At 62.5% G+C, this 105,343-nt stretch carries 92 protein-coding genes and 2 pseudogenes (1 of these 94 running past the window's edge); 47 read left to right on the top strand and 47 right to left on the bottom strand.

Annotated features, from left to right (window positions below; genetic code table 11):
* The 3 genes and pseudogenes from BGRAMDRAFT_RS22200 to BGRAMDRAFT_RS22190 form a co-directional block, all read left to right on the top strand.
* Positions 1-213, top strand: a pseudogene (locus tag BGRAMDRAFT_RS22200) (TetR/AcrR family transcriptional regulator C-terminal domain-containing protein); the annotation flags it as partial.
* Between the two features lie 181 nt (positions 214-394).
* On the top strand, positions 395-820 hold the full coding sequence (locus BGRAMDRAFT_RS22195; protein WP_006051078.1) for an organic hydroperoxide resistance protein: 426 nt from the start codon (positions 395-397) through the stop codon (positions 818-820).
* 284 nt (positions 821-1,104) lie between these two features.
* Positions 1,105-1,578 (top strand): VOC family protein, encoded by a 474-nt coding sequence (locus tag BGRAMDRAFT_RS22190; RefSeq protein WP_006051077.1) that lies wholly within the window; start codon positions 1,105-1,107, stop codon positions 1,576-1,578.
* A gap of 62 nt (positions 1,579-1,640) precedes the next feature.
* Here BGRAMDRAFT_RS22190 and BGRAMDRAFT_RS22185 read toward each other — a convergent pair whose 3' ends face one another.
* Entirely contained in the window at positions 1,641-2,648 is a 1,008-nt protein-coding gene (locus BGRAMDRAFT_RS22185; protein ID WP_006051076.1) for a sulfonate ABC transporter substrate-binding protein, read from the bottom strand.
* Between the two features lie 597 nt (positions 2,649-3,245).
* On the opposite strand from BGRAMDRAFT_RS22185, the gene BGRAMDRAFT_RS22180 reads away from it, so the two are divergent.
* The 11 genes from BGRAMDRAFT_RS22180 to BGRAMDRAFT_RS22135 all read left to right on the top strand — a co-directional run bounded on the left by BGRAMDRAFT_RS22180 (position 3,246) and on the right by BGRAMDRAFT_RS22135 (position 15,364).
* Complete coding sequence (locus BGRAMDRAFT_RS22180; RefSeq protein ID WP_006051075.1) at positions 3,246-4,622, top strand: 2-hydroxycarboxylate transporter family protein; 1,377 nt, start codon at positions 3,246-3,248, stop codon at positions 4,620-4,622.
* Positions 4,612-6,552, top strand: coding sequence for a sensor histidine kinase (locus BGRAMDRAFT_RS22175; RefSeq protein ID WP_006051074.1), 1,941 nt, complete (start codon positions 4,612-4,614; stop codon positions 6,550-6,552). The genes BGRAMDRAFT_RS22180 and BGRAMDRAFT_RS22175 overlap by 11 nt, the downstream gene beginning before the upstream one ends.
* On the top strand, positions 6,542-7,927 hold the full coding sequence (locus BGRAMDRAFT_RS22170; protein WP_006051073.1) for a sigma-54-dependent transcriptional regulator: 1,386 nt from the start codon (positions 6,542-6,544) through the stop codon (positions 7,925-7,927). Before BGRAMDRAFT_RS22175 ends, BGRAMDRAFT_RS22170 begins: the two co-directional genes overlap by 11 nt.
* 6 nt (positions 7,928-7,933) lie before the next feature.
* Entirely contained in the window at positions 7,934-8,314 is a 381-nt protein-coding gene (locus tag BGRAMDRAFT_RS22165; RefSeq protein WP_006051072.1) for a DUF3579 domain-containing protein, read from the top strand.
* A 396-nt stretch (positions 8,315-8,710) separates the two neighbouring features.
* Positions 8,711-9,058 (top strand): nitrite reductase small subunit NirD, encoded by a 348-nt coding sequence (nirD, locus tag BGRAMDRAFT_RS22160; RefSeq protein ID WP_006051071.1) that lies wholly within the window; start codon positions 8,711-8,713, stop codon positions 9,056-9,058.
* Positions 9,055-10,344: an NAD(P)/FAD-dependent oxidoreductase gene (locus BGRAMDRAFT_RS22155; RefSeq protein WP_006051070.1), complete on the top strand. Its 1,290-nt coding sequence runs from the start codon at positions 9,055-9,057 to the stop codon at positions 10,342-10,344. Before nirD ends, BGRAMDRAFT_RS22155 begins: the two co-directional genes overlap by 4 nt.
* Positions 10,345-10,357: 13 nt before the next feature.
* Positions 10,358-13,189, top strand: a complete 2,832-nt coding sequence (locus tag BGRAMDRAFT_RS22150) for a nitrate reductase (protein ID WP_006051069.1) — start codon at positions 10,358-10,360, stop codon at positions 13,187-13,189.
* A gap of 44 nt (positions 13,190-13,233) precedes the next feature.
* Positions 13,234-13,437 (top strand): hypothetical protein, encoded by a 204-nt coding sequence (locus BGRAMDRAFT_RS22145; RefSeq protein WP_006051068.1) that lies wholly within the window; start codon positions 13,234-13,236, stop codon positions 13,435-13,437.
* A gap of 466 nt (positions 13,438-13,903) precedes the next feature.
* Positions 13,904-14,101: a hypothetical protein gene (locus BGRAMDRAFT_RS22140; RefSeq protein ID WP_006051067.1), complete on the top strand. Its 198-nt coding sequence runs from the start codon at positions 13,904-13,906 to the stop codon at positions 14,099-14,101.
* Positions 14,102-14,149: 48 nt separating this feature from the next.
* On the top strand, positions 14,150-14,317 hold the full coding sequence (locus tag BGRAMDRAFT_RS35050) for a hypothetical protein (protein ID WP_006051066.1): 168 nt from the start codon (positions 14,150-14,152) through the stop codon (positions 14,315-14,317).
* Between the two features lie 132 nt (positions 14,318-14,449).
* Positions 14,450-15,364 carry a LysR family transcriptional regulator gene (locus tag BGRAMDRAFT_RS22135; protein ID WP_006051065.1) on the top strand — a complete coding sequence of 305 codons (915 nt, stop codon included), beginning with the start codon at positions 14,450-14,452 and terminating at the stop codon, positions 15,362-15,364.
* Between the two features lie 45 nt (positions 15,365-15,409).
* Here the strand turns inward: BGRAMDRAFT_RS22135 and madM are convergent, their stop codons facing one another.
* The 3 genes from madM to BGRAMDRAFT_RS22120 form a co-directional block, all read right to left on the bottom strand.
* A complete protein-coding gene (gene madM / locus BGRAMDRAFT_RS22130; protein ID WP_006051064.1) occupies positions 15,410-16,177 on the bottom strand; it encodes a malonate transporter subunit MadM in 768 nt (255 codons plus the stop codon).
* Positions 16,178-16,191: 14 nt separating this feature from the next.
* Positions 16,192-16,587 carry a malonate transporter subunit MadL gene (madL, locus tag BGRAMDRAFT_RS22125; RefSeq protein ID WP_006051063.1) on the bottom strand — a complete coding sequence of 132 codons (396 nt, stop codon included), beginning with the start codon at positions 16,585-16,587 and terminating at the stop codon, positions 16,192-16,194.
* Between the two features lie 257 nt (positions 16,588-16,844).
* Positions 16,845-17,672, bottom strand: a complete 828-nt coding sequence (locus tag BGRAMDRAFT_RS22120; protein WP_006051062.1) for an AraC family transcriptional regulator — start codon at positions 17,670-17,672, stop codon at positions 16,845-16,847.
* A 95-nt stretch (positions 17,673-17,767) separates the two neighbouring features.
* On the opposite strand from BGRAMDRAFT_RS22120, the gene BGRAMDRAFT_RS22115 reads away from it, so the two are divergent.
* Positions 17,768-18,052 carry a hypothetical protein gene (locus tag BGRAMDRAFT_RS22115; protein ID WP_006051061.1) on the top strand — a complete coding sequence of 95 codons (285 nt, stop codon included), beginning with the start codon at positions 17,768-17,770 and terminating at the stop codon, positions 18,050-18,052.
* On the top strand, positions 18,049-19,011 hold the full coding sequence (locus tag BGRAMDRAFT_RS22110) for a quinone oxidoreductase family protein (RefSeq protein WP_006051060.1): 963 nt from the start codon (positions 18,049-18,051) through the stop codon (positions 19,009-19,011). Before BGRAMDRAFT_RS22115 ends, BGRAMDRAFT_RS22110 begins: the two co-directional genes overlap by 4 nt.
* A gap of 30 nt (positions 19,012-19,041) precedes the next feature.
* Here the strand turns inward: BGRAMDRAFT_RS22110 and BGRAMDRAFT_RS22105 are convergent, their stop codons facing one another.
* The 5 genes and pseudogenes from BGRAMDRAFT_RS22105 to BGRAMDRAFT_RS22085 form a co-directional block, all read right to left on the bottom strand.
* Entirely contained in the window at positions 19,042-19,998 is a 957-nt protein-coding gene (locus BGRAMDRAFT_RS22105) for an ABC transporter permease (protein ID WP_006051059.1), read from the bottom strand.
* A gap of 5 nt (positions 19,999-20,003) precedes the next feature.
* Positions 20,004-20,984 (bottom strand): ABC transporter permease, encoded by a 981-nt coding sequence (locus BGRAMDRAFT_RS22100; protein WP_006051058.1) that lies wholly within the window; start codon positions 20,982-20,984, stop codon positions 20,004-20,006.
* Positions 20,974-22,537, bottom strand: a pseudogene (locus BGRAMDRAFT_RS22095) (sugar ABC transporter ATP-binding protein). Before BGRAMDRAFT_RS22095 ends, BGRAMDRAFT_RS22100 begins: the two are co-directional and overlap by 11 nt.
* Before the next feature lie 83 nt (positions 22,538-22,620).
* Positions 22,621-23,631 carry an ABC transporter substrate-binding protein gene (locus tag BGRAMDRAFT_RS22090; RefSeq protein ID WP_006051055.1) on the bottom strand — a complete coding sequence of 337 codons (1,011 nt, stop codon included), beginning with the start codon at positions 23,629-23,631 and terminating at the stop codon, positions 22,621-22,623.
* A 108-nt stretch (positions 23,632-23,739) separates the two neighbouring features.
* Positions 23,740-24,837, bottom strand: a complete 1,098-nt coding sequence (locus BGRAMDRAFT_RS22085) for a LacI family DNA-binding transcriptional regulator (RefSeq protein WP_006051054.1) — start codon at positions 24,835-24,837, stop codon at positions 23,740-23,742.
* Between the two features lie 165 nt (positions 24,838-25,002).
* Between BGRAMDRAFT_RS22085 and BGRAMDRAFT_RS22080 the strand changes: the two genes are divergently transcribed.
* The 7 genes from BGRAMDRAFT_RS22080 to BGRAMDRAFT_RS22050 all read left to right on the top strand — a co-directional run bounded on the left by BGRAMDRAFT_RS22080 (position 25,003) and on the right by BGRAMDRAFT_RS22050 (position 33,630).
* Positions 25,003-25,791: a phytanoyl-CoA dioxygenase family protein gene (locus BGRAMDRAFT_RS22080; protein WP_006051053.1), complete on the top strand. Its 789-nt coding sequence runs from the start codon at positions 25,003-25,005 to the stop codon at positions 25,789-25,791.
* Positions 25,792-26,062: 271 nt separating this feature from the next.
* Positions 26,063-27,931, top strand: coding sequence for a serine hydrolase domain-containing protein (locus BGRAMDRAFT_RS22075; RefSeq protein WP_044021624.1), 1,869 nt, complete (start codon positions 26,063-26,065; stop codon positions 27,929-27,931).
* 102 nt (positions 27,932-28,033) lie between these two features.
* Positions 28,034-28,471: a MarR family winged helix-turn-helix transcriptional regulator gene (locus BGRAMDRAFT_RS22070; protein ID WP_006051051.1), complete on the top strand. Its 438-nt coding sequence runs from the start codon at positions 28,034-28,036 to the stop codon at positions 28,469-28,471.
* A gap of 151 nt (positions 28,472-28,622) precedes the next feature.
* Entirely contained in the window at positions 28,623-29,060 is a 438-nt protein-coding gene (locus tag BGRAMDRAFT_RS22065; RefSeq protein ID WP_006051050.1) for a MarR family winged helix-turn-helix transcriptional regulator, read from the top strand.
* Between the two features lie 37 nt (positions 29,061-29,097).
* Complete coding sequence (locus BGRAMDRAFT_RS22060; RefSeq protein WP_006051049.1) at positions 29,098-30,600, top strand: efflux transporter outer membrane subunit; 1,503 nt, start codon at positions 29,098-29,100, stop codon at positions 30,598-30,600.
* A gap of 45 nt (positions 30,601-30,645) precedes the next feature.
* On the top strand, positions 30,646-31,968 hold the full coding sequence (locus BGRAMDRAFT_RS22055; protein ID WP_006051048.1) for an HlyD family secretion protein: 1,323 nt from the start codon (positions 30,646-30,648) through the stop codon (positions 31,966-31,968).
* Positions 31,969-32,073: 105 nt separating this feature from the next.
* Positions 32,074-33,630: a DHA2 family efflux MFS transporter permease subunit gene (locus BGRAMDRAFT_RS22050; RefSeq protein WP_006051047.1), complete on the top strand. Its 1,557-nt coding sequence runs from the start codon at positions 32,074-32,076 to the stop codon at positions 33,628-33,630.
* Positions 33,631-33,699: 69 nt separating this feature from the next.
* Here the strand turns inward: BGRAMDRAFT_RS22050 and BGRAMDRAFT_RS22045 are convergent, their stop codons facing one another.
* The 5 genes from BGRAMDRAFT_RS22045 to BGRAMDRAFT_RS22025 all read right to left on the bottom strand — a co-directional run bounded on the left by BGRAMDRAFT_RS22045 (position 33,700) and on the right by BGRAMDRAFT_RS22025 (position 39,624).
* On the bottom strand, positions 33,700-35,658 hold the full coding sequence (locus tag BGRAMDRAFT_RS22045) for an autotransporter-associated beta strand repeat-containing protein (RefSeq protein WP_006051046.1): 1,959 nt from the start codon (positions 35,656-35,658) through the stop codon (positions 33,700-33,702).
* 205 nt (positions 35,659-35,863) lie between these two features.
* Positions 35,864-36,658, bottom strand: a complete 795-nt coding sequence (locus tag BGRAMDRAFT_RS22040) for an ABC transporter substrate-binding protein (protein ID WP_006051045.1) — start codon at positions 36,656-36,658, stop codon at positions 35,864-35,866.
* 68 nt (positions 36,659-36,726) lie between these two features.
* On the bottom strand, positions 36,727-38,196 hold the full coding sequence (locus tag BGRAMDRAFT_RS22035) for an NAD(P)/FAD-dependent oxidoreductase (protein WP_006051044.1): 1,470 nt from the start codon (positions 38,194-38,196) through the stop codon (positions 36,727-36,729).
* Entirely contained in the window at positions 38,193-38,495 is a 303-nt protein-coding gene (locus BGRAMDRAFT_RS22030) for a (2Fe-2S)-binding protein (RefSeq protein ID WP_006051043.1), read from the bottom strand. The genes BGRAMDRAFT_RS22035 and BGRAMDRAFT_RS22030 overlap by 4 nt, the downstream gene beginning before the upstream one ends.
* A complete protein-coding gene (locus BGRAMDRAFT_RS22025; protein WP_006051042.1) occupies positions 38,479-39,624 on the bottom strand; it encodes an NAD(P)/FAD-dependent oxidoreductase in 1,146 nt (381 codons plus the stop codon). Before BGRAMDRAFT_RS22025 ends, BGRAMDRAFT_RS22030 begins: the two co-directional genes overlap by 17 nt.
* 102 nt (positions 39,625-39,726) lie before the next feature.
* Between BGRAMDRAFT_RS22025 and BGRAMDRAFT_RS22020 the strand changes: the two genes are divergently transcribed.
* A complete protein-coding gene (locus BGRAMDRAFT_RS22020; RefSeq protein WP_006051041.1) occupies positions 39,727-40,650 on the top strand; it encodes a LysR substrate-binding domain-containing protein in 924 nt (307 codons plus the stop codon).
* A 28-nt stretch (positions 40,651-40,678) separates the two neighbouring features.
* Here the strand turns inward: BGRAMDRAFT_RS22020 and BGRAMDRAFT_RS22015 are convergent, their stop codons facing one another.
* Positions 40,679-41,410, bottom strand: coding sequence for an IclR family transcriptional regulator (locus tag BGRAMDRAFT_RS22015; protein ID WP_006051040.1), 732 nt, complete (start codon positions 41,408-41,410; stop codon positions 40,679-40,681).
* 158 nt (positions 41,411-41,568) lie between these two features.
* On the opposite strand from BGRAMDRAFT_RS22015, the gene BGRAMDRAFT_RS22010 reads away from it, so the two are divergent.
* From BGRAMDRAFT_RS22010 to BGRAMDRAFT_RS21980, 7 genes are all read left to right on the top strand, one after another.
* A complete protein-coding gene (locus BGRAMDRAFT_RS22010) occupies positions 41,569-42,453 on the top strand; it encodes an aldo/keto reductase (protein WP_044021617.1) in 885 nt (294 codons plus the stop codon).
* Entirely contained in the window at positions 42,450-43,886 is a 1,437-nt protein-coding gene (locus BGRAMDRAFT_RS22005) for an aminotransferase (RefSeq protein WP_006051037.1), read from the top strand. Before BGRAMDRAFT_RS22010 ends, BGRAMDRAFT_RS22005 begins: the two co-directional genes overlap by 4 nt.
* A gap of 66 nt (positions 43,887-43,952) precedes the next feature.
* Complete coding sequence (locus tag BGRAMDRAFT_RS22000; RefSeq protein WP_006051036.1) at positions 43,953-45,287, top strand: NAD(P)/FAD-dependent oxidoreductase; 1,335 nt, start codon at positions 43,953-43,955, stop codon at positions 45,285-45,287.
* A gap of 52 nt (positions 45,288-45,339) precedes the next feature.
* Positions 45,340-47,379 carry a hydantoinase/oxoprolinase family protein gene (locus tag BGRAMDRAFT_RS21995; RefSeq protein ID WP_006051035.1) on the top strand — a complete coding sequence of 680 codons (2,040 nt, stop codon included), beginning with the start codon at positions 45,340-45,342 and terminating at the stop codon, positions 47,377-47,379.
* 31 nt (positions 47,380-47,410) lie between these two features.
* Positions 47,411-49,438 carry a hydantoinase B/oxoprolinase family protein gene (locus BGRAMDRAFT_RS21990; protein WP_006051034.1) on the top strand — a complete coding sequence of 676 codons (2,028 nt, stop codon included), beginning with the start codon at positions 47,411-47,413 and terminating at the stop codon, positions 49,436-49,438.
* 240 nt (positions 49,439-49,678) lie between these two features.
* On the top strand, positions 49,679-51,250 hold the full coding sequence (locus BGRAMDRAFT_RS21985) for an ABC transporter substrate-binding protein (protein ID WP_006051033.1): 1,572 nt from the start codon (positions 49,679-49,681) through the stop codon (positions 51,248-51,250).
* 103 nt (positions 51,251-51,353) lie between these two features.
* Positions 51,354-52,631: an NAD(P)/FAD-dependent oxidoreductase gene (locus tag BGRAMDRAFT_RS21980; RefSeq protein ID WP_044021664.1), complete on the top strand. Its 1,278-nt coding sequence runs from the start codon at positions 51,354-51,356 to the stop codon at positions 52,629-52,631.
* Between the two features lie 47 nt (positions 52,632-52,678).
* Here BGRAMDRAFT_RS21980 and BGRAMDRAFT_RS21975 read toward each other — a convergent pair whose 3' ends face one another.
* Entirely contained in the window at positions 52,679-53,542 is an 864-nt protein-coding gene (locus BGRAMDRAFT_RS21975) for an SDR family oxidoreductase (RefSeq protein ID WP_006051031.1), read from the bottom strand.
* A gap of 101 nt (positions 53,543-53,643) precedes the next feature.
* Here BGRAMDRAFT_RS21975 and BGRAMDRAFT_RS21970 point away from each other — a divergent pair, with 101 nt between their 5' ends.
* Complete coding sequence (locus BGRAMDRAFT_RS21970) at positions 53,644-54,543, top strand: LysR family transcriptional regulator (protein WP_044021615.1); 900 nt, start codon at positions 53,644-53,646, stop codon at positions 54,541-54,543.
* Between the two features lie 10 nt (positions 54,544-54,553).
* Here the strand turns inward: BGRAMDRAFT_RS21970 and BGRAMDRAFT_RS21965 are convergent, their stop codons facing one another.
* From BGRAMDRAFT_RS21965 to BGRAMDRAFT_RS21920, 10 genes are all read right to left on the bottom strand, one after another.
* Complete coding sequence (locus tag BGRAMDRAFT_RS21965; protein ID WP_006051029.1) at positions 54,554-55,624, bottom strand: SDR family oxidoreductase; 1,071 nt, start codon at positions 55,622-55,624, stop codon at positions 54,554-54,556.
* A gap of 70 nt (positions 55,625-55,694) precedes the next feature.
* Positions 55,695-56,774: a maleylacetate reductase gene (locus BGRAMDRAFT_RS21960; RefSeq protein ID WP_006051028.1), complete on the bottom strand. Its 1,080-nt coding sequence runs from the start codon at positions 56,772-56,774 to the stop codon at positions 55,695-55,697.
* Positions 56,771-57,634, bottom strand: coding sequence for an intradiol ring-cleavage dioxygenase (locus BGRAMDRAFT_RS21955; protein WP_006051027.1), 864 nt, complete (start codon positions 57,632-57,634; stop codon positions 56,771-56,773). The genes BGRAMDRAFT_RS21960 and BGRAMDRAFT_RS21955 overlap by 4 nt, the downstream gene beginning before the upstream one ends.
* Before the next feature lie 20 nt (positions 57,635-57,654).
* The gene (locus BGRAMDRAFT_RS21950) at positions 57,655-57,939 is read right to left on the bottom strand and encodes a YciI family protein (protein WP_006051026.1); all 285 of its coding nucleotides are present in this window, start codon (positions 57,937-57,939) and stop codon (positions 57,655-57,657) included.
* 29 nt (positions 57,940-57,968) lie between these two features.
* Positions 57,969-58,877: an NAD(P)-dependent oxidoreductase gene (locus tag BGRAMDRAFT_RS21945; protein ID WP_006051025.1), complete on the bottom strand. Its 909-nt coding sequence runs from the start codon at positions 58,875-58,877 to the stop codon at positions 57,969-57,971.
* 4 nt (positions 58,878-58,881) lie between these two features.
* The gene (locus BGRAMDRAFT_RS21940; protein ID WP_044021613.1) at positions 58,882-59,952 is read right to left on the bottom strand and encodes a 2,3-butanediol dehydrogenase; all 1,071 of its coding nucleotides are present in this window, start codon (positions 59,950-59,952) and stop codon (positions 58,882-58,884) included.
* A 56-nt stretch (positions 59,953-60,008) separates the two neighbouring features.
* On the bottom strand, positions 60,009-60,980 hold the full coding sequence (locus BGRAMDRAFT_RS21935) for an ABC transporter permease (RefSeq protein ID WP_006051023.1): 972 nt from the start codon (positions 60,978-60,980) through the stop codon (positions 60,009-60,011).
* On the bottom strand, positions 60,977-61,930 hold the full coding sequence (locus tag BGRAMDRAFT_RS21930) for an ABC transporter permease (protein WP_006051022.1): 954 nt from the start codon (positions 61,928-61,930) through the stop codon (positions 60,977-60,979). The genes BGRAMDRAFT_RS21935 and BGRAMDRAFT_RS21930 overlap by 4 nt, the downstream gene beginning before the upstream one ends.
* On the bottom strand, positions 61,914-63,488 hold the full coding sequence (locus BGRAMDRAFT_RS21925; protein ID WP_006051021.1) for a sugar ABC transporter ATP-binding protein: 1,575 nt from the start codon (positions 63,486-63,488) through the stop codon (positions 61,914-61,916). Before BGRAMDRAFT_RS21925 ends, BGRAMDRAFT_RS21930 begins: the two co-directional genes overlap by 17 nt.
* Positions 63,485-64,639, bottom strand: coding sequence for an ABC transporter substrate-binding protein (locus BGRAMDRAFT_RS21920; protein WP_006051020.1), 1,155 nt, complete (start codon positions 64,637-64,639; stop codon positions 63,485-63,487). Before BGRAMDRAFT_RS21920 ends, BGRAMDRAFT_RS21925 begins: the two co-directional genes overlap by 4 nt.
* Before the next feature lie 158 nt (positions 64,640-64,797).
* On the opposite strand from BGRAMDRAFT_RS21920, the gene BGRAMDRAFT_RS21915 reads away from it, so the two are divergent.
* Complete coding sequence (locus tag BGRAMDRAFT_RS21915) at positions 64,798-65,793, top strand: helix-turn-helix transcriptional regulator (RefSeq protein WP_232292328.1); 996 nt, start codon at positions 64,798-64,800, stop codon at positions 65,791-65,793.
* A gap of 12 nt (positions 65,794-65,805) precedes the next feature.
* Here BGRAMDRAFT_RS21915 and BGRAMDRAFT_RS21910 read toward each other — a convergent pair whose 3' ends face one another.
* The gene (locus tag BGRAMDRAFT_RS21910; RefSeq protein ID WP_006051018.1) at positions 65,806-66,252 is read right to left on the bottom strand and encodes a type II 3-dehydroquinate dehydratase; all 447 of its coding nucleotides are present in this window, start codon (positions 66,250-66,252) and stop codon (positions 65,806-65,808) included.
* A gap of 4 nt (positions 66,253-66,256) precedes the next feature.
* Positions 66,257-67,540: an MFS transporter gene (locus BGRAMDRAFT_RS21905; RefSeq protein WP_029969330.1), complete on the bottom strand. Its 1,284-nt coding sequence runs from the start codon at positions 67,538-67,540 to the stop codon at positions 66,257-66,259.
* A 192-nt stretch (positions 67,541-67,732) separates the two neighbouring features.
* Here BGRAMDRAFT_RS21905 and BGRAMDRAFT_RS21900 point away from each other — a divergent pair, with 192 nt between their 5' ends.
* Positions 67,733-68,518, top strand: a complete 786-nt coding sequence (locus BGRAMDRAFT_RS21900; protein WP_006051016.1) for an IclR family transcriptional regulator — start codon at positions 67,733-67,735, stop codon at positions 68,516-68,518.
* Positions 68,519-68,542: 24 nt separating this feature from the next.
* Here the strand turns inward: BGRAMDRAFT_RS21900 and BGRAMDRAFT_RS21895 are convergent, their stop codons facing one another.
* Positions 68,543-69,412: a LysR family transcriptional regulator gene (locus BGRAMDRAFT_RS21895; RefSeq protein WP_006051015.1), complete on the bottom strand. Its 870-nt coding sequence runs from the start codon at positions 69,410-69,412 to the stop codon at positions 68,543-68,545.
* A gap of 120 nt (positions 69,413-69,532) precedes the next feature.
* Between BGRAMDRAFT_RS21895 and BGRAMDRAFT_RS21890 the strand changes: the two genes are divergently transcribed.
* The 6 genes from BGRAMDRAFT_RS21890 to BGRAMDRAFT_RS21865 all read left to right on the top strand — a co-directional run bounded on the left by BGRAMDRAFT_RS21890 (position 69,533) and on the right by BGRAMDRAFT_RS21865 (position 77,248).
* Positions 69,533-70,924, top strand: a complete 1,392-nt coding sequence (locus tag BGRAMDRAFT_RS21890; protein WP_006051014.1) for an MFS transporter — start codon at positions 69,533-69,535, stop codon at positions 70,922-70,924.
* A 107-nt stretch (positions 70,925-71,031) separates the two neighbouring features.
* Complete coding sequence (locus BGRAMDRAFT_RS21885; protein WP_006051013.1) at positions 71,032-72,150, top strand: NAD(P)/FAD-dependent oxidoreductase; 1,119 nt, start codon at positions 71,032-71,034, stop codon at positions 72,148-72,150.
* Between the two features lie 862 nt (positions 72,151-73,012).
* Positions 73,013-73,828: an enoyl-CoA hydratase-related protein gene (locus tag BGRAMDRAFT_RS21880; protein WP_006051012.1), complete on the top strand. Its 816-nt coding sequence runs from the start codon at positions 73,013-73,015 to the stop codon at positions 73,826-73,828.
* A gap of 72 nt (positions 73,829-73,900) precedes the next feature.
* Positions 73,901-75,268: an MFS transporter gene (locus tag BGRAMDRAFT_RS21875; RefSeq protein WP_006051011.1), complete on the top strand. Its 1,368-nt coding sequence runs from the start codon at positions 73,901-73,903 to the stop codon at positions 75,266-75,268.
* A gap of 42 nt (positions 75,269-75,310) precedes the next feature.
* A complete protein-coding gene (locus BGRAMDRAFT_RS21870; protein ID WP_006051010.1) occupies positions 75,311-76,270 on the top strand; it encodes a hydroxymethylglutaryl-CoA lyase in 960 nt (319 codons plus the stop codon).
* Positions 76,271-76,348: 78 nt separating this feature from the next.
* Entirely contained in the window at positions 76,349-77,248 is a 900-nt protein-coding gene (locus BGRAMDRAFT_RS21865) for an MBL fold metallo-hydrolase (protein WP_006051009.1), read from the top strand.
* Positions 77,249-77,327: 79 nt separating this feature from the next.
* On the opposite strand, the gene BGRAMDRAFT_RS21860 is transcribed toward BGRAMDRAFT_RS21865, so the two are convergent.
* The gene (locus tag BGRAMDRAFT_RS21860; protein WP_044021608.1) at positions 77,328-78,263 is read right to left on the bottom strand and encodes a LysR family transcriptional regulator; all 936 of its coding nucleotides are present in this window, start codon (positions 78,261-78,263) and stop codon (positions 77,328-77,330) included.
* Between the two features lie 48 nt (positions 78,264-78,311).
* On the opposite strand from BGRAMDRAFT_RS21860, the gene BGRAMDRAFT_RS21855 reads away from it, so the two are divergent.
* From BGRAMDRAFT_RS21855 to BGRAMDRAFT_RS33855, 3 genes are read left to right on the top strand one after another with little or no spacing between them, the layout of a single operon-like run.
* Positions 78,312-80,615 carry a hydantoinase/oxoprolinase family protein gene (locus BGRAMDRAFT_RS21855; RefSeq protein ID WP_232292325.1) on the top strand — a complete coding sequence of 768 codons (2,304 nt, stop codon included), beginning with the start codon at positions 78,312-78,314 and terminating at the stop codon, positions 80,613-80,615.
* A gap of 2 nt (positions 80,616-80,617) precedes the next feature.
* Entirely contained in the window at positions 80,618-82,360 is a 1,743-nt protein-coding gene (locus BGRAMDRAFT_RS21850) for a hydantoinase B/oxoprolinase family protein (RefSeq protein WP_006051006.1), read from the top strand.
* Positions 82,361-82,417: 57 nt separating this feature from the next.
* The gene (locus BGRAMDRAFT_RS33855; RefSeq protein ID WP_232292324.1) at positions 82,418-82,699 is read left to right on the top strand and encodes a CoA transferase; all 282 of its coding nucleotides are present in this window, start codon (positions 82,418-82,420) and stop codon (positions 82,697-82,699) included.
* On the opposite strand, the gene BGRAMDRAFT_RS21845 is transcribed toward BGRAMDRAFT_RS33855, so the two are convergent.
* The 3 genes from BGRAMDRAFT_RS21845 to BGRAMDRAFT_RS21835 all read right to left on the bottom strand — a co-directional run bounded on the left by BGRAMDRAFT_RS21845 (position 82,674) and on the right by BGRAMDRAFT_RS21835 (position 86,500).
* Positions 82,674-83,663, bottom strand: a complete 990-nt coding sequence (locus tag BGRAMDRAFT_RS21845; RefSeq protein ID WP_006051005.1) for a D-2-hydroxyacid dehydrogenase family protein — start codon at positions 83,661-83,663, stop codon at positions 82,674-82,676. The two genes, BGRAMDRAFT_RS33855 and BGRAMDRAFT_RS21845, sit on opposite strands and share 26 nt — an antisense overlap.
* Positions 83,664-83,776: 113 nt before the next feature.
* On the bottom strand, positions 83,777-85,138 hold the full coding sequence (locus BGRAMDRAFT_RS21840) for an MFS transporter (protein ID WP_006051004.1): 1,362 nt from the start codon (positions 85,136-85,138) through the stop codon (positions 83,777-83,779).
* Positions 85,139-85,297: 159 nt separating this feature from the next.
* Positions 85,298-86,500 carry a CaiB/BaiF CoA transferase family protein gene (locus tag BGRAMDRAFT_RS21835; RefSeq protein ID WP_006051003.1) on the bottom strand — a complete coding sequence of 401 codons (1,203 nt, stop codon included), beginning with the start codon at positions 86,498-86,500 and terminating at the stop codon, positions 85,298-85,300.
* A gap of 342 nt (positions 86,501-86,842) precedes the next feature.
* On the opposite strand from BGRAMDRAFT_RS21835, the gene BGRAMDRAFT_RS21830 reads away from it, so the two are divergent.
* Entirely contained in the window at positions 86,843-87,922 is a 1,080-nt protein-coding gene (locus BGRAMDRAFT_RS21830) for a LacI family DNA-binding transcriptional regulator (RefSeq protein ID WP_232292323.1), read from the top strand.
* A gap of 122 nt (positions 87,923-88,044) precedes the next feature.
* Here BGRAMDRAFT_RS21830 and BGRAMDRAFT_RS21825 read toward each other — a convergent pair whose 3' ends face one another.
* The 9 genes from BGRAMDRAFT_RS21825 to BGRAMDRAFT_RS21790 all read right to left on the bottom strand — a co-directional run bounded on the left by BGRAMDRAFT_RS21825 (position 88,045) and on the right by BGRAMDRAFT_RS21790 (position 98,338).
* Positions 88,045-89,061: an alpha/beta fold hydrolase gene (locus BGRAMDRAFT_RS21825; RefSeq protein ID WP_006051000.1), complete on the bottom strand. Its 1,017-nt coding sequence runs from the start codon at positions 89,059-89,061 to the stop codon at positions 88,045-88,047.
* Positions 89,062-89,074: 13 nt separating this feature from the next.
* Positions 89,075-90,778: an amino acid ABC transporter permease/ATP-binding protein gene (locus BGRAMDRAFT_RS35875; protein WP_006050999.1), complete on the bottom strand. Its 1,704-nt coding sequence runs from the start codon at positions 90,776-90,778 to the stop codon at positions 89,075-89,077.
* A 59-nt stretch (positions 90,779-90,837) separates the two neighbouring features.
* Positions 90,838-91,689 (bottom strand): ABC transporter substrate-binding protein, encoded by an 852-nt coding sequence (locus BGRAMDRAFT_RS21815; RefSeq protein ID WP_232292322.1) that lies wholly within the window; start codon positions 91,687-91,689, stop codon positions 90,838-90,840.
* Positions 91,690-91,765: 76 nt separating this feature from the next.
* Entirely contained in the window at positions 91,766-92,668 is a 903-nt protein-coding gene (locus tag BGRAMDRAFT_RS21810) for a polysaccharide deacetylase family protein (protein ID WP_006050997.1), read from the bottom strand.
* 136 nt (positions 92,669-92,804) lie between these two features.
* Positions 92,805-95,180: an acetamidase/formamidase family protein gene (locus tag BGRAMDRAFT_RS21805; RefSeq protein ID WP_006050996.1), complete on the bottom strand. Its 2,376-nt coding sequence runs from the start codon at positions 95,178-95,180 to the stop codon at positions 92,805-92,807.
* A 139-nt stretch (positions 95,181-95,319) separates the two neighbouring features.
* Positions 95,320-96,351, bottom strand: coding sequence for an acetamidase/formamidase family protein (locus BGRAMDRAFT_RS21800; protein ID WP_006050995.1), 1,032 nt, complete (start codon positions 96,349-96,351; stop codon positions 95,320-95,322).
* Positions 96,352-96,488: 137 nt separating this feature from the next.
* A complete protein-coding gene (locus tag BGRAMDRAFT_RS34625) occupies positions 96,489-96,647 on the bottom strand; it encodes a hypothetical protein (protein ID WP_175130831.1) in 159 nt (52 codons plus the stop codon).
* A gap of 112 nt (positions 96,648-96,759) precedes the next feature.
* A complete protein-coding gene (locus BGRAMDRAFT_RS21795; RefSeq protein ID WP_006050994.1) occupies positions 96,760-97,080 on the bottom strand; it encodes a hypothetical protein in 321 nt (106 codons plus the stop codon).
* Positions 97,081-97,405: 325 nt separating this feature from the next.
* Positions 97,406-98,338 carry a LysR family transcriptional regulator gene (locus BGRAMDRAFT_RS21790; protein WP_044021605.1) on the bottom strand — a complete coding sequence of 311 codons (933 nt, stop codon included), beginning with the start codon at positions 98,336-98,338 and terminating at the stop codon, positions 97,406-97,408.
* A gap of 289 nt (positions 98,339-98,627) precedes the next feature.
* Here BGRAMDRAFT_RS21790 and BGRAMDRAFT_RS21785 point away from each other — a divergent pair, with 289 nt between their 5' ends.
* The 3 genes from BGRAMDRAFT_RS21785 (at position 98,628) to BGRAMDRAFT_RS21775 (ending at position 101,971) form a co-directional block, all read left to right on the top strand.
* The gene (locus tag BGRAMDRAFT_RS21785; RefSeq protein WP_006050992.1) at positions 98,628-99,941 is read left to right on the top strand and encodes a serine hydrolase domain-containing protein; all 1,314 of its coding nucleotides are present in this window, start codon (positions 98,628-98,630) and stop codon (positions 99,939-99,941) included.
* Positions 99,942-100,003: 62 nt separating this feature from the next.
* Positions 100,004-100,870: an NmrA family NAD(P)-binding protein gene (locus BGRAMDRAFT_RS21780; protein WP_006050991.1), complete on the top strand. Its 867-nt coding sequence runs from the start codon at positions 100,004-100,006 to the stop codon at positions 100,868-100,870.
* 81 nt (positions 100,871-100,951) lie between these two features.
* On the top strand, positions 100,952-101,971 hold the full coding sequence (locus BGRAMDRAFT_RS21775; RefSeq protein WP_006050990.1) for an aldo/keto reductase: 1,020 nt from the start codon (positions 100,952-100,954) through the stop codon (positions 101,969-101,971).
* 288 nt (positions 101,972-102,259) lie between these two features.
* Here BGRAMDRAFT_RS21775 and BGRAMDRAFT_RS21770 read toward each other — a convergent pair whose 3' ends face one another.
* From BGRAMDRAFT_RS21770 to BGRAMDRAFT_RS21750, 5 genes are all read right to left on the bottom strand, one after another.
* A complete protein-coding gene (locus BGRAMDRAFT_RS21770; RefSeq protein ID WP_029969354.1) occupies positions 102,260-102,640 on the bottom strand; it encodes a hypothetical protein in 381 nt (126 codons plus the stop codon).
* A gap of 413 nt (positions 102,641-103,053) precedes the next feature.
* The gene (locus BGRAMDRAFT_RS33850; protein WP_269745258.1) at positions 103,054-103,269 is read right to left on the bottom strand and encodes a cupin domain-containing protein; all 216 of its coding nucleotides are present in this window, start codon (positions 103,267-103,269) and stop codon (positions 103,054-103,056) included.
* Positions 103,270-103,438: 169 nt separating this feature from the next.
* The gene (locus BGRAMDRAFT_RS21760) at positions 103,439-104,059 is read right to left on the bottom strand and encodes a transporter substrate-binding domain-containing protein (protein ID WP_006050987.1); all 621 of its coding nucleotides are present in this window, start codon (positions 104,057-104,059) and stop codon (positions 103,439-103,441) included.
* A 79-nt stretch (positions 104,060-104,138) separates the two neighbouring features.
* A complete protein-coding gene (locus BGRAMDRAFT_RS21755; protein WP_044021598.1) occupies positions 104,139-104,657 on the bottom strand; it encodes a RidA family protein in 519 nt (172 codons plus the stop codon).
* Positions 104,654-105,343: the 3' portion of a PhzF family phenazine biosynthesis protein gene (locus BGRAMDRAFT_RS21750; RefSeq protein ID WP_006050985.1), read on the bottom strand. It continues 222 nt past the right edge of the window; the window shows 690 of its 912 coding nt (coding positions 223-912); its start codon lies off the right edge, out of view — the gene reads right to left on this strand; it ends in the stop codon at positions 104,654-104,656. Before BGRAMDRAFT_RS21750 ends, BGRAMDRAFT_RS21755 begins: the two co-directional genes overlap by 4 nt.

Here is a 105,343-nt window from a genome sequence, read left to right as displayed (position 1 = left end):
CGATTGCAGGCATTCTTCAAGGCGAACGAGAAGTGGCTCGCGAAGGTGCTCGCGGAAGGCTCGAAAGCGGGTACGCTCGCAGTGAACGGCAAGCCTGAAAACGCGGCGCGCGCGCTCTTTGCGGCGTTTCAAGGTAGCGTGTTGGCGAGCCGGTTATTCAATACCAAGGCCCGGTTGGATGATGTCGAGGCGTCGGTAAGGATAGCTCGGTAAGACGTGAGGCGGGCATATCCGAAAGCGGCACGTCTGTTTTTTTTCGGTGTGTTGTCTATCTTGTGATAGATAGACTTTGAATGATGTAAGTGGTAGTTTTATAAAGCCCGTTTGACTGTGCAATCGCATCTATCTGTACATAGATAGGCGACTTTAAACCTGTTCATTAAGGAGCTTCACCATGTCGGTCGAAAAAGTTCTGTATCGCGCTCATGCTCACGCTACCGGAGGCCGCGATGGCCGCGCCATCGTCCCCGAAGGCAAGCTCGACTTCAAGCTGACCACGCCGCGCGAACTCGGCGGCGCAGGCGGCGACGGCGCGAATCCCGAGCAACTGTTCGCGGCCGGCTACAGCGCGTGCTTCCTCGGCGCGATGAAATTCGTCGCCGCGCGCGACAAGATCGCGATTCCTGCCGATGTTTCGATCGACGGGAGCGTGGGTATCGGCGCGATTCCGAACGGTTTCGGCATCGAAGTCGAACTGAAGATCGCATTGCCCGGCATGCCGCGCGACGCCGCTCAGGCGCTCGTCGACAAGGCGCATATCGTTTGCCCGTATTCGAACGCAACGCGCGGCAACATCGACGTGACGCTGACCATCGTTTGATGCGTCGCTTCACGGCATGATCGCAAGCGGCGGCCAGGGCGAACCCCTTGCCGCCGCACAAAGATTGGTGCATGGCGATCATGCCGGATCGCTATCAACATCGCGCAGTGCTCCGCTGTCTATAATCGGCCGGATGCAACGGCGAAGGTGGCACGTCAAATCGAGGCCACGGCAGGCGAAAATTTTTTATTGCCGTCGTGTCGATTCGGATGATCCTCCTTCGTCGTTCTAATAGCGGCATGCGGCTCGGCCGCCATTTGACCGATCCTGACAGGAGACTCGCCATGACGATTCAGAAGATCACCCCGTTTCTCTGGTATTTGAACGAGGCCGAAGAGGCTGCGGCTTTCTACACGAGCATCTTTCCGGACTCGCGCGTGGTTCGCGTCACGGAGGTGCCGAGCGCCGGCTCCACGAAAGTCGTCGACTTCGTGCTATTCGGACAGCCGTTTCTCGCAATGAGTTCGAGCGGCAAAGACCCGTTCAATCACGCGGTATCGTTCCTGGTCAATTGCGCCGATCAGGCCGAAATCGACCGTTACTGGGACGCGTTTCTGGAAGGCGGCGGTGTGCCCGAGGCATGCGGCTGGCTGAAAGACCGCTTCGGCGTCTCATGGCAGATCGCGCCGAACGATGTGATCGGCATGATGGGCGACCCCGACGCGGAGAAGGCGCGGCGCGCCGCCGAGGCGATGATGAAAATGGTGAAGTTCGACGTCGCGGCGCTGCGCGCAGCGTACAACGGAACGGCCGGGTAGTCTCACACGTGCAGCGCGTCGCGCGCCACACGATGCGGCGCGCGCGGACGCACATCCTCAAATCAGCTCGTCTTCCAACGCGCGTCCACCACGCTTAGCTTGCCGGGAATCAGCTTCAGCGCGCTGAACGTGTCGGCGATCTGCTGCTGATAGGCGAGGGTTGCATCGGTGATCGGCTGTACGCCGTAGCCGGTGCGCTTGAGCGCGACTTCGAGCGTGGCCGCGTCGAGGCCCACGAGCGGGGACAGCAGGCTCGCCACTTCGGCCACGTTGTCGCGTCCCCAACTGTCGACGGCGTTCACTTCCTCGAGCAGCGCATTCAGCAGGCGCGGTTGCGCCGTCGCGAACTTGCGCGCCGAGACGTAGTACTGCGTATTGCGCACGAGCCCGTCGCCATTCGCGATGGTGCGCGCATTCGCCTGCCGCTCGATCGCGGCGAGGTACGGGTCCCAGATCACCCACGCGTGCACGCTGCCTTGCACGAACGCGGCGCGCGCGTCGGCGGGCGTCAGGTAGACCGGCTCGATGTCCGCGTACGTCAGTCCCGCCTGCTGCAGCGCCTTCACGAGCAGGAAGTGCACATTCGAGCCTTTGTTGAAGGCGACCTTCTTGCCGCGCAATTGCGCCACCGTGCGAATCGGCGAATCCTGCGGGACGACGATCGCTTCGCCACGCGGCGCGGGCGGCTCGTTGCCGATATAAACGAAGTCCACGCGGCCAGCCTGCGCAAAAATGGGTGGCGTTTCGCCGACCGTGCCGACATCGACGGCACCGGCATTCAATCCTTCGAGCAACTGCGGGCCGGCCGGAAATTCGAGCCACTGCACCGCGACGCCTTCGCTTGCCAGCCGCTTTTCCAGCGTGCCGCGCGCCTTCAGCACGACGAAGTTGCCGTACTTCTGATAGCCGATGCGGATGCGCTTGCTGTCGCCTTGCGCGTGAGCGGAGCCGCCCGTGAACGGCGCGATCGGCGAAAGTACGCCGCCGAGCGCGGCGCCCGTCAAACCGGCTGCCGCGCCGTGCAGAAGGCGGCGCCTGCGTGTATCGATCGAATCTTTGCGTGTGGTCATCGGTCTTTGCTCTCTGCGTGAAAGATGCGGCGCACGGTGCGCGTTGAACTCGCGACGTTAAATCGACGCCCGCGCAAATCCAACCAATGTTTGCGCATATCGAAAGCACGCAATCGAAGATGGCCTTCGCGCCGCTCGCTCCTTTCGTCAGAGGATCGCGCTCATCCACACGCTCACGGCTGAACTCTCAGCCTGCCCACCGCGGCGAATTCTGAAGTCTCGGAACACGGGGCTTGCGGTGTCCGCTCACGTCACAAAAAAGCCCGCTAGATCAATGGCTTAAAACATATCCGCAATCAGGCCGCCATTGGCATAGGCCTTGCCTTATACCCCTACAAGAGCGCCCAGAGCGCAATCCACAAGATTCGAGATCCTCACGGAGACACTCATGACCCAGCCCAACTCTCATCGACCCGCGCGGCGCTAACCCGCGCGCATCGCTTCCCGCTTTCCACAATATTTTCCACGGATCGGCCCGGGTTTTCCCCGAGCTTATCCAGCACCTGGCTCGAAGAGCCGCAGCCGGATGCGCCGACATCCGCATCGAAACGCGACGCCGCCATGCCACCGCGGCGCGCCAAAGCAAGGAGACATGTTTTGTCCACACCCGCCCATACCCAGGACGCTTCGCGTTCCACGCCCGCGCTCGAAGCCGCGCCGTTGTCCAACGAAAAGACCCGCTTCTGGCCAGAAGGCTGGTGGAAGCTGATGGAATACCGCATCGGCATCATCCCGCTGCCGGTCTATTTCATTCTTCTCGCGCTGATCGTCGGCTTTGCGGTGACGGGCAAGATGCCAGGCGAGATTTCGATGGCAATCGCCGTGCTCGCATTCTTCGGCTTCACCTGCGCGGAGCTTGGCAAGCGTCTGCCGCTTCTGCGCAACATCGGCGCGGCCGCAATCTGCGCGACGTTCGTGCCGTCGGCGCTCACGTACTACCACGTGCTGCCGAAGCCGATTCTTCATCTCACGACCGAGTTCACGAAGTCGACGAACTTCCTGTATCTCTTCATTGCGTCGATTATCGTCGGCAGCATTCTGAGCATGGACCGGCGCGTGCTGATCCGCGGCTTCGTGAAGATTTTCGTGCCGCTTGCGCTGGGTTCGCTGGCCGCGGCCATTGTCGGCATTGCGGTCGGCGCGGCATTCGGGCTCGGCGCGCGCCATACGCTTTTGTATATCGTCGTGCCGATCATGGCCGGCGGTGTCGGTGAAGGCGCTATTCCGCTGTCGATCGGCTATTCGGAAATCATGCATCTGCCGCAAGGCGAGTTGTTCGCGCAAGTGCTGCCGCCCGTCATGCTCGGCAGCCTCACTGCGATCGTTCTGTCGGGTGCGCTCGACATGCTCGGCAAGCGCTTTCCGCATCTCACCGGCGACGGACGTCTGCAAGTCGGCGAGACCGACGAAATGGCGCCCGCCGAAGAAGAAATCCGCGGCCATATCGACGTCACGCATATCGCGGCGGCCGGCATCACCGCGATCACGCTGTATCTGCTCGGCCTGATGTGCCGCAATCTGTTCGGCTTGCCCGCGCCGGTCGCGATGCTGTTTCTCGCCGTGTTGGTCAAGCTCGCGCGCGCCGTGTCGCCGCAATTGCAGGAAGGCGCGTTCGTCGTCTACAAGTTCTTCTCGACCGCGGTCACGTATCCGCTGCTGTTCGCCATCGGCGTCGCGATGACGCCGTGGGACAAGCTGATGGCCGCCTTCACCATCGCCAATATCGTGACGATCGTCGCGACCGTGGCGACGCTGATGGGCACCGGTTTTCTGGTTGCCCGCAAGCTTAAGATGTACCCTATCGACACCGCGATCGTGAACGCATGTCACAGCGGGCAGGGCGGCACCGGCGACGTCGCGATCCTGACCGCGGCCAACCGCATGCAACTCATGCCGTTCGCGCAGATCGCCACGCGCATCGGCGGTGCGATCGTCGTCACGGTTACGCTGATTGCGGTCGCGCATGGTGTCTGACGCGTCGCGTTCCGGTGCGGCGCGCGGCTGGCGTCGTCGGGCATCGGGTATTCGCGAGGTCGAACATCAAGTGAGAATAAGAGGGATACCGCTGTGGGTGTGGGCGGTCGCGGCACTGCTGTATGCCGGCATGGCCGCGGCGGCAATCGAACTCGCGTGGAATCGCGCCATCGACGCGCTCGCCGAGGCCGGCGCGCATCAGCTCGACCTGTACGGCGCGAGCCTGAAAAGCGAACTAGGGCGCTTCGAGATGATGCCCGCGATCGTCGCGCGACAGGACAGCGTGCGTGCGTTGCTCAACGCCGGGCCGCACGCGTCCCCAGCGCTGGTGCAGGGCGTCAATACGTATCTCGAAGCGGTCAACCAGGAGGCGGGCAGCGTCGCGGTCGACGTGATCGATCTGCAAGGCTCGGTGATCGCCGCGAGCAACTGGAACCAGCCGCTGAGCTTCGTCGGGACTAACGTGTCGTACCGGCCTTACTTCAAGGATGCACTCGCGCGCGGCAACGGGCGCTTCTTCGGCATCGGCACCAATACCGGCATTCCGGGGCTTTACTTCGCGAGCGCCGTGCGGGACCGCGGCAAGGCGATCGGCGCGGCCGCGGTGAAGATCAGCGTCGACGAACTCGAGTCGGCGTGGCGCCGGCCGAATGAGGCGGCGATGGTCATCGACCACAACGGCGTGATCGTCATCTCGACGGTGGCGGCGTGGAAATTCACTGCGCTGCGGCCCATCACTTCGGAACAGCAGCGCGAGATTCAGGCGTCGCGGCAATACGCGGGCCGCCTCGTGGAGCCGCTTCAATATCGACGCATCGGCGAGTGGGGCGCAAGTGCGTGGCTCGGCCGCTTTCCTGACCCGCGCCGCCCTGGTCACACCACGCGTTATCTCGCGATGTCGCGGCCCGCGCCACAAGCGGGCGACTCGATCATGGTGCTGCTCGACGTCGCGGGCGCGCGGCGTCAGCAGGAGCTTGCGCTCGGCTTCGTGACGGGCGGCTTTCTGATCGCCGGCCTCTATGCGCTTTACGCGGTGCAGCGTCGTCGCACGATTGCCGAGAAGCTGAAAGCGCAAGATGCATTGCGCCGCGCCAACGACGAACTCGAGGCGACCGTCGCGCAACGTACCGCGGCGCTCACGCAAACGAACGAACGGATGCAGCAGGAGATCGTCGAGCGCAAACGGACTGAAGAGCGCTTGCGCGAGTCGCAGCAGGAAGTCGTGCATGCGGGCAAGCTCGCGGTGCTCGGCCAGATGGCCGCGGGTCTCACGCACGAGCTGAGTCAGCCGCTCGTCGCGATCCGCACGCTGTGCGATAACGCGCGCACGTTTTTCGAACGCGATCAGCCGGCGCACGCGATCACGAATCTCGAGCGCGTGTCGCGTCTCGTCGACAACATGGCCACGCTCACCGGCGAATTGAAAGCGTTTGCGCGCAAGCCGGTTGTCGAGCGCGTGGCCGTGTCGCTCAACGAAGCGGTGGCGCATGCGCGGCTCATTTACGACGCGCGAATCCGCGACGAGGCCGTGCAAGTCGACGTGCGAATCGCGCCGGGCACGCTCGTGTGTGCGGAGGCGAGCCAGTTGCAGCAGGTGATCGTCAATCTGCTCGGCAATGCGCTCGATGCGGTCCGCGAACAGGAGCAGCGCGTGATTACGCTCGAAGCAACCGAGTCCGTCGACAATAGCCGCGTGCTGTTCTCGATTTCGGACAGCGGCACCGGCATCGCGCCCGAAGTGCTCGAGCATCTGTTCGAGCCGTTCGTCACGACGAAGCCGCGAGGCCACGGCCTCGGGCTTGGGCTTGCGATTACCTCGCGTATCGTCGAAGCGTTCGGCGCGAAAATTTCCGCTGCCAATCGCGATGAAGGCGGCGCGCGCTTCAATATCGAGTTTGCGTCAGCGAAGGGAGTTGTCGATGGGAGATGAAATTCGCGTTCTCGTGGTAGAGGACGACGAGAACGTGCGCTTCGGTGTCCAGCAGGCCGTCGAGCTCGCGGGCCTGCCCGTGTCCGCTTACGCGGGCGCGGCCGATGCGCTCGCCGAAGTCGCGCCGGGCGCGCCGCTCGTGATCGTATCCGACGTGAGAATGCCGGGCATCGACGGCTTGCAGTTGCTCGACAAGGTCATGGCGATCGACCCGCAAATCCCGGTCGTTCTGATTAGCGGACACGCGGATATTTCCACCGCCGTCGGCGCGATGCAGGTGGGCGCGTACGACTTCATCGAAAAGCCGTTCTCGTCGGACCATATTGCGCGGCGCGTGGCGCGTGCCGTCGAAAAGCGCCGCCTCACGCTCGAAGTGCAGGGCTTGCGCGCCGCGCTCGATAACTGGCAGGGTATCGAAGCGCTCGTGCTCGGCAAGTCGCCCGCCATCGCCGAGGTGCGCAAGAAGATACTGCGTCTCGCGGATACGTCGGTGTCGGTGCTCATCACCGGCGAGACCGGCACGGGCAAGGAGTTGATCGCCCGCAGCCTGCACGAGTTCGGCGCGCGACGCGACAAGCATTTCGTCGCGCTGAACTGCGGCGGCTTGCCGGAACAGATTTTCGAAAGCGAGCTGTTCGGGCATGAAGCGGGCGCCTTCACCGGTGCGATCAAAAAGCGCATCGGCAAAATCGAATGGGCGCATGGCGGCACGCTTTTTCTCGACGAAATCGAAACCATGCCGGTGTCGTTGCAGATCAAGATGCTGCGCGTGCTGCAGGAACGCACCGTGGAGCGTCTCGGCGCGAACGAACCTATAGCGGTGGATTGCCGGATCGTTGCCGCGTCGAAGGCCGACCTCATGCAGCTTTCCACCGAGGGCCAGTTTCGCGCGGACCTGCTGTATCGCCTGAACGTCGCGCAGATCGAATTGCCGCCGTTGCGCGAACGGCGCGAGGACGTGCCCTTGCTGTTCGAGCATTTCGTGCTCGCGGCCGCGCGCCGTTTCGGGCAGCCCGCGCCCATCGTATCGGCGTCGCAGCTTTCCGAACTGATGACGCATCCGTGGCGCGGCAACGTGCGCGAGTTGCAGAACGTCGCCGACCGCTTCGTGCTGGGACTAACCGGCGACAGCCTGCTGACCCCTGGCGGCAACGCAAGCAAGGGCGGCACGCTCGGCGAACAGCTTGCGTACTTCGAGCGCATGCTGATCGAAGACATGCTGCGGCGTCACAACGGCAACGTCGCGGAAGCCAGCGTCGAACTCGGCATGCCGAAAAAGACGCTGTATCACAAGCTCCGGCAACTCAAGATCGCCTCTCGCGATGTGCCGGGCGACGAGAGCGACGCCGACCGGTCGTCATCGGGAGGCGAGTAGACCCGCATGGACCGTCTACCTCTGACTACACAAGAGCCGATTGAAGGCGCTATTCAGGGCTATCTGATCAAGGGCATCACGCATTCGCAGAAGACCTTTCGGCCAGGCGACTGGCCCGAGCGTCTTGGCGGCGTCATCACGCTTTTCGTCGGCGAAAAGCGGCCGGGCATTCATATCGCGTGTACGCGTCTCGCGATGCCTGTGATCGACGCCGGGATCAAATGCTTTTTCGTTTCCGACGAACTGCGCGCTGTCTGTGCCGACGCATTCGACTTCGTGATGCGTTTCGCGAAAGACAATGATCTGCCGGTCGATGTGCGTCGCGCACAGAGGCTCGCTTCGCCGGACGCCCTTGCGTCCGAGGCTTCGACAACGCCGCGTTGCTGACGCGGAGCGTGGCCCCATCGGCCGGGCAGCGTTGCACGCCCAAGGTGCTGCGCCGCACCATCATCGCGCGTTCATGCATCGGAATGCGCCAGCCCACGGCGCACGGCGCGCGCTCCAATACTCGCCAGAAGCCCACCGCGCGGGGCCTTCGCGGCGTTCTCGCCTAATGGCATGAGCCTTGCATTTAACGTGGCTGCGGATCAAAGGCGATCCGGCTCATCTGCAGCACGCACTCTGTTTTAGATCACTGGTTTTGGACAACGGCGTCCCCCGAATACAGTCGCACTGGCGATTGCATCCGCGGGACGCTTTTTTATTGCCGGACACATCATGCCGCGTACCGCATCGCAAATGAAGGAAGCCTTTGTCATGAACGTTGCCGAGAGGAACTCCGCCATGAGTCACGACCGCTTGCCGCAAACCTGGACGCCTGTTTGCACGCTCGACGACATCGTTCCGAATACGGGCGTCTGCGCGCTCGTCAACGGCGGACAGGTCGCCGTATTTCACGTCGCGGACGGTGAGGGCGGCGTGTACGCCATCGACAACTTCGATCCGGGCTCGCGCGCGGCCGTGCTGTCGCGCGGGCTGATCGGCAGCCTCGGCGAGCGCATCGTCGTGGCCTCGCCGATCTACAAGCATCACTTCGATCTGCGCACCGGCGAGTGCCTCGAAGCGCCCGAGAATTCGGTCAGCGCGTATCCGGTGCGGGTGGAAAGCGGCAAGGTGTGGGTCGCGGCATGAGACACGAGATCGACGCACAGTTGTCGGGAGGCGCCTCACACGCCGCGCACGCCTCCCACGCCGCGCCCGCCCGCCCGCGGCTCGTGGTGATCGGCAACGGCATGGCCGGCATGCGCACCGTCGAAGAGTTGCTGAAGCTCGCGCCGGATCTGTACGACATCACCGTGTTCGGCGCCGAGCCGTACGGCAACTACAACCGCATTCTGCTGTCGCCGGTGCTCGCGGGCGAAAAGACGGTCGACGACATCATCCTCAATACGCGCGACTGGTATGACGAGAACGGCATTCGCCTCTATGCGGGCGATCCGGTGATCGCGATCGACCGCAGGCGCCGCGTCGTGCGTTCGCAAGGCGGCGTGGAAGTCGGCTATGACCGTCTGCTGATCGCGACGGGATCGAAGCCTTTCCTGATTCCGGTGCCGGGCCACGATCTGCCTGGCGTGATCGCGTTTCGTGACATTCAGGATGTCGAAACAATGCTCGAGGCGGCGCGCAATCATCGGCATGCCGTGGTGATCGGCGGCGGATTGCTCGGGCTCGAGGCCGCCAACGGACTCATGCGCCAGGGCATGTCGGTAACCGTCGTGCATGTGATGGACAGCCTGATGGAGCGCCAACTCGACCGCAGCGCGTCGGTCCTGCTGCAACAGGCGCTCGAGCGCAAGGGCCTGCGTTTCCTGCTGAAGGCGAACACCGCGGAGATCGTCGGACCGGATCGTGTGAGCGCCGTGCGTTTCGCCGACGGCACGCAGATTCCCGCAGACCTCGTCGTGATGACGGCCGGCGTGCGCCCGAACATCGACCTCGCGAAACAGGCGGGGCTGCATTGCGAGCGCGCGATTGTCGTCGACGATACGTTGCAGACCTACGATCCGCGCGTCTACGCAGTCGGCGAATGCGTGCAGCACCGCACGGCGACCTTCGGCCTCGTTGCGCCGATCTGGGATCAGGCGCGCGTGTGCGGCGCGCATCTCGCGGGCGCGGGCCATCGCCGCTACGTGCAGCGCGCGACTGCCACCAAGCTCAAGGTCACCGGCGTCGAACTGTATTCGGCCGGCGACTTCATCGGCGGCCCGGACAGCGAAGACCTCGTGCTGCGCGATCCGCGGCGCGGCGTCTACAAGCGCCTCGTGATCGAAGAGAACCGCGTGATCGGCGCCGTGCTGTATGGCGACGTCAACGAAGGCGCGTGGTACTTCGAGCTGATCCAGAACCGGACCGACATTTCCTCGCTGCGCAGCCAGTTGCTGTTCGGCAAAGCCCTCTGCGAGACGCAGGCAGCCTGACCTGGAACACACCGTGAGTTTTCCCATCGCTATTTCGAGCACGTCCGGCAGCGGCGATGCTGTCAGAACCACCTGTCCGTATTGCGGCGTCGGTTGCGGCGTGCGCGCGAGCGCGCGCCCCGACGGCGGCCATGACATTGCCGGCGACGAACAGCATCCCGCGAACTTTGGACGCCTGTGCGTGAAAGGCTCGGCGCTCGGCGAAACGATCGGGCTCGAAGGACGGCTGCTTCATCCGAAGATGCGCGAGCGCGCGAGCGGCGCGTTGCGCGATGTTTCGTGGGACGAAGCAATCGATGCGGTCGCGGGAGGCTTTCGCCGGATCGTCGACGAACACGGGCCGGATGCGGTCGCGCTCTACGTATCGGGCCAGTTGCTGACCGAGGACTACTACGTCGCGAACAAGCTGATGAAAGGCTACGTCGGCAGCGCGAACATCGATACGAATTCGCGGCTCTGCATGTCGTCTTCCGTTGCGGGACACAAGCGGGCGTTCGGCGAAGACGTGGTGCCGGTGTGCTACGAAGATCTCGAACTCGCCGATCTCGTGGTGCTGGTCGGTTCGAACACGGCGTGGTGTCATCCGATCCTGTTCCAGCGCATCGTCAAGATCAAGGAAGCGCGGCCGGACATGAAAGTCGTCGTGATCGACCCGCGTTATACCGCGACGTGCGAGATGGCCGATCTGCATCTGCCGTTGAGCGCCGGCAGCGACGTGCGGCTTTTCAACGGGCTGCTCAGTTTTCTCGCGGAGCATGGTGCGATCGACGCGCAGTTTGTCGATGCGCATACCAACGGTTTTGCGCAGGCACTGGCCGCTGCTTCTGAGGGTGAAGTATCGGGCACGACAGCGGCCTTCGATCTCGCCCAATGCGCGAAGGCGTGCAAGGTCGATCCGCACGATCTGCTCGAGTTTTACCGCCTGTTCGCGCGCACTGAGCGCGTCGTGACGGTCTATTCGCAAGGCGTCAATCAATCGAGCGCGGGCACCGACAAGGTCAACAGCATCATCAATTGCCATTTGCTGACGGGGCGCATCGGCAAGCCGGGAATGGGGCCGTTCTCGTTCACCGGACAGCCGAATGCGATGGGCGGGCGCGAGGTCGGCGGTCTCGCGAACACGCTCGCCGCGCATCTCGAACTCGACGACGCGATGCATCGCGAACTCGTTCAGCAATTCTGGGGCGCGCCGGTTATTGCATCGCGCGCGGGGCTCAAAGCAGTCGAGCTGTTCGAGGCGATCGAGGAAGGACGCGTCAAGGCCGTGTGGATCATGGGCACGAATCCGGTCGTGAGCCTGCCCGACGGCGATCAGGCGAAGCGCGCGCTCGCGCGTTGCGAACTGGTGGTCAGCTCCGACATTGTCGAGCGCACGGACACCAATGCGTTCGCTCATGTGCTGTTGCCGGCGCTCGGCTGGGGCGAGAAGGACGGCACCGTCACGAATTCGGAGCGCAGGATTTCGCGTCAGCGCGCATTTTTGCCAGCGCCGGGCGAGGCGCGCGCGGACTGGCAAATCATCTGCGATGTGGCAAAGCGCATGGGATATGCGGGCTTCGAATTCGCGAGCCAGCAGGAGATCTTCGACGAGCATGCGCGGTTGAGTGCATGGCGCAACGGCGAGAGCGAAAGCCAATCGCATAGCCAACACGGCGACAGCGTGCGTCGCGCGTTCAATCTGGCGGGGCTGGTGGGCCTCGGCAGCGACGGCTACTCATCGTTGCAGCCTGTTCAATGGCCCGTACGCGCCAATAACAACATGGCCAGCGACACGGCCGGCGACACGACCGCACCCGGCACCGCGCGTCTTTTCGACGATCGCCGTTTTAGCCATGCGGACGGCCGCGCGCGTTTCATCGCCACGCCGCCACGCGCGCCCGCGAATGCGCCCGATGACGACTATCCGCTGACGCTCAACACGGGCCGCGTGCGCGACCAGTGGCACACGATGACCCGCACCGGCAGGTCCGAAAAACTCGCGGGCCATGTGACGGAGGCGTTCGTCGACATGCATCCGCAGGATGCGTTGTTGTGCGGCGTGCGCGAAGGCGACCTCGCGCGAGTGTCGAGCCGTTGGGGCGCGATGGTCGCACGCGTGCAATACGGCGGCGGCATGCCGCGCGGCAGCGTGTTCGTGCCGATTCACTGGAACGATCAGGTGGCGTCCGACGCGCGCGTCGGGGCCGTGGTGAATCCGTCGGTCGATCCGGTTTCCGGCGAGCCCGAGTTCAAGCACACGCCCGTGCGCGTCGACAAGTTTCATGTCGCGTGGCATGGCTTTTCGCTGAGCCGCCGCGCGCCGGTTCTCGACGGCGTCACGTACTGGACGCGCGTGCAAGGCACGCAGTTCGTGCGCTATGAACTGGCCGGCCGCAATCCGCCTGGAGAAGAGGGCGATCGCGGCGCGTGGGCGCGGGCGCTCTTCGGTGTCGACGATGCGCACGCCGATTGGCTCGAATACGAGGATCGCGCGGCAGGCGTTTATCGCGCGGTGCATGTCGTCGACGATCGCATCGAGAACTGCGTGTTTCTTTCGGCGCGCCCGGATCTGCCGGCGCGCGAATGGCTCGCGAGCCTCTTTGCAAAGGGCAAGCTCGACGACGCGGACCGCATCGGCGTGCTCTCCGGCCAGTCGATCGGCAAGGGCGCCGATACGGGGCCGACCATCTGTTCGTGCTTCGGCGTCGGGCGCAATACGATATGCACGGCGATACGCGAGCACGGCCTGAAAAGCGCCGCCGACATCACCGCGTGTCTGAAGGCGGGCGGCAACTGCGGCTCGTGCGTGCCGGAGTTGAAGAAGCTCCTGGTCGATACGGAGCTGGCGCGGCTTAATGCGGCTTGAGTGCTTGAGTGCTTGAGTGGGCCTAACGAGGAACCTCTTCTGCGATGCTGAAAAAACTGCAAACGATGCTGCGCGCGATCGACTCGGCCCGCGGATTCAACGACGAGCATGACGCCGGCATCGGGATGTCTTCGGTGCAAAACGAGGGCGGCCTGCAACAACGGCACGCGGCCAATCCTCGTCCGGCGCGCTTGCGCGGCCCGTGGCGTGCCGCACGTTCGCGTCGGCCGAGGATCGCGCCGCGATAACGGATAGTGGTCGCGCGCGCGTCATGCGCGGCTATTAACTCGCCATAGCGGCGTAAAAAAATTCGCGTTATTCGAATGCGGCGATGTAATTCGCGATTCGCGAAATGCACGATAGCTAAATAACGCGTTTTAAGAAGTTTTAATGAAAGCGGGCGAATTAAAAATAAATAGCCGTTTTCAGCTTCAAACGTTCAATTACCCGGTCGCCCTATCCCGATCCACCGCGTGCCCGCCTGGTCGCCGATTGCATATCATATGTTTAAACCATCGCTATCGGCCCCCACACGCCGATCCATTTATTCATGCGGCGGAATTGCATCATTTCAGTTTACAATTATTTCCCCGGCGCATCGCTGCCGCAAACAATATAAAGCGGAAAGACTTCCCGCCATTTTATCTTTTCAGATAGACCGGCCGGTAATTGATTCTTCCGTCTGCATTAATAGAACATTGGAGAGAGACAACTATGCTAAGCCCCAAGGAGTTTGCCACCCTCATGTTGGTCAAGGCTGCTCCGGATCAGATCGATATGTGTCGCGAAGAACTCGACACGCTGCTTGAACGGCAACTCGTCGCACTCGAAGACCTCGCTTCCGGACACCAGCGCCTGCATGTCACTTGTGCAGGTCATTCCATGCTCAACGCGGTGGCGCGCAAACGCTAGGCGGCGAACCTCTCATCGTTGCATCGAAATATTGACGAGAAAGTAGTCATGGACGAACAACTGGTAAGCATCGTAATGGGCTGCGCGGTGCTCGCGATAGGCATCATCTTCGCGGTCGGCCACTATCGGCGGGAGCATCGCCGCGCACAATTGCTGCGCCAACTCGACCACGCGCCCGTGTGGAACTGGTTGCGGCATCATCAGCATCGCCACTGACAGCGCGGCCGGCTCCGACATGACGTATGCACGCACGCGCCGCAAGCTCGCCGGCGCGTGAGGGATTAACGCTATTTGCAGCAGGCGCGCACGAGCCGATAATGGACGGTTCCGACCGTTCCATAGCTCGACATGCGCGACCGAATCGACGACGAAATCACCTTTCGTAAACTGGAAGTGCTGCTCGCCTTCATGCAGACCGGCAGTCTCGCGAAGGCCGCCGAAGCGCTGAACGTGAGCACGGTCAGCGTGCATCGCGCGTTGCATTCGCTCGAACAGGGCGTGCGCTGCGCGCTGTTTCGCCACGAAGGCCGCAATCTCAGATCGACCGACGCGGCGCAAATGCTCGCCGATGTCGCGCAGGAAGTCATCACGCTGATGTCCGACGGCATTCGTGCGACGCGCGAAGCGGCGGGCTATTCATCGGACCGGTTGAAGATCGGCTCGCTCTATTCGCTGACCATCAGGACGGTGCCGGGCATCGTCGTCGACATCAAGGTGCGGCGGCCCGCGCTTCAAGTCGAACTCGTGCTCGGCCCGAATGCCGAACTGATCGAGAAGCTCAAGCAGGGCGCCATCGACGCCGCGCTGATGGCCTTGCCCGACGCCGAGCCCGAGATCGAATCCATTCCGCTTTTCGAAGACGACATTTTCTTTGCCGCGCCCGCCAACTCGCCGTATGCCAATCTCGAAGCGGTCGATCTGCGCGACTGCCGTGACGAAACTTTCGTCTCGCTCGGCGAGGGCTTCGCGACCTATCACGGCTTTCAGGAAGCGTTTCGCGTCGCGGAGTTCACGCCCAACGTGACCATGCGAGTCGGCGACATTTTCTCGCTGATGAACCTCGTGAGCGGCGGCGTCGGCTATACGCTGTTGCCGGGCCGCGTGCGCGACGTGTTCGGCGACAAGGTGCAGCTCATCGCGCTCAAACCGCCATACCGGATGCGTCAGACCATCGGCGTGAGTTTTTTGCGGGCGCGCGAGCGCGACCCGAATCTGCTCGCGCTGATGGCCGTGTGCCGTCTTCGTACGCGAAACGAAGGCTAAACGAAGGCTGACACATAAACCAGGGCTGCGCATTTGCGTCGCCGCTCAGCCGCCGACCAGCGCGCGCGTCGCGAAGAACAGCAGCGACGGTCCAAGCAGGCAGCCCACGCCTGTATGAAACGTGGCGATCAGCGCACCGTAAGGCACGAGCCGCCGGTCGGTCGCCGCGAGTCCCGCGCTCACGCCGCTGACCGTGCCCGCGAGGCCGCCGAAAATCATCGCCGAGCGCGGCGTCTTGAGACCCATGAAGTTGGCCGCGAGCGGTGTGCCGATCATCACGATGATCGCCTTGATGAGACCCGTTGCAATGCTGAGCGCGATCACGTCGGAGCTCGCGCCGATCGCCGCGCCCGTCACCGGTCCGACGATGTATGTGACCGCGCCGGCGCCGATGGTCGTCATGCTGACCGCATCGGTATAGCCGAACGCATGCGCGACGCTTGCGCCCACGATAAACGGCAGCACCGTGCCGAGCAGCAGCGACAGCACGCCGATGAGCCCGGCCTTGCGCGCTTCGGTGGCCTGCACTTCGAAGGCGGTCGCGACGATCGCGAAGTCACGCAGCATCGCGCCGCCCATCAAGCCGACGCCCGCGAACAGCGGCAAATCGGCGAGACCTTTCTGACCCGCGGTGAACGCGCCGCCGAAATACGCGAGCACGAGCCCGATCACGATGGCGATCGCCGAGCCGTGCACGCGCCCGAACGTGAGCTTGCGCGAAATCATCGACGACACCCACATGATGAGTCCCACGAGCGCGAACGCAGTGACGAGGCCGTTTTGTATCAGTACTTTGTCGATCATATGGATCATGGCTGGCTCCTGCGTCAGATCTCTTCGGGTTGCGGGCTGCTGATGAACGAGGTGCTGTCGCGTCCGGTGCGCGAGAGCACCGCGATGCACACGGCGCACACAGCCACCGCGCCCAACGCGGAAAGCAGCGCGACCGGTCCGCCCTTGAGCGCGGCAACCACGTTCTGATTCGCCGCCATCGCGACGACGACGGGGATGTACATCGCGCCCCAGAAGCCGACGCCGGCCTCGGTTTCTTTCGGCAGCAGTCCTTTGCCGTGCAGATAGAGCCGCAGGAAAATCAGCAGCAGCATCGCGATGCCGACACCGCCGACGTTGGTCTTGACGCCGATCGCGACCCCGAGCAGATCGCCGAGAAAGAGTCCCGCAAGGTGGCAGAAAGCGAGTAGCGCCGTTCCGTAGATGATCATCTGTTGTCTCCTGTCGACCGCGGTCGACTCTCTTGCTTTAGTGTCTTACCCGCGTTTTGTGCAAGGGCTGCTAACGGGTGGGGTTGACCGCTTACGAGCCAGCATTGCGTGCACAACGCGGCTCTTTAGGGCATGGCCGAGTCTATGGGACACAGAGACCCGGTTTCAATCACCTTCGGCAAGCATTTGTTATCGCGAGGCTAACGATTCGCGGCAAGAAGCGGTGAAAGCAGCGTGGGGCGGGGACGTGGCGCGGTTTAGGGGTTTTCCCTCGCGCGAGACGCGGCGCAGCCCGGTTCTTGATTTGACGTCGCCGCCGCCGCATAACGCCCCGGCGTGGTCCCGGTCGCGCGCCTGAACATGTCGATAAACGCGCTCACGTTTTCATAGCCGAGTTCGAGCGCGATCGTCGTCACGCTGACGCCCTCGGCGACGAGTTCCAGCGCGCGAAGCAGGCGCGCCTGCGCGCGCCACTGCGCAAAGCTGAGTCCCGTCTCGGCGACGAAGCGCCGGCTCAGCGTGCGCGGCGACAGTCCCGCCCACTCGGCCCATTCCTCGAGACGTCGCGAGTCGGACAGATCGGCGGCCAGCGCGTCGGTGATGCGCATGAGCCGCGGGTCTTCCGGGCTCGGCAAATTCAGCGACTCGGCCTTCGACGCCGCCAGTTCATCCATGATGACTTCGGCAATCCGCGCCTGCCGCGCATCGAGCAATGCGCCGGTCCAGCTCGCCGCGCGGCGCACGGCCGCGCGCAGCAAAGGCGTCGTGCGGATCGCCCGCGGTTGCGCGGGCAACCCGGCACACCGCTCCTCTGCAATGAACACGCTCCAGCCGGAAAACGGACCATGCGAGCGCATCGAATGCTCGCAATACGGCGGCACCCATATGGCGTAAATGGCGGGCGCGACCCATTGCTGCCGGCCCACGCCGACCGACGCCAGGCCGCTCAACGCGCCCATCAACTGCCCGCGTGCATGCGCGTGCGAGGCCACTTCGCGGGACGCCCGTTGCGTGAGTTCTCCCGCCATCAGAAAGGGCACGTCAGGCGCTGTGAGCAGTTCTGGACGAATCAGCGGAATAGTCATGGCTCGAAATCCGTATCGAATGGCATTTATACCTGAGACGACCCGGCACTGCATCTCTAGACTGAACTCACTACCACTTCGAGGAGTTCATCACGATGCGAGCCGAACAGATTCTTCCCGACCATGCCGATTCCGTCGATGTCGGCGGCGTGACGATTCGCAAGGGCACGATCGCGGCTTTTTTTGCGAACGCGCGTGTGTGGACCGATCCCAGCGCAAGCGAGACCGCACGCGGCCAGGCCGCCGCCGATATTCGCGAGGCGCTGCCGGCGTTGCGCGCGTCCGGCCTGTTCGACTTCGTGATGATTCGCGATCCACAGTTGCGCGAGTGGATCGATAGCGGGGCACCGACTCATTCGGCTACCGAGGCGCGGTCATGAAAGCAGCGGTCGTCATGCAAGCCGGGCAGATGCCGGTGTATTCCGACGTCGACGAACCCGCGCCCGCGGACGGTCACGCGATAATCGACGTGGAGGCTTCGGCGCTCAGTCACATCACGCGCGGCAGGGCGTCCGGCACGCACTATTCGTCATCGGCGCGTCTGCCGTTCGTCGCGGGCATCGACGGCGTGGGCCGCCGCCGCGAGGACGGCAAGCGCGTGTATTTCTTCGCGCCGAAGGAGCCGTCGGGCGGCCTCGCCGAGCGAACCGTCGTCGCGCAAAGCCAGTGCATCGAGATCCCCGAGACGCTCGATCCCGTCATCGCCGCGGCGATGGCGATTCCCGGCATGTCGTCGTGGGCAGCGCTCACCGAACGCGCGCACTTCGCTCGCGGCGAGACCGTGTTGATCAACGGCGCGACGGGCGCGTCGGGACGGCTGGCTGTGCAGATCGCCAAACATCTCGGGGCCGCGAAGGTGATCGCAACAGGGCGGCATCCGCGGACGCTCAGCACGCTTGCATCCGTAGGCGCGGATTACGTGCTTTCGCTCGATCAGGAAGAGTCGGCATTGCAGCGCGCGCTCGAGCCTCACTTTCATGAAGGTGTGGACGTGGTGCTCGATTACCTCTGGGGCGCCAGCGCGCTCACGCTGCTGACCGGCGCGGCGCGGTCGCTTCCGGGTGGTTATCCGATGCGCTTCGTGCAGATCGGCTCGGTTGGCGGCGCAACCATCTCGCTGCCGGGCGCGGCGCTGCGTGCATCGGCGATTATGTTGATGGGCAGCGGAATTGGCAGCATTCCTCTCGAGCGGCTGTTCAACGCGACGCGCGAGGTGTTGCATGCCGCGATTCCATCCCGCTTCGAGATCGCCACGCAGGCCGTTCCTCTGGCCGAACTTGCAACGCACTGGAACGAAAGCGGCAGCCGCTTGCGCACTGTCTTCACGATGCAAGGTTAACGGGCGGCTGCGGTTGCGCGGCGCTGCGACTCAATGCGCGAGTTTCACCGCGCCGCGATTGCGGTTCAGCACGCGCGCCTGCAACACGATGACAAGCAGCAGGAACATGCCGCGAATCACCGACTGCCAGTAAGCCGACAAGCTGATATAGCCGAGCCCGTTCTCGAAGTTGAGCAGATTGAAGACGAGCGCGAGCAGTGCGACGCCCGCAATCGTCATCGCAATCGAGCCTTCGCCGCCCGTCAGCCGTGTGCCGCCGAGCACGACCGCCGAGATCGCGAACAGCTCCCAGCCGACGCCCTCGTTGGGCTGCCCCGCGCCGAACTGCGCGGCGAGAATGCTGCCGGCAATGCCCGCGAGCAAACCGCTCACCGCATACACGGCGACCAGCGTGCGATCCACGTTGAGCCCCATGAGCCGCGACGCTTCCTCGCTGCCGCCGATAGCCAGCGCATGCCGCCCGAAGCGCGACGAGCGCAGCGCGGTCCAGCCGAGAATCGCGGCGACTGCGGACACGATGCCCGGAATCGGCAAGCCGAACAGATCGCCCTGGCCGAAGCCCGCAAAGCTCGAATCGGACGCGATGCCGACCGCGTCGTTGTGACCGAGCAGCAGCGCGAGACCATGCGCGCCGAGACTCGTCGCGAGCGTGACGATGAACGGCAGAATACGCATGCGCGTGATGACGAGTCCGTTGAGCACGCCGACAGCAAGCCCTGCTAACGATCCCGCCAGCACCGCGGCCACGCCGCCATGCGGACTCGCCAGCGCCGACACGACACTCGCGAGCGCCGCCACCGCGCCTACCGAAAGATCGATGCCGCCCGTGATGATGACGAACGCCATGCCGATCGAGATCAGCAGGAACATCGAGTTGTAGCGCCAAAAGGAAAGCACGTTGTACGCGTCGGCGAAATGCTCGTAGCGCGTCACGCCTAGCACGAGCAGCGCAACGAGCGCGCTGATAATGGGCAGATTCTTCTTCATGAGCGTCAGCCTCGCTTGCGTTGCACGTACACCGCGACGATGATGATCGCCGCCTTGAGCACCAGCGCCGCCGCATCCGGAATGCCGTGCGCGAGCAGCGTGTAACGCAGCAACTGGATGATGAGCGCGCCGATCAGCGTGCCGGTGATATACGCCTTGCCGCCTGTCAACGCCGTGCCGCCGACGGCCACCGCCGCGATCGCATCCAACTCGACGCCCAGACCGATGACGTTCGCATCCGACGACGAATTCACCGAAATCGAAATCAGACCGGCGAGTCCGGCGAGCGCCGCGCAGACGGTATAGGCGATCATCTTCACGCGCACGGTCGGAATGCCCGACAGATACGCCGCGTCTTCATTGCCGCCCGTCACCAGCAGATACTTGCCGAACAGCGTCTTGCGCACGATCCACGTAAATACGGCGACGAGCGCGAGCATCAACAGAATCTGGAAGGGCACGCCCGCGACCTTGCCGAGCGCGATCCATTGAAACGCCGGATTGGAGAAGGCTTGCAGGCTGCCGTCGGTGACGACCTGCGCGATGCCGCGTCCCGCGATGAACAGCACCAACGTCGCGACGATCGGCTGCACGCGAAGCCGCGTGACGAGCAGGCCGTTGAACACGCCGCATAGCGCGGCCGCGACGATCGGCAGCGTGAAGGCGAGGGCAATGCCGGGCGGCCCCGCGATGTTCATAAAGAGCATCGGCGCGACCGCGCCGGCAATCGCCATCGACGCGCCCACCGACAGATCGATGCCGCCTGTGGCCACCACCAGCGTCATGCCGATGCCGACGATCACGATCGTCACCACTTGCGTCAAGTTGACGTTGAAGGTTTGCAGCGACACGAAGTGCGGCGTGAAAAGCAGATTGAAGACGATCATCGCGACGAGCACGACGATCTCGCGCTGAATCGCGACGCCGCGTTTTTTCCTCGCGGGCGCGTGGACGATTTGCGCCGCGCGTTGCGTATCATCGATCATGTTTGGCTTCCTCCACCGCTTCGGCCAGCGTCGACCGCTCGCCCGCGCCGTGTGCGATTGCGTCCATGATCGAGGCCTCGTTCATCTGCGCGCCGTCGAGCTGCGCGACGGTCTGTCCATCGCGGATAACGACTGCGCGATCCGCGACCGCCGTGAGCTCTTCGAGTTCCGACGCCGACAGCAGCACCGCCAGGCCCGAATCGCGCAATTCGCGCACGATCTTCGCGACGTCGGCCTTCGCGCCGACGTCGATGCCGCGCGTCGGTTCATCCAGCAGCAGCAGACGCGGATGCGTCGCGAGCCAGCGCGCGAGCAGCACCTTCTGCTGATTGCCGCCCGAGAGTTCGCGGATCGGCTGATCGGCGGAACGCAGCTTGATGCCGAGCGACTCGATAAAGCCATCGACAATTTCTTTCTGCCGCGCGACATCCACGATGCCGCGTTTCGTGAGCGCGGGCAGACACACGAGCGTGAGGTTGTCGCGCACCGACAACTCCGGCACGATGCCTTCGGCCTTGCGGTCCTCGGTCAGATACGCGACGCCATGCGCGATCGCATCTTTCGGCGACTTCCACGCGACGGTCTCGCCATTCATCGACAGCGTGCCTTTTCTCCGGACGATCCGCGCCGAACAGCAAACGCATCGTTTCCGTGCGGCCCGAGCCGAGCAGTCCGGCGAGGCCGACGGCTTCGCCCGCGTGCACATCGAGCGACACGTCCGCGACTTTTGCGCCGGCCGACAGTCCTTGCGCACTCAGCGCGAGGCCGCCGCGCTTCGCGAGGTTCGCTTCCTTGACCGCGCTGTCTTCATGCACGACGGCGGCGAGCGTGCGGCCGAGCATCGTCGTGACGAGCCTGAGCTTGTCCATGTCCTGCATCGCGCTTTCGGCGACGGTTTGCCCGTCGCGCATCACGGTGACGCGATCGCACAGCGCATATAGTTCGTCCAGCCGATGCGAGACGAAAATCACCGCACGTCCGTCATCGCGAAGACGGCGCACGACGCTGAACAGCAACTCGACTTCGCGTTCATCGAGCGACGAGGTCGACTCGTCCATGATGACCATCTTCGCATCCGACGACACCGCGCGTGCGAGCGCAACCATCTGCTGAATCGCTGTGGAATATTCGCGTACGGGCTTCTTCACATCGATCTTCAGTCCGAACGATTCGAGCAGTTCGTCCGCGCGGCGCTGCACGGTTTTCCAGTCGATCAGCCCGAAGCGGCGCGGCTCGCGTCCGAGAAAGATGTTCTCCGCGACCGAGCGGAACGGCACCAGATTGATTTCCTGGTAGATCGTGCTGATGCCCGCCTCGCGCGCTTCCTTCGGCGTGCGGAAATCGGCTTCGCGTCCGTCGAAGCGAATCGTGCCCGCGCTTTTCCGATACGCGCCGGTGAGGATCTTGATGAGCGTCGATTTGCCCGCGCCGTTCTGACCGATCAGCGCATGCACTTCGCCCGCCGTCACGGTCAGCCGCGCGCGTTTCAACGCGGCGACACCGCCGAAAGAGATGTCGATGTCCTGCATGTCGAGCAACGGAGCTTGAGCCATCGTGCGTCATCCATCATCGAAAGAACTGAAACGACAAAGCGGGCGCTTTGGAAAAAGCGCCCGCGCAGGCACAGAGCTGTCGTTCAATAGCCGTACTGCATGCTCGCGTCGACGTTGCTCTTGTCATAGAAGCGATCGGAGACCTTGACCCACGGCGGGATCGTTTCGCCTTTCGCGTACTTCTGCGCGACGTCGCAGGCGAGCGGTCCGAAGAACGGGCTCGATTGCACGCTCGCGCCGAGTTCGCCGGCCTTGATCGCTTCGAGTCCGCCCTTGGTGCCGTCGATTGTGACGATCTGGATGTCCTTGCCCGGCTGCTTGCCCGCGGCCTTGATCGCGGCGATCGCGCCGAGCGCCATTTCGTCGTTGTGCGCATAGACGGCGGTCACGTCGGGATGCGCCTGCAACAGCGTCTCCATCACCTGGCGGCCCTTGTCGCGCGCAAAGTCGCCGCTTTGCGATGCAACGATCTTCATGCCCGGATTCTTGGCGATGACTTCATCGAAGCCTTTCTTGCGATCGTTCGCGGCGGACGCGCCCGTCGAGCCTTCGAGTTCGATGATGGTCGCCTTGCCATTGGTCGCCTTGATGAGCCAGTCGGCGGCGCGCTGTCCCTGGTCGATGAAGTCCGAACCGATGAAGGTGATGTAGTCCTTGCCGGCTTTCGCCATCGACTGATCGACGTTGCGGTCGACGAGAATCACCGGAATGCCGGCCTTTTTCGCCTGCATGATGACGGGCACGAGCGGCTTCTCTTCACGCGGCGGGAACACGAGCAGATCGACGTGCTGCGCGATCATGCTTTGAATGTCCGCGACCTGCTTGGCGGCGGAACTGTTCGCGTCGGTCATGACCATCTGCCAGCCGCACTTCGAGGCGATCTCCTTGAAGCTTCTCGTCTCCGCGAGGCGCCAGGGGTTATTGCTTTCCGTCTGCGCGAAGCCGACTCTCAGCGGCTTCTTGTTCGGGATCTTCGGCAGCGCGTCGTCCGCGGCATGCGCGATGCCGAAGCCGGCGGAAAAGGTGAGCGCAGCGAGTGCGATAAACGATGCAGCGATCGGGCGCAGGCCCGTTTTCTTTGTGAGCGACAGCATGTCTTCCTCCGATAAGGATGGTTTGCCTCTTCTTGTCAATGCCGATGCTTGTGATGCCCGGTCTACTGCGTGCTGCGAGAGCGCCAGCTAGAGAGCTAGATGCACTGGCTAGTCGTTAATATTATTAATAGCGAGTTGCTTCGTTTCGGCGATGACCTTGACCGAGCCGCGCTCGATCAACGGTCCGTCGAGCTTGACCGTGCGACGCCGCACGGGCGCGCCCGCCGCGCGGTTGTGTTCTTCCTGCAAGAGCGTGTCGACCGCCCATTTGCCAAGCTCGTAGTTCGGCAACACGACGGTCGATAGCGGCGGATGCGTGTGCCGCGCGATTTCCTGATCGTCGTAGCCGAGCACGGACACATCGTCGGGCACGCGCAGGCCGAGCTGCTTGAGCGCTTCGATTGCGCCGAGCGCCATCAGATCGTTGGCGCAGAAAATGGCCGTCGGCGGATTCGGCTCGCGCATCAGCGAGAGCGTTTCCTCGAAGCCGGTCGCCGGTCCCCAGTCGCCTTCGCGCACGAGTTCCGGCGCGAACGGCAAATCGGCCGTCGCCAAAGCGGTGCGATAACCCTTCAGACGATCGCGCGCCGCATCCTGCCACGGCTCGCCGTTGATATAACCGATCCGCCTGTGTCCCGCCGCGAGCAGATAGTCCGTCGCCGTGTGGCCGCCCGCGACTTCGGCGGGCACCACCGACGACACATCGGCATCGCTCGAATAGCAGTTGAGCAGCACGGTCGGCACGCGCGCGAGCGCCGCGGGTACGGTCACGCGGCGGGTGTACACGGTCGCGTAGATCACGCCGAGCACGTTCGCATTGCCGAGCGTCGCTTCGAGCACGCGGGCTTCGATCTCCGCGTTGCCGTGCGTCGAATACACGGCGAGCATGCGGCCGTGAGCGAACGCGGCATCGCGCGCGCCGTCGATGCTGACGACCGGATGCGGGCTCGTGGAGATCTCATCGGCGAGATAGACGATCAGGTTGCGTTCGCCCTGTGCCGTGTCGAACGAGGGCAGCGCGCTCGTTTCGCGCTGCGTCATCCGGTAGCCGAGTTCCTGGGCCGCGCGCAGTACCTTGTCGCGCGTGGCGTCGGAGAACTTCGCGCCGCTCGCGTTGTTGAGCACGAGTGAAACCGTCGATTGCGAGACTCCGGTGAGCTTCGCAATGTCGGTCATGGTAGGGCGGCGTTGGGTCGTCTTCTTCATGGGCTTGCCGGCTGGAGTGCAGCAAACTTACCACTAATATTAGCGATGAACAACGCGCATCGGCGCCCATTCGATCGGGGTTTTCACCGAGTATTACTAATAATATTGACGACCCAAAGCGACGCATGCGATTCTTTTTTGCAAACCGACATGGAGGAGACGCGCATGGCCCGTTACGACGAAAGCACGAGAGACGCACTCGCGGATGCGTTCAACCGCGACGGCTTCGTGCTGTTGCGCAATCACTTTCCGCGCGCGACGATCGAAGCGTGGCGCGACGCATTTGCGCCGCTGCTCGCGCCTCATGTCGAATCTGACGCGAACGGCAATCGCGGCCCCGGCCGCTATTACGTGACGCTGCCGTTCGAAGGCCTCTTTGCCGATCCGGCCATTGTCTGCGATGAAGACATCGTCGGTATCGTGGAGCGTGTGGCGGGCCGCGATCCGGTGATGTGCCAGCTTGCCACCGATACGCCGGTGCTCGGCTCGCAGTTCCAGGAATGGCATCGCGATACGCCGCCGCTCTTTGACGACGCGCCGGAAACGCCGTCGTTTCAGCTTGCAGTGAACTTCCCGCTCGTGGATGTCGACGATAGCAATGGGCCGCTCGAGACGACGCGCGGCACGCATCGCATCTCGCGGGAAGAAGCATTGGAAGGTCTGGAAGCGGGGCGCTTCCCAGCCGAGCGCGTGCCGATGCAAGTCGGCGACGTGATGATCCGCGACGTGCGCGGGCTGCATCGCGGCACGCCGAATCTGACCGGCGTGCCGCGTCCGATGGTGGTGATCGGCTATAGCCGCGGGTGGTATTTCCGGCCCGAAGTGCATATCGACGTGCCGCGCAAGGTGCTCGCCGAACTGCCGCCGCGCTCGCGGCGTTTGTTGCGCTTTAATCCGGTCGTCGAAGAAACCGCGCGCACCTTCGATGAAAACTACCGGCAATTTGCGTATTGAGCGCGTATTGAGCGGCGAGGCGCAAGGACGCTCTATTGAGCCATAGCTTCGCAGCATCTCGACACGCCGCTATTCGCGCACGCGCCGCGCAGCTATGATTGGAGCAGGGCGGCGCCTGGCCTATTCAAAAGCGCCGTCCCGCTGCGTCGAAACTGGTGAAGCCTGTGTTTGCCGCGTCGGCGGCCCGTGGTTGAAGAAAGCGGTTGAACAAGCGGTTGAACAAAGCGCCTTTTGCAGGTCCTGGAAACAAACCAGAACGAAGGGGAATGCCGTGGCCAGCTACGATCGCAATCACGAGGTTCCGTTCAACACAGGCCGGCGGCAGTTTCTCGGCTACACCGGCGCCGGCGTGCTCGCCGCGATGCTGCCCGGTTGCGGCAGCGACGAGGTGCAGTCGACGCCTTATCAGCAGACCATTGCACTCGGTCAGCAGATGATCCAGCAGGCCGTCAGCGATCCGTCGACTCCTGTCGCGGCAATCTCCGTCGCGATGGTCAAGGGCAACGCGGTGGTCTGGCAGCAGGCGTTCGGTGTGGCGTCGGTGCCGGGGCAGATCAAGGCGACGCCGCAAACGCGCTTTAACATCGGCTCCGTCAGCAAGTTGTTTCCGGCGCTGGCGGCGGCGATCCTCGTCGACCGCGGGCTCATCACGCTGGACACGCCGATCGTCAAATATCTGCCGGCCTTCACGATGCTGTCTCCGGAATACGCGCGGATCACCACGCGTCATTTGCTCTCGCACGCATCCGGTTTGCCCGGCACGAACGGGCGCAATCTCTTCACGTTTGAGCCGGTCGCGGGTTACGCCGCCGACACGCAAGCCGAACTCGCCAACTCGCATCTGAAGCATTTGCCCGGCGAGCTGGCCGTCTATTGCAACGACGGCTTCACGATGGTCGAGCAGATCGTGCTCGCCGTGACGGGCCGGAGTTTCGCGGACTTCGTGCAGTCGGAGATTCTCGCGCCGCTGAAGATGACGAACTCCAGCTATCTGACGAGTGTGCCGTCCGATGGATCGTTCTCGCTGCCGTACGTGAAGGGCGCGCAGCATCAGGAATTCGTCAATGCGTACGCGACCGGCGGACTGAGTTCGACGCCCGCCGACATGATGAATCTCGCGCAGATGATCTACGGCGGTGGCGTATTCCAGGGACAGCGCATCGTGTCCGCGGCGGGCATCGCGGAGATGGGCGCCGACCAGACGAAAAGCCTGACGATCAACCCGTCGCCCGAATGGCGCTGGGGTCTCGGCTGGGACAGCGTGGTCCAGCCCGCGCTCAACGCCGCAGGCGTGCTCGGCTGGGAAAAGGACGGCGGCACGGCGTTCTACTCGACCGAATTTTTCGTCGTGCCTAATGCGAAGTTCGCGCTGATGGTGACCGGCAATGCCGGATACAACGCGCGTGCGATTGCCGAAACGCTGGTGCTGTCGGCGCTGAAGGAAGACGGCACGATTGCGTCGCTGCCGGCGAAGCTCGCCAACACGGCGCCGCCGGCCGCATCGGGGCCGGGCATCGCGGGCGGCGCCGGCATTTACGGCAATTCCGATTCGCCGTATCAGGTGCTCGCCAATGCGGACGGCAGTCTGCAGATCAACCAGTGGGACGCCGATACGCGAGGCTGGGCCGAGATCGGCGCATACCAGTACCGCAGCGACGGCTGGTGGTGGAGCGCTGCCGATACGGCGTCGTACCGCTTCACCGTCGTGTCGGGCAACGACAGCGAGGGCAATGCATTCAACTATCGCTATCTGATGAAGCGGGTCGTGCCGGGCGCGGGCTACGCGTATCTGACGCTGCCGGTCGGTCAGCAACTGGCACCGCTGGCGCCGCTCGACAGCGCGTGGCAGCAACGCGTCGGCACGCAATGGACCTTGACCAACGATTCGCCGAGCGCCGTGCCGATTGTCGTTCTTGGCAATCCGCCGGCGTTTTTCGCGACCCTGGCTGAACTTCCCGGCTACGTGCTGTTCGGCAACGAAGATCTTCGCTACGAGCTGTTCGTGCTGGTGAGCGATACGCTCGGCGGCATGTCCGTCAAAGTGCCGGGCAACTTTGGACGCGACCTGTACGAGATCCGCTTTGCGTCGCCTGGCGCGACGACGCTGACGATCGGCAGTTCGATTTACGCTCGTATCTGACGCTGAGTGCGCGCACCGCGGTAAACCGAACGCCGATGTCCCGAGGCCTGATTTGATAATATCTGATTGGTCAGTTATATCGGATCATTCAGGAGGCCTCGCGTGCGTCACTACACCAAAGACAATTTCAGGCTGACGGAGAGCGTGGGCTTCCAGTTGGTGAAGGCGCGCAACCTGATCGTCGCCGAAATGGACGCGGCGCTCAAGGAACTCGACATCTCCAGCCAGCAAATGGGCATCATGCTGACGCTTCGTCAGCGCCTCGCGTCGACGCCGTTCGAACTGTCGAAAATGCTTGCCATCGATACGGGCCTGATGACGCGCATGCTCGACAAGCTCGAAACCAAGGGCCTTTTGGTGCGCTCGCGCGACGAGACGGACCGCCGCGTGGTCAATCTTTCACTCACGAAAGAGGGCGTCGCCGTCGCCGATCAGATTCCTCACGTCGCGCCCGCGGTGCTGAACGCACGTCTGAACGACTTCACAAAATCCGAACTCGTTGAATTGCGCCGTTTGCTGCGCAAATTCCTGAGCGACTGAACGCGGCGCTCGCCCTCTGCTCCGTCTGCTTCGCCCGTGCCTCCGCAAAACTAAAGACTGTCGCCGCCAATGAAACAATGAGTTCCATGTGGCGCCGTTGATAGTATCTGACATGTCAACTATTGTGTCGGCAGGCAACGAGGAGCAACGCATGTCGCACTATTCAAAGGCTGACTTTCATTTGACGGATAGCGTCGGCTTTGCGATCAGCAAGGCGCGCAATCTGATGGCGATGCACATGGACGCGGCGGTGAAGGGCTTGAATGTGCGCGCGCATCACGTCGGCATTTTGCTGTCGCTACTGCAGGGCATCGACACGACACCGGCGGCGCTGTCGCGTCATCTCGGCGTCGATACCGGCCTGATGTCGCGCACACTCGACAAACTCGAGACGCGGGGCCTGTTGACGCGCTCGCGCAGCACGGGCGACCGCCGCGTCGTCAACGTCGAACTCACGAAAGCGGGCCGCGACGTTGCGCTGCGTATCGCCGAGATTGTGCCGGATGTGCTGAATGCCCGGCTCGAGTGCTTCACTCACGACGAATTCAATGAACTGCGCCGTCTGCTTGGCAAGTTTCTGAGCGACTGAGCGCTTTTTTTTAACCATATATCTGACAGGTCAGCAAATGAGAAACGAGTTAAAGAAAGAACGGCGCGCTTCACGGCTGCTGAAAGCGGGTGTGTCGATCATGTTTGCCGCGGTGCTGTCGGCGTGCGCGAATTATGCGGGCATCCACAGCGACGCAAAGACTGCCGGCCCGCAGCAGTACGCCACGCAACAAAGCATTCCCGCCGAACAAGGTCACTGGCCCGCAGCGGACTGGGCCGACCAGTTCGGCGACGCGCAACTGAAAGCGCTGATCGACGAAGCGCTGAAGAGCAGCCCGACGCTCGATCAGGCGCGCTCCCGCGTCTCGGCGGCCGCTGCTTATAGCGAAACCGCGAAGGCCGGCACGATGCCGCGCGTCGACGCGAGTTATTCGCTGACGCGTCAGCAATTCTCGGGCACGGCGCTCGTTCCGCCTCCGTACGGCGGCTCGTGGCAAACGGAAAACAAGGGCTTGTTGAATGCTTCATACGATCTCGATCTGTGGGGCAAGAATCGCGAAGCGCTGAAGGCCGCGATTTCGCAACTTCAAGCGAGTCAGGCCGATGCCGAGGTCGTGAAGCTGACGCTGACGACGTCGATTGCACGCACGTACAACCAGCTTGCGCGCCTCTATCTGTTGCGCGACATTGCGCAGCAGGAAGTCACGCAGCGCGAGCAGATCGAGCGCATTACCGCGGGGCGCATTGCGACCGGGCTCGATACCGAAGTCGAACGCAAGACGGCGCAGGCCAATCTCGCGACGAGCCGTGCCGCGCTGAAGTCGCTCGACGGACAGATTCTCGCGACGCGCTACCAGATCGCCGCGCTGCTCGGTGCGGGCCCGGACCGCGGGTTGCAGATTGCGCGGCCGTCGCTCGGTCTCGGCGACGAAGTCCGTCTGCCCGACAACCTGCCCGCCGATCTTGTGAGCCGCCGCCCCGACATCGTGGCCGCGCGCTGGCGCGTCGACGCGATGACGCACGACGTGAAGGAAGCGAAGGCCGAGTTCTATCCCGACATCAACCTGAGCGCGGCAATCGGGCTCGACGCGTTCGGCTTTGGCCGCTTTCTGACGGCGGCTAGCCGAACGGCATCGGCCGGTCCCGCAATCCACTTGCCGATCTTCGACGCAGGCGCACTGCGGGCGCAGTTGAAGGGCCGCTACGCCGACTTCGACTATGCGGTCGCGACCTACAACCAGACGCTCGTGACGGCGCTGAGCGAGGTCGCATCTCAACTGGCCAATGTGCGCTCGACCGATGCACAGCTTGTCGATGCACAGGCGGCGCAGGACGCCGCGCGCGAGGCCGACAGACTTGCGCTCGTGCAATACAAGGCGGGCCTGACGAATCAACTGACCGTATTGAACGCCGACGTCAACGCGCTTTCCGCCGATCAGGCCGTGGCAAATCTGCGCATGAGCCGCCGCGATCAGCAGATTGCGCTGGCTTCCGCGCTTGGCGGCGGCTTCGTCGATACATCGAACACCGATGCGGGGCGCACGCAAGCATCGAATCCATCCGTTGACGCCGCGCGTTGAGCGGCCTTCCGAATAACCACGACCGAATCTGCCTGGAGAATCGACATGAGTGAAATCAACACGCCGGAGCGCGACGCGACGCATGCGGCGCCCGCCAACGTAGACACAGCGACGGCGCCCAATGCCACCGCGCCCACCGCCGCGAGCGAACCGAATTCGCGCAAGCGCCAACTGCTGCTCACGCTGCTTGGTGCGGCCGTCGTCGTATCGGTTGCGGCATACGGTGCCTATTACATGACCTATGCGCGTTATCACGAGACGACCGACGACGCCTACGTAAGCGGCAATCTCGTGCAACTCACGCCGCAAGTAACCGGTACGGTCGTCGCGGTGAACGCCGACGACACGCAGATCGTGAAGGCGGGCGACCCTGTCGTCACGCTCGATAACGCGGACGCCACAGTCGCGCTCGGCAACGCCGAAGCGATGCTGGGGCAGACCGTTCGCCAGGTGAGCAGCCTGTACGTGAACAACGATTTCTACGCCGCCAACATCGCGCAGAAACAGTCCGATCTGGCTCGGGCGCAAGACGATCTGCGCCGCCGCCAGGCCGTCGCCGACACGGGCGCGGTGTCCGCGGAAGACATCGCGCATGCACGCGACACGGTGACCGCCGCACAGGCCGCGCTCGACGCCGCGCGTCAGCAGGCGGAAGCCAATCGCGCGCTGACCGACCACACGACAATCGAACAGCACCCGAGCGTGCAGGCGGCGGCGTCGAAAGTGCGCGACGCGTACCTCGCCTATGCACGCAACACGTTGCCCGCGCCCGTCACCGGCTATGTGGCGAAGCGCTCGGTGCAGGTGGGCCAGCGGGTATCGCCGGGCACGCCGTTGATGGCGGTAGTGCCGCTCAACGGCGTCTGGGTCGATGCCAACTACAAGGAAAGCCAGTTGCGCAACATGCGTATTGGCCAGCCCGTCACACTGACGGCCGACGTGTACGGCAGCAAGGTCGAATATCACGGCCGCGTGGTCGGCTTTTCGGCGGGCACGGGTAGCGCCTTTGCGACGTTGCCCGCGCAGAACGCGACCGGCAACTGGATCAAGGTGGTTCAGCGTTTGCCCGCGCGCATCGAACTCGATCAGAAGGAACTGCAAGCGCATCCGCTGCGAATCGGCTTGTCGATGCAGGTCGATGTGGATACGCGCGATAGCACCGGCGCGCAACTCGGCGCGGCCGTGAATACGACGTACCGCACGGACGTTTTCGCGCAATACGGGGCTCAGGCTGATGCGGAGATTCAGAAGATCATCGAACGGAATAGTGTTGTCGCGCATCCGGGACCGACGGAGCGTGTCGTATCGTCGGCACAGGGCACGCGTGACAAGCGCAACAGCGCCGCCATGCCAAAACGCGCGGGCTGAAGTGCAGAACGTGACGCCGTTCGTTATCGCGTCTTCATTTATCCATTTAGCTGACGGGTCAGATACGCATTGCCGGCCTGTTCGCGACTTCGTACTGGAAGTAAGATGAATTCCTCGACGCAACTCGCACCGCCGCCGCTGAGCGGCGCAAAGCTGGTTCTCGCGACCTTCGCCGTCGCCCTCGCGACGTTCATGAACGTGCTTGACTCGTCCATCGCCAACGTTGCGATTCCGACTATCTCGGGCAACCTCGGCGTATCCGTCGATGAAGGCACGTGGGTCATCACGTTGTTTTCCGCGGCGAATGCAGTCGCCATTCCGCTGACGGGCTGGCTCACGCAGCGCGTCGGTCAAATCAAGCTGTTCGTCGCCGCGATCGTGCTGTTCGTATTTTCTTCGTGGCTGTGCGGGGTCGCGCCGAACCTGGTGATCCTGCTCGCCGCGCGCGTGTTGCAGGGTGCCGTGGCCGGTCCGCTGATTCCGTTGTCGCAAGCGATTCTGCTCGGCTCGTATCCAAAGGAAAAGAGCTCGACCGCGCTGGCGTTGTGGGCGATGACGGCCACGGTCGGCCCGATTGCCGGTCCGGCGTTGGGCGGCTGGATCACCGACAGCTACAGCTGGTCGTGGATCTTTTACATCAACATTCCGGTGGGTCTCTTTGCTGCGGCCGTGACGTGGTTTATCTATCGCGACCGCGAGACGCCGGCGCGCAAACTGCCCATCGACAAAGTGGGCTTGATGTCGCTCGTCGCATGGGTTGCGTCGCTGCAAATCATGCTCGACAAGGGCAAGGACCTCGACTGGTTCAGCTCGCCGGTGATCTGCATTCTCGCGGCCGTGGCGGCGGTCAGCTTCGTGTTTTTCCTGATCTGGGAATTCACCGAAAAGAATCCGATCGTCGATCTCCGGCTCTTCGCGGTACGCAATTTCCGCGGCGGCACGATTGCGATTTCGGTCGCGTATGCGGTGTTCTTCGCGAACCTCGTGATTCTGCCGCAATGGATTCAGGGCTATCTCGGCTATCGTTCGGTGGATGCCGGTCTGGTCACCGCGCCGCTCGGCATCTTCGCGGTGCTGCTCGCGCCCGTGATGGCGAAGATCATGCCGAAGACGGATGCACGCGTGCTCGCGACGCTGGCTTTCGTCGGTTTTGCCGCGGTTTTCCTGATGCGCTCGCATTACACGACGGGCGTCGACACCTATACGCTCGTGCTGCCGACGCTGCTGCAAGGCATTCCGATGGCGCTCTTTTTCACGCCGCTTACCGCGATCATTCTGTCGGGACTGTCGCCCGATAAAATTCCTGCGGCCGCCGGCCTGTCGAACTTCGTGCGCGTATTCGCGGGCGGCGTGGGCACGTCGCTGATCACGACGGGCTGGAACAACCGGACGATCCTTCATCACGCGCAACTCGCGGAACAGTCGGGCGTCAACAATCCGGCTTATACGTCCGCGCTCGCGGACATTCATACGACGCTCGGCGGCAACATGGATCAGGCGGCGGCGTTCTTCGAGCGCTCGCTGAATGCACAGGCCGCGATGCTCGGGCTGAACGACATCTTCTGGCTTTCGTCGATGATCTTTATCGTGATCATTCCGCTGATCTGGCTCACGAAGCCGGGCAAGGGCGGTGGCGGCGGGGCGGCGGCAGGTGCGCACTAGGATGCGCGAGGAGACGAGACGTTCGAAGTAGCGAACGTCTCGTCGCGGTTCACCGCACAGCCACAACCATTACGCCGCCGACAACCTCACCGACACGCCCGTCCCCGTATAAACCGGCGTCGCCTTGAAGCCGTCGACCGTCACCGTCGAGAACTTCGCCGAGCCGGCCGCGCCGTCGATCAGCGCGATGGTGTCGCCGGCTTTCGGCGCATAGCCGTTCACGAACTTCACATGCAGCGTGCCGCCCGCGACGCTCAGCGTGCCGCCCACACGCAGACGCCCGCCGCCGTTGCCGTCGATGTCGAGTTCGAGCGTCGTGTTATCGAGCTGCGTGTAGCGCGTCGCGATCGTCACCGGCACGCCGGCCGCGATCTTCACGCTGCCGCCCGAGCCGACATACACGTCGCCGCTGCCGAACGCGTTCGCCGAGCCCGCCGCGAGCGTGCCGCCGCTGACTTGTGTGCCGCCCGTGTAGCGGTTGTTGCCCGACAGCGTCAGCGTGCCCGAGCCTTGCAGCGTCAGCTTGCCTGCACCGGCAATATCGTTGCGCCACACGTCGGCCGCATTGAGCCCGCCCTGCGACGCATCCATCGACACGATCACGTTGCCGTTGAACGCGCCATAGCCGTCGGCGGCGGCGAACAGGTTCAGGCGGCCCCAGCCTTCGGCGTCGTCCATCACCGGATAGCCGGACGGCATCTCGGTCGTCTTCAGCACGACGCGCCGCTGGTCCGCGCTCAGGTACGGGAAGCGCGTTTGCAACAGAATTTCCGCGCCCTTGGGCACAAGCGGCGGCGCATCGGTCGATGCGATCGGGCCGAAGCCGAACGTCATGCGGCGCGTGAATGCCGCTTTATTTGCGGTGTAATCGGCGAAGCGGTCGGTTGCCGCCGTGCCCGAACGAGCGAATGCGGCGAAGCTCGCGCCGTTGGTCCCGCTGAGCTGCTGCAGCGCCTGGTGAGCCTGAACGTAGGCGGCCTGCGCGTCGCTTGCATACGTGTTCAGGTTCGCCGCGCTGGCGGCGAGCGCGAGCATCCGGCCGCCGATCACGTCGAGCGGCGAGTGCATGCCGGCGAGAATCCGGTTCTCGCCGAGTTCGAGACCGCGGCTCACCATTTCCTGGAATCGTTCGGGAACGAGCCACGCCATCGTCGTCGCATCGCGCATCGCTTCGGCCTCGTGACCGCTGATGAAGCCGCCGTCGGTCGCGGGCGTCGTGCTTTCCGCGGGAACGAGCGTCGGCGCGACCACGACGCTCGAGCTCCAGCGGTACGGCCGTGCGTACTTGTAAAAGCGTTTCGCTGGTTCCGTCGATGCGTTGTTGCCCATCTCGTTCAAGAGATCGACGACCTTGCCGAAGCTCGCGTTCGTGCTGCCGCCGACGCCGACGTTATTGCCCGAGTCGTTGTACAGCACGGTCGTCGCATCCGGCGGCACGCTGGTGATGCTGGTCGTCTGCTGCGCCGCCGTGCGCCATGCGGCGGTGAGCGGGCCCATCCCGTCGGTCACGCTGTAGCCCTTGCCGCGGCGGTCGTCGAAATACGCGGCGTCGGCCTGCTGCGGCGTGCGCGCGGTCGTCGCGTCGATCACGTATTGAACGTTGGCGCCCAGCACCGTGCTGTTCAGGATCGTGCCGCACGGCGTGCCGCTGGCGGGCAGGCCGGAGCAGGTCGACGGTACGATCGCCGGAAACGCGCCGTTGGCCGGCGCGCTCACACCCGCGTCGACCAGCATCGTCGACGGCTGCCAGAGGTCGAGAAAGCGGCTCACGACACGCACCGCGGCGTTGGTCGACAGCGTCGCATAACGCGCGTCGCCGCGCTGGTTCGTCGCGATGTTATCGACGAAGGCCGGCACGCCAGGCACGGGCGCGCTGTCGACGAAACCGGGATCGGCCGGCGGCGCCGGCACGGCCGCGACGGGCGTATTAGTGGCGACGACATCGCCGCCGCCGCCGCAGGCAGCCAGAACGATCGCACTCGACAACGCTGCGACGTGCAGCGGAAAACGGCTTCGTGACGCAAACATGCCAACTCCATCCTGAGGGTCAAAGATGGCGCATTGTCGTGGGCGAACGTGACGTGGAGGTTACGGAGCCGTTTAGTGGAGATTTGGTGTTGGGGCGGGGAAGAGCGAGGCGACGCTCGCTACTCTTTAGCTGGATCGATGCGCCGGTGTTCAATGGATGCGGCTATCCGGCGCGTACATACGCAACAAGCGAGAAAAACGGATGTTACTTCCCGTACATGTCGAAATCGAAGTACTTCGCTTCGATCTTGCGATACGTGCCGTCCTTGAGCAATTCGGCAATCGCGCCGTTCAACGCATCGCGCAGTTGCGGCTCCGACTTGCGCACGCCCGCCGCGTCGCCGTCGCCCATGATCTTCGCGTCGTAGACCACATCGCCTGCGAATGAAAAGCCCTTGCCGGCCGGCGTCGCGAGAAAACCCAGCTTGCCCTGCACGGCGTCCATCAGCACCGCATCGACGCGCCCCGCCGTCAAGTCGGAATAAGCCTGGTCGTAGCTCGGATACGCGACCACTTCCACGCCCGACGACGCCCACTTCTCGCGCGCATACGTTTCCTGCACCGTGCCTTGCTCGACCGCCACGCGCTTGCCCGCGAGCTTCGACGCTTCGGGCAGCAGATGCGCGCTGTCCTTCGCGATCAGGCGCGTCTGGTTGCGGTACAGCCGGTCGGTGAAGTCGATCTGTTCGCGGCGCTTGGCGTTTGCCGCCATCGACGAAAGGATCACGTCGAACTTGCGCGCCTGAAGGCCGGGAATCAGTCCGTCGAAACTGCTTTGCACCCACACGCACTTCGCCTTCAGTTTCTCGCAGATTGCATTGCCGAGGTCGACGTCGAAGCCCACGACCGTGCCGTCTTTTGCGATCGATTCGAACGGCGGGTACGTCGGGTCGACGCCGATGCGGATCGTGGTCCACTCCTTGGCCGATGCCATCGTGCTCGCGGCCATCAGGGCGAGCAGGGCGGCGCTCAACATCGTCTTTACGCGTGTGGTCTTCATAGAGGCTCCGTGTGTGATGTGATGTGGTGTGGTTGTGGTGCGATTCGTTTCGTCTGCGATGGATGGGATCAACTGGGAAATTCGCCGCGAGTGAAGTCGTCGCCGAGCGCGATGGAGTCGGCGATTTCGTCGACCGTAACCGGTTTGATCGGCGCGCGAATGCGGTAGTAGCCGACGTCGCCGACCGCGCGTTCCTGCATCTGCGCGATGAGTTCGCCGACCGTCGCGCCACACCATCGGCCCTGACACGGACCCATGCCGCAGCGTGAAAACGCCTTCATCTGGTTCGGCCCCTGACAGCCGATTGCCGCGATCGCGCGAATCTCGCCCGCCGTGACTTCCTCGCAACGGCACACGATGACGTCGTCGGCGGGGCGGCGCAGCGCGGCAGGCGGCGTGTAGAGCGCGTCGAGCAGCGGGCGCACGGCGAGATGCCGTTTCATCGCGAGCCGCGAGCGACGGCCGCGTGCATCGCGCGACGCGGCATCGAGCGCGCCGAGTTCGCGCGAGATATCGAGTGCCGCAAGCGTGCCCGCGTGCGCAGCCGCTTTCGCGCCGCCGATGCCCGCGCCGTCGCCCGCGATCCATACGTGCTCGACCGTGCTGCGTCCGTGCGCATCGGTGCGCGGGCGCCAGCAGGCCGACGACGCATCCCATTCGTGCTCGCAACCGAGCGAGCGGGGCAGTTGCGTCGAAGGAATCACGCCCTGATGCAGCAGCACGAGCGACGTGTCGATCGAACGACGCGTGCCGTGTTCGTCGGCGAAATGCACGCGTTCGGCGCGCTCTTCGCCTTCGATCGAGAACGCACTTGCGCCGCGATAAATGGGGATGCCCGCGCGCTTTACCGCGCGCATCATGCGCAGACCCTTCAGCAGATAATCGGCGCCTGCAAGCGCGGGCAGCGCATGAGGCAAGGCGGCGCGCCACGCATCGCGCGGCGTCGTATCGATGATGGCGCGCACGCGGCGTCCGGCATTCAGCAACTGCCATGCGAACAACCACAGCAGCGGCCCGCAACCGGCGAGCACCGCGTCCTGCGATGGCGCGAGTCCCGACGACTTGAGCAGCGTTTGCGCCGCACCGATACCCATCACGCCCGGCAGCGTCCAGCCGCGCACCGGCCACGGACGCTCCTGCGCGCCCGTCGCGACGAGCACCGCGCGCGCCGAGATGTCGAGCGTGCCGCCAGGTTGCGCACCTTGTGCACCTTGCGCGCGGCGCGTGAGCATCGCGACGGCGCGGCCGTTTTCAAGCGCGATCTGCCATACGACGCAGCGCGCCAGATGCTTCGCGCCGCTGGCATCGAAAGCCGCGATCAGCGTGCGTCCGCCGAGATACTCGTCGCCGAGCACGTGTGCATCGCTCAGCGGAGACTGCGCGGCGTTGCGATAAATCTGTCCGCCGGGCGCCTCGCCTTCGTCCGCGACGATCACATCGAGACCCGCACGGCGCGAAGCGATCGCCGCCGACATGCCCGCCGGGCCCGCGCCGATGATCAGCAGATCGCACGTCGATTGCACTGGACGCTGCATCATGCGAGCCTCGCTTTACCGGACATCGCGCGGACCCGCATGCCGTCGCAGACGCGCGTCATGCACGCCTGCACGTTCGGCACGCAGTCGATTTCGACGAGACAGTCGAAGCACACGCCCATCATGCAGAACGGTCCGCGCGGGGCGCCGCTGACGGGCGTGGTCCGGCAGGCGAGCGCGCCGCTTTCGAGCAACGCCGCGGCGACCGTGTAGTGCTGCGGCACATGCCGGTGCGTGCCGTCGATATCGACGCGCACCGTGGGCGCCGGCAAGGTGACGAGAGATTCAAAGTACGTGGGCATCGGTCGAATTCGAAAAACGCGTGGCGACGAAGGGATCAAGTATTGAAGGTCGCGCGCCGCCCGCGATCCACGGCGCGATCACGTCGGCATGGGCGGCGGCGAGCGTCACGCCGCTATGGCAGATGGCGAGGAACGCGCCGGGATGCGTGGACGATTCCTCGTAGACCGGCAGGCCGTCGGGCGTCATGATGCGAAGCGCGCCCCACGCGCGCACGATGCGCGCATGCCCGAGCACCGGAAATGCGGTGCGTGCGCGGCGCGCGATATCGGCCATGACGGCGCGCGTCTGGCCGTCGTCGAAGCCGACGGCTTCAGCGGAGTCGCCGAGTAGCACCGAGCCTTCGGGCGTCTGCCGCACGACCAGCGTCGGATAGTCGAGAAACGGCGCGAGCCGCTCCGTCACCATGATCTGACCGCGCAGGGGCGTGATGGGCGCGAGCATGCCGACCATTGGCGCCAGGCGCTGGTTGTCGAGGCCCGCGGCGAGTACCACGCGTTCGGCTTCCAGCGTGCCGTGCGGCGTATCGATTTCGAAGCGGCCCACATATGGGCGGATTTCGCGGACTTCATGATGCGGCAGATACGTGCCGCCCGCGAGCGCGAACGCCTGCTGCATCGCGCGCAACGTATAGAGCGGGCTCGCGTGTCCGTCATGCGGCGAGTACAGCGCGCCCGCCAGTTTGTCCGATGCCGAGGGCACGCGCGCCTTCAGCGCATGGATATCGAGCACCTCATAAGTGAGCGACGCGTCGCGCGCGCGAATCGATTCCAGCAACTGCCGGCCCGCTTCGAGCTGCTCGATGGTTTCGCACAACTCGATGCCGCCGGGACGTTCGAAGCCCGCATCCACGCCGGTCTTGCGCTGCAATTGCGCGGCGAACGCGCCCCAGCGCTCGGACGATTCACGCGACCACTGCGCGTAGGGCAGGCACCGGCCGCCCTTGCCTTGTACCCAGACGAGCCCGAAATTGCCGCGTGCCGCACGATGCGCGGAGTCAGCGCCGTCGCATACGGCCACGCGTTTGCCTGCACGAACGAGCCCATAGGCGATGGCCATGCCGACGAGTCCTCCGCCAGCGACCACGATGTCGAAGCGGCGTGCCGTGTTATGAGCCAGCTTATGCTGCATGAAATGCGTTTCCTGCCTGTTTTTACGAGTCGAGACCGAACTTTGGGCGCTGCAAAAAACTGCGTCAAATGCCAGTTTGTCGGTCATCTATAATCTAATGTTATGGACACATCCGAACTCAAGATCCGCCAGATCGAGGCCTTTCGCGCCGTCATGCTTCGGCACACCGTCACCCGCGCCGCCGAGTCGCTGCATATCTCGCAACCCGCGGTGAGCCGTCTTATCGCCGATCTGGAAAGCCGCGTCGGCTTCGTGCTGTTCGATCGTCAGCAGGGGCGGCTCACGCCCACGGCGGAAGCGCGCGTGTTGTCGGAAGAAGTGGAGCGCGCATTCGTCGGCATGGACCGCATCGCGCAGGCGGCGCGGCAGATACGCGCGATGCGGCGCGGCTCGTTGCGCGTGGCAGGCTCGCCCGCCGTGGCGCTCGATTTGCTGCCTTCCGTGATCGCGCGGTTCGTGGAGCGGCATGCGGGTATCGACATCAGCCTGCTCACGCATAGCGCGACGACGGTCGTCGAGAAAGTCGCGTCCGGGCAGTGCGATGTCGGCGTGATCGCGGAGCCGATTCCGCATCCTGCCGTTCGGAGCGAACGCCTGGCGAATGCGGTCATGCGTTGCATCGTGCCGCGCGGGCATCGGCTGGCGCGCAAGGCGTCGCTGACTCCCGCGGATTTACGCGGCGAGCGCTTCGTGTCGTTTCCGCAGAGCTTCGATGCACGCAGCGCGATTGACCGCGTTTTCGTCGATGCAGGCATCGCGCGCGATCTCGTGATCGAGGCGCAACTCTCGCAAGCCATCGTGGCGCTCGTCGCGAATGGCGCGGGCGTCGCGCTGATCGATCCGGTCACCGCTGCATTTGCGCGGCAGCGTGTGGCCGTCAGGCCGTTCACGCCCGCCGTGCCGGATCATTTTTATCTCGTGACCAATGGGTCACGGCCGTTATCGCTCGTGGCAGAGACGTTTTGCGGCGCGATGCGGGAAGCGTTCGAGCGCGCGATAGCTGAACCTGATATCCGCAAAAAATAACGGGTGAAATCCACATGCCACCCGACTGCTACACCCCGATCGCAGCAGCCGCCTTCGCTACCGCGTTCCCCCATTCTTCGAGACGTGCCGGGTCATAGCGCGATTCCGGCATCGAGATGCAGATGCTCGCCGCCGGCGCGCCGTCCGAGTCGATGACCGGCGCGCCGATCGCGCACACCGCAGGACGATACTGCGAGAGATTCACCGAATAGCCGCGTTGCCGGATGCGCTCGAGTTCGAGACGTATCTCGGCCGGATCGGATGGCGTGGTGTCACTGAACTTCGGCAGATCGCGGCTCAGGATTTCGTCGACGTCGGCTTCCGTCATGTACGCCAGTACCGCCAGGCCCGTCGCGGTCGCATGAAACGGACTGAGATCGCCAATCGGACTGAAGGTGCGCACCGTCTGCGTACAGTCTTCACGATCGATCAGGACCATTGAGTTGGTGCTGTCCGGCACCGACAGATGAACTGTCTCGTTGGTCAAATCGCGCAACTCGCGCATCGGCCCGCGCGCGGCCGCATACAGCGCACCGCCGCGCAGCGCGGCAGGCCGCACGCCGAGGATTCGCGGACCCACTTCCCAGCGTGTCAGGTCGCCGCTCGTCTGGCGAAGCCAGCCCGCCTCGTGAAACGTCAGCAGCGCGCGCTGCACGCTCGACTTCGGCATATCGAGCAGGCGCGCCAGCACGCCGACGCTGACCGGCTGGTTCTTCGACACAGCTTCGAGAATCTCGAGGCTCTTCAACAAACTTTTCATGCAGGTCTCCGATGAGCGACGGCGACGGGCGAGCGCCCACGCTGCGCTTGCAACGCAAAAAAGCGCGTGTTACTTTTCGTGCACTGTTCGTGGCACGCCGTGCCGTATTGTGGCACACCTCTTTTAGAGTTGCAAAGCATCGGAGAACGATTAAGGCAATGGGACTCTCTTTTCAGCCGCCCGGCGCTGCGCCGGTTATCGAAGCGCACGGCGCGCGCTTGCCCGCCATCGGCCTCGGCACCTGGCGCTCCACGCATGACGAAGGGGTGCAAGCGGTGCGCGCGGCGCTCGCAGCGGGCTATCGCCATATCGACACGGCGGCGCGTTACGAGAACGAGCAGGCGGTCGGGCAGGCGCTCGCGGCGAGCGGTTTGCCGCGCGACGAAGTGTTCGTCACGACCAAGGTGTGGCACACAGAATTGCGCGCGGCGGATTTCAGGCGTGCCGCCGAGGCGAGCGTCGCGCGGCTCGGGCTCGATCACGTCGATCTGCTGCTGGTGCATTGGCCCAATCCGGATGTGCCGCTCGAAGAGACCATCGGCGCGCTCTGCGACGCGCAGCGCAGCGGCTTGACGCGGCATATCGGCGTATCGAACTTTCCGGCCGCGCTGCTCGATCGCGCGGTCGCGCTTGCTTCTGTGCCATTGGCCGCCAATCAGTGCGAATACCACCCGTATCTCGATCAGACGCGCGTGCTCGACGCGTGCCGGCGGCATCGCATGGCGTTCATTGCGCATACGCCGCTTGGCAGCGGCAAGCTGCTCGCCGATCCGGTCATCGCGGACATCGCACGCGAATACGGGCGCAAGCCGGCTCAGATCATCTTGCGCTGGCTCGTGCAGCAGCCTGGCGTGGCGGCGATTCCCAAGTCGTCGAATCCGCTGCGCATCGGCGAAAACCTGGCCGTGTTCGATTTCGAACTGGATGCGGGCGCAATGGCGCGCATCGGCGCGCTCACTCGCGCCGACGGCCGCGTGAGCAAGCCCGCGTGGCATCCCGAGTGGGACGCACCTGCGCATTCATCAGCGGCGGACAAACCATGAACTTCATCGACACCGCCATGAACCCCGCCATGAACCCCGCGATGCGCACGCATGGCGAACTGACGCTCGAAACCGACCGGCGGCATCTGATGCATCCCGGCACGCATGCGTCGGATCATGCGTCGGGTCAACTCGATGCGCGCCTCATCTCGCGGGCGAAAGGGATTCGCATCGAGGATCACGCGGGACGCTCGTACATCGACGCGTTCGCAGGACTCTACTGCGTGAACATCGGCTATGGACGCGAGGAAATGGCCGACGCAATCGCCGCGCAGACGCGCGAGTTGTCGTTCTATCACACGTATGCGGGCTTCTCGAACGACCCCGCTGTCGAACTGTCGCGGCGCCTGATCGAAGAGTGGGCGCCGCCCGGCATGAAGAAAGTGTTCTACGGCATGTCGGGCTCGGACGCGAACGAAACGCAGATCAAGCTCGCCTGGTACTACAACAACGTGCTGGGGCGGCCGCGCAAGAAAAAGATCATCGCGCGGCAGCGCAGTTATCACGGCTCGGGCATCGCGACCGGCAGTCTCACGGGGCAGCCCAAGTTTCACGCCGGTTTCGATCTGCCGATGCGCGAAGTGCTGCACACGGCTAGTCCCGACTTCTATCGCGATGCACGTCCCGGCGCGAGCGAAGCGGAGTTCGTCGCGGATTGCGTCGAGCACCTGGAGCAACTGATCGCGCGTGAAGGCGCCGACACGATCGCCGCATTTTTCGGCGAGCCGGTGATGGGCTCGGGCGGCATCGTGCCGCCACCATCAGGTTATTGGCCCGCGATTCAGGCGGTGCTCAGGCGTCACGACATTCTCTTCGCCGTCGATGAAGTGGTGTGCGGTTTCGGCCGGCTCGGTTCGCGCACGGGCAGCGAGCACTACGGTCTCGAGCCGGATCTGATGTCGGTGGCGAAGGGCCTGACGAGCGGGTATCTGCCGCTGTCGGGTGTGATCGTCAGCGAGCGCGTGTGGGATGTCATCGAGCGCGGCTCGCGTGAGCAGGGCGCGATGAATCACGGCTGGACCTATTCGGGCCATCCGGTGTGCGCGGCGGCGGCGTTGACCAATCTCGACATCATCGAGCGCGAGCAGCTCGTGAATAACGCAGCGCAGGTTGGCGCTTATTTCCAGGCGCGTTTGCATGAGGCGTTCGACGCGCATCCGCTCGTCGGCAATGTCAGAGGCGTGGGCATGCTCGCCGCGCTCGAACTGATGGCCGGCAAGAGCGAGCGCCGCCCGTTTCCGGCCGCGGCGAAGGCGAGCCAACGGGTTGCGCAGGCAGCGCTTGCGCGCGGTTTGATCGTGCGTGCGCTCGGCACCAACGACATCGTCGGCTTTGCGCCGCCGCTTGTCGCCACGCGCGCGGACATCGACGAAATTGTCGCGATTGCGCGCCGTGCGCTGGACGATGTTAGCGACGCGTTATCCGTGCAGTAGCCGCCTGTTTTCACGCCCTCGCTTTCCTCGCGAGCGGGGCTCTTCAACTCAACCAGGGACTCGACCGTGTCCACGCGCAAGCAGGTTTTCTCTTCCGATTTCACCGACACGCCGTACTGGTGGCAAGACTGGCGCCCTCATGACGAACTGATGTCGGACGTGCCTCGCGACGCAGACGTGGCGATTGTCGGCGCCGGTTATGCGGGCTTGTCGTGCGCGCTCGAACTCGCGAAGCAGGGCTTGCGCGTGGCGGTGCTCGAAGCGGACGTGCCGGGCATCGGCGCAAGCACGCTAAGCGGCGGCCAGGTATCGGGAGGCGTGAACGTCGGCAAGGCGCCGTCGGGTAAGAAGCTGGATAGTTCGGTATCCGAAGAACGGCAGAGAAGGTTGCTCGGCGAAGCGTCCGTGTCATTCGAAGTGTTTGAAAACATTCTGCGCGACAACGCGATTGAATGCAGCTACGTCAAGGCAGGGCGTATCAACGCAATGTGGACCGATGCGCACATGGCCGCCTGGCGCAAGCGCATCGTCAATCTGAACACCTATGCGCGCGCCGGCGCACGCATGCTGTCGCGCGACGAATTACGCGGCGAACTGGCGAGCGACATCTATGCGGGCGGCGTGCTGATCGAACGCGCGGGCCAGGTTCATCCGTCGATGATGTTCGCCGGTTTGCTCGCCGCGGCGCGTGGCGCGGGCGTGACGGTATGCAGCCGCGCGGCGGTTCGAAGCATAGCGCGAAGCGGCGCTCAATACCGGGTGGAAACGTCGCGCGGCGTGCTCACGAGCCGGCATGTGGTGATCTGCACGAACGGCTATACCGGTTCGTCGATGCCCGATTTGCAGCGTCGCGTGGTGCCGGTCGTATCGCACCAGATTGCCACCGAGGAATTGCCGGCCGACCTGCGCGCCTCGCTGATACCGAAGCGTCGCGGCATCTCCGAGACACGGCGTGTCGTCAACTACTACCGCTATTCGCCCGACGGCAAACGCCTGCTGTTCGGCGGCCGCGCGCGCTTTTATCACCTCGATCGCCGCCAGTCGGCTGCGGTGCTGCACGCGCAGATGGTCGAGCGTTTTCCGCAGATGGCCGATGTGAAGGTCGCGTATAGCTGGGGCGGCACCGTGGCGCTCACGCTGGATTTTCTCCCGCATCTGGGCCGCACCGCCGATGGCATTTACTACGCGCTCGGCTGCAACGGCAGCGGCGTCGTGATGATGACGTACCTCGGCTACAAGGTCGCGCGGCTGATCGTCGAAGGGCAAGCGCCCGAGACAAGCGCCTACGGCACGCCGATGGTCACGCATCCGCTTTATAGCGGCAAGCCGTGGTTCATGCCCGCGCTCGGCAGTTACTACCAGATTCGCGACGTCATCGACAAACGCAGGCGGCACGCATGAACGGCCGCACACCGCTTGACGCATACCATTTAACACACGCAAGGGCACGACAATGGGCTTGAGAATCGGAGTCGATATCGGTGGATCGTTCACCGACTTCGCGGTGTTGGACGAGGACACGCGCAGCATCCGCACGCTAAAGGTGTTTTCGCGCCCGGACAGCCCGGGCAGCGAAGTGCTCGCGGGCGTCGAAGGACTGCGCGAGCGCTACGGCATCGAGCCGCACGATGTCACCTATTTCACGCACGGCACGACGGTCGGCGTGAATGCGGTGGTACAGCGCCGCGGGTTGAAGCTCGGCCTCATCACCACGCGCAATTTCGAAGACGTGCTCGACATCGCGCGCCTGAAGATTCCCGATATGTATCACCTGATGTCGAGCCGTCCCGCGCCGCTCATTCCGCGCGACCGCGTGTTCGGTGTCATCGGGCGGCTCGGCGCTGACGGCGAAGAAGAGACACCGGTCGATGAACAAAGCGTGCTCGATGCGATACGCGGCTTGCAGGCGGCGGGCTGCGAAGGCGTGGTGGTGTCGCTGCTGCATTCGTACCGCAACCCGGCGCATGAGCGGCAGGTGAAAGCAATTGTCGAGGCCACTCTGCCGGGCTTTTTCGTGTCGTGCTCGCATGAGGTCTGGCCCATCATCCGCGAGTACGAGCGCACGGTGACGGCGACTATCGGCGGCTATGTGCAGCCGCGCGTGTCCAACTATCTGACGCAGTTGCAGGCGGCGTTGGCGGAAAGCGGCGTCGCGGCCGATCTGAAAGTCACGAAATCGAACGGCGGCGTGATGAGCGCCGAGCACGGCAAACAGAACTGCGTGCAGATGATTCTGTCCGGCACCGCGTCGGGCGTGATCGGCGCGGCGTATCTCGCGCGCCTTTGTAACGTGAAAGATTGCATGAGCCTCGACATCGGCGGAACCACAGCGGATATCGCGCTGATCGTGGACGGCCAGCCGCAATATGCGACCGGCGAATACATCGGCGAATTCCAGATTCATATTCCGTCCGTGTCGGTGTCATCGGTCGGCGACGGCGGCGGTTCGATTGCGTGGGTCGACGAATTCGGCGTGCTGAAGGTCGGGCCCGAAAGCGCGGGATCGAGCCCTGGGCCAGTGTGTTACGGCCGTGGCGGCACGCGCCCGACAATCACCGATGCGTTCGCCGTGATCGGCGTGCTCGGCAGCGCGGCGCTCGGCTACAACGCGGTGAAGGTCGACGTGGACGCGTCGCGGCGGGCAATCGAACCGCTCGCCCGGCGTCTGGGTCTCGACATCTATCAGACGGCCGCGGCCATCATCGAGGTGTCGATCTCCGGCATGTATGCGGGCGTGAGCCGGCTCAGTTCGCGCTTCGGCATCGACCCGCGCACGTTCGCGCTGATGCCGTTCGGCGGCGCGGGGCCGATGCTCGGCTGCTTTCTCGCGCGCGCGCTGAACGTGCGCAATCTGCTGGTGCCGACCACGCCGGGCGTGTTGAGCGCGCTGGGCGGCCTGATCGCCGATACGAAAAACGATTTTGTTCGGACGACGTACTATCCGCTGGACCGTGCTTCGCTCGCCTTGCTCGCGCAAGATCTCGCGCATCTGGAAGCCGACGCGCGCGCATGGGTGATTCGCGAGGCGGGGACGGACGCAAGCGCCGAGATCGTCGTTTCGGCCGATATGCGCTATCGCGGGCAATCGTTTGAAATCGACACGCCGCTCGCGCGGGAAGCGATCACCGGCGGCGATATCGAAGCAATCGCGCAGGCGTTTCACCGCGAACACGCGCGCCTCTTCGGGCATAGCGACGAGAAGTCGCCGATTCAGGTGGTGGCGCTGCGGCTCGTCATCACCGCGCCCACGCCGAAGCCCGCGCTGCCGCGCATCGCGACAGGCGAGGGTGCGCCGCGCGCGGAATCGGAGATCGACGTGTATCTGGACGGCGCGTGGCGGCGCGTCCCGCTTTACCGGCGCTCCGCGCTGCTCGCCGGACACCGGTTCGCCGGGCCCGCGATCGTCGCGCAGGACGACACCACGACATGCGTGCTGCCGGGTTTCGACGGACGCGTGGACGAATACGGCAACCTCTTTCTCGAAGCGGTCTGATAGATCGATAGATCGATCCAGGAAACACACCATGACATTCGATAAATCCGTCCTTCAGATCTTCGCGAACTATTGCGTCGCCGCCGCCGAAAGCATGGCGTACACGCTCGTGCGAACCGCGCACTCCGCGTTCGTGAAGGAGACGGAAGACTTCTCCTGCACGCTGATGAACACGCGCGGCCTGACTTTCGCATCGCCGAAAACGCTGGGCGCGACCTGGTATCCTGGACTCGACTTCGGCGCGGTGATCGACATGATCGATCAGTACGAGCCGGGCGACATCTGCATGACGAACGACGCGTATAGCGGCTACGTCGCCACTCATACACCCGACGTGATGATGTGGAAACCAGTGTTCTTTGGCGGCGAGATTGTCTGCTATGTCGGCGGGCACATTCACAACACCGATATGGGCGGCGCGGTGCCCGCGTCGCTGTCGCGCACGCTCACCGAGATCTATCAGGAAGGCATTCGTTTCGCGCCGACCAAGATCGTCCGCGCGGGCGTGCTCGATGAAGCATTGCTCGAACATATGGCGATCAACGTGCGCGCGGCCGAGCAGAATCGCGGCGACCTGAAGGCGCAGATCGCGATGCTGATGACCGGCGAGCGGCGTGTGCTCGAAATCATCGAGCGCTTCGGCATCGAGCAGTTTCGCGCCGGCATGGACGCGCTGCTCGACTATTCGGAGGAGCAGGCGCGCACGATCGTGCGCGGCATGCCGGATGGCGAGTACTTCTTCGCCGAGTACGCCGACGAGGATTCGGTCAACGGCAAGCCGCTGCGTGTTGCGCTGACGCTGACAGTGAAGGACGGCTCGCTTGTGTTCGACTTCACGGGTAGCGATCCGCAACTGAGTTCGTCGCTGAATATGCCCACGGGTGGCAAGGAGCGGCATGTGCTCGCGCTCGTTGGCCTCAACTACGTGCTGTATTCGCTGAATCCCGATCTGCTGCTGAATGCGGGCATGCTGAAAGTCGCGCGCTGCATCCTGCCTGAAGGCACGATCATGAACTGCGTGCCGCCGGCCGCGGTCGGCATGCGCAGTCTGACGGCCAAGGTCGCGCAGTACGTCACGTTCGGCGCGTTTTCGATGGTGTGCCCCGAGCGACTGCCGGCCTGTCCCGCGGGCGGCATGTCGATTCTCAACGTGAAGACCGTCGACCGCAACGGCCGCACGGTGATCGCGTCGATCGGACCGGTGGGCGGCGGTGCGGGCGGCATGGCGTCGGCCGACGGCTCGGATGCATCGGGTGCGAATGTCGCGTTCCTGCGCAACACGCCAGTCGAAATCAACGAAGCCGAAGTGCCGATCCGCATCACGCGCTATGGCGTGGTGCCTGGCAGCGCCGGCGCCGGCAAGTTTCGCGGCGGGCTTGGAACGGTGATGGAATTTCGCGTGTCGTCGCCGGGTACGCTCGTCACGGCGCGCAATCGCGACCGCTCGCGCTTCGCTTCATGGGGCGTGCTGGGCGGCAAGGCCGGCGCCGTATCGCGGTTTACCCGCAACCCTGGCACGGACGGCGAAGAAGATCTCGGCGTGACCGATCTCGTGATGTGCGGCCCAGGCGATGTGATCCGTCTTGAAGGCTGCGGTGGCGGCGGCTATGGCGATCCGTACGAACGAGACGCGCAGAAGGTGCTCGAAGACGTGCGACGCGGCTATCTGTCCGTCGATCAGGCGCGCGATCTGTATGGCGTGGTACTCGGCGCAGAAGCCGGCGCCATCGCCATCGATGCAGCCGCGACCCTGCATATGCGCGCCACCGCGAAGAGCGACGCGCAGCGGCGGCCGGCCTCTCACTTCGACTATGGCGCGGAGCGCAACGCGTACGAAGCGAAATGGACGCGCGAGCGCTACGACGTGCTGACCGGCATTCTGTCGCGCGCGCCGGTGGTATGGCGGCATTTTCTCAAGCACAAGATCTTCGATGCACTCGATGCAAGAGAAGCGGCCGGCAGCTTGGAGCCGGGGCCAAAAGTGATCACGCAACTGTATGAAGAAGTGCTGCAACGCTATCCGCAGTTGCTTGAAGCCGAGGCATCGGCGAGCGCCTGATATCACCCGTTGATGCCGCGCTTGCAGTGAGTCTTTCGCGCATAACCGGCGACCATGCAAATTGCCGCGTTAGCGCCGCAGGAACAGTTTGTTTATGCCGTCTGCCCTTTTTTGTCGGCGCTTTACGCGGTTTCTGCAGGCATACGATGCTGCTAACGAGCCGCGAAAAATCTTCTCGCTGCCTATACGAACTTCTATGCAACATTGCCAGGATCACTTACCTCTGCGGAGCCAATTCAGATGAACGACGAAACGAATAGCCGCGGCATCAGCCGCCGCGACATGATGCGCATGTTGGCTGGGACCGGCATGATGGTAGCCGGCGGGGGACTCCTGACGGCCGCGCCGGGCGCGCTTGCCGCCGAGGTTCCGAAGAAGGGCGGCAGCATTCGCGTCGCCTATAACGCGGGCTCCGTATCGGATACGCTCGATCCCGCAGCGGGCTCGACCGGCGGCGACTATATCCGCTTCTTCATGTTTTACAGCGGCCTGACGCAACTTGACGAAAGCCTCACGCCGCGCATGAACATCGCCGAATCGGTGTCGAGCGCGGACGCGAAGACGTGGATCATCAAGCTGCGCTCAGGCGTCACTTTCCACGACGGCAAGACGCTTACTTCCGCCGACGTCGTGTACTCGCTGATGCGTCACAAGAATCCGCAAACCGCCTCGCGCGTGAAGACACTCGCCGACCAGTTCGCGAGCGTGACGGCGAGCGGGCCGAACGAAGTGACGTTGACGCTGCAGGTGCCGAATGCCGATTTGCCCGTGATTCTCGCGACGCCGCAACTCGTCATCGTCAAGGACGGCACGACCAACTTCAACTCGGCGATCGGCACTGGTCCGTACAAGCTGAAAAGTTTCGCGCCGGGCGCGGGCACGGTGGGCGTGCGCAACGCCAACTACTGGAAGCCGGGGCAGCCGTATCTCGACCAGATCGAACTGATCAGCATCAGCGACAACGCAGCGCGTGTCAGCGCGCTGCTCGCCGGGGACGTCCATCTGATCAACTCGGTCGATCCCCGTTCGACGCGGCGCATCTCGTCGACGCCGGGGTACGAAGTCAAGGAGACGAAGTCCGGCCTGTACACGGACCTGATCATGCGTCGCGACAACACGCTGACGGGCAACCCCGATTTTGTGAAGGGCATGAAGTACATGTTCGATCGGGAGCAGATCCGTTCCGCGGTGTTTCTCGGCTATGCGGTGACCGGCAACGATCAGCCGATTCCGCCGGGTCATCGGTACTTCAATGCTTCGCTGCCGCAGCGCGGCTTCGACCTCGACAAGGCGAAGTTTTATATGCAGAAGGCCGGCGCGGTCGGAACTACATTGCCGCCGATCTACGCCACCACCGACGCCAACGGCTCAATCGAAATGGCGCAGTTGATCCAGCAAACGGCCGCGAAGATCGGCGTGAATCTGAGCGTGAATCGCGTGCCGTCCGACGGTTACTGGTCGAATCACTGGATGAAGCATCCGCTCGGTTTCGGCAGCATCAACCCGCGGCCTAGCGCGGATGTGCTGTTCACGCAGTTCTTCAAATCCGACGCGCCGTGGAATGAATCGGCGTGGAAGGACCCGAAGTTCGATCAATTGCTCGTGAGCGCGCGCGGCGAGACCGACGACGCCAAACGCAAGCAGATGTACGGCGAAATGCAGGCGCTGGTCACGGACGAAGGCGGCATCGGCATCCCGTCGTTCATCAGTCTGATCGATGCGAACGACAAGCGCCTCAAAGGACTCGGCGCGATTCCGACCGGTGCGATGATGGGTTTCTCGTTCGCCGAATATGCGTGGTGGTCGGCATGAGCGAGGCGGGTGCTCGCGGTTGATCGCTACGGTGACCGGCTCGCCGTCGAAGCTTCGCTCGCTGGCAAAGCCGGTCTGCTCCGACATTAAATTAGAAAATGCAATGAAGCTAGATTCGTACTGGCTGGACACCGCTCCTGACTTCAACGAGGGCGCCGATGGTCCCGTCGAGGGACGCAGCGATGTGGTCGTGATCGGCGGCGGCTTTACAGGTCTATCGGCCGCGCTGGAACTTGCCGTGCGTGGAACGTCGGTCACGGTGCTCGAGGCGGGGCGGATAGCGGGCCAGGCATCGGGGCGCAACGGCGGACAATGCAACACGGGCGTCGCGCAAGACTTCGCTTCGCTCGCGGCCAGCGTCGGGCTGGAACAAGCGCGCGCCTTTTACCGTGCGTACGAAAGCGCGGTACAGACGGTCGAATCGATCGTCACGCAACATCGGATCGACTGTGATTTCGTGCGTAGCGGCAAGCTCAAACTCGCGGCCAAGCCGAAGCACTTCGACAAGCTCGCGCGGACCTACGACGTGTTGCATCGCGAAGTCGATCAGGATATCGAACTGATCGAGCCGGCGCGCATGCGCACCGAAGTCGGCTCCGATGGTTTTCATGGCGGACTGTTGCAACGCAACGGCGCGCAGATGCATATGGGCAAGTTCGGCGTGGGGCTCGCGCAGGCGGCGGCGCGTCACGGGGCGCGCATTTTCCAGAACGCGGCGGTGACGCAGATCAGGCGAATCGCCGGTGGCGGTTACGAGATCACTAGTGCGCGCGGCGTGGTTCGGGCGGACAACGTGCTGGTGGCGACAGGGCCTTCGCGGCAAGGTCCGCTGCAATGGTTCCAGCAACGAATGGCGCCTGTCGGCAGTTTTATCGTCGTGACAGAGCCGCTTTCGAAGGGGCAACTGGACGCGCTGTTTCCTCAGCGGCGCAACTATGTGACGTCGCTGAACATCGGCAACTACTTTCGTGTCACGCCTGATAACCGGCTGCTGTGGGGCGGGCGGGCGAGATTCGCAATGTCCGATCCGCGCTCCGATGCGAAAAGCGGCCACGTGCTGCAAGCCAACCTCGCGAAGTACTTTCCGGAGCTGGCCACGACGAGAGTCGACTATTGCTGGGGCGGTCTCGTGGACATCACCGTGGACCGTCTTCCGCGCGCCGGACAACACGACGGGCTTTACTACTCGATGGGTTACAGCGGGCACGGCGTGCAGATGTCCACGCATATGGGCCGCGTGATGGCGGACGTGATGTCCGGTTCCGCCGATGCCAACCCGTGGCGCGCGCTGCCGTGGCCGCCCGTGCCGGCGCATGCCGCGCGCCGGTGGATGCTGCCGCTCGTCGGCGTCTACTATCGGCTGCAGGACGTTCTGCACTGAGCCGATGCGGTGCGCGCTCGCGCACCGCATGCAACGGCGCGTGACGCTCAGGCGACGAGGCCGGCGGCGAAGTCGCGGTATGAGTGCAGTGGCCGGCCGAGGATGCTGACAAGCCGAGCGGCGTCGCCCGCTTCCGGCACCATCCCGTCGCTGACGAAGCGCTCGGCCATCAGGCGCATTTCGTACGCCATCCACTTCGGCAGGAAGTTCGTCAGGTTCTGCTCGAACTGGCTGGGATCGTCGCCGCCGTAGGCAACCGGCCGGCCAAGCAGCTCCGACCAGATGGACGCGAGGCCCGGACCCGTCAACGTGTCGGGCCCAACGAGGTTGATGACGTCGACAGGCAATTTGCCGGGCGCCTGATCCCGGCGCAGCAGTTCGATTGCCGCGACCTCCGCGATGTCGCGCGTGTCGACCATCGCGACGCCCTTGCTGCCGATCGGCATCGGGTAGACGCCGTGGTTCAGGATGACGTCCTTGATCGTCAGATCGTTATCGATGAAGTACGCCGGACGCAGGATAGTCGCGTTAAAGCCCATCTGTTCGATCATCCGCTCCGCGCCGGACTTCACCGCAAAATGCGGCACGTTCACGGAGCGCTCTGCGTGCATGACCGACAGGTAGACCACGCGCTCGACGCCCGACTCGCGGGCAACATTGAGCGTGATGAGTGCCTGAGTGAATTCGTCGGCTGCGACAGCGTTGAGCAGAAACAGCGTGCGCACGCCGCTGAACGCGCTGCGCAGCGAGTCGATATCGAGCATGTCGCCTTGGGCCACGGCGACATCGGCAGGGAAGTCGGCCTTCGACGGATCGCGGACAAGCACGCGCACTTTGGCACCGCGCTTGACGAGCTGGTTGACGACATGGCGGCCGACACGGCCGGTGGCACCGGTAACGAGGATAGTCATGGTGTTACTCCTTGGGTTGGTTGGGACGCCTCCAAGGTAAGTGATCCATGCGTGGTCCGGAAGATGTTATAAAGAGACGGGGTATCTCACTGGTGGAACACATGGACCTTCTTGCTCTCGCGGATTTCAACCTCGTTGCCCGTCACGGGAGCTTCGGCGAGGCCGCCCGTGTGGCGGAGCGTCCGAAGGCCACGCTCTCGCGCAGGGTCAGCGAACTCGAGGACAGCCTGGGTCTCAGGCTCTTTGAACGCGGGTCCCGCGGAGTGAAACTCACGCAGGAAGGACGCGCGCTTTACGAGCGGACCGGTGCGCTTCTCGCGGAGCTTGCGGACAGCGCCGCCGCCATCACGTCGGGTAGCGAACACCCGCGCGGCCGACTGCGCATCAGCGCGCCCGCGCTCTTTTCGCAGATCGCGATGGGCAAGCTGGTCGCCACCTTCGCGCTGAAATACCCCGACATCCGACTGGAAGTGACGACCGAAGATCGTCCCGTCGATATGGTCGAGGAAGGCTACGATCTGGTGATCCGCGTGAACCCCGATGTCGACGAGAGCCTGATCGGCCGCGTGTTCCTGCGCGACCGGCTGGTCGTCGTGGCCACACCGGGCCTGGCGCGGCCGACGGACGGGTCGAGTGTTCCGGCTGTCGTTCGCGGGACGCCTGACCGGATTGCCGCGTGGGACGTCACAGGTCCCAAGGGAAAATCGCGCATCTCGATCACGCCGGTTGCGCACCTTTCGTCGCTGGTCATGGTCCGCGATACGGTGCGTCTTGGCGTAGGCGCCGCGAGGCTGCCGCTGTCGCTCGTGAGTCACGACATCGCGGCCGGCAGGCTTGCGCATTGGGGCGATGTGGACGGTCCCGACATCCCGCTATGGGCGCTTTATCCTTCGCGACGCTTGCTAAGCCCTCGGGTCTCCGCCTTTCTCGATCACATCAAGGAAGCGTTTCCTCTCGGAAAGCCCGAGGAACTGGCGGGATTTATTGGGTTGGATCCGTGAGGCGTGCCCTCTACGAAGGTATGACGCGTTCCTCTTTCAGTTTGTCGAAGAGGGCGAAGAAGGCATCCGGCGTGCTCTGATAGTCGAGGAAGCCGGCTTTGCGGCTCTTGCTCATGTCGGTCAGCACTTCCATCGGACGTCCGAGATCGGCGTCCGTATGCCACCACGACACGAGCTTTTCGATGCTCGCTTCCCTCAATTGATAGCGGGCCGCGATTGTCGCCCATTGTTCGCCGGCTCCCTGCATGCGATGTTCAAGCGGACGCGTCTCACCGTCGAAAGGCGCAGGCTCGATGCCGAAGTACTGCGCCAGTTGCGACCACATCCATTGCCAGCGGAACACGTCGCCATTCACAACGTTGAAGTCCTCGTTGCGCGCGGCGGGCGACGTTGAAGCCCACTCGAGATGTCGCGCAAGCAGGCGCGCGTCGGTCATATCCGTGAGACCGTTCCATTGCGCGGCCGAACCGGGAAACATGAACGGTTGTCCCGTTTCCTTGCACAGCGTCGCGTACACGGCGAGCGTCACGCCCATGTTCATCGCGTTGCCGAGCGCGAAGCCGATAATCGTATGCGGCCGATGCACGCTCCAGTTAAAGCCATACTGACGCGCTGCTTCGAATAGCCGGTCTTCCTGCTCGTAATAGAAATTGTCGACGGGTTGGCGGCCCTGTTCCTCGCGAAACGGCGTAAGCGGCACAGTGCCCTGCGCATACGCTTCGAACGGTCCGAGATAGTGTTTGAGCCCTGTGACGAGAGCCGCATGTTCCAGCGTACCGGACGGTCCCAGCGCGTCCAGCACGTGACGGACCATTGCACCGTTCACTTCGATGTTCTCGCGCTCGGTCGCCTGTCGCGACCAAGCAGTAAAGAAAACGTGCGTGAACTGCCGGCCCTGAAGCGCATTGGCGACGGATGCGGCGGAAGTCAGATCGGCAGTGACGGACTCCATCGCGCGATTCGCTGCGCTCCGGCCGCGTGAAAGACCTGTCACGTCCCAGTCTCCGCACGCGAGTAGATGTTGCGCGAGATTGCCGCCGACGATGCCCGTCGCGCCGATGATGAGTGCCCGTTTTTTCATAGCGAATTGAAATTGAAAAGTGTCTGTTTGCAGGAGTATTTGCGGAGCCGCGCTTCGGTAAGGGAAGCGCTTATACGCTTTCGAACGTGCGGCTGTCGGGCCGCATGCCGTCGAAAGCTGAAGTGAGCAAGCGGTGTACCGCTTCGTATGAGAGTGGCCGCGGGTTGTAATACGGCGCCTGCATTGCGGCGGCCGCAGCCGTCGGAATATCCGCTGCGCGCAGGCCCAGCGCTTTGAGAGACGCCGGCGCATGAAGCGAGCGGCCAAGGTCGTAGAGCGAGGTCGCGGGCTCCGGCGTATCGAGCGCTCTGCACAGACGTTCGTGTGCCGCTGGCGCTGCCGGCAGATTGAACGCCATCGAGTACGGCAGCATCACCGCATGAGTTTCCGCGTGCGGCAGATCGAACATACCGCCGAGCGTGTGGCACAGCTTGTGATGCAACGCCATGCCGACGCTCCCCAGCACGGTCCCGCATAGCCATGCACCGTACTGGGCGGCTTCGCGTGCCGCGATGTCGTCCGGCTGTTCGACGATGCGCGGCAACGCATGCGCGAGACTGCGGATGCCTTCTTCCGCGAAGAGCGACATCACGGGATTGGCGTCCTGCGCATAGAGCCCTTCGGCGGCGTGCGCGATCGCGTTGAGGCCGCTCGTGGCCGACAGCGCTGCCGGCAAGGTCAGCGTGAGGCACGCGTCGTAGATCACGGTGCGCGGCAGTACACGGTAGCTCTTGCCGGTCTTTTTCTCTCCGGCGGACGTCATGCCGTAGATCGGCGTGACTTCGGAGCCCGCGTAGGTCGTCGGAATCGCGAGGATCGGTAACGACGTTTCCAGCGCGATGGCTTTTGCGAGCCCCAGCGTCGACCCGCCGCCCGCCGCGACCAGTCCATCGGCGCCCGCTGCGAGCGCGGCCGCAACGCCTTCCTGCGCGGTTTCGACGGGCACATGCATGACGGCCCGATCGAACACGTCTGCGCAGTGCTCGCCGGCTATCCTGCGCACGCGGTCGGCGAGAAAACGTTGCTCCGGTGTGCAGAGCACGAGCGCGCGCCGAATGCACAGTTCGTCGAGTTCCTCCGCGACGCGCTCGATCGCTCCCGCGCCGAACACGATGCGGCCGGGCCGGCTGGTGTAGGTGAAGGCAATCATGACGATCGGCTCAAGACAAAGTCGAATTCGAGGGTGCTGAAGGGCGTCGTCATTGCGGTGCCGTCGGGCGCCGTGCCGCTCTCGTGATGAATCCACTGCGCAATCAGCGACGAGCGCACGCCAAACACGGCGTCTGAATCGAGGTAACGATCGCCGTCGCGGAACACGTGCGTGACGAGCCGTTCATAGCCGGGCGCCGTGATCATGAAATGCAGATGCGCAGGGCGCCACGGATGGCGCCCCAGCGCTTCGAGCATTCGCCCCACCGGACCATCGTGCGGAATCGGGTAGGGCACCGCGACGATCGAGCGAAAGTGATAGCGCCCATCGGAAAGACTATGCAACACGCCGCGCGCGCGGTGCGTGTCGGCGTCGCTGTGCTGGACGTCGTAGAAACCATCGGCGTCCGCCTGCCAGACTTCGATGCGTGCGCCGCTCACCGGTTCGCCGTCCCGGCCGCGCACCACGCCCGACACGAAGCACGGTTCGCCTCGCGCGCCGTTGGCCACGTCGTCGCCGTTGCGATACTCGGGCGCATGGTCGACGAAAAACGGCCCGAAAACCGTGGCTTCCGTGCAGCCTTGAGGCTTGCGATGCGCCATCGCGGTCACGAGCATCGAAAGGCCGAGCGTATCCGACAGCAGAATGAATTCCTGACGGCGCTCGTCGGTGATATGGCCGACCTCGGTGAGAAAGCGGATACCGGCTTCCCATTCGCGTTCGGTCAAGCCGACTTCGCGGGCGAAGTCGTGCAGATGCCGCACGAGACCCGTCGCAATCGTCTTCAGCCGCTCATCGGGTGCGTGTTCGTGGCGTGCAAGAACGGCATCCGTGATGGTGTTTTCGTCGAGGTTTCGCATGAATCGATTCCTTGATCTGCCTAGCGGTTGTCGACGCGCTTGAGGAACGGGCGGATATCGACAGTACGCCAGATTCCAGCCTTGTTGAACGGGTCGTTGCTGTTAAAGCGCATCACGTCGCCGATCTCGTCGGCTTCGAAAAGAAAGAAACTGCCGATCATCGTTTCCTCGTCGCCGGCCAGCAGCGGGCCCGACATGACCATTCTGACTGGCGACGTGGCCAGGTACGCCTTGTGTTCTTCGTAATGGGCAAGGCGGCGTTCGACCATGTTGTCGTGGTCGAGGCAGTAGACGGTGTAGTGCATCGTGACTCCGGAGTAAGGTGAAAGCGTACTTAGCGGGTAAGGCCGGCTTGTGCTTCGACAGCACGCACGATGGAAAAGAAGTCCAGTTCCGCTCCATCGCCCTGGGCGTAGTGCGAAAACTGCTCGCGCACGAGTGCCGCGGCTGCCATCGGGACGCCGGCTTCGACGCCGGCGTCGACCACGAGCGACATGTCCTTGAGCATCTGCCGCGAAGAAAACGCGGGAGAGAAGTCACGTTTTTTCAGCGGATCGAGTTTGTATTTGACGAGCGGCGATGCCGCGACGCTGTCGCCGATCACATCGAGCATCTCGGCCCAGTCGAGGCCGCCTTTCGTGCCGAGCGTTAAGGCTTCGGCAAGCAGCACGGCCGTCGAGCCGACGAGGTGATTGATGGCGAGCTTCAGATAACGTGCCTGCTGATCTTCGCCGACATAGTACTGACGCGCCGACATGGCCTGGAAGACGGGCAACGCGAGCCCGTATGCCTCTTTCGCGCCCGATGCGAATACCGTCAACTGCGCGTTGCCGGCAAGGACCGTGCTGCCCGATACCGGCGCGCAGATGTAGCCGACGCCGCGCTTACGCGCTGCTTCGCGAACTTCGCCCGATGCCGTGGGCGACACCGTGCTCATGTCGATATAAACGGCGCCGTCGTTCGCATTTTCGATCACGCCATGTGTGCCGAGCGCGACTTTACGCAATACGTCGTCGTCGGGGATGATCGAGAACACGAGCGGTGCCGAACGCGCGACACTCGCGACATCCTCTGCACGGCGCGCGCCGAGTCCAACGGCCTCGTCGACGCGTGCTGTATCGACGTCGTACACGGTCACGTCGAATCCCGCGGCGAGCAGATTGCGCACTATGGGCGACCCCATCTTGCCGAGCCCGATCCAGCCTACCGTTTGTGTGTGTTGCTTCTCTTGCGTGTGCGGCATGTCGTCACCGTGTCTGGGGATTGATGAGAATCTTCATCTTGTCGCTGCCTTTGTCGCTCAGTACGTCAAAGCCTTTCTCGACGACTTCGTCGGCATCGATCAGATCGTGAATGAGCTTTTCAACCGGGAACTTGCCGTTCGCGATCATGCCGATGATGCGCGGCCAGATCGTGACGGGGTAACACCATGTGCCTTCGATCCGGATGTCCTTCAGCGACCATTTCATCGGGTCGACGCTCGCTGTGCCCACGTGCAGACCCGCCTGAACCACAGCGCCCGCCGATCGCACCGCGTCGACGCATGCGTTCAGCGCATGCTGGTTGCCCGCGCATTCGATCGCCACGTCCACGCCGACGCCTTCTGTCAGGTCGCGAATCTTTTGCGGCAGTTCGCCGTCGGATGGATCGAAGATTGCGGTCGTGACGCCGAAGCCGGCCATCTTGTCGGCTCGCGCCGCATTGGGTTCGCTCACGAAAATCTTCGTGGCGCCCGCTGCATGGCAGGCGAGGGCGGCAAGTACGCCGATCGGGCCTGCGCCGGTGATCAGCACTGTGGAGCCGACCGTGACGCCGCCACGGTCGACCGCATACAGCGCGACAGCGGCGGGTTCGATCAACGCGCCCTGTTTGTCGCTCACGGTGTCGGGCAAGCGGTTCGCGTGATAGTCGTTGAGCAGCGTGTATTCGGCCATTCCGCCGCCGTCCCAACTGAGCCCGACGCAGCCCATTTTCGAGCACAGATGGCGCATGCCGCGCGCGCAGTAATAGCACTGTCCGCACGACGCGAGCGGCATCACCGAGATGCGGTCGCCGCGTTGCACGTTCTTCACGTCCTTGCCGACTTCGACGACTTCCGCGCTGAATTCATGGCCAAGCACCTGAGGCGCTTTCGCGCCTGTCAGCGCATGCGGTTCGGTCGGCACCACGATGGGCCCCGCCTGATACTCGTGCAGATCGGTGCCGCAGATGCCGCACCACAGCGGCTTGACGATCATCTGGTTCGCGCCCATGCCCGTCGGGTCCGGTACGTTTTCGACCCGGACATCGTGCGCACAGTGAAAACGCACTGCTCTCATGTTCGACTCCTTGGTTAGCCGGGCCATTTCGTATGGCCTCGTGTGAATGGGTAAATTCAGCGCTGCCGGCGGCTCACGTAGCACGCGGATGCGCCGATGATGATGACGCCCTTGACGATGATCTGCGCCTGCACGGGCATGCCGATCAAGAGCACGATGTTGAAGACGACGACGAGAATCGCTGCGCCCGCGAGTCCGCCTGGCAGCGAGCCGCGGCCGCCGGAAAGGGCGAGGCCGCCCATCACCGCGGCGACGATCGAATCGAGCTCGAAGCCGCGTCCCACCCAGTTGTCGACGATGCCAACATAGCCCGACAGGATCAGCCCGGCCAGCCCGGCAAGCAGCGCGCTGATCGCGTAGCACGCGATGCGCACGGTGTCGGGGCTCACGCCGACCAGTCTCGCGGCGACGGCATTGCCGCCCACCATGTACACGCGTCGCCCGAAGGTGGACAGATGCAGCAGGGTGCCGAACACGATCGCGCACGCGAGCAGCAACAGCACGTTGACGGGCACGCCCGCGACCGAGCCGGTTCCCATCGCGTGAAAAAGCGGTGGCACGTTGCCCGAAGGCGCGCCTTGCGTATAGGCGAAGCGCAGGCCGTCGAGCACGACCGCCGTGGCAAATGTCGCGAGAAACGGCGACACCTGGCGCTTCGTCACGAGCAGGCCGTTGAGCAGACCGGCGCCGATGCACAACACGAGCGTGACGCCGAAGATCGCGGGCGCCGAATGGTTCGTGTCGTCGAATGCGGTGGCGATGACGGCTGCCGTGGCCATCACCGAGGCAACCGACAGATCGAGTCCGCCGACAAGAATCACGAACACCTGGCCAATCACGACGATGCCGAGCGGCGCGAACTGCACCAGCATGTTGACGACGTTGTCGGCACGAAGGAACGTCGGCGACCTTGCACCCGAAAGCGCAATCAGCGCCGCGAGAAACAGATAGATTCCATAGCGTCGCGCGACACCGAGCGAGAGCTTGCGCGCAGGCGAGGCGTCCGTGCGTGGAGCAACCGAGTTCATGCGAGCCTCCGTTTCTGCTGGACATTCACGCAGACGGCGGCAATGATCGCGACGCCCTGCACGATAAGCTGATACTGCGACGGCACGCCCGCGAAGTTGATCAGGTTGTTGAGCATGCTGAGCAGATACACGCCGAGCAGCGTGCCGATGACGCCGCCGCGCCCGCCGCTCAGAATCGTGCCGCCGACCACAACCGGCGTAATCGACGCGAGCGTGTAGTTGGCGCCGAGATACGGTTGACCCGATCCGAACTGGGCAGCCAGATAGATGCCCGTGAGACCCGCGCAGAGGGACGAGAACGTGTAGACGAACAGAATGACGCGTTTGCGGGGAATGCCCGACAGCGTCGCCGAGTTGTCGTCGTCGCCCACGAGGTAGACGTATCGCCCGAGGCGCGTATTGCGCATGAAATACGATACGCAGCCGTAGAGCAGCAGCACGACGGTGGCGGTCACGGGCACGTTGGCGTAGCGGCCGTAAGCGAGTGCGTCGAAGCCGTCCGGCACGCCGCCCGCCGGGCCGTTCGCGTAGTACAGAATGCCGCCTTGCAGCACCGCGCCCATGCCGAGCGTGACGATCAGCGGATGCACGCGCAGCCAGAGCACGAGCAGGCCATTGACCAATCCCACGAGTACGGACAGCGCAATCGCGACTGCGATCGCCACGCCCCATCCGCCTTGTGTGGCTTCCGACAAACCGGAGGTGAGCGTCGCCGACACGCTGATCAGCGAGCCGACCGACAGATCGATGCCGCCCGTCAGCACGGCGAGTGTCTGCCCCAGTGCGACGAGCGCAAGTCCCGTCGCCTGCTGATGGACGTTCAGCAGATTGGACAGCGTCGAAAAGCGGTCATTCACGCTGGCCCCGGCGACGAACAGCATGACGATCAAACCGGCCACGATATACGCGGCTGCGTTCAGCGGAACATGACGCCTAATGAGCGAATGCATGTGCGCCTCCCGTTCGAACGAATTGCCCGCCGCCGGTCGCGAGCGCCATGATGCCGTGCTCGGTCATCTCGTTGCCGCTGACTTCGCCCGCGATGCGTCCTTCGCGCATCACGAGGACGCGGTCGGACATGCCGATCACTTCCTGCAACTCGGAACTGATCATCAGGATGCCGAGTCCCCGATTCGTCAGTTCGCGCATCAGCCGATAGATTTCCGCCTTCGCGCCGATATCGACGCCGCGGGTCGGTTCGTCGACAATCAGCACGCTGGTGCACACGCGCACCCATCGGCTGATCAGCACCTTCTGCTGATTGCCGCCCGACAGTGTCGCGACGCTGCCCGCGGGGCGCGCGCCCGCAATGCCGAATTCGCGGATTGCATCGGCGCCCGCGCTTCGCTCGTGTTTCGCTTTCAGCAATCCGAAACGGGACACATGCTTGAGCGTTGTCGCCGTGACGTTCTGCGCGACGTTCAGGTACATCAGCAAGCCTTCGGACTTGCGGTCTTCCGTGACGAAGCCGAGGCCGAGGCGGATTGCCGTTGCCGGTGTCATGCGCGTATGGCGCGCGCCGCGCACTTCGATCGTGCCGCGCGCGGGCAGCGCGCCGAATACGCCCGACGCGAGTTCGGTGCGGCCGGAGCCGACCATGCCGGCGAGCCCGACGATTTCGCCGGCGCGTACCGAAAGCGAAGCATCGAATACGCGATTGCCGACCTGCAGCCCTTCGACCTTCATCAGCACCGTGCCGCCCGGTTGCAGCGTGGGCTTTGGCGGATAGATGTCCTTCATTTCGCGGCCGACCATCATGCGCACGAGATCGGCGCGCGTCGTTTCGGAAACGGGCTGTGTGCCGATCTTGCGGCCGTCCTTCATGACGGTCACGCGGTCGCACAGTTCGAAGATTTCATCGAGCCGATGCGAGATATAGACGATCGCGACGCCGCGCTCGCGCAGCACGCGCAGCCGTGCGAACAGCAGTTGAACTTCCTTGCCCGCGATGACTGCTGTCGGTTCGTCGAGTATCAGCACTCGTATCTCGCTGGCCATCGCCTTCGCGATCTCGACCATCTGCTGACTGGCGACCGAAAGCGCGCCGACACGCTCGCGCGGATCGAGTTGTACGCCGAGTTCGTGCAGCAAGGCGGCGGCGCGTTCGTTCATCGCGCGATGGTCGATCGTGCCCAGCCGCGTGCGCGGCTCGATTCCGGCGAAGATGTTCTGCGCCACGCTCGATTGCGGAAACAGCACGAGTTCCTGATAGATGATGTGAACGCCGTGCGCCTTTGCGTCGGCGGGGGACTTCCACACCATTGGCTGACCTTCGAATCGCAATGCGCCTTCGTCGGGGACATAGGCACCCGCAAGCACTTTCATCAGCGTCGATTTGCCTGCGCCGTTCTCGCCGACGAGTGCGTGAATCTCACCGCTACGCACACCGAAGTTCACGGCATCGAGGCTCTTTACACCAGGAAATTGCTTCGTGATGCCGGTGACCTCGATCACGTCGGGCTGCGCGTCCAGGCTTTCGCCTGCCGGACTGGATGTGGGCTGGTTCATTTTTCACCCGGCAACTTGATCTTGAAGGTCGACGGGTTGTAGTCCGCGCCCATGCCGCCGTCGATGATCTTGTCGGGCGGCCCCTTCGCGTCGACCACCTGATCGATGTACTGGTCGGGATGCGGGACCGATGCCGTTTCGTCGCCACGCGTCAATGCGATCTGCGGACTGATCTCGTAGATCTTGGGCAAGGGTTGACCTTGCAGCACCTTGAGCGCGACATCGAGCGACGTGCCGCCCATTGAAGGCGGATAGCCGATCTCGAGCATCGGAATCTTGTACTTCAACGCGAGTTGCAATGGGCCGTTCAGATCGGCTGTCGTATGCGGCGGAATTTCGCCTGGCTTGAATCCGGCCGCGACGAACGCTTCGATCGAGCCCGCGACGGGCAAGCCGTGCGCGCACCACACGGCGTTGATGTTGTGCCCGTACTTCGCGATCATGGCCTGCATTTGCTGCTTGGCCTTCACGGGGCTCCAGTCGGAATACACCGTGTCGAGCACCTTGATGCCCGGATATTGCGAAAACACTTGATGCGCGGCCGCCTCGCGGTCAGCGCTGACGCTCGACCCCGCCTGGCCTGCGAGCATGATGACGTTGCCCTTGCCATGCAACTTCTCGACGATCCATTGCGCCCACACACGGCCCATCATCGCGTCGGAGCCCGTCACGAACGAAACAAAGTTGTCGGATGAAATGCGCCGGTCGACCATCACGACGGGTATGCCCTGTTTCATCGCACGCGTGACAACGGGGTCGAGTGCCTTCTGCGTATTCGCGCTGACAATCAGCAGATCGACACCCCGCGAGATCAAGTCCTGAATGTCGGCGGCCTGTTTGGCGTCGTCCATGTTTCCGTTTGTGATCAGCAGTTGCCTGATCTGGTCGGGATGGTCGGCCGCCGCCTTCATCAGCGAGTGCTGCATCACGACGCGCCAACTATCGCCGAGTCCCGCATTCGAAAAACCGATCACATAGGGCGGCTTCTTCTTGAACTTCGCCGTGTCGGCGAACGGAATCTGCACGGCGGGATTGAACAGAAACGTACGCGGCGCACCGGTGTAGTCCGCACGCGCGGCACACGAAACTGTCAGAATGAAGGCCGCGACGGCGAATACGCTCGCACGGTGAAAGCGGGTCGAACGACGCATGAATGTCTCCGTAAATGTTCTGATATCTGTCGGGAGACGCACGCGTTGTGGCCGCCAATTTTCGACGCGGCTGGCTGGCACCTACGCGGGTAACGAGTTCTATAATCTGGCGTTACCGATGCTGGATACAGCGTGCTTCCCGACGGCGCCAATGTCGCATGGTTGACGGAGCGCATCTAGCAATTGCCATTACTAGTAATGGCAGTAACAGGGAACGCAGGAGGACACGAAACATGGAAAAGCAGCAGCGTCTGAACGAACTGGCCGATTTTCTGAGGACGCGTCGCGCCCGTCTTCGACCCGAGGACATCGACTTTCCAAGCGGCAGCCGTCGCAAGACGCCGGGGCTGCGGCGCGAAGAAGTGGCCGAGCGCGCCGGCATCAGCGTCACCTGGTATGCGTGGCTCGAACAGGGCAGGGAAGTGAATGTGTCGTTCAAGACGATCGAAAGTCTCGCGAATGCGTTGAAGCTATCGCCGCACGAGCGCACACATCTCTTCGAACTGGCCAACCACTACACGCCGCCCGGACCGTATCCGATTGCTCAAAACGTGACAGATACCGTTCGACGCATGCTCGATCAGCTCGGCAACATGCCGGCCTACGTGGTTGACGGCAACTGGAACTATGTGACGTGGAACGAAGCGGCGGTGCGTGTGTTTACCGACTTCCGCAAGATGCCTGCGGGCCGCTGCAATCTGCTGTGGTTCACGTTCCAGCAGGACGGTGCGCGCTCGCTCTTTCAAGGTTGGGACGCCTACGCAAAATGCGTGCTTGCGCAGTTTCGCGGCGACTATATTCTTCGCCCGTCGGGTGAAGTGTTTTTGCGTGATCTCGTCGAAGAACTGAACGATACCGATGCTGACTTCTGCCGCTGGTGGGCGGAGCATGAGGTGCTCAAGCGAAGCGACTGGCGCAAGGTTATGGAGCACCCTGTTGCAGGCGTGCTCGAACTCGATGCACTGTCGCTCGAGGTGCCGGACGCGCCCGGCATGCGCATCATGGTCTATACGCCCGCGCCGTCGACGGATACGGCGCAGCGTATCGAGGCGTTGATGAGAACCGGCCACGTCGATGCCATTCCATTTCCGGCTGCCACGGTACTCGATACTTTTCGGAAAGCACGGGCACCGAAAGCAGGACATCGCGGATAAGAAAGGACTGGCTTAAGTCGGGCTGCCCCACAGATCGTCGACTGCGCGGATCGCCAGCAAATAGCCGTTTGCGCCGGCCCCGCAGATCACGGCGGTGGCCGCCACCGAAATGGTCGAGTGACGGTATTCTTCCGAGCGCTTATGGATATTGGTGATGTGCAATTCCACCACCGGCCGGCGAATCAGCTTGACTGCGTCGAGCACCGGAATCCGGCCGAACGAGAAGCCCGCCGGATTGATGATGAGCGCGGCGTCCTGCAGGAATGCTTCCTGAATCCAGTCGATCAACTGGCTTTCGCTGTTGGTCTGACGGAATACGCAGTCGAACTCGAGCGTGTCGGCCAACGTCAGGCAGTTCTGTTCGATCTCCTTGAGCGTGGTGCTGCCGTAAATATGGGGCTCTCTTGCGCCCAGCATGTTCAGATTGGAGCCGTTGAGGATATAGAGTTTGCGGGTCATGGTTTCAATGTGTAGAAGAGCTTTCGAGCGCGGTGCCTCTGGTTTCGCGCGATATCGCGATCATCAGGAACGAGAGCAGGTTCAGCGAGCCGCACACCGCGACGATGGCCCACGGAGAACCGTGAAATGCATTGAGCAGCGCCACCGCGACAATCGGCATCGGCCCGCCGGTGAGCAGGTTGGCGCCCGAGTACGATAGGGCAGAGCCGGTGTAGCGTGCCTCGGTCGGAAAGGACTCGGCAAACCAGACCGGCTGGATGCCGCTCTGAAATTGTGTGAAGCCGAGGAAGGCGCCCATCACCGCCATCGTCATGCCAATCGAGTTCTGGTTCAGAACCGGAAAATAGATCAGGCAGCAGATCAGCGTGCAGAACGAGCCGATCATCAGCGCACGCCTGCGTCCGATCCGATCGCTCAGATAGCCGCCCAGCAGCGCGCCGGCAATCGCGCAGACATTTGCAACCATCAGCAGCATGAAGCCGGTTTGCTTGGGCACGCCCAAATGTTTCGTCAGGTAGCTGAGCGAGAAGACCACGATCAGATAGAAGAGCGCAGCGGGGCCGCAGAAGAACAGCGTCAGGCGAAGGGCGGTGCGCCAGTGATACCTGAAGACGGTGCCGAGCGGATTGGCGGCGCGCACCGGAGCGCCCGTCTTTTTGAGCGCCTCGAAGGCCGGTGTCTCGCTGACCTTCCTGCGGATGTAGATGCCGAGCAGCACGAGGACAAAACTTGCGAGGAACGGAACGCGCCATCCCCAGGCGTTGAAGTCGTCCGATGAAAGCAGGGCGGCCATCGTAAAGAGCGAGAGATTGGCGAGAATCTGACTGAGCGGCGAGCAGATGCCAAGCAGTCCGGAATACCAGCCGCGCCGGTTGGCTGATGCGTGCTCCACTGCCATCAGTTGCGCGCCGGTCGATTCGCCGCCGAGCGCGAAGCCCTGGATGATACGCAGCGACACCAGCAACGTCGGCGCGAGAATGCCGACCTGCTGGTAAGTGGGCAGCAAGCCCATCAGAAACGACGACACGCCCATCACCGAGACAGTGATCAGCATCAGCTTGCGACGTCCCCAGCGGTCGCCGAGCATCCCGCAGATCACCGCGCCGAGCGGCCGTGCGGCGAGCCCCGCCCAGAAACTCGCCAGCGATGCGAGCAGCGACGCGGTCGGGTCGAGTGAAGGGAAAAACAGCTTTGGAAAGATCGTGGCCGCGACCACGCCATACAGCGCGAAGTCGAACCATTCGAGTGCGGTGCCGACGGTTGCGCCCGCTACCGCGCGGCGCGCCATCAAATGGGCCTGCGCGGACTGTTTCCCCGCGGCCACGTCTGAGTCTGAATCTGCGAACGACGACATGTTGTCTCCTCAATCCCGATGTGTTGAAACGTTCGTTCTGGCGACGAACAAATGCTATTGTTTGCGCTCTCCAAACGAGGCGTTCCACGCTGGAACTGCTTTTCACATGATGGAAGCGGACGCGACATGTCGCTGAAGAACGGTCTCAGGATTCTCGATTGGCTGGCCTCGCAAGGCGAGGGCGCAGGCCTCGTGGCGATTGCCGACGCCTTGTCCCTGCCGCGCAGCACGTGCCACCGTCTGCTCACGGACCTCGTCGAAGGCGGGTATGTGCGGCAGCTCGTCGATCACAGCCGCTATATCCTGACCATGCGGATGACGTCGAACGGACTCGAGTTTCTGAGCCTCACCGGCATTGCCGATATCGCCCAGCCGATTATCGAGCGCGTCGCCGCAAAGACCGGCGAACTGGCGCGGCTGTCGCTCGTCGACGGTGACGCCATTATCTGGGTCGGCAAGGCGGACGGGCAGCGCGTCGGCTTTCGCTACGATCCCGACATGGGCCACGCAGCGCGGCTGTCATGCACGTCGACCGGTCACGCGTGGCTCATGACAATGACCGACGAGCAGGCGGTGGCACTGGTTATCAAGCAGGGCTTCGGTCAGCCGAACGAGTTCGGGCCGAATGCGCCGACCACGATCAAGGCACTGCTCGGTTTCCTGCACGCTGCGCGAGTGCGCGGCTACGCGATGATCGACGAGGTGTTTGCGCCGCGCATGTCGGCGGTGGCGGTGCCCGTGGTGAGCGGCTCGCGCTGCGTGGGCGTGATCAGTCTGGCGGGACCGCGGGTGCGGCTGACCGCCGAGAAGATTCACGAGTACTCGGTGCCGCTGCGCGAGGCTGCGAACGAACTTGCGCAGTTGAGCAACATGGCGGGGTTTCCTGGTCGGCCGCCGCTTGGGAAGGGGTGATCGACTCCTCGAAAAATCACCCAATCAGTCGAGGGCGGCGAGCGCCATTTCGATGAGTTGCTCGTGACGTCTGGTTGCGTCGCTACTCTGTTTGCGCGAAATCATGAAAAGAGAAAGGGGCTCGGGGGGATCTACCGCGATCCGGTGGATCGTGCATCCGGTCTCCTTCGCCAATGGCGCCGTCAAAAAACTCGGGACGATTGCCCACGCCGCATTTCTGAGCATTGGCGCGAGCATGTGTGCTTTCTCAACCCAATTTACGTGCCGCGAAAACCCGCGCCGAATGCGCCATAAATCGAACTGAGGCGACCACGGCAAATGAATTTCTCTCGATGGGTCGAGATCCGTCATGTCGAGCGCTTCAGGCAAAGATGTCTTACCCGACGCAGCATAGACCACAAGCATCGCGTAATCGCGGAGCTTTCTTGAGACAAGGTCGACGTGTTCGGACGGGGTCAGTGTGAAGGCTACGTCCAGGTGACCAGATGCAACGCGGTTAGCGAGCTGGAAATAGCGCGAACTTTCCATATGCAGACGAACGGGCGGTGTCTCGTCGCAGAGCGCAGCGATAAACGGCGGAAGGACGTTGATCGCAACCGCGTCGACCGAACCGACGGCAAGGTGTCTTACCTGGTTGCCCTGAAGTTGCTCAGCCTCGACTTCGAGCATTTTCCAGCGCTCGGCAATGTCGAGAAACCGCTCACCTTCGGCGGTCAGCGATATGCCCCTCGCTCCCCGCGAGCGCAGCAACAGCAGATGTCCTATCCGGCGCTCGAGGGACTGGATCCGATACGAGACAGTCGACTGCGTCGTGGATACGATCTCGGCCGCCTGAAGCAGGCTTCCCGAGCGGACCACCGCCAGGAATGTGTTGATCTCCTCGCTAAACAACATATCAAGTCCTTCGATATTCGGTGAATAAAATCCGACATTGACCGATATTGTGCCGAACCTTAGCCTACTCGAACAGAACAACATCTCCGTCATCTGATTCGGCAACGTTTGGAGGCACATATGGCAAAGACACTCGTCGGCATCGAAGATTTACCTACGAGCCGCTTCCACAGGAGGATTGCCGTTGTGGCGGCAGGGGGGCCGTTCTGTGACGGCTATTTGCTAGGGATCATTGTTGTAGCGCTGCCGTTCATTGCGAAGGATCTCGCGCTGAGCGCGCTGCAGATCGGTCTGATCGGCGCCTCCAGCCTCATTGGCATGTTCGCGGGCGGCGTCGTTTTCGGACCAATGACGGACCGCTTCGGCCGCCAGAAGATGTATGTGCTCAATCTCGCCGTATTCGTTATCTGCTCACTCGCGCACTTGTTCGTGCATGACGTGACGACGCTCTTCGTCCTTCGTTTCATCATGGGGGTTGCGCTGGGCGCGGACTATCCCATCGCCACCGCGCTCGCAGCTGAATTCCTGCCCCGGAAGCTTCGCGGGCCGGTTCTCGCGAGCCTCGTGCTTCTGCTCTGGGTCGGATACACGTTAAGCCTTGCAACGGGTTTGATCGTGAGCGGTAGCGAAAGCGGTGTATGGCGCTACATTCTTGCGAGCGCTGCCATCCCTTCAGCACTTTTCCTGCTGCTGCGCCTTAACATCCCCGAGTCGCCGCGCTGGTTGATTTCCGTAGGACGGGTAGAGGCGGCGCGTGGCATCGTGGAACAGCATCTTGGGCCCCAGGTTGACTTTGATGCGCTCGTTGCTGAGACGCGTGTCAGCACTTCAAGGCGTGGCCTCGGACTGTCAAAAATCCGCGAACTGATTTCGCGGGGCTATGGGCGCATGCTGGTGTTCTGCTCGATCTTCTGGATGTGCCAGATTGCGCCCTCGTTCGCAATCAAGACGTTTCAACCGATGTTGCTGAAGTCGCTCGGCGTCACCAGGCCACTCGCCGGCTCGCTCGTAATCATTTCGTTTGCGATCGTCGGAACCGCGATCGGCATGTTCGTCGTCAACCGGGTCGGTCGACGCACGCTTTGTCTTGCCTCATTCGTTCTTGCAACGCTCGCGCTGTTTCTTCTCGCGACGCCGATGTCGGGCATTGCCACTGTTGCGATTGGTTTATTCATTCTCTTCACGGTGGCCGAAGCTGCCGGTTCCGGGCTGCAGTTCATCTACCCGAACGAGATTTTCCCGACTGACCTTCGAGCAACCGGTATGGGACTCGCCATGTCTGCAAGCCGCATCGGAGCCGCGGCAGGAACCTTCCTCCTTCCTACGGTACTCGTCCATTTCGGAAGCGCGACTGGTCTGCTTATCGCGGGCGGGATCAGCCTGGTTGGCCTGCTCGTATCTGCTCGCATGGCTCCCGAGACCCGTCATGTGTCGCTTGGCGCGGCAAACGCTCCGACGGTGGACGCGAGCGCCGGCGAACACGCTCTGCAGCGAAGAGAGGCTCGCAGCTGACCGGTAAGAACGGCGCAGCCTTCCTTGACACTGGGGAGCCACGGCAACTCAAATTTTAAGAATCTCACCCTGGCAACGCTATTTGCATCAACGAAAAGAGGCACTCTATGAATTCGGCACCTAAAGTGGTCATCATCGGTGCAGGCATCATCGGCACCACGCTCGCTTATGATTTCGCGAAACGCGGCGCGCGCGTGACCGTGCTCGACAAGCACGAGGTCGCGAAAGGCGCGACATCGGGATCCTTCGCGTGGATTACGAACCAGACGAAGTTCCGCAACGCGGACTCGCTCGGCGAAGTCGGCGCGCAGCATTACTTCAATCTGCATCGACTGTCGCACTTGCGCTGGCGTTATCTGCAAAGCGAGATCGGCGGTCTGCCGATCCGCTGGTCTGGCTGCTTGCAAAGCGCCGAGCCGGATACCGCTGAGGCAGCGGAACTCGCGGCGGAACTCGACCGGCGCCTGCGGTGGGGCAGCCCGACTTATCGCGTCACCACGGCCGAGGCACGCGACATTGAGCCGGGGTTTGAACCAGGCGCCGAGACGGATATTTTCTACACGCCTGACGAAGGGATGATGTCGCCTGTGCAACTGACGTCAATGATGCTCGAGGCCGCGGTCGCACACGGGGCGCAGTATTCGCCGCACGACGCGTATCAGGGCTTTACGAAGACGGCGGACGGTTACGAGATCCGGAGCGGAAGTGGCAAGCGCGAGGCCGATATTCTCATCTTCGCGGGCGGCATTGCGAACCCGGAACTCGTCGAAGGTACGGGGCTTAAGGCACCGCTCATCCACAGCACGGGCAGCGTCGTCCACCTCGCGCCGTTGCCGCGGCTTTTCGATTCGGTCATTCTTGGCGCACACGTTCATGCGATTCAGCGCATCGACGGTCGCGTGGTCATCGCCAAGCACTTCTCCGGTTCACCCGTTGGAGATCCAAGCACGCCCGACCCGGAGGAGCTCGTGCGTGTCGCCGCCCGAGTGCTACCAGGTTTGAAGAACGCCATTTTCGAGAAAGTCACCGAAACGCGTCGCGTCATTCCGGCTGACGGGTTGCCTGTCGTGAGCCGCTCTAAAGAACTTCCCGGCGTGCTTTCTATTACGACGAACGCAGGCATTAGTCTGGCAGCCGGATTGTCGCAACTGATCACCACGGAACTGCTTGACGGCGTGACTGTGAAGCTATTGGACCCCTATCGCTCAGAGCGCTTTGTCGGCTAAGCAATGCTTTGACGTCTGCCCAGGCGCATCGCCATGAAGCGGCCTCGGTGGATGAACCTGCCGAGGCCGCGCGGCCGCCCGCTCCGCTCAACCTTTGCTCGGGAGACCGGACGTCGTCTATCCGGCGGCGTCCGGTTTTGGATTGAATCCTGGACTGAGGCACGCCAGGAAAACCAAACCATGACGAACGCGATTGTCGCGGCCGTGAAAACCGAAGGTAACGAGCGTGGCGATCATGAGCGCCGTGCCGGTGGCAAACTGAGATCGGAAAATCATGAGCAACGCAGCACTTCAACATAAGCAGCGGTGCGCGAACACGCTGCATTGTTAGGCTCAAGAACAAGTGCCGTGCTGGACGGCAAATTCAGCAGATGAACTACGTTCCTACGCCTACCTCTACGCCTGCGCTTAAGGCTGAAATGGACTCACCAATAGCTGAGTACGATCGCGCGGCGGCTGACTTCGATGCGGCCCGTGCGGCATGCGATACGCCTGTTTTCGTCGCACTTGTCCGATAGACGGGGAAAGATTCTTTGCCAGTGCCGGGCCATCGCTACTGGTTATCACGGATATAACCTATTACGTTCACGTGATTGCAACGTTTCATTACCCGTACATAGGGCGCATCAGTACACTCGGTTGTCAGTGCGAGGCGCGGCTATCAGTCGCCGAGTCCGTGACCGTGCAGCTTACCGATATCAGGGAAATGGTTCCGGCCTGCTGATCCGCTCACAACATGAAACGATCAGGCGCCGTTGCGCTCGGCGCTGCCCGCATCCAGTAGTGACAGGCATCGGAGCGGTGAGCAGCCCACGTCTCGCCGGTGCAGTTTTTCATTGATAGATACGCATCAGGAGTCACATTGAAGATAGCTCAACACCTCGACCCGGCCACGATCAGGACGTTGGCGCTTGAAGAAATCGATGGCCAGATTCTCGTGATCCGGTTGAACCGCCCAGAAGTGTCGAACGCAATCAGCACACCAATGGGCCAGGAGCTGATCAAGGTCTTCGGTGCGCTGGAGGTCGACCCCACTCAATATCGTTGCGCGATTCTCACGGGTACGGGTGAGCGGGCCTTCTGCGGTGGAGCGGATCTCAAGCAACGCGAAGGCATGACGGACGAGCAGTTCGGCACGCAGCACTATCTGTTCGAACGCATGGTGCGCGCAATCACCCATTGCCCGATTCCTCTTATCTGCGCCGTCAATGGATCGGCAGTTGCAGGCGGCCTCGAACTGCTGCTGGCGTGTGATTTCGCCTATGCATCGAATCAGGCCGTCTTCGGATTTACAGAGGTGAAACGCGGAATCATGCCGGGGGGCGGTGGTACCCAGCAGCTTCCTCGCACGATCGGTACGCGACGCTCGAAAGAACTGATTTTTCGCGGCTCGAAGTTCTCAGCGGAAGAAGCGCTCGCGTGGGGTGTCGTGAACCAGTTGTACGAGCCGAACCAGGTGCTGGCACGCGCGATCGAAGCCGCCCGTGACATCTGCACGAGCGCACCTCTTTCAGTTGCGCAGGCAAAGAAGGCGATCGACCTCGGGATGCAAAGCGATCTGAACACGGGTCTCTTCATCGAAATAGAAGCCTACAACCGGCTCATCCCGACGCAAGACCGTCTTGAAGGTATCAGTGCATATAACGAGAAGCGGCAGCCTGTCTTCAAGGGACGCTAGCCGCACCGCACAGGAAAGCCGCCAGTCGCGCGTGGCGGCCAACTAACCGGCCTTTCGCCGGAGGAGACATGCATGAACTCGCCCATCAGTGCCGCGGCTAGTCCGCTGGCAGAGCAAGCATATCGAAAAATCACGCGGCGCCTGATTCCTTTCCTGTTCCTCTGTTACGTGTTCGCTTTCCTGGACCGTGTGAACGTCGGAATTGCGCAGCTCGACATGAAACACGACATCGGCTTCAGCGACTTCACCTACAGCATTGGCGCAGGCATTTTCTTTCTCGGCTACGTGCTGATGGAAGTGCCGAGCAACCTTCTGTTGACGAGAATCGGCGTAAAGCGGACCTTCTCGCGAATCATGGTTCTGTGGGGCATCCTGGCTGCGGCGACCGCATTCGTGACCCTCCCGTCGCATTTCTACACCGTACGCTTTCTGCTCGGTCTTGCCGAAGCCGGTCTGTATCCGGGCATCATTTTCTATCTGACGCGCTGGTACCCCGTCGAGCGCCGTGCCAAAGCCATTGCTATCTTCACTTGTGCAACGGGCATAGCCGGGTTGCTTGGCGGCCCGATGTCCGGCTGGCTGATGACGCACATGGAGGGCATCCGCGCCATGCATGGCTGGCAATGGATGTTCATCGTACAGGGCTTGCCGGCAAGCTTCCTTGGCATTGCCGCATTTTTCTTCCTGGACGACGGCCCCGAAAAAGCAAAGTGGCTGAGTGACGCCGAGAAGGCGCAGATTCTCGCGGACCTGAAGCACAGTTCAGGTGTGAGCGGGACGCACGCGGAACACACCTTCATGAATGCACTTCGCGACCCACGCGTGTATGTGATGGGCTTCGTCTGGTTTGCACAGATTGCGGGTGTGTTTGCGATCGGCTTCTGGTTACCCACGCTGATCAAGAGTACGGGGCTGACGAGTCCGCTAGAAATCGGTATCTATTCGGCCATTCCGTACTTCGTGAGCTGGATTGCGCTGATCGGGATGAACTGGAACTCCGACCGCACGATGGAGCGCCGCTGGCACTGCGGCATCACGATGATTATCGGTGCCCTCGGTCTGTTTGCGGCGGGTCTGATTCACGGCAGCCTTGCATGGTCGCTGGTGGCGCTTTCGATCGCGACGGCGGGGATTCTTGCGCCCAATCCTCTGATCTGGGCGATTTCGACGGACTACATCCGCGGCAGCGGAGCAGCAGGCGGAGTCGCCGTCGTGAACTGTATCGGTCTGCTCGGAGGGTTTGTCAGTCCCATGATCATCGGCTCGATCAAGACGGCGACCAACAGCATGGCTGGAGGACTCGGCGCCATCTCCCTGCTCATGCTCATCGGCGCGCTTGCTGCAATTGTGCTCGCTCCGAAAACGACGGGTGCCAGGTCGCTCGAGGAGCTTGCCGCTGACAGGCTGGACGACTCCGCGGCAGCGAACGTAATGCTTTGACAGATGCCCATGCGGTCATCTGGTGACGAAGGAGATTCAGGAATGACGACGCGTGAAAAGGTGACAGTGCGGGAAGTAGGGCTGCGCGATGGCCTGCAAATGGTCCGGACGATTCTGTCGACAGAGCAGAAGCTGGAGTGGTGCCGGCGAATGGTGGAGGCCGGCTCGGTCGAAATCGAAGTGACGTCGTTCGTGCCTCCCAAAATCGTCCCGCAGTTTGCCGATGCAGTGGAAGTGGCTCGGGGCGCGCTCGATATAACCGGACTGCACGCTGCGGCGCTGGTTCCGAATCTGAAGGGGGCGCAACGCGCGTTTGAAGTCGGTCTGAGCAAGGTGCATTACGTGCTGTCGGCAAGTAACGAACACAACCTGAAAAATGTGCGCCGGACGACGGCGGAGTCAGTGGAAGACTTCGCGCGGATTGTCCTCGAGCGCGACACCGTTGAACGCACAGCGCGCAGAATCACGCTCGGCGCGGGCGTGGCGACCGCGTTCGGCTGCACGATCTCCGGCCGCGTCGAAGAAAGCGGGGTGCTCGGTCTCGTGGAAACACTCCTCGAAGCAGGCGCTGACGAGATCACGATTGCCGATACGGTCGGTTATGCGAATCCCCGCCAGGTGAAGGCGCTGATGCGCGAGGTTCTCGCGATCACCAGGGACGTGCCGGTCGCCTGTCATTTCCACGACACCCGGGGCCTCGGTCTTGCCAATGTCGTCGCCGCGCTCGATGCCGGTGTGCGCAGCTTCGACTCTTCGCTAGGCGGTCTTGGCGGGTGTCCGTTCGCGCCGAATGCCACTGGGAACATCAATACCGAAGACACTGTTTTTCTCCTGGAATCCGAAGGGTTCGATACGGGCATAAATATCGATGCGCTGCTTGCAATCAGGGAGACGATTGCGGGCTGGTTACCAGGTGAGCCGTTCACGGGTGCCATTGCGCGAGCAGGCGTTCCCAAGACATTCGATCTGCGCGAGGCGGAGATGCTCCCGGCGGGGCAGTGACGGTAATGCATTGCCACGTGTGCGCGTCGGTCCGCGCCCCGGCATGAAATGTTTTTGAAGCGGAAGAAGGAGAACGCAGTGCACGTGCAGAAAATCGGCGACGTCGAGATCAGCAAGTTCAGCGAGATCGATAGCCTGGAGTTTGAACCGAATTGGCTTTTCCCCACGGTCGAGAGCGACTTCGTGAAGGAGCAGCGCAGCTGGCTCGGTCCGCGCCTGATCGAACCGACCGACCTCAAGCTGTATCTCAGCTTCCACAGCTACGTTGTCAAAACGCGCCATCACACCATTCTTGTGGACACCTGCAACGGAAATCACAAGCAACGTCCGTCGATGCCGGCATGGAGCAACCTGCAGACGCCATACATCGATAACCTGGCGGCGCTGGGCATCCGTCCGGAAGACATCGACTACGTGATGTGCACGCATCTGCACACCGATCATGTCGGCTGGAACACTCGTCTAGAAGATGGCCGCTGGGTTCCGACCTTCCCGCGTGCGAAATACATCTTCTCGCGCACCGAGTACGACCATCTGATGAAACTGCATCAGTCGAATCCTGAATTGCCGGTGAATCGCGGCTCGTTCGTCGATAGCGTGCTGCCTGTCGTCGAACACGGCCAGGCGAGGTTTGTCGAAATGGACCATTCGTTCGAGCACGAACTCGGCGAGAATGTGTGGTTCACTCCGGCAGCGGGCCACACTGCGGGCCATGTGCTGATTCATGTCGGGCATGAGCATGGCGAACATGCCGTAATGACCGGCGACGTGATCCACCATCCAATCCAGTTTGTCGACCCTTCGCTCCCGAACGCGGCGGATTTCGACGCCGGGCTGGCCCATCAGGCGCGGCTGGGTGTGATGAGCCGCTACGCGGACACGTCAACGAAAATCCTGACGGCTCACTTCCCGTCGCCAACGGCCGGTCGCGTGGTGAGCCACGGTGACAGCTTCCGCTTTGCTTTCGACAAGGAATAAGCAGTAGAGGGCATGCGCGCGCAAGACGCAGATTGCGTGCGCCTATCGTGAGCCGGGATTAGCCGTGAATAACCGCCCCTCACTTTTGTGCGATGCGGCTCTGGCAAAGTTCGATGAACTTCAACACAGGTTGCGTCAGCGTGGCGCCACGACGCGTTGCAATGCCGTATGGCGCTCCACGCCGCTCGATGTAAATCGGCAATATCTTTACGAGCCCGCCCACCGCGAAATACTCCGCGACCTTGCGAGGTATCAGGCCCACCGTGCCGCCTCCGGTCTGGAGCAGAGCGAGTGTGGCGAAGGTGGACGAGGTTTCCATCGCGTAGCGTGGAAAGCCGAGACCTTCGTCATCGAGAAGCTGCTCGAAGAGTGACCGCATCGGCAGTGTTGCCTGCGGAACGATCCACGGGTTACCAATAATGTCGGCTAGTTGCACGCCGGTTCTATCGCCCAGAGGGTCGGCGCCATCTACCACCACGCATATCTCTTCCACCTCTAGCGGAATGAAGTCGTAGGCCTCCGGATGAACGCTGACACTGGACCGCCCGATCACGAGGTCCAGCAGCCGCTGGTCGAGCATCGCGAGCAGCCGCGCGCTGTTGTCTTCCCACACCTCGATCGAGGTATCGGGCTGACTCTCGCGTAGCGCTTTTACAGTAGGCGCCAGCCACACCGGCAACGAGCCCATCACTGCGCCAACGGCGAGTGTTCCGCCGCCGCCTCGGAGGATTGCCGCCATCTCATCGCGCATCGTTCCGACGTCCGCCCGAAGCGTTCGTGCGTGACGTATCACGCATCGCCCCAGGTCGTTGGGAACAATCCCACGTGGCGAGCGGGAAAACAGTTCAACACCGAATATGGCTTCGAGCTCTTGCAGCGATTTGGTTATCGCCGGCTGCGACAAGGAGATCTGCTGCGCTGCCTTGCGCAAAGACCCGTGGTCGTCGAGCGCGATCAGCAGCGCAATGTGGGCTCCCCGAAGGCGCCTGAGAATCGCATCGTTACTGGTTATCACGGATATAACCTCAGACGTTCACCTGATTCAAACCTTTCATTATCTGCCTTGGACGACGCATCAGTACACTGGACCTGCCGGTGGACGAGTACGCGATCTGCAAGGCGCGCACGTCGATGCAACGTATTCGGACGGATCACACGATGCATTCGACGCCAGGCGATAACTCACGCGAATCACTGTCGCGCAGTGTACTCGCGATTTCCGCCTCGATGCATGCAGACGGCGCCGGGAGGCTCATTCCGCGAATGGCTCGTCGACGTCCGACCGGTATTCGAGGAGGCTCATGTTTGTCAACGGAGACAACGAAGCGTGAAACGAATAGGAATAGACGTCGGCGGGACCTTCACCGACGTCGTCATGGTGGACGACTCGACCGGAAAAGTGTGGTCGACCAAGGTGCCGACGACGCCTAAAGACCGCGTCCTGGGGACGGTCGAAGGTTTTCGAAGGATTCTCGAAATCTCAGGCTCGAAGAGCGGCGATATTTCATTCCTTGGCCACGGAACGACAATGGCCACGAACATGGTGGTCGAAGGCACGGGCGCGAAAACTGCGTTGGTCACCACGCGCGGGTTCAGGGACATTCTTGAATTGAGGCGTGCATCCCGTCACGACCGTGCCGACCTGTACGACCTGCTGTTCGACAACCCAAGGGCGCTGGTCGAGCGTCGTTGGAGACTTGAGGTAACGGAGCGCCTGCGTTTCGATGGGAGCGTCGAGACAGCGCTCTCGCACGAGGAACTGACGCAGATCGCCGCGCGCATCCGTGACTCAGACGTTGAAGCGGTCGCTGTGTGTTTCCTGCACGCGCACGTCAATCCCGAGCATGAAATGGCTGCCGTTGGCGCGCTGCGGGAAATGCTGCCGGACCGGTTCGTGTGCGCCTCGCACGAAGTCAACCCTGAAGCCATGGAGTACGAGCGGACCAGTTCGACCGTCATTAACGCAATGCTCGGACCGGTGTGCGGGCGCTACATCGGCCGTCTGGTGGATGCGCTTGCGCAGCTTGGCTTTGCCGGCAAGTTTCTGTTCATGCAATCCAACGGTGGGCTCGCGAGCCCGGCGCGCGTCGCTGACCGTCCGATCGTGCTGCTCGAGTCGGGGCCTGCGGGCGGTGTTAGCGCCGCAATCCGCAATTGCGAGCGGGGCAACCTGCGCAATGCGATTCTTGGCGATATGGGCGGCACGACGTTCGACGTCTCGCTCATCCGCGACTTCAGACCGGAGATCCGGAACAAAAGCCTGTTGCACAGCTACACAGTGCGCTCTCCCAGCATCGACATCGACTCCGTGGGTGCGGGCGGCGGCTCCATCGTCTGGATCGACGCGGGTGGCGGCGTACGCATCGGACCCGAGAGCGCCGCCGCCGACCCGGGTCCCGCATGCTATGGCCGCGGCGGTACCCGACCGACCGTCACCGACTGCAATCTCGTGCTTGGCTATATCGACCCGGACAATTTTCTCGGGGGCGAATTCAAGCTGGACGCCAAGGCGGCGCGGCGCGTCGTCGACGAAGTCATTGCCAAACCTTTGGGCATGAGCGTGCCGGAGGCGGCGCAGGCGGTTCGCTCCGTCGCCAACGCACTGATGGCGCAGGCGGTTCGCATCATGACGGTGGAGCGGGGTTACGACCCGCGTGAATTCTCGTACATCTGTTATGGCGGCGCGGGCCCTGTACATGCGGTAGACCTCGCTCATGAAATGGGGATTCGCCGCGTTGTGATTCCGCCGCTGCCGGGCCTCTTCAGCGCGTTCGGCATGATGGTCGCCGACCAGCAGTACGACTATCAACGCCCGGTCGAATGCGACCTCGCCAAGCTCGGCGACGAAAGACTGCACGCGGAATTCAGCGAACTGCTTGCGCTCGGGCGAAGCGAAGCAGGGCGCCACGGTGTCGAGGCAAATGCGACCCGCGCTGTGCGTCTCGCGGACTGCCGCTACGTCGGTCAACCGGATGTCATCACGGTAGAGGTCCCGGAAGGCGCATCGTGCGCTGCGCTCGCGAGCGACTTCGAGGCGGCGCATCAGCGTCTATGGAACTTCGTAAGCAAGGACAAGACGATCATGGTCGCCAACTTGCGGCTGCAACTCATTGCGACGAGCGGCTGGCAAGGCGGCGTCGCGCATTCGGATGAGGAAGCAGCGGTTACTCCTTTGCGAACACGCGATGTGTACATCGATGGAACTGTCAGGGCCTTGCCGGTCTTTGCTCGCAGCCGGCTTCCGGTCGGCGCCCAGATCGACGGCCCGGCCGTCATCGAAGAGCACAGCAGTTGCGCGGTCCTGAAAGAATCGCATACAGCACGCGTCGACGACGACCTGAACCTTGTGATCGAACTGGCGGCCTGAACATGAACATCGTGACATACGAAATCATCCGTAGCAGCCTGTATGCGGTTGCGCGCGAAATGAAGATTGCAATGATGCGCACGGCGGGAAGTCCGCTGATGCATGCGAGTGGCGACTCGTCGGCCGCAATCTTCGACGCGGATATGCAACTCGTGGCTCAAGGCAACGACATTCCAACGATGCTGGGTTCGGCCGTGATCTCCACGCGCGTGTCGGTGGAGGCGATCGGCCGCGACAATCTGCGGCCTGGCGATGTGATCGTCAGCAATGACGCGTACGTGGGGGGCGGCAATCACCAGCCGGACGTGCAGTTCACGCGCCCTGTCTTTGTCGGCGGCGAGATCGTCGCCTTCGTGATGACGCGTGGCCACTGGACCGACATTGGCGGTCAGTCGCCGGGCAGCTATGCGATTGCGACGTGGGACGTCTTCGCCGAGGGAATCCGGATTCCGCCGGTTCTGCTGTACCGGAACGACGAGCCGGTGCGCGACGTACTGGAAATACTCACGCGCAACAGCAGAAACTCGCATGAATTAAGGCTCGATATCCAGGCGCAGTACGCCGGCACGTACGTGGGCGACCGGCGCATTGCCGAGCTGGTGGCGAAATATGGCGCCGATGCATTGCGCGAAGTCATGAGCCAGAGTCTCGACCATTCGGAGAAGCTCATCCGCGCGGAGATTGCGAAGATCCCGGACGGCGTCTATGAAGCTGAGGAATTCCTCGACCCGATCGAGGCGCCAGGATGGAAGCACGAGCGACCGCTCCTGAAGGTGAACGTTACCGTGAAGGGCGACCACATTACCTTCGACTTCACGGGGACAGGCGCTCAGGTGCGCGGCGGGATCAATTGTCCGTTTTCAGTCACCTGCAACAGCACCTGGTTCACAGTCAAGGCATTGACGGACCTGAGCATTCCAATCAACCAGGGCTGCTATCGGCCCGTGACCATCATTGCTCCGCAAGGCAGTGTCCTCAATTGCGAGTACCCGGCCTCTGTCGTGTCGGGCAACACCGAAACCTCGCCGCGAGTGATCGACCTTCTTCTCAAGGCTCTTGCGCCTGCCGTCCCGGATCGCATCCTCGGACAAAGCAACTGCGCGGCCTGCGCGGGAATCTTTAGCGGACGCGATACGAATCAGAAGCGAGTGGCGGAGACTGGAGAAAAATTCGTCACGATGCATGACGTTCACGCCGGCGGCATGGGTGCGCGGCCAGACAAGGACGGGGTCAGCGGGATCCGGGTCTATGTCGGCAACGCTGGCAGCCAGTCGATCGAGATGATCGAACGGACATCGCCGTTGCTGGTGGAAGAGTGGTCGCTCGTATCGGATACGGGTGGCGCCGGCCGGCAGCGCGGTGGGCTGACCTCTCGCCGCGTGTACCGGGTCGAATATGACGAAGCCACCTTTACGGTCTCGGGAGAGCGCGGTTATACGGCGCCTGAAGGACATTTTGGCGGCCTCGCCGGCAGCCCGTTTGTGTGCAAGGTACGGCGCGCGGACGGCCAGGAGGTGGCCGTACCTGCAAAGGGCGGCCAGACGGTGGTCTACCGGAATGACCAGGTCGTCGTGCAGCCGGCAGGCAGCGGCGGTTTCGGCGAGCCACGGCAACGCGAGCGCGCGCGGGTGCTCGCCGATGTTGCCGACGGCTACATCAGTCGCGAGGCGGCAGTCCGCATCTATCAGCTCGACCTGGGGCCGATCCAGCCGGAGAAATATGAAGTCGCCGTGGAGGCAACGTAAGCAGGTGACAGCATATAAACGGAGTATGCAGATGACCAGGCAGCTTCCACTCGACGAGTGAGTAACCGTGTAGAACTTATCGACCTGTTGCAGCGTGCCTTCGGCAAGAAGGCCGCTGCTTACTGGCTTGAACGCCTCGACGAGGCCGGTATTTCTTGTGGCCCGATTCAAACGGTCGATCAGGTGGTCGCACACGAACAGACAAGGGCGCTCGTATCGAGCGGACGACACAAGACGGTGCAGCTACGTTTGTCGGCCTGCCTGTCGAAGAAAGGCGGCGGGACACCGCCGCTTTTTCCGGTAGATTACCTTGTCAGGAGGGAACCGTCTGGTAGCTGATTTCCCGCTTCGCTGCGGTCAGCGTGCGAATCGGTTTGCCTTCAATCCAGGCAAGGATGTTTTCCACCGATTCGCCATAGTAGAACTCGTAAGAACCTTCGGTGACGTAGCCGATATGTGAAGTTGCTATGACGTTGTCCATGGTCCGGTATGGATGATTCGCGGGCAATGGCTCGACATCGAATACGTCCATGGCGGCACCCGCAATCTGCTTGCGGTTCAACGCGGCAATCAGAGCCTGCTCGTTGACGATCGGGCCGCGCGCGGTGTTGACGAGCAGCGCGTGAGGCTGCATCAGAGAAAGCTCGTGTTCACCAATCATATTGCGTGTGCGCTCCGAAAGGCGAACGTGAATAGACAGAATGTCACTGGAGGCGAGCAATTCTTCTTTCGATACGTACTGAGCCCCATGGCTCGCCGCGGACTCCGCAGTCATGTTCTGGCTCCATGCGATTGTCTTCATGCCGAAGGCCTGTGCGACGCGTGCGGTCACGCTTCCCGAATAGCCTAGTCCAAGCACACCGAGCGTCTTGCCGTTCAGGTCCCGGCCGACGGTAACTTGCCATCCTCCGTTTCTGAACGAGCTTACTTCTGTCGGGATGTGGCGCGCCGCGGCCAGAATCAGCGCCCATGTGTGTTCAGCCGCGGCGGTGAGCGACGAGGCCGTCCCGCAGACCGTGATGCCGAGTTCGTCCGCGGCTTCGATATCGATCGCGGCGTTCCACGGCCCGGTGCTTGCCAGCAATTTGAGGCATTTGAGTCGCGAGAGGACGCTTCCCGGAAACCAGGTCCGTTCCCGCATGACGCACAGAATGTCATACGGCTCAAGCCGTTCGACCAGAGCGTCTTCATTGTCGATATGGTCGGTGATGACCGTTATTTCGGCATGCTCACGTAGACCGTGCCAGTTACCGAACTTCATCGATGTATTCTGATAGTCGTCGAGGATGGCGATTTTGTGCATGAGAGTTTCTTTACCGTTGATCCTGGATGGGCTTGCGAAGGCCCCCCGGTGAATCGTTCAGGGAAAACAGGCCGGTTGCTGCTGCTTACGTCTGGATGCGGCCTCTGGGGCGTCTACGCTGACCTGACCGCCCTGGGCTTGAATCCTGCGAACATGACGATGATTCCCAGAAAGAGAACGGCCGTCATGACGTAGAGGCCGCTATTGAGCGTGCCTGTCATTGTCTTCAACCATCCGATGACGAATGGGCTGCAAAACCCGCTAAGCAAACCTATGCAGTTCACGAACGCGATGCTGCCCGCTGCCGCGGCAGAACCGTGAAGATAGTCGGCAGCAATCGACCAGATCAGCACGTTTATCGAAAAGATGCCGACGCACGCGACGGTCAGCAGCGCGAGGGTCACGACGGCCGAGCTCATCGACTGCGATACCAGCAGAAGCGCTATCGCGCCTATCACGCCGGCGATGGTTGCATGCCAGCGCCTCTCGAGCATCCGGTCGGAACTTCGGCTGATAACGATCATTCCCAGCGCGCCCATTCCGTAAGGAATGGCCGATAGCCACCCGAGTTGCGACAGATTGGATATGCCCGAACTCTTCATGACGGTCGGCAACCAGAACGTGACGGAATAGGTGCCGCAAACAAACGCAAAGTCGATGAACGCAAGCATGTAGACCTTCGGGTCCGCGAGAGCCTGCGCAAGAGTGCCGTGCCCGTCCTGGTGGTTCTTGCGCTTGCGTTCGGTTTCGACCCGGAAGCCTTCCCGCAGCGTGTTCTTTTCCGCGTCGCTCAGCCATTTGGCTTTGTCGATGTTGTCGTCGAGGATAAAGAGCGTGAGGATGCCGAGCGCGACCGCGGGCAGTGCCTCGACGATGTAAAGCCACTGCCATCCCGCCATGTTCGCGACGTTCGCCAGCCCCGTCATCGCCCAGCCGGAAACGGGACCGCCGACAAGACCGGCGATGGGGAATCCAACCATGAAGCAGGAGATGATGACGCCGCGCCGGTTCTCCGGAAACCAGGAGCTGAGATAGAAAATAACGCCAGGAAAGAAGCCCGCCTCGAATACGCCCAGCAGCAGCCTGACGATGTAAAACTCGGTCACGTTGGTGACGAATGCCGTGCACATCCCCACAATCCCCCAGCAGATCATGATCCGGGCGATGGTTTTCTTCGCACCCATGCGCTTCAGAAGCAAAGCGCTGGGCACTTCGAGCAGGCAATACGAAAGAAAGAAGATGCCCGCGCCCAGACCATATACCGCATCGCTAAAACCAAGGGCGTCCTGCATTTGCAGCTTCGCGAAGCCGACGTTGATGCGGTCGAGGAATGCGACCACATAGCAAACGAAGAGCAGCGGCACGATGCGAAGCGCGACGCGGAGATAAAGCTTGTGTTCATCCGCGCTCACGGCCGTGACGGCCGGCAGTTCGTCCGATGGCGCCGGCGTGGGTTCAAGAAAGGTCTGGCTCAATTGCTGTCTCCTGATTGTCCCGGTTCGCCTGCCGCATGAGGCCGACGTCCGGGAATCCTTGATGGAAGTGTGTGTGCAACTCTATTTGAATCGTTATCCGGACCTTCACTTCGGCGTTTACCTGGGTCTTTATCTGCCTCTTTGAGGATGCAACTGGCGTCAATCGCTTTCCTGCCGCAACAGGTCGTCAGCACGGTCGTGTGCCGGCGTCCTGATCAGCAGATGGTTGTGTTCGCCGAGCCCCGGTGTATTGCCGGGCAACGGTGGGCGCCGGCCGTCGAAAGAAACGGGAAGCGCGACGGTCGTAGTGCGTCCGTCGGGTGTCCGGCGCAGAATGTCGAGAGACGCGGTCTGTTCGTTCGTGACCACGCGATCGACCGTTTGCAACGGGCCGCATGGAATCGATCCGGCCTCGAGCGCATTAAGCCAGTCTCCCGCGGGCTTCTGCGCGAACCTGGCTTCGAGAAGCGGAATGAGCACCTTCCGGTTCAGAACGCGGTCTCCGTTGGTGGAGAATCGAGGATCGTCGGCGAGCGAGGGCAGGTCCATGACATTGCACAGACGCCGATACAGCGTGTCATTACCCGCGGCGACGAGGATTGCGCCATCGGTGCAGTCGAAGACCTGATAAGGCACGATGTTCGGACTACCGGAACCAATGCGGGTGGGCTCCGGACCGCCGGCGAGGCAGTCCGACAGAGGTACCGTCATCCAGGCGAGGGCGGTTTCATAGAGCGACACGTCGACAATCCGACCGCGTTCTGGGTCGTCACGGCCTTTATCTCGCAGCGCGGCCAGAACTCCAATGACGGCCCACATCCCCGTGCCCATGTCGTTGATCGAAACGGGGACGCGGCTGGGCGCATCGTCTGCATGTCCGACGATGCTCATCATTCCACTATAGGCCTGCACCAACGGGTCGTAACCGGGCTTGTTGCGCAAAGGGCCTGTGGCTCCGAAGGCTCCAAGGTTGCAATAGACGAGCGACGGACAGAGTTCCGTCAGGTCCTGTGCACCCAGGCCATAACGGTCGAGATTGCCGGGCCTCAGGTTCTGAAGGACCACGTCCGCATTCTCGACGATGAAGTCCCGAATCGATCTCGCGCAGGCCGGGTCGCCAAAATCGGCGCTGATGCTTTCCTTGCCGTGGTTCATTGCGTGAAAGAGCGCGGACGCACCGTCGATGAAGGGCGGCCCCCATCCGCGGGCGTAGTCTCCCTGGGCAGCGTTCTCAATCTTCACGACCCGGGCGCCAAGGTGAGCCAGGATGATGCCCGCGTACGGTGCCGCAAGGCTGTGCCCGATCTCCACCACACAGATGTCTTCGAGCGGGAGCCCTCGGGTGCTTCGTTGTTCAGTCATGGTAATGCCCGTCACGGTGTCTCGCTATTGAAATGAAACGTTTCCAAAATAAAAGATCTGAAGAGAAGCAGCTTTTGCACTCAATGCGGATCTTCAATGAAACGTTTCCAATATAGAGCGTCAATTATCGTTGTCAAGGCGGTGGTTCCCTGGAAAAGCGGCTTTTTACAGCCTGCTTGACAAAGCCGGCCGAGCCCGGAACATTGGGAACGTTTCATGCCGCAGGGCAAACCGGCGGGCAGGAGCCACGCTGGCAAAAGCCGCAAGCTCGTACCGAGGCAGGCCGGGCGAGTGAGTCCAAGGCGCTTCTTCCAATGGCTTGACAAAGGCCTGTTCCAACCAATGAGCACAGAATCGAAAGGCACTTCTCCACGCCGGACTTCGGCGGATACGGCTTCTGACGACGAGCGCAAGCCTTCAATCCGTGATGTAGCGCTTCTGGCCGACGTAAGTCTCGGAACCGTCTCGCGCGTGATAAACGCGCACCCGAACGTCCGCGAGGATACGCGCAAGCGCGTGAAGGCGGCCATCGTCGAACTCGGCTATGTGCCGGACATGGTGGCCCAAAGCATGCGCAATCACAGGTCGATGACATTCGCCTGCGTGATGCGCGACTTCACCGTGCCCGTGCTGAGTATGTTCGTGGACTCGATGCAGAAGGAGATCGAGGGTTTCGGGTTCTCACTGATGGTTGCGTCCAGCTATCACGACATCAAGCGGGAATTGGAACTGCTGCTCGGATTCCAGCAGAGGCGGATCGATGGCCTCGTTATCGCTACCTCGTCGGAAGAAGATCCGGCCCTTCTGACAATGCTGCGCGAGGTGCAGTTTCCAGTCGTGCTGCTGGACCGTGAGATGCCTGCCGAGCTGGATTCGGTCACGGTCAACCATGCCGCGGGTGTTCGGCAAGCGGTGCATCATCTTGCCGACCTTGGGCATCGTCGCATTGCACTCATTTCTGGCGAGCCAGGCGTGCATCCGACTCAAAGCCGCCTGAAGGGGTTCGGCGATGCATTCAACGAGCGCGGGCTGACGCTGGAACCGGAATTGATTCGACACGCCACGTTTGCACGCGACGCCGGCTATACAGAGACACGCCATCTGCTCGAGCTGGCCGAGCCGCCCACGGCCATCGTTGCCGGCGGAACGTCACTGCTTCCCGGTGTAATGCAGGCGACGCGGGAATGCGGACTTGTGGTACCGCAAGACCTATCGGTCATCGCGGGGGCCGACAGCGACGTTGCGCTTCTCGCCACGCCTGCGTTCACCGTGGTGCGCTGGAGTCATGACCAGTTGGGCAAGGCGGCGGGGAGGTTCCTGATGGAGCGGCTGGACAACCCAAAACTGCCGCGACGAAGATTGACGGTGGACGCGGAACTGGTGATGCGAGGCTCGTGCGCGGCACCGCGCATACGGCACTGAAGTACCGTTCCCCCTGGCGTTCCGGCGAACCGCTGCATCATCAACTTAACGGTCTCCGAGTCTCCTGAGTTCCAAGCGAACTGCTCGATCATCAGCGAATAGGTCGATATGTTCCAGGAGCGTTACATAGCCAGAATTTCCCTTACTGCATTGTCGATGAACTTGACGTCGACGGGATTGGCCGCTGGGCCGCCTGCAAAATGCCCCCAGACTGACTCGATAGGCCGCAGCAGTGCATTGGGCATCTTCGACACTTCATACTCACTGTCTTCCGGCGGAAAATATAGATCGGTGCGCCCGGGCATCACGATTGCCCTGGCGGTGATACTGCCCAACGCCAGATCGAAATCGCCGTTATACAGCGAATTCGCGGATATGTCGCCGTGTTGCCAGCTCCACATCATTGACAGGATGTTGTTCGCGTCTTTCTTCAGGAAATCGCCCTCCCAGAACTGGGTAATGAAGTCCTCGAGGGAGCCATATCCCATTGCTTCCATGTCGAGCCGTTGGCGCAGAAACGCCTGCGAAAATCCCCAGCCCGCAAACACACGGGCAGCGGCACGCATTCCGCGCGTGGGCGGTGTGTCGTAGAACCCGTCGCGGAATGCCGGGTCCAGTAGCAACGGTGCCTTGAGCCCTTCGATAAATACAAAGTTGTGCCGCGAGCACCGTGCCGCTCCGCAAAACGGCAGAATGCGCTCGACCATTCGCGGATACATCGCCGCCCAGTGGAACGCCTGCATCGCGCCCATCGACCAGCCGGTGACGAGCCTGAGCGACTCAATGCCGAACTTCTCGGTCACAAGGCGATATTGCATCGCGACGTTGTCGTATAGCGTGACGCGCGGAAAGCGTCCACGGTCATAAGGCGGCGGATTGTTGCTCGGCGAACTCGATACGCCGTTGCCGAACATGTTCGGCACAATGATGAAGTACTCACGCGGGTCGAGTCCCATGTGCTCGCCAATCAACCATTCGTTGTCCAGATGGCTGCCGCTATAAAACGTCGGGTAGACAATCGCGTTGTCGCGTGCCACATTCAGCCGGCCATAGGTCTTGTAGCTGAGCAGCATGTCGGGCAGCGTCGCGCCGGACTGCAGCACGACGCGACCAAGGTTGAAAGTTTCGAAGTCCGTCATGAGAGCCTCATATTCAATTAGCGACGACGTTAAGGAATTTTCTGGTGCGCTCGTGAACCGGGTTGTCGATGACCTGCTGCGGCGTCCCCTGCTCGATGACTTCGCCGCCATCCATGAAAACGACGCGGTCGGCGACATCGCGGGCAAAGCGGACTTCGTGGGTGACCACGATCATCGTCATGCCGGCATCGGCGAGGCCACGCATCACGCCAAGCACTTCTCCGACAAGTTCTGGATCGAGCGCCGAAGTGGGCTCGTCGAACAGCATCAGCTTGGGCTTGATCGCGAGCGCCCGCGCAATCGCCACCCGCTGCTGCTGTCCGCCTGATAACCGATGCGGCAAAAAATCCGCATGGGCGGCGAGGCCGACGCTTTTCAACAGGTCGCGGCCGAGCGCTTGTGCTTCGGCGCGCGGCACGTCATAGACCTGCCGCTGTGCTTCGACGATGTTGTCCAGCGCGCTCAAATGACTGAACAGATTGAAGTGCTGAAATACCATGCCGACGCGCGCTTCGGCGCGTGCGCGTGCGAGGTTGTGCAGAGGCCGAACCGTGCCGCCGCCGCCCGGCACTTCCCGATAACCCACATACCGTGAATCGACCTTGATCGTTCCCCAGTCGAGCGGTTCCAGATGGTTGATGAGCTTGAGCAGCGTGCTTTTGCCTGAGCCGCTCGGACCCAGAATGACGACCACTTCGCCATGCGCAATCGACAGATCGACGCCCCGCAGAATCTCGCGTTTGCCATACGACTTCCAGACGTTCCTGCATGCGACAAACGGTTCGTCGCGATGCCGGGGCGTGCGGCTTTCTGCGGGCAGCAGCGTGCCGATCCACGCGTGACCATTCGGTTCCATCTCCTGAGCGGCGACTGGCGCGAGATCCGGAGCGCCGGGCGGTTTCGCATCGGGCGTCGAAACGCGCAGTCCAAACCACGAGAATGTGAGTTTCCGGTCGCGCTCGTGATCGAAGATGCGTTCGAGCCACACCTGAACCAGTGAAATTCCGCTCGTGAGGAACAGATAGATCACCGCCGCTGCGCCGAACACGGTAAAAAACTTGAAGTTCTGGCCGACGACCTGTTGCGAGCGAAAGGTGAGTTCGTTGACGAAAATGACCGAGGCGATCGAGGTTAGCTTCAACATGCCGATGGTGTCGTTGGCGAGGCCGGGGATCACCGCCCGCATGGACTGCGGCAGGATAATGCGGCGTAATGTCAGCAACGGTCCCATGCCGAGCGCCGCGGCCGCGATGGATTGCGAGCGGTTCACCGACAGAATGCCGGCACGAAACAGTTCGGCGCTGAACGCCGCCTCGTTCAGTGCGAAGCCGATAACCGCAGTCGAGACTTCGTCGAAGCGCAGACCGATCAGCGGCAACGCATCGAAAATAAATACGAGCTGCAGCAGTTGCGGCGTGCCGCGCACGAACCAGATATAGCCCCACGCCGCCGAGTTCAAAGTCCTGAATCGCGAGAGCCGCATCAGTGCAAGGCCGAGGCCGAGCATGAGCCCGATCGACATCGCTATCAGCGTGATCTTCACCGCGATCCACGCGCCGCCGAGCAGGAACGGCGAGCCGACATAACCCGCCAGTTCCCTGAAACCGTCGAGCACCTGGACGCCATCCAGGCCGGCCGCCATGGCCGGCTGAAAGACCAGCATGGCGGCCGCAACGAGCGTGCCGACGACGTTTTGTTTGATACGCGATGCCTTCATGTCAGAACCTGATTCATGACGCTACGGACACACTGGACGGTGTGCCGCGCAGGCAGCCTTTATTGAGTAAGCAACGTAGTCGACATTTCCAGCGACGGATCCACGCCGTATTGCTGGAACGTTTTCTTCTGGGTCTGATTGGCCTGCATGATTCTGAGTCCATCGGACACCGCAGCGATCATGTCGGCGTTGCCTTTTTTCACGCCCACGCCGATCTTCATGCCGCTCGTCACCATGAAGCCGCGGGTGTAGAGCTGCGGGTTCTGTTTCGCGAGACCGTCGACGAGCGCGAGGTCGTACATCATCACGTCGGCACGATGACTGGCGACGAGGCGCGCACCCGAGGCGATATCGGCTGAAGTCATGATGGTCACGTCGGATTTGCCTTCGGCCTTGCACTTCGCGGCCTGCGCTTGCGCCATCGTGAGTTCGACTGTGCCGATGCCTGCTGTGACGGTGAGGCCGCAGAGCTTTGAGATGTCATCGATTTTTTTCGGGTTGCCGGCGGCCACCAGGCCGCCGGTACCGGCCTGCATATACGTGACGAAAGTCGTTTCCTTCGCGCGTTCGGGCGTGTAGTACAGCAAGTCCCACATGACATCGATCTGTCCGGCGCGCAGGGCCGGCAGCAGCCCGGGCCAGCCGGCGGTGAAGAACTCCGTTTTCACGCCCGCGCAATCGAACACGGCGCGAGCCATGTCGGCATCGGCGCCGATAATCTTGTTGAAATCTTTGCTGTCACGAAACGCATAAGGCGGCGACTCGGGATCGACGCCGATCTTGATGGTCTTTCCGGCCAGCGACGGATATTTCTGGGCCACTTTGGACGGTTCGCACGATTGCGCGGACGCGCCTTGTGCGAGAAGAAGGCTGGTGACAGCGCATAAGAGAAGCTTGAATGCTTTTGGCATGAACATGGCGAACCTTGATGAGGTTGAACAAAACATCGGTTAAACGGCTGATATGGCGATGCGGGAAGAGGGGGAGTCAGTGGCCAAGGAAGTCCATGTGACTTGCGATCGAACCCGGCGTAGTGATGCAGATCCGGCCTTCGTCGCGCGCGCGGACGATATGCTCGAGCGCCCGCCGCAAGTGAAGCAGGCGGTGCGGCTGTCCTGCCAGGTACGCATGCAAGGCAATGCCCATCACCAGCGGCTCGCGGGCGGATTGCCGCAGCATCTCCTCGAAGTGATCTATCACCAGATCGGCGAACGATCTTGCGTCCATCTGACGCGCGAGGATCATTGGAATATCGTTGACTTCTTCCGGATACGGAATTGCCCACAGCGGCTGACCGTTGCGTGTAACGAGGCGCGTGGGTTGATCGTCGTGACACCAGTTGAGCGTGTACTGGTAACCCGCTTCCGCCACGAGATCGCTGGTGACATGACTCTCGGACAACCATGGCGATAACCAGCCCGCTGGCTGCTGTGCACTTTCCGCGGCGATCCGCTCGCGACATGCCACGATCAGCGCACGTTCTTCGGCCTCGGACAGCGTTCCCTGTCTGTCTGAATTGGTATGGCCGTGGGCGACAAGTTCATCGCCACGTTGGGCGAACGCGGCGACCAGGTCAGGGCAGTGATCATAGAGCGCCGTATTGATGATGCCCGCTACCGGCAGTGCGAGCTCATCGAACAGATCGAGACAGCGCCATGCTCCCACGCGCAAGGCGTACTCGCGCCATGCGTGATTCAGTACGTCTGGCTCAGGCATCACTGGACCGATGGTCGGGCCAAGTCCTTCGCCGAACGCAAAGTGTTCGATGTTGAAACCGATGTAGACGGCGAGGCGGGAACCGTCGGGCCAGCGATACACGGGGCGGCCGCCGATCGGCGAATAATCAAAGCGCCCGTGGCCGGCCAGCGCGCGATATGCGGGAGAATCCATGGTGCAGTGTCCTGTCGAACGGCGCGTACGCCTGTGTTCACGTCAGGACCCATCGTACGGAAGCCAAAATCGCCGCATCGAGCTTGCTGCGAACAAACTCTTGTACGCGCGCGTATCGAGGCCGCCGCTTGCTACGTCACGCGGAGAACAGCGATTTCCGGATGATCGCGTGCACCCCCCAATTGCCGTCTACCACCTGGGTGACACCGAAGTCGATCGCGACTGAGATCAGCGAAATCGCCTCGTCCTCGGACAGGCCCTTGGTCGTCATCAGGAAGCGCCGCGTTTTGATGAAAGCGTCGCGCATCGCGAGGTCGAGCGTGGATTTCTCGTACACGGCGCTTTGCGCGCTCGTACCGAACTCGGCCAGATAGTTCGGATAGCTGAAGCCGTGGAGTACCCATTCGTCTGCGGTTTCTACTAATGGATACGTGAGGTCGGCGTACACCTCGTTGCCGAGCGTTTCTTTCTTGTGAAGCACGACCTGGAATTCGCCGGTGAGCGAACACTCGATCGCGGTGCCGCAGAGTTCCGAGTCTCCTTGCGACGCATGCGGGTCGCCAATGGAGAGGAGGGCGCCGGGCACCCCGACCGGCAAGAACACGCTAGCGCCGCGGGTGACGCGCCAGTTGTCGAGATTTCCGCCGAAGGTGGAAGGCGGAATCGAATCGATTAGCCCATCCTGCTGCGGCGCGACGCTGATCACGCCAAAATGCGGACGCACCGGAATCTGGACATTCTTCAGGATGTCGTGATTCTCGACCACTGTCGAATGATCGACCGGCACGCCAGGATAATCGATTGTCGGATGCATCACGCCGAAAGGATCGCGCTGCGGCGTCCAGCGGAAGTTGTAGACGGCGCGGGCGCAGGCGGTCTCACTGTCGGTTGCGTCCGCATCGAGCTCATAGATGGTGACGACCTCGCGCGGTTTCGGCTCGGTCAACAGCTCGCGATAGTGAAATCCCCACCACGCGGCAGCATTGCTGCCGAACGCACGGCCGGCGAATTTTGGATTGGCGCAACGCCGCGGGTGAATGTCGAGGATGCGCACTTCCAGCACATCGCCGGGTTGCGCTCCGCGCACGGCGATAGGTCCGGTGCAGATGTGCACGCCGAAGCCTTCTCCTGCGCCACGTCCGTAAATGGACGCGTCCATGGGGCCCGCGCCGCGGCGGTTCACGTTCTTGCGCGCCGCGGTCCAGTGGAACACGCTTTCTGCGCCAGGATCGCCACGCACCATCCGCTCCCAGTCATCCGCCGCGTGTTGCGTGAGTGTTTCGATAGTCACGGTGTCTGCGCTGTCGATTTCCAGCACGGGCTTCAGATCGTGACTGAAGTAACCCCAATGAATTGTATTGGCCGTCGCGCGCAATAGATGATGACGCGGCTTGCTGGACTCGCGGGTGGGCGATGGGGAAGGAGCTTCGGGTTGCGTCGTAAAGTACGGCTCGTCCGCGGTTTCCTGAACGGCACCCTGGCCGGCGAGTTGTGCATGTACGAGCAGGTTCCCCGCGTTGACGGGCAAGCCGCGCGAGATACGCTGCACGAGATGGCGCGCCAGTTCGAGACCCGCTTCGTGCCGGAACGTGCGCGGCGATGCCCGATATTGCTCCCGGAAGGCGCGGCTGAAATACGCAGCGTCGTTGAAACCCCAGCGGAAGCAGAGATCGGCAATGGAAAGCTTTTCGTATAGAGGATTGACCAGATCCGCGCGGCAACGCTCCAGCCTGCGCGAGCGCAGATAAGTCGAGAAGTTCTGTCCGACGGCTTCGAACAGCTTCTGTAGATAACGCGGCGAGACGCGCTCCTGTTTTGCTATCGATGTCAGCCCGAGATCCGGATCCGCTAAATTGGCCTCGATGGTTCGGCACACCCGCGAAAAAAGGGCGGCTTGAGAGGGAGTGAGGCCACTGAAGCTGCCTTCCTTGTCATGACCGACGAGAGACGCGACGAGGAACTCCGCAAGCGCGAGTTCCAGCGGACGCAACTCGTCGAGCGACAACGTTTCCACGCTTTCCGCAACCGAGCGCAGAAAGCCGGAAAACACATGGCCGATACCGGCGTCTCCTGGCAACCGCCCGGCACGCAATGAAAACGGTGTAAGAAGACGTGCGTTGATCGCAGCGCGGGGCACGCGGATCACAAACGCTCGAAAGTCTGACGCGAACGACAGGAGCGCTTCCTCGCGCGAGGAAGCATAGACGATATCGCCGGTAGCAACGCTCTCGCTCGCACCGTCGGCGACAAGCGTCAGGCAGCCGTCGATATGCAGCGCGATCAGGAGACTGTCGGCGCCGTCGACGTTGAGTTCGATGGTTTGCGCGAAAGCGGCGAGTGCGATCAACTCGAAGCCGTTGGTCGACGTGCGTGACCTGATCGTGCCATGCAAGTGGGGCGCGGCTGCCCCAGGCGCGCCGGAACGCAGGCCAAATCGGCCCAGCTCCGCTTTCCATGCTCGCAGGCGATCTGTCTCGGCGTATGACTCGGTGGTGAAACGCTGTAGATCCAACCCAAGGCTCCCGTACGCTGACGAACGTCAGTCGAGTTGTTCAAGGGCAATGTCCGTGCCATCGATAACAGCCCGGTTGGCGCCGCAGCGCTGCGCTACGGCAGTGCGTGGACGCACCGCCGTAGCGCGCACGCACAGCTCACGCGCGAGGTTGTTTCTTCGGAGGAAAAATGCTGCGGGGGATTTTGCAGTGAATGCCCTGACGGCCATCGACCACCTGCGTCACGGAGAAATCGGCCGCAACGCTCATCAGCGAATAGGCGTCGTCGCGTGATAAGCCTTGCCGTTCGGTAAGCAGAAGCAACATGTCGCGTGAAGCGTTTCTGGTTGCGATATTCAGATCTTCATCGAAACCGTGGACGATCCAGTAATCCGGTGTCTCCAGCAGCGGTGAAGGAAATGTAAAGTCCCGCCGCAGCACGATCTGGAACATCACATTGAGCGAGGCCTCAATTGCGGTGCCGCTAATCTCGCCATCGCCTTGCGATACATGAGGATCGCCAATCGAGAAGAGACCGCCGTCCACCGCGACCGGGTAATACATGGTGGATCCAGCGCCGATGCGCCAGTTATCGATATTGCCGCCATGCGCGCCGGGAGGCACGGTGCTCACGCGGCCAGCCACGTCGGGCGCGACGCCTGCAGTGCCCAGGTGAGGGCGCACCGGCACACGAATACCTTCGAGCGCGAGTTCGCGGCAGCAGTCCCGGACCTCCGATCGTTTGCCCGGCACCAGATATTTTCCCGGGTAGTCGTATGCATACAATGCGTGAGCCGTATTGGACGTCTGATCGAGTTCATAGATCGTGACGCGCTCTTTGTCGAAGTCGGTAAACAGATGACCCCAGTGCGCGGCGAGATTCGAGCCGTAATTGAAGCGCGGGTTCATTTGCAGGTAACGCACCTCGAGCAGGTCGCCGGGTCTTGCGTCTCTCACGAAGATCGGCCCCGTCATAAGATGCACACCAGGTTGCCGGTCAGATTCCGGAATCGTGTCGTAAAGCGCCCGCACCGTGTCGTCCATCATCAGGTCCGGCGCGTCGCCCGCATGATGCGTGATTGCTTCGGCGCGCACGAAGTCGCCGCTCTCGACGATCAGTGCGGGCGCTAGCGCCGCGTCAAAGTAGCCCCAGTGGACATTCCGTGTAATGGCTGGCAGTTCGTGAAGCATGCTTGGCTTGGCTCCGTAAGAGTATGCGGTCGGTGCGGCGCTACCGATGGCAGATCGTACGGGCGACAAAATGCAACGACTTGGGCGGCTGCGCACAAAAGCTTGTGCATGAGCGAATCACGTCTACCGGCCCTGACTTACTTCAGTAGCGACTTTAGCGAACGCGCGCGCAGCGGCAGTTCGATATGCGCCTTTGCGCCGCAACAGCGCAGCAGGTCGCTGCGGTAGGAAGGATCGAGCTTGAGGAGTAACAGATCATCGACCGCCGCCTTCGATGCGAAATGGGGGAATTTCACGACGACGCGGGGGCTGCCCGCTGTCGCGCGGGCAGCAGTCTTATGCGTGCCAGACGGCGACAGCGGGTCCCGACGGTGGCTTCATCGCCACCGATAGTCAACGAAATTGCTTCTACTTACCCGATGCGGGCGACTTCACACTCGGCGTCGCCAAGGTGTTGTTGCCACCCACGGGTGCGGTAGCGCCGGAAGTCGAATCGCTATTGACGCTGCTCGGCAGACCCGAGTTGGGACGCCCCGACATGCCGCTGTCCGAATTGGTGGTGCCCGGCGTGCCGTAGCCGCCCGTTGCACTATTCACCTGGTTTGCGGGGCTAGCCGTGCTGCCTGTCGAACCGTTACCGCTGGAGCCACCGGCGGCCTGGGCGTAGGCGCCGCCCGACAGCGTGAGTGCGGCGACAGCCGCGAGTAACGCGCTCGTTGCCTTGCTCATGATTTCTGCCTCCTTAGTCAGAGAGAATAGGGATGCAGCCGTTGGCCGCATTCTTATTACGTATGCAGCAATCCACGTGCCGGATGCCGCGCGGGGGAGCGTCTGTCCGTGGCAACAGACAACGGCGAATGCTCCAGGACCAGACTTCCTCTCTGCATGCCTGTTTGCAGAGCGCTCCGGGGCGAGCTTCGGCACGTACCCGACTGCGTCATACGCGTCATAGAGACTGCCGAACTCCCGCATGACCTGCTCAACGGGCGGGGCGCTGCCAGGTTTTGACGAGGTCCGGCTATAGACGTTCGTGCAGATGTACCCCGCAACAGCGCTAGCGCGTGCCGAGGCGCGAGTGATTGCGCGTCAGCTCGATCACGAAGTCAAGAAAAGCGCGGGTCTTTGCCGGCACGTGGTGCCGGGATGCGTAGTAGACGTATAACGGATACCGTTCGTCTACCCATTCGGGAAAGAGATTGATTAACCGGCCGTCGGCAATCAGGGGCTCGGCGCCGAGCAGCAACATCTGCGCAATTCCGGAACCGGCGAGACATGCGTTGAGCAAGGCGCCCGGGTCGTTGACCGTGAGCCGTCCCTGAGTGTCGACCACAATGCGTTTTCGCTTGCGATGAAATTCCCACTGGAACGGCTTGCCTGTCTCCGGGTTGCGAAATTCAAGGCATCGGTGGCTTCGACCTTCCAGGTCCTCGGGTCTTGACGGCCGTCCCCAGCGAGCAATGTACGAGGGCGCCGCGACCGTCACGATGCGGGTGTCGAGCAGCTTTCTCGCGATCAGGGTAGACGCTTTGGGCTCGCCGAATCGCACGGCGAGGTCGAAGCCGTCCATGACGAGGTCGCCAAGACTGTCTCGCGCGATGAACTCGATTTCGAGTTCCGGGTGTGCGTCCATGAACGCATCGAGTTGTTGCCCGAGAATGGTCCGGTAGACGACAGGATCCAGATTGATTCTCAGCTTTCCACGCACAGCGGACGCGCCACCTGCCGCAGCGGCCGCTGCTTCTTCCAATCCGGCGAGATGGGGCATCACCTGCTCGTAAAAGCGGCGGCCCTCTTCAGTCAGGGAGACGGAGCGCGTTGTCCGGCTGAAGAGCCGGATGTTCAACCTTTTTTCCAGCCGCGCAATCGCCCGACTGACGCCCGGCGGCGTCATTCCTATCACCTCCGAAGCGGCCACGAACGTTCCCGCATCCACTACGGCGGCGAACACGCTAATGCTGCCGGAAAGCTTCTCGCTACTGGATCTCATGGTTACTCGAGTTAATGCGCGTGGCGCAGCGCGATCGACCAGGTGAAAGCGAACGCTGCGCCGCGCAGCAGTCTGGACGTGCCGGTTAATCATGCCAAATAGGTGACTGGTTGTCACTTATCTGATGACATCCATGTCATTTTGTTTTGTTTGGTGCTTGTCCAGAATACGTGTCACCGAGACATCCGCTGGACGCCTCAACGGGAACCGCTCACAGCGCGCGTTTTTCGCCAATCACTGATGCACTGCGATGCCGCGCTTCATTCACTCATTCGGGAAGAAACGAAAAATGGCAGTTCAAACAGATCGTCGCCGTCTTCTGAAGGGAGCGTCGAGCCTGCTGGCTCTCGCGACACTTGGTGGCGTCGCGAGCCGCGACGCGCGGGCAGTATCGCAGCGTGCTCATGGCGACGCCGCGCTGGCGCATCACCCGGCCTACAGTTCGATCGATCAATGCCTGCAACGGGCGGTGGGCGACGGCACGGTTGCCGCTGTTGTCGCCATGGGCGCAACCGACCGCGGACTGGTTTACGAGGGAGCGTGTGGCCGGGCGAACGCCCGCACTGGCGAGGCCATTAGTCCTGACACAGTCTTCTGGCTCCTGTCGATGACAAAGGCGATCACCGCAACCGCGTGCATGCAGCTCATCGAACAGGGCCGACTGCGGCTGGATCAACCCGCGGGCGACATCCTGCCGCAGTTGAAGTCGCCTCAGATCCTCGATGGATTCGACGTCTCCGGGCAGCCCAGGCTGCGTCCTGCGCGCAAGGCGATCACGGTGCGCCATCTCCTCACGCATACCTCCGGCTTCACGTACAGCATCTGGAGCGACGAGCTTAGCCGGTACGAGAAGGTAACGGGCATGGCGGACATCGGCTATTCGATGAACGGTGCATTCGCGGCGCCGCTGGAGTTCGAGCCGGGCGAGCGCTGGGAGTACGGCATCAGCATGGACTGGGTCGGCAAACTGGTCGAGGCCGTGACCGATCAGTCGCTGGAAGTCTACTTCCGCGAGCACATCTTCGATCCGCTGGGCATGCGCAACACGGGCTTTCTCATCGGCAGCAAGCAGAAGCAGCGCGTCGCCACCATGCATAGGCGTCAGGCGGACGGCTCACTCGCGCCCGAGCCGTTCGAGATCAATCAGCGCCCCGAATTTTTCATGGGCGGAGGCGGGCTCTTCAGCACGCCGCGCGACTACATGGCGTTCCTGCAGATGCTGTTGAACGGCGGCACATATCGCGGCGAACGCGTGCTACGCGGCGACACCGTCGCGACGATGTTCCGCAATCACATTGGCGATCTGCAGGTCACGGAAATGAGGACGGCGCAGCCGTCGTGGTCGAACAGCTTCGATCAGTTTCCGGGCGCCGCGCACGAGTGGGGGCTGTCGTTCGACATCAATACAGAGCAAGGACCCCACGGACGAAGCGCAGGCAGCGTGAGTTGGGCCGGATTGTTGAACACCTACTTCTGGATGGATCCGGTCAAGCGTGTCGCCGGATCACTCTTTACGCAGATGCTGCCCTTCTACGATGCGCGCGTAGTGAACCTCTACGGACAGTTCGAGCAGGCGTTTTACGACGGTTTGCGTCGCGCGTGAGCGATTGGCCGTCGGCACGTCGACGCTGCGTCACCCGATATATCCACACAGGAGAACGAGCAATGTATGCAATCACAGGAATCACCGGCAAGGTGGGCGGCGCACTGGCCCGCGAACTGCTGGCTGCTGGTCAGCCGGTGCGCGCAGTCGTGCGCGATGCGACGCGGGCACAGGCGTGGGCAGAGCGAGGTTGCGAGATCACGACGGCTTTCATGGAAGACGCTTCGTCGCTCGCCGCCGCGTTCGAAGGCGCGACGGGCGTTTTCATCCTGCCGCCTTCGGAGTTCGATCCGGAGCCCGGGTTTCCGGAAGCGCGCACAGTGATTGACGCTGTGTCCGCAGCACTACTGAAGGCACGGCCCGACAAGGTTGTTTGCCTCTCGACGATCGGCGCACAGGCCGACGAAGTCAACCTGCTCACTCAACGCACGCTGATGGAGCAGGCGCTGCGCGAGATGCCGATGCCCGTGACGTTCCTTCGGCCTGGCTGGTTCATGGAGAACGCCGCATGGGATGTTGCGTGTGCAAGCGACGATGGCGTCATCGCCAGTTACCTGCAGCCGCTCGACAAGCCGGTGCCGATGGTCGCCACCGCGGACGTGGGCCGCGTTGCTGCCGAACTGCTGCAGCAGACGTGGCGCGGGGTGCGCGTCGTCGAGCTTGAAGGTCCACGCCGGGTGAGTCCTAACGATCTCGCAGCGGTTTTCGCCGGCGTGTTGCGTCGTCAGGTACGTGCAGAAGTCGTCGAAAGGCAGACGTGGGAAGCGCTGTTCCGCACGCAGGGCATGAAGCATCCTCTACCGCGCATGCGCATGCTGGACGGCTTCAACGAAGGCTGGATCGATTTCGAAAACAGTTCCGATGGAATCTTGCGCGGCCACGTCGAACTGGAGACCGTTCTGGGCGAGCTTGTGTCGCGTCGAACCTGACCAGAGCCGATAGCGCGGCGCGTGGACTCAGGGCCTTGCTCTACCGATGCATCAGGTTTTCGTTCAAACAAGGAATACACGATGGAATACAACACGCTTGGCAGAACTGGTCTACGCGTTTCACGGCTGAGCCTGGGCGCGATGACTTTCGGTGCCGGCTCGGGCATCTGGGGCAATATTGCCGGCTTGAACAGCGATCAGGCCGCCCGGCTCGTCGCGATGGCCGTGGAGCGTGGCGTCAATCTGATCGACACGGCGGACGCCTATTCGCAGGGCCGCTCAGAGGAGGTCGTGGGCCATGTGCTGAAAGCGCTGGGGCTGGACGAAGATCGAATGCTCGTCGCGACCAAGGTTCGGTTACGCACCGGCACGGGCCAGAACGAAGTGGGATTGGGCCGCTCACACATCATGCGCTCGGTCGAGACAAGCCTGAAGAGACTCGGTCGCGATCACATCGACCTGTTCCAGTTGCATGACCGTGACGCGCTCGTTCCGCTCGACGAGACGCTTCGTGTGCTGGACGATCTCGTCACCCAAGGCAAGGTCCGTCACATTGGCGTGTGCAATTTCAGTGCAGCCGATCTCGAGCGAGCCATCGGCATAACGTCCCGTACCGATCGGGCTCATGTCGTGAGCAATCAGGTGCACTATTCGCTGACGAGCCGCGATATCGAACACGAAATCATGCCGGTTGCCGCGTCAAACAAAATCGGGCTTCTGGTCTGGAGTCCGCTCGCAGGTGGCTACCTGAGCGGCAAGTACTCGCAGAATGGCGAAGCTGCCGGGCGGCGTGCGAAACTCGACTTTCCGCCGGTCGATCTAGTCAGGGCGGAGCCGATCCTCGCAGTATTGCGTGAAGTCGCCGACGAACTGGCGGCCACGCCGGCTCAAGTCTCGTTAGGCTGGTTGCTAGCGCGCGAGCAGATCACTTCTGTCATCGTCGGAGCCCGCACGCGCGAGCAACTTGCAGCTAACCTCGACGCACAGAATTTCGCATTAACCGCCGAACAGTGCGCGCGGCTCGATAAAGTATCTGAGCCGTCGGTTCCCTTTCCCTACTGGATGCAACGCTTGCATGACCGGGATCGCATCTGCGGATGAGTGGCGGGGGAGGCGGTTGAATGGGGAGTGCCTGTGGCCGTGTGCGGCAGCTCATCCTCGAATAGCCGCCGCTCGAAGTCCGCGGCTGGCCGACCGGAAGGGGCGACTGCGGCCTCATGAGGACTGTCGGGACGTTCCCCAGAGCGAGCGCCCGTCGAAGCATCGCCGCATCGACCGACGATTCGGTTTGCGCATGCCTTATGTCCGGTGACGGCTTCCTTCTCATCGTGTCTTCAACGGTTATACGCGGTCTGCGGATGCGCTGACCGCGCGCGAATGTTCCGCCTGCTATCGGGTGGCCACACCGGCGAGTTGTCCTACGCCGTCTGCCGTTTGCTTGCCCACGTTTCTCGCGACGACACCCAGGCCGCCCATCATGGTGACGCCTGTGTCGGCCACCTCAAACGTGGCTCCCGCGACCGTCACCGTTCCCTTGATGTGGTCGCTGCCGGACAGTGCACCAAACATGATTCGTGCCGCGGCGGGCCGCGTCTTGAATTCCGTGACGTGAAGAACGACCGGCGCACCGGACGCAGCGACGGGCACACCGATCTTCGTCAACTCGGCACGGAATGCCCCGACGACTTCCTGCTTCGCTTCGGCAGAAATGTCGAACGATCCTGCATCGATCTGCAGATCGCTTACACCGGCAGTGAGCACCGTGCCCACTTCGTGTCCGCGGTCGGCGGGTAGTGGATTGGTGGTCGGAGCTCCCGCACACGCTGAGAGAAGGACGACGCAGATGGCTAAAATTGGGACGAGACGCATTGATAGTTTCCAGTTTAGGGATGTGGGGCCGGCGGAAAATCCGGGTCAAAGGCTTGCGGTGGAGTCGGCGTATTTGCCCGGACTTACCCACGTTCTACGGTCGCGCGGTGACTGAATATCGGCTATGGACGACAGGTCTTTAGCGTCCTGGCATTGCACTATTCGTTTTTCAGCGCGTGCACCGGCTTTCGGCGTATCAGACCCGCGTAGTTAGCCATGAAGGAAAAGTACGATGCGTGCGCTTACCGGTTTCGAAAACTCGTTGGCGCAGTGGACGAAGCCCGGAGGCTGTGAAAAAGCGGCGTATGTCGGTATCAAGGGGGGGCCATCTGCGCGCAGTCCGTTCTGTATTCCAGGAGGTCGTGCGCCGCACGCGGCGGGTGATACACGAAGTCGCCGGCCTTGAGCATTAATTCGCCTTCACGTTCGTACCAGAACTTGACCCAGCCCTTCAGCACGTAAATCATCTGGAACGTCATCGGGTGCCAGTGCGGGCCGGTGGTACGACCGAGCTCTTTCGCGCGGGTGATCTGACCGCCGTAGGCGCCGTTGGTCGCTTCGACCAGACCAAAGTCGCGCGATCAGCCAGTCGCGGAACGGGTCTGCTTCGAACGGTCCATCTGCTCGGGAAAGACAAAACTTGCCGTCCATAGATGCAAGATTTTCAGTCGTCGTGCTCATATCAATCTGCCTTTCCAATCAAAAAATTCGATGGTCGGTCGGTGAGGAAAAGAGTTTGTGCGAGCTCGCGGCTAGTTCGTCTTCGCGCGGTTCGCGCGGCTGATGGTTCCGTCTGGTGTTACCTTCCAGCGCGAGAAGTGCGTTGTTGATGCTCGGCAGTTGTTCCAGTGTGGCGTCCTTGATGTGCTCCTTGATGTAGCCCACGGCGACCGTACCAGTTTCGGTGCCGAGATGTTTGCCGGCGAGGTCGCCCGCCGAGTAGATCGTCGTATTGTCGATACGCGTGAGCGCGATCAGTCCGCTCTTGTAGTACGGATCGGAGAAATCGATGACCTGCCGGCGCTCCGGCTTGATGAAAAGCTGCGACACGATCACGTCGATGTTATGTGTCTGGAGTGCGGGGATCAGCGCACCGAACTCCATGGGCTGCAGGCGCCACGTGCGGTTCAGGCCTTTCGCGACTTCATCCCACACTTCCACGTCGAAGCCGGAATAGGTGTCGCCCTGCTTGAATGCGAATGGCGGAGCGCCAACGTTGGAGCCGACGACCAGTTCGGCGTCGGCTGCCTGCACGGAACGGGACAGCAGCATGGCGGGCCCGACTGCGCCGCCGAGTTGCAACAGTTGACGGCGGTTCATGGTGCTTCCTATACGCTGGGTGATCGTGCCGGGCCAGCGCGTCGAGGCCGGTCCGGTGCCTTGGTGAACGGGTGCAGCGTCAGCGTCCGTTCTCGTGACGGGGGCCAGCGCGTTTTGGCCGGCCCATGCGAAACCTTGGCGCGAGCGCGACCACCAGTTCGATTTCGAGCAGGCCGTTCTCCGGCAAACTGGCGACGCCGAGTGCCGAGCGCGCATGCCGGCCGCTTTCATCGAAGATGTCGTGGAGAAGGGCTGAGGCATGGTCCAGGATCTGACTGTGATTCGCGAAGTCGGGTACGGCATTGACGAAGCCGCGCAAAAAAAGAATGCGGTCGATCGCCGTCGCATGCGGCAGCGTCGCGACGAGCGCGCTCAGCGCACGCAACACGCAGGTGCGCGCTGCGTGCCGCAAGACATCGGGCCGCGTGTCGGCACTGACCGGACCGGCGATGATCGCGTCGCCGACACGGCTGACCTGGCCGCTGACGTACACAACATCGTCGTGGACGACCGCGCCCACGTATGCACCTCGTGCTGATGGCACGGGTGGCAAAGTCAGGCCAAGTTGCGCAATCCGCGCCAGCAACCGGGTCGTCATGACGCCGCGCCAAGGTCTGTTTCGAACCGGACTGTGCCGGCGAGCCAGCAGCCGTCCAGACCCTCGCGTGTGGAACCTGTCTCGTGATTGAAGTGCACGGATATCTGCGACGGACGCTGCATTGCGCGTCCCTGGCGAATCGTAATGAGGCGCGCGGACGGTTCGACCATGCCATTGGCGAGGAGGCCGAACGACAGCGCGGAGGCCGCGATTCCGGTGGCCGGATCTTCCGGATAACCCGAGGCACGCGGGAATTGCCGGGCGTCGAAGATCTGACGGTCTGCGTCGAACGTGGCGTACGTATAGAGCCCGGTCGAGCCGAGCCGCTCGCACAGCGCCTCGATTCTCTCGAAGCGCGGCCGAAGGGCGTCGACATGCGCGGGACTGGCAAGCGGAATTAGGGTCTTGACCCGGCTCGTGCTGGCGTTTTGGATTGGCAGCGGCGCAAGCTGCGCGGCGTCGATGCCCAACACGTCGAGGATGTCGTCGCGCAGGGTTGGCGTGTCCGGCAAGGGTTCGATACGGCCAGCGGGCTGGGATATCTCGACCACGGTGCCGTCGCCCGCCCGCCCCGTGATACGGATCGACACGCGACCGCTGCGCGTCAGGACGACGAGCCGGTCGCGCTGCAAGCGGCCGGTCAGGTGGAGCAGCCACGCTGCGCCGATGGTGGCGTGGCCACACAT

The sequence above is a fragment of the Paraburkholderia graminis C4D1M genome (genome assembly GCF_000172415.1).
GTDB lineage: Bacteria > Pseudomonadota > Gammaproteobacteria > Burkholderiales > Burkholderiaceae > Paraburkholderia > Paraburkholderia graminis.
The sequence above is the reverse complement of the archived record's forward strand: the minus strand, read 5'-3'. Positions and strand labels throughout refer to the sequence as shown.

Coding starts and splice junctions, on each gene's coding strand:
- BGRAMDRAFT_RS21985 (WP_006051033.1), top strand. CDS start 49,679: ATGAACGACGAAACGAATAGCCGCGGCATCAGCCGCCGCGACATGATG.
- BGRAMDRAFT_RS21975 (WP_006051031.1), bottom strand. CDS start 53,542: ATGACTATCCTCGTTACCGGTGCCACCGGCCGTGTCGGCCGCCATGTC.
- BGRAMDRAFT_RS22190 (WP_006051077.1), top strand. CDS start 1,105: ATGACGATTCAGAAGATCACCCCGTTTCTCTGGTATTTGAACGAGGCC.
- BGRAMDRAFT_RS21945 (WP_006051025.1), bottom strand. CDS start 58,877: ATGCCGCACACGCAAGAGAAGCAACACACACAAACGGTAGGCTGGATC.
- BGRAMDRAFT_RS22055 (WP_006051048.1), top strand. CDS start 30,646: ATGAGTGAAATCAACACGCCGGAGCGCGACGCGACGCATGCGGCGCCC.
- BGRAMDRAFT_RS22020 (WP_006051041.1), top strand. CDS start 39,727: ATGGACACATCCGAACTCAAGATCCGCCAGATCGAGGCCTTTCGCGCC.
- BGRAMDRAFT_RS21950 (WP_006051026.1), bottom strand. CDS start 57,939: ATGCACTACACCGTCTACTGCCTCGACCACGACAACATGGTCGAACGC.
- BGRAMDRAFT_RS22030 (WP_006051043.1), bottom strand. CDS start 38,495: ATGCCCACGTACTTTGAATCTCTCGTCACCTTGCCGGCGCCCACGGTG.
- BGRAMDRAFT_RS21830 (WP_232292323.1), top strand. CDS start 86,843: ATGAGCACAGAATCGAAAGGCACTTCTCCACGCCGGACTTCGGCGGAT.
- BGRAMDRAFT_RS22085 (WP_006051054.1), bottom strand. CDS start 24,837: ATGAAGAAGACGACCCAACGCCGCCCTACCATGACCGACATTGCGAAG.
- BGRAMDRAFT_RS22195 (WP_006051078.1), top strand. CDS start 395: ATGTCGGTCGAAAAAGTTCTGTATCGCGCTCATGCTCACGCTACCGGA.
- BGRAMDRAFT_RS22080 (WP_006051053.1), top strand. CDS start 25,003: ATGGCCCGTTACGACGAAAGCACGAGAGACGCACTCGCGGATGCGTTC.
- BGRAMDRAFT_RS21790 (WP_044021605.1), bottom strand. CDS start 98,338: ATGAGATCCAGTAGCGAGAAGCTTTCCGGCAGCATTAGCGTGTTCGCC.
- nirD (WP_006051071.1), top strand. CDS start 8,711: ATGAGTCACGACCGCTTGCCGCAAACCTGGACGCCTGTTTGCACGCTC.
- BGRAMDRAFT_RS21980 (WP_044021664.1), top strand. CDS start 51,354: ATGAAGCTAGATTCGTACTGGCTGGACACCGCTCCTGACTTCAACGAG.
- BGRAMDRAFT_RS22015 (WP_006051040.1), bottom strand. CDS start 41,410: ATGAAAAGTTTGTTGAAGAGCCTCGAGATTCTCGAAGCTGTGTCGAAG.
- BGRAMDRAFT_RS22140 (WP_006051067.1), top strand. CDS start 13,904: ATGCTAAGCCCCAAGGAGTTTGCCACCCTCATGTTGGTCAAGGCTGCT.
- BGRAMDRAFT_RS22155 (WP_006051070.1), top strand. CDS start 9,055: ATGAGACACGAGATCGACGCACAGTTGTCGGGAGGCGCCTCACACGCC.
- BGRAMDRAFT_RS21930 (WP_006051022.1), bottom strand. CDS start 61,930: ATGCATTCGCTCATTAGGCGTCATGTTCCGCTGAACGCAGCCGCGTAT.
- BGRAMDRAFT_RS21815 (WP_232292322.1), bottom strand. CDS start 91,689: ATGCCAAAAGCATTCAAGCTTCTCTTATGCGCTGTCACCAGCCTTCTT.
- BGRAMDRAFT_RS21900 (WP_006051016.1), top strand. CDS start 67,733: ATGTCGCTGAAGAACGGTCTCAGGATTCTCGATTGGCTGGCCTCGCAA.
- BGRAMDRAFT_RS21785 (WP_006050992.1), top strand. CDS start 98,628: ATGGCAGTTCAAACAGATCGTCGCCGTCTTCTGAAGGGAGCGTCGAGC.
- BGRAMDRAFT_RS22145 (WP_006051068.1), top strand. CDS start 13,234: ATGCTGAAAAAACTGCAAACGATGCTGCGCGCGATCGACTCGGCCCGC.
- BGRAMDRAFT_RS21905 (WP_029969330.1), bottom strand. CDS start 67,540: ATGGCGCGCCGCGCGGTAGCGGGCGCAACCGTCGGCACCGCACTCGAA.
- BGRAMDRAFT_RS21875 (WP_006051011.1), top strand. CDS start 73,901: ATGAACTCGCCCATCAGTGCCGCGGCTAGTCCGCTGGCAGAGCAAGCA.
- BGRAMDRAFT_RS21780 (WP_006050991.1), top strand. CDS start 100,004: ATGTATGCAATCACAGGAATCACCGGCAAGGTGGGCGGCGCACTGGCC.
- BGRAMDRAFT_RS22090 (WP_006051055.1), bottom strand. CDS start 23,631: ATGCTGTCGCTCACAAAGAAAACGGGCCTGCGCCCGATCGCTGCATCG.
- BGRAMDRAFT_RS21835 (WP_006051003.1), bottom strand. CDS start 86,500: ATGACTGAACAACGAAGCACCCGAGGGCTCCCGCTCGAAGACATCTGT.
- BGRAMDRAFT_RS22120 (WP_006051062.1), bottom strand. CDS start 17,672: ATGACTATTCCGCTGATTCGTCCAGAACTGCTCACAGCGCCTGACGTG.
- BGRAMDRAFT_RS21990 (WP_006051034.1), top strand. CDS start 47,411: ATGACATTCGATAAATCCGTCCTTCAGATCTTCGCGAACTATTGCGTC.
- BGRAMDRAFT_RS21960 (WP_006051028.1), bottom strand. CDS start 56,774: ATGATTGCCTTCACCTACACCAGCCGGCCCGGCCGCATCGTGTTCGGC.
- BGRAMDRAFT_RS21870 (WP_006051010.1), top strand. CDS start 75,311: ATGACGACGCGTGAAAAGGTGACAGTGCGGGAAGTAGGGCTGCGCGAT.
- BGRAMDRAFT_RS21970 (WP_044021615.1), top strand. CDS start 53,644: ATGGACCTTCTTGCTCTCGCGGATTTCAACCTCGTTGCCCGTCACGGG.
- BGRAMDRAFT_RS21995 (WP_006051035.1), top strand. CDS start 45,340: ATGGGCTTGAGAATCGGAGTCGATATCGGTGGATCGTTCACCGACTTC.
- BGRAMDRAFT_RS21895 (WP_006051015.1), bottom strand. CDS start 69,412: ATGTTGTTTAGCGAGGAGATCAACACATTCCTGGCGGTGGTCCGCTCG.
- BGRAMDRAFT_RS22185 (WP_006051076.1), bottom strand. CDS start 2,648: ATGACCACACGCAAAGATTCGATCGATACACGCAGGCGCCGCCTTCTG.
- BGRAMDRAFT_RS22110 (WP_006051060.1), top strand. CDS start 18,049: ATGAAAGCAGCGGTCGTCATGCAAGCCGGGCAGATGCCGGTGTATTCC.
- BGRAMDRAFT_RS21915 (WP_232292328.1), top strand. CDS start 64,798: ATGGTTGACGGAGCGCATCTAGCAATTGCCATTACTAGTAATGGCAGT.
- BGRAMDRAFT_RS21955 (WP_006051027.1), bottom strand. CDS start 57,634: ATGCGAAACCTCGACGAAAACACCATCACGGATGCCGTTCTTGCACGC.
- BGRAMDRAFT_RS22100 (WP_006051058.1), bottom strand. CDS start 20,984: ATGATCGATGATACGCAACGCGCGGCGCAAATCGTCCACGCGCCCGCG.
- BGRAMDRAFT_RS22175 (WP_006051074.1), top strand. CDS start 4,612: ATGGTGTCTGACGCGTCGCGTTCCGGTGCGGCGCGCGGCTGGCGTCGT.
- BGRAMDRAFT_RS22105 (WP_006051059.1), bottom strand. CDS start 19,998: ATGAAGAAGAATCTGCCCATTATCAGCGCGCTCGTTGCGCTGCTCGTG.
- BGRAMDRAFT_RS22005 (WP_006051037.1), top strand. CDS start 42,450: ATGAACTTCATCGACACCGCCATGAACCCCGCCATGAACCCCGCGATG.
- BGRAMDRAFT_RS22115 (WP_006051061.1), top strand. CDS start 17,768: ATGCGAGCCGAACAGATTCTTCCCGACCATGCCGATTCCGTCGATGTC.
- BGRAMDRAFT_RS22060 (WP_006051049.1), top strand. CDS start 29,098: ATGAGAAACGAGTTAAAGAAAGAACGGCGCGCTTCACGGCTGCTGAAA.
- BGRAMDRAFT_RS22050 (WP_006051047.1), top strand. CDS start 32,074: ATGAATTCCTCGACGCAACTCGCACCGCCGCCGCTGAGCGGCGCAAAG.
- BGRAMDRAFT_RS21885 (WP_006051013.1), top strand. CDS start 71,032: ATGAATTCGGCACCTAAAGTGGTCATCATCGGTGCAGGCATCATCGGC.
- BGRAMDRAFT_RS22170 (WP_006051073.1), top strand. CDS start 6,542: ATGGGAGATGAAATTCGCGTTCTCGTGGTAGAGGACGACGAGAACGTG.
- BGRAMDRAFT_RS21760 (WP_006050987.1), bottom strand. CDS start 104,059: ATGAACCGCCGTCAACTGTTGCAACTCGGCGGCGCAGTCGGGCCCGCC.
- BGRAMDRAFT_RS21925 (WP_006051021.1), bottom strand. CDS start 63,488: ATGAACCAGCCCACATCCAGTCCGGCAGGCGAAAGCCTGGACGCGCAG.
- BGRAMDRAFT_RS21845 (WP_006051005.1), bottom strand. CDS start 83,663: ATGCACAAAATCGCCATCCTCGACGACTATCAGAATACATCGATGAAG.
- BGRAMDRAFT_RS22045 (WP_006051046.1), bottom strand. CDS start 35,658: ATGTTTGCGTCACGAAGCCGTTTTCCGCTGCACGTCGCAGCGTTGTCG.
- BGRAMDRAFT_RS22025 (WP_006051042.1), bottom strand. CDS start 39,624: ATGCAGCATAAGCTGGCTCATAACACGGCACGCCGCTTCGACATCGTG.
- BGRAMDRAFT_RS21965 (WP_006051029.1), bottom strand. CDS start 55,624: ATGAAAAAACGGGCACTCATCATCGGCGCGACGGGCATCGTCGGCGGC.
- BGRAMDRAFT_RS22065 (WP_006051050.1), top strand. CDS start 28,623: ATGTCGCACTATTCAAAGGCTGACTTTCATTTGACGGATAGCGTCGGC.
- BGRAMDRAFT_RS22040 (WP_006051045.1), bottom strand. CDS start 36,658: ATGAAGACCACACGCGTAAAGACGATGTTGAGCGCCGCCCTGCTCGCC.
- madM (WP_006051064.1), bottom strand. CDS start 16,177: ATGATCCATATGATCGACAAAGTACTGATACAAAACGGCCTCGTCACT.
- BGRAMDRAFT_RS21755 (WP_044021598.1), bottom strand. CDS start 104,657: ATGACGACCCGGTTGCTGGCGCGGATTGCGCAACTTGGCCTGACTTTG.
- BGRAMDRAFT_RS21940 (WP_044021613.1), bottom strand. CDS start 59,952: ATGAGAGCAGTGCGTTTTCACTGTGCGCACGATGTCCGGGTCGAAAAC.
- BGRAMDRAFT_RS21935 (WP_006051023.1), bottom strand. CDS start 60,980: ATGAACTCGGTTGCTCCACGCACGGACGCCTCGCCTGCGCGCAAGCTC.
- madL (WP_006051063.1), bottom strand. CDS start 16,587: ATGATCATCTACGGAACGGCGCTACTCGCTTTCTGCCACCTTGCGGGA.
- BGRAMDRAFT_RS21825 (WP_006051000.1), bottom strand. CDS start 89,061: ATGACGGACTTCGAAACTTTCAACCTTGGTCGCGTCGTGCTGCAGTCC.
- BGRAMDRAFT_RS22165 (WP_006051072.1), top strand. CDS start 7,934: ATGGACCGTCTACCTCTGACTACACAAGAGCCGATTGAAGGCGCTATT.
- BGRAMDRAFT_RS21775 (WP_006050990.1), top strand. CDS start 100,952: ATGGAATACAACACGCTTGGCAGAACTGGTCTACGCGTTTCACGGCTG.
- BGRAMDRAFT_RS21800 (WP_006050995.1), bottom strand. CDS start 96,351: ATGCTTCACGAACTGCCAGCCATTACACGGAATGTCCACTGGGGCTAC.
- BGRAMDRAFT_RS35050 (WP_006051066.1), top strand. CDS start 14,150: ATGGACGAACAACTGGTAAGCATCGTAATGGGCTGCGCGGTGCTCGCG.
- BGRAMDRAFT_RS22135 (WP_006051065.1), top strand. CDS start 14,450: ATGCGCGACCGAATCGACGACGAAATCACCTTTCGTAAACTGGAAGTG.
- BGRAMDRAFT_RS21795 (WP_006050994.1), bottom strand. CDS start 97,080: ATGAGCAAGGCAACGAGCGCGTTACTCGCGGCTGTCGCCGCACTCACG.
- BGRAMDRAFT_RS21920 (WP_006051020.1), bottom strand. CDS start 64,639: ATGCGTCGTTCGACCCGCTTTCACCGTGCGAGCGTATTCGCCGTCGCG.
- BGRAMDRAFT_RS21810 (WP_006050997.1), bottom strand. CDS start 92,668: ATGGATTCTCCCGCATATCGCGCGCTGGCCGGCCACGGGCGCTTTGAT.
- BGRAMDRAFT_RS21890 (WP_006051014.1), top strand. CDS start 69,533: ATGGCAAAGACACTCGTCGGCATCGAAGATTTACCTACGAGCCGCTTC.
- BGRAMDRAFT_RS21910 (WP_006051018.1), bottom strand. CDS start 66,252: ATGACCCGCAAACTCTATATCCTCAACGGCTCCAATCTGAACATGCTG.
- BGRAMDRAFT_RS35875 (WP_006050999.1), bottom strand. CDS start 90,778: ATGAAGGCATCGCGTATCAAACAAAACGTCGTCGGCACGCTCGTTGCG.
- BGRAMDRAFT_RS22010 (WP_044021617.1), top strand. CDS start 41,569: ATGGGACTCTCTTTTCAGCCGCCCGGCGCTGCGCCGGTTATCGAAGCG.
- BGRAMDRAFT_RS21850 (WP_006051006.1), top strand. CDS start 80,618: ATGAACATCGTGACATACGAAATCATCCGTAGCAGCCTGTATGCGGTT.
- BGRAMDRAFT_RS22035 (WP_006051044.1), bottom strand. CDS start 38,196: ATGATGCAGCGTCCAGTGCAATCGACGTGCGATCTGCTGATCATCGGC.